Source organism: Aurantiacibacter odishensis, from assembly GCF_003605195.1.
Classification (GTDB): domain Bacteria; phylum Pseudomonadota; class Alphaproteobacteria; order Sphingomonadales; family Sphingomonadaceae; genus Alteraurantiacibacter; species Alteraurantiacibacter odishensis.
In genome coordinates this window covers 1-112,007 of record NZ_QYOS01000022.1, presented here as the reverse complement: position 1 = coordinate 112,007, position 112,007 = coordinate 1, and the positions used below count along the sequence as shown (strand labels likewise).

At 64.5% G+C, this 112,007-nt stretch carries 111 protein-coding genes and 1 tRNA gene (1 of these 112 running past the window's edge); 68 read left to right on the top strand and 44 right to left on the bottom strand.

The annotated features are described in order from the left end of the window. The 5 genes in view from D4Q51_RS06285 to crcB are tightly spaced (each overlapping or abutting the next) and all read right to left on the bottom strand, a layout consistent with a single transcriptional unit that may run on beyond the window. A protein-coding gene (locus D4Q51_RS06285; RefSeq protein WP_120076902.1) for an ATP12 family chaperone protein crosses the window boundary here: on the bottom strand, positions 1-153 show its start. Its footprint begins 543 nt before the window's first position; only the first 153 of its 696 coding nucleotides appear in the window; it begins with the start codon at positions 151-153; its stop codon lies beyond the left edge, outside the window. Further along, positions 150-377 (bottom strand): hypothetical protein, encoded by a 228-nt coding sequence (locus tag D4Q51_RS06280; RefSeq protein WP_120076901.1) that lies wholly within the window; start codon positions 375-377, stop codon positions 150-152. The genes D4Q51_RS06285 and D4Q51_RS06280 overlap by 4 nt, the downstream gene beginning before the upstream one ends. Beyond that, on the bottom strand, positions 370-1,026 hold the full coding sequence (locus tag D4Q51_RS06275; RefSeq protein ID WP_240624585.1) for an HAD-IA family hydrolase: 657 nt from the start codon (positions 1,024-1,026) through the stop codon (positions 370-372). Before D4Q51_RS06275 ends, D4Q51_RS06280 begins: the two co-directional genes overlap by 8 nt. Continuing rightward, entirely contained in the window at positions 1,023-2,138 is a 1,116-nt protein-coding gene (locus D4Q51_RS06270; protein ID WP_120076899.1) for an RluA family pseudouridine synthase, read from the bottom strand. Before D4Q51_RS06270 ends, D4Q51_RS06275 begins: the two co-directional genes overlap by 4 nt. Continuing rightward, the gene (crcB, locus tag D4Q51_RS06265; RefSeq protein ID WP_120077042.1) at positions 2,135-2,548 is read right to left on the bottom strand and encodes a fluoride efflux transporter CrcB; all 414 of its coding nucleotides are present in this window, start codon (positions 2,546-2,548) and stop codon (positions 2,135-2,137) included. Before crcB ends, D4Q51_RS06270 begins: the two co-directional genes overlap by 4 nt. Positions 2,549-2,754: 206 nt before the next feature. Between crcB and rpsU the strand changes: the two genes are divergently transcribed. The 8 genes from rpsU (at position 2,755) to D4Q51_RS06225 (ending at position 8,321) form a co-directional block, all read left to right on the top strand. Then, positions 2,755-2,961: a 30S ribosomal protein S21 gene (gene rpsU, locus D4Q51_RS06260; RefSeq protein ID WP_119084150.1), complete on the top strand. Its 207-nt coding sequence runs from the start codon at positions 2,755-2,757 to the stop codon at positions 2,959-2,961. Positions 2,962-3,081: 120 nt separating this feature from the next. Continuing rightward, the gene (locus D4Q51_RS06255) at positions 3,082-3,657 is read left to right on the top strand and encodes an FKBP-type peptidyl-prolyl cis-trans isomerase (protein ID WP_120076898.1); all 576 of its coding nucleotides are present in this window, start codon (positions 3,082-3,084) and stop codon (positions 3,655-3,657) included. Positions 3,658-3,762: 105 nt separating this feature from the next. After that, positions 3,763-4,065, top strand: coding sequence for an Asp-tRNA(Asn)/Glu-tRNA(Gln) amidotransferase subunit GatC (gatC, locus tag D4Q51_RS06250; protein WP_120076897.1), 303 nt, complete (start codon positions 3,763-3,765; stop codon positions 4,063-4,065). 17 nt (positions 4,066-4,082) lie between these two features. After that, complete coding sequence (gene gatA, locus D4Q51_RS06245) at positions 4,083-5,546, top strand: Asp-tRNA(Asn)/Glu-tRNA(Gln) amidotransferase subunit GatA (protein WP_420807529.1); 1,464 nt, start codon at positions 4,083-4,085, stop codon at positions 5,544-5,546. Continuing rightward, entirely contained in the window at positions 5,543-5,905 is a 363-nt protein-coding gene (locus D4Q51_RS06240; protein ID WP_162925175.1) for a hypothetical protein, read from the top strand. Before gatA ends, D4Q51_RS06240 begins: the two co-directional genes overlap by 4 nt. Positions 5,906-5,975: 70 nt before the next feature. Then, positions 5,976-6,350: a hypothetical protein gene (locus tag D4Q51_RS06235; protein ID WP_162925173.1), complete on the top strand. Its 375-nt coding sequence runs from the start codon at positions 5,976-5,978 to the stop codon at positions 6,348-6,350. Next, positions 6,347-7,846, top strand: coding sequence for an Asp-tRNA(Asn)/Glu-tRNA(Gln) amidotransferase subunit GatB (gene gatB / locus D4Q51_RS06230; protein ID WP_120076893.1), 1,500 nt, complete (start codon positions 6,347-6,349; stop codon positions 7,844-7,846). Before D4Q51_RS06235 ends, gatB begins: the two co-directional genes overlap by 4 nt. 10 nt (positions 7,847-7,856) lie before the next feature. After that, the gene (locus D4Q51_RS06225) at positions 7,857-8,321 is read left to right on the top strand and encodes a tRNA (cytidine(34)-2'-O)-methyltransferase (protein ID WP_120076892.1); all 465 of its coding nucleotides are present in this window, start codon (positions 7,857-7,859) and stop codon (positions 8,319-8,321) included. A gap of 6 nt (positions 8,322-8,327) precedes the next feature. On the opposite strand, the gene D4Q51_RS06220 is transcribed toward D4Q51_RS06225, so the two are convergent. Next, positions 8,328-8,636 carry a hypothetical protein gene (locus D4Q51_RS06220; protein WP_120076891.1) on the bottom strand — a complete coding sequence of 103 codons (309 nt, stop codon included), beginning with the start codon at positions 8,634-8,636 and terminating at the stop codon, positions 8,328-8,330. Between the two features lie 24 nt (positions 8,637-8,660). Further along, positions 8,661-11,546: a M16 family metallopeptidase gene (locus D4Q51_RS06215; protein ID WP_120077041.1), complete on the bottom strand. Its 2,886-nt coding sequence runs from the start codon at positions 11,544-11,546 to the stop codon at positions 8,661-8,663. A gap of 290 nt (positions 11,547-11,836) precedes the next feature. Here D4Q51_RS06215 and clpB point away from each other — a divergent pair, with 290 nt between their 5' ends. Further along, entirely contained in the window at positions 11,837-14,416 is a 2,580-nt protein-coding gene (gene clpB / locus D4Q51_RS06210) for an ATP-dependent chaperone ClpB (RefSeq protein ID WP_120076890.1), read from the top strand. Positions 14,417-14,435: 19 nt separating this feature from the next. Here the strand turns inward: clpB and D4Q51_RS06205 are convergent, their stop codons facing one another. Then, complete coding sequence (locus tag D4Q51_RS06205) at positions 14,436-15,242, bottom strand: hypothetical protein (protein WP_120076889.1); 807 nt, start codon at positions 15,240-15,242, stop codon at positions 14,436-14,438. 111 nt (positions 15,243-15,353) lie between these two features. Then, complete coding sequence (locus D4Q51_RS06200) at positions 15,354-18,785, bottom strand: TonB-dependent receptor domain-containing protein (protein WP_162925171.1); 3,432 nt, start codon at positions 18,783-18,785, stop codon at positions 15,354-15,356. Between the two features lie 304 nt (positions 18,786-19,089). On the opposite strand from D4Q51_RS06200, the gene D4Q51_RS06195 reads away from it, so the two are divergent. From D4Q51_RS06195 to D4Q51_RS06185, 3 genes are read left to right on the top strand one after another with little or no spacing between them, the layout of a single operon-like run. Next, entirely contained in the window at positions 19,090-19,875 is a 786-nt protein-coding gene (locus D4Q51_RS06195; RefSeq protein WP_120076888.1) for an SDR family NAD(P)-dependent oxidoreductase, read from the top strand. A gap of 14 nt (positions 19,876-19,889) precedes the next feature. Next, entirely contained in the window at positions 19,890-20,777 is an 888-nt protein-coding gene (mtnP, locus tag D4Q51_RS06190) for an S-methyl-5'-thioadenosine phosphorylase (RefSeq protein WP_120076887.1), read from the top strand. Positions 20,778-20,824: 47 nt separating this feature from the next. Next, positions 20,825-21,301 (top strand): MarR family winged helix-turn-helix transcriptional regulator, encoded by a 477-nt coding sequence (locus tag D4Q51_RS06185; RefSeq protein WP_120076886.1) that lies wholly within the window; start codon positions 20,825-20,827, stop codon positions 21,299-21,301. A 102-nt stretch (positions 21,302-21,403) separates the two neighbouring features. Here the strand turns inward: D4Q51_RS06185 and D4Q51_RS06180 are convergent, their stop codons facing one another. The 7 genes from D4Q51_RS06180 to D4Q51_RS06150 all read right to left on the bottom strand — a co-directional run bounded on the left by D4Q51_RS06180 (position 21,404) and on the right by D4Q51_RS06150 (position 28,762). Then, positions 21,404-22,405, bottom strand: coding sequence for a type II secretion system F family protein (locus D4Q51_RS06180; RefSeq protein WP_120076885.1), 1,002 nt, complete (start codon positions 22,403-22,405; stop codon positions 21,404-21,406). Positions 22,406-22,424: 19 nt separating this feature from the next. Beyond that, positions 22,425-23,396 (bottom strand): type II secretion system F family protein, encoded by a 972-nt coding sequence (locus tag D4Q51_RS06175; RefSeq protein ID WP_120076884.1) that lies wholly within the window; start codon positions 23,394-23,396, stop codon positions 22,425-22,427. A 79-nt stretch (positions 23,397-23,475) separates the two neighbouring features. After that, positions 23,476-24,771: a pilus assembly protein CpaE gene (locus tag D4Q51_RS06170; protein WP_120076883.1), complete on the bottom strand. Its 1,296-nt coding sequence runs from the start codon at positions 24,769-24,771 to the stop codon at positions 23,476-23,478. Between the two features lie 3 nt (positions 24,772-24,774). Next, the gene (locus tag D4Q51_RS06165) at positions 24,775-25,413 is read right to left on the bottom strand and encodes a CpaD family pilus assembly protein (RefSeq protein ID WP_120077039.1); all 639 of its coding nucleotides are present in this window, start codon (positions 25,411-25,413) and stop codon (positions 24,775-24,777) included. A gap of 17 nt (positions 25,414-25,430) precedes the next feature. Continuing rightward, on the bottom strand, positions 25,431-27,005 hold the full coding sequence (locus D4Q51_RS06160) for a type II and III secretion system protein family protein (RefSeq protein ID WP_120077038.1): 1,575 nt from the start codon (positions 27,003-27,005) through the stop codon (positions 25,431-25,433). Between the two features lie 65 nt (positions 27,006-27,070). Beyond that, complete coding sequence (gene cpaB / locus D4Q51_RS06155; RefSeq protein WP_120076882.1) at positions 27,071-28,186, bottom strand: Flp pilus assembly protein CpaB; 1,116 nt, start codon at positions 28,184-28,186, stop codon at positions 27,071-27,073. A 75-nt stretch (positions 28,187-28,261) separates the two neighbouring features. Beyond that, positions 28,262-28,762 (bottom strand): A24 family peptidase, encoded by a 501-nt coding sequence (locus tag D4Q51_RS06150; RefSeq protein WP_120076881.1) that lies wholly within the window; start codon positions 28,760-28,762, stop codon positions 28,262-28,264. Positions 28,763-28,912: 150 nt separating this feature from the next. On the opposite strand from D4Q51_RS06150, the gene D4Q51_RS06145 reads away from it, so the two are divergent. The 3 genes from D4Q51_RS06145 (at position 28,913) to D4Q51_RS06135 (ending at position 31,186) form a co-directional block, all read left to right on the top strand. Then, entirely contained in the window at positions 28,913-29,821 is a 909-nt protein-coding gene (locus D4Q51_RS06145) for an alpha/beta fold hydrolase (protein ID WP_120076880.1), read from the top strand. An 8-nt stretch (positions 29,822-29,829) separates the two neighbouring features. After that, a complete protein-coding gene (locus D4Q51_RS06140) occupies positions 29,830-30,930 on the top strand; it encodes an NAD(P)/FAD-dependent oxidoreductase (RefSeq protein ID WP_120076879.1) in 1,101 nt (366 codons plus the stop codon). Between the two features lie 79 nt (positions 30,931-31,009). After that, entirely contained in the window at positions 31,010-31,186 is a 177-nt protein-coding gene (locus D4Q51_RS06135) for a YegP family protein (RefSeq protein WP_120076878.1), read from the top strand. A gap of 3 nt (positions 31,187-31,189) precedes the next feature. Here the strand turns inward: D4Q51_RS06135 and rnhA are convergent, their stop codons facing one another. From rnhA to ispH, 3 genes are read right to left on the bottom strand one after another with little or no spacing between them, the layout of a single operon-like run. Beyond that, positions 31,190-31,624: a ribonuclease HI gene (gene rnhA / locus D4Q51_RS06130; protein ID WP_120076877.1), complete on the bottom strand. Its 435-nt coding sequence runs from the start codon at positions 31,622-31,624 to the stop codon at positions 31,190-31,192. After that, positions 31,621-32,595 carry a homoserine kinase gene (gene thrB, locus D4Q51_RS06125; RefSeq protein WP_120076876.1) on the bottom strand — a complete coding sequence of 325 codons (975 nt, stop codon included), beginning with the start codon at positions 32,593-32,595 and terminating at the stop codon, positions 31,621-31,623. The genes rnhA and thrB overlap by 4 nt, the downstream gene beginning before the upstream one ends. Positions 32,596-32,606: 11 nt before the next feature. After that, positions 32,607-33,581, bottom strand: a complete 975-nt coding sequence (ispH, locus tag D4Q51_RS06120; protein ID WP_120077037.1) for a 4-hydroxy-3-methylbut-2-enyl diphosphate reductase — start codon at positions 33,579-33,581, stop codon at positions 32,607-32,609. Between the two features lie 89 nt (positions 33,582-33,670). Here ispH and D4Q51_RS06115 point away from each other — a divergent pair, with 89 nt between their 5' ends. The 9 genes from D4Q51_RS06115 to tatC all read left to right on the top strand — a co-directional run bounded on the left by D4Q51_RS06115 (position 33,671) and on the right by tatC (position 41,049). Further along, positions 33,671-34,321, top strand: a complete 651-nt coding sequence (locus D4Q51_RS06115) for a hypothetical protein (RefSeq protein WP_120076875.1) — start codon at positions 33,671-33,673, stop codon at positions 34,319-34,321. Positions 34,322-34,366: 45 nt separating this feature from the next. Next, on the top strand, positions 34,367-36,112 hold the full coding sequence (gene argS, locus D4Q51_RS06110) for an arginine--tRNA ligase (protein WP_120076874.1): 1,746 nt from the start codon (positions 34,367-34,369) through the stop codon (positions 36,110-36,112). Positions 36,113-36,115: 3 nt separating this feature from the next. Next, complete coding sequence (locus D4Q51_RS06105; protein WP_120076873.1) at positions 36,116-36,820, top strand: SPOR domain-containing protein; 705 nt, start codon at positions 36,116-36,118, stop codon at positions 36,818-36,820. Between the two features lie 85 nt (positions 36,821-36,905). Next, positions 36,906-37,925, top strand: a complete 1,020-nt coding sequence (gene nagZ, locus D4Q51_RS06100) for a beta-N-acetylhexosaminidase (protein ID WP_120076872.1) — start codon at positions 36,906-36,908, stop codon at positions 37,923-37,925. A gap of 5 nt (positions 37,926-37,930) precedes the next feature. Further along, the gene (locus D4Q51_RS06095; RefSeq protein ID WP_120077036.1) at positions 37,931-38,749 is read left to right on the top strand and encodes a segregation and condensation protein A; all 819 of its coding nucleotides are present in this window, start codon (positions 37,931-37,933) and stop codon (positions 38,747-38,749) included. Next, on the top strand, positions 38,742-39,425 hold the full coding sequence (scpB, locus tag D4Q51_RS06090) for an SMC-Scp complex subunit ScpB (RefSeq protein ID WP_120076871.1): 684 nt from the start codon (positions 38,742-38,744) through the stop codon (positions 39,423-39,425). Before D4Q51_RS06095 ends, scpB begins: the two co-directional genes overlap by 8 nt. Before the next feature lie 58 nt (positions 39,426-39,483). After that, positions 39,484-39,747 carry a twin-arginine translocase TatA/TatE family subunit gene (gene tatA / locus D4Q51_RS06085; RefSeq protein ID WP_120076870.1) on the top strand — a complete coding sequence of 88 codons (264 nt, stop codon included), beginning with the start codon at positions 39,484-39,486 and terminating at the stop codon, positions 39,745-39,747. Positions 39,748-39,775: 28 nt separating this feature from the next. Continuing rightward, entirely contained in the window at positions 39,776-40,234 is a 459-nt protein-coding gene (gene tatB / locus D4Q51_RS15845; protein WP_205689450.1) for a Sec-independent protein translocase protein TatB, read from the top strand. Next, the gene (gene tatC, locus D4Q51_RS06070; protein ID WP_120076868.1) at positions 40,234-41,049 is read left to right on the top strand and encodes a twin-arginine translocase subunit TatC; all 816 of its coding nucleotides are present in this window, start codon (positions 40,234-40,236) and stop codon (positions 41,047-41,049) included. The genes tatB and tatC overlap by 1 nt, the downstream gene beginning before the upstream one ends. Before the next feature lie 87 nt (positions 41,050-41,136). On the opposite strand, the gene D4Q51_RS06065 is transcribed toward tatC, so the two are convergent. From D4Q51_RS06065 to D4Q51_RS06055, 3 genes are all read right to left on the bottom strand, one after another. After that, positions 41,137-41,370, bottom strand: a complete 234-nt coding sequence (locus D4Q51_RS06065; protein WP_120076867.1) for a calponin homology domain-containing protein — start codon at positions 41,368-41,370, stop codon at positions 41,137-41,139. A gap of 121 nt (positions 41,371-41,491) precedes the next feature. Continuing rightward, complete coding sequence (locus D4Q51_RS06060) at positions 41,492-43,150, bottom strand: amidohydrolase (protein WP_205689449.1); 1,659 nt, start codon at positions 43,148-43,150, stop codon at positions 41,492-41,494. Then, positions 43,147-44,115, bottom strand: coding sequence for an NAD(P)-dependent oxidoreductase (locus tag D4Q51_RS06055; protein WP_276309489.1), 969 nt, complete (start codon positions 44,113-44,115; stop codon positions 43,147-43,149). Before D4Q51_RS06055 ends, D4Q51_RS06060 begins: the two co-directional genes overlap by 4 nt. A 35-nt stretch (positions 44,116-44,150) precedes the next feature. Here D4Q51_RS06055 and D4Q51_RS06050 point away from each other — a divergent pair, with 35 nt between their 5' ends. The 4 genes from D4Q51_RS06050 (at position 44,151) to D4Q51_RS06035 (ending at position 52,827) form a co-directional block, all read left to right on the top strand. Then, a complete protein-coding gene (locus D4Q51_RS06050; RefSeq protein ID WP_120076865.1) occupies positions 44,151-45,389 on the top strand; it encodes a threonine ammonia-lyase in 1,239 nt (412 codons plus the stop codon). 199 nt (positions 45,390-45,588) lie between these two features. Beyond that, complete coding sequence (locus D4Q51_RS06045) at positions 45,589-46,440, top strand: arginyltransferase (protein WP_120076864.1); 852 nt, start codon at positions 45,589-45,591, stop codon at positions 46,438-46,440. Between the two features lie 10 nt (positions 46,441-46,450). Continuing rightward, complete coding sequence (locus D4Q51_RS06040) at positions 46,451-48,604, top strand: autotransporter assembly complex protein TamA (protein WP_120076863.1); 2,154 nt, start codon at positions 46,451-46,453, stop codon at positions 48,602-48,604. Next, positions 48,604-52,827, top strand: coding sequence for a translocation/assembly module TamB domain-containing protein (locus D4Q51_RS06035; protein ID WP_120076862.1), 4,224 nt, complete (start codon positions 48,604-48,606; stop codon positions 52,825-52,827). Before D4Q51_RS06040 ends, D4Q51_RS06035 begins: the two co-directional genes overlap by 1 nt. 85 nt (positions 52,828-52,912) lie before the next feature. Here D4Q51_RS06035 and D4Q51_RS06030 read toward each other — a convergent pair whose 3' ends face one another. From D4Q51_RS06030 to D4Q51_RS06020, 3 genes are read right to left on the bottom strand one after another with little or no spacing between them, the layout of a single operon-like run. Then, positions 52,913-53,467 (bottom strand): fasciclin domain-containing protein, encoded by a 555-nt coding sequence (locus tag D4Q51_RS06030; RefSeq protein ID WP_120076861.1) that lies wholly within the window; start codon positions 53,465-53,467, stop codon positions 52,913-52,915. 14 nt (positions 53,468-53,481) lie between these two features. Beyond that, positions 53,482-54,558 (bottom strand): hypothetical protein, encoded by a 1,077-nt coding sequence (locus D4Q51_RS06025; protein WP_120076860.1) that lies wholly within the window; start codon positions 54,556-54,558, stop codon positions 53,482-53,484. A gap of 56 nt (positions 54,559-54,614) precedes the next feature. Then, entirely contained in the window at positions 54,615-55,220 is a 606-nt protein-coding gene (locus tag D4Q51_RS06020; protein WP_120076859.1) for a lysozyme, read from the bottom strand. A gap of 137 nt (positions 55,221-55,357) precedes the next feature. On the opposite strand from D4Q51_RS06020, the gene D4Q51_RS06015 reads away from it, so the two are divergent. Beyond that, positions 55,358-55,567, top strand: a complete 210-nt coding sequence (locus tag D4Q51_RS06015; RefSeq protein ID WP_120076858.1) for a helix-turn-helix transcriptional regulator — start codon at positions 55,358-55,360, stop codon at positions 55,565-55,567. Between the two features lie 6 nt (positions 55,568-55,573). After that, positions 55,574-56,221, top strand: a complete 648-nt coding sequence (locus tag D4Q51_RS06010; RefSeq protein ID WP_162925170.1) for a hypothetical protein — start codon at positions 55,574-55,576, stop codon at positions 56,219-56,221. 79 nt (positions 56,222-56,300) lie between these two features. On the opposite strand, the gene glnA is transcribed toward D4Q51_RS06010, so the two are convergent. The 5 genes from glnA to D4Q51_RS05985 all read right to left on the bottom strand — a co-directional run bounded on the left by glnA (position 56,301) and on the right by D4Q51_RS05985 (position 61,173). Further along, positions 56,301-57,710, bottom strand: a complete 1,410-nt coding sequence (glnA, locus tag D4Q51_RS06005; protein ID WP_120076856.1) for a type I glutamate--ammonia ligase — start codon at positions 57,708-57,710, stop codon at positions 56,301-56,303. A gap of 71 nt (positions 57,711-57,781) precedes the next feature. Beyond that, positions 57,782-58,120 (bottom strand): P-II family nitrogen regulator, encoded by a 339-nt coding sequence (locus D4Q51_RS06000; protein WP_120076855.1) that lies wholly within the window; start codon positions 58,118-58,120, stop codon positions 57,782-57,784. 273 nt (positions 58,121-58,393) lie between these two features. Further along, positions 58,394-59,329, bottom strand: a complete 936-nt coding sequence (argC, locus tag D4Q51_RS05995; RefSeq protein ID WP_120076854.1) for an N-acetyl-gamma-glutamyl-phosphate reductase — start codon at positions 59,327-59,329, stop codon at positions 58,394-58,396. A gap of 3 nt (positions 59,330-59,332) precedes the next feature. Next, positions 59,333-59,692: a hypothetical protein gene (locus D4Q51_RS05990; protein ID WP_205689448.1), complete on the bottom strand. Its 360-nt coding sequence runs from the start codon at positions 59,690-59,692 to the stop codon at positions 59,333-59,335. A gap of 95 nt (positions 59,693-59,787) precedes the next feature. Beyond that, on the bottom strand, positions 59,788-61,173 hold the full coding sequence (locus D4Q51_RS05985) for a leucyl aminopeptidase family protein (protein ID WP_120076853.1): 1,386 nt from the start codon (positions 61,171-61,173) through the stop codon (positions 59,788-59,790). A 57-nt stretch (positions 61,174-61,230) separates the two neighbouring features. Here D4Q51_RS05985 and D4Q51_RS05980 point away from each other — a divergent pair, with 57 nt between their 5' ends. The 4 genes from D4Q51_RS05980 (at position 61,231) to D4Q51_RS05965 (ending at position 64,657) form a co-directional block, all read left to right on the top strand. Beyond that, entirely contained in the window at positions 61,231-62,049 is an 819-nt protein-coding gene (locus D4Q51_RS05980) for a DUF4163 domain-containing protein (RefSeq protein ID WP_205689447.1), read from the top strand. A gap of 43 nt (positions 62,050-62,092) precedes the next feature. Next, complete coding sequence (gene map, locus D4Q51_RS05975) at positions 62,093-62,917, top strand: type I methionyl aminopeptidase (RefSeq protein ID WP_120077034.1); 825 nt, start codon at positions 62,093-62,095, stop codon at positions 62,915-62,917. A 78-nt stretch (positions 62,918-62,995) separates the two neighbouring features. Continuing rightward, positions 62,996-63,346, top strand: a complete 351-nt coding sequence (locus D4Q51_RS05970; protein ID WP_240624584.1) for a c-type cytochrome — start codon at positions 62,996-62,998, stop codon at positions 63,344-63,346. A 66-nt stretch (positions 63,347-63,412) separates the two neighbouring features. Next, entirely contained in the window at positions 63,413-64,657 is a 1,245-nt protein-coding gene (locus D4Q51_RS05965; RefSeq protein ID WP_120076850.1) for a cation:proton antiporter, read from the top strand. On the opposite strand, the gene D4Q51_RS05960 is transcribed toward D4Q51_RS05965, so the two are convergent. Together D4Q51_RS05960 and ccmA are read right to left on the bottom strand one after the other, a co-directional pair. Then, positions 64,654-65,292, bottom strand: coding sequence for a heme exporter protein CcmB (locus D4Q51_RS05960; RefSeq protein WP_205689458.1), 639 nt, complete (start codon positions 65,290-65,292; stop codon positions 64,654-64,656). The genes D4Q51_RS05965 and D4Q51_RS05960 overlap by 4 nt on opposite strands. A gap of 20 nt (positions 65,293-65,312) precedes the next feature. Next, the gene (gene ccmA, locus D4Q51_RS05955) at positions 65,313-65,906 is read right to left on the bottom strand and encodes a heme ABC exporter ATP-binding protein CcmA (protein WP_120076848.1); all 594 of its coding nucleotides are present in this window, start codon (positions 65,904-65,906) and stop codon (positions 65,313-65,315) included. A 53-nt stretch (positions 65,907-65,959) separates the two neighbouring features. Here ccmA and D4Q51_RS05950 point away from each other — a divergent pair, with 53 nt between their 5' ends. Beyond that, positions 65,960-66,247 (top strand): 4a-hydroxytetrahydrobiopterin dehydratase, encoded by a 288-nt coding sequence (locus tag D4Q51_RS05950; RefSeq protein WP_120076847.1) that lies wholly within the window; start codon positions 65,960-65,962, stop codon positions 66,245-66,247. Between the two features lie 9 nt (positions 66,248-66,256). Here D4Q51_RS05950 and D4Q51_RS05945 read toward each other — a convergent pair whose 3' ends face one another. Genes D4Q51_RS05945 through D4Q51_RS05935 form a run of 3 tightly spaced genes read right to left on the bottom strand, consistent with a single transcriptional unit; the run spans position 66,257 to position 69,742 of the window. Beyond that, on the bottom strand, positions 66,257-67,084 hold the full coding sequence (locus tag D4Q51_RS05945) for an SDR family oxidoreductase (protein ID WP_120076846.1): 828 nt from the start codon (positions 67,082-67,084) through the stop codon (positions 66,257-66,259). Between the two features lie 15 nt (positions 67,085-67,099). Further along, positions 67,100-69,070, bottom strand: a complete 1,971-nt coding sequence (locus D4Q51_RS05940) for a S9 family peptidase (RefSeq protein ID WP_120076845.1) — start codon at positions 69,068-69,070, stop codon at positions 67,100-67,102. Positions 69,071-69,124: 54 nt separating this feature from the next. Beyond that, positions 69,125-69,742: a DNA-3-methyladenine glycosylase family protein gene (locus tag D4Q51_RS05935; RefSeq protein WP_120076844.1), complete on the bottom strand. Its 618-nt coding sequence runs from the start codon at positions 69,740-69,742 to the stop codon at positions 69,125-69,127. 71 nt (positions 69,743-69,813) lie between these two features. Between D4Q51_RS05935 and D4Q51_RS05930 the strand changes: the two genes are divergently transcribed. The 31 genes from D4Q51_RS05930 (at position 69,814) to D4Q51_RS05780 (ending at position 101,980) form a co-directional block, all read left to right on the top strand. Beyond that, a complete protein-coding gene (locus D4Q51_RS05930) occupies positions 69,814-70,131 on the top strand; it encodes a 2Fe-2S iron-sulfur cluster-binding protein (protein WP_120076843.1) in 318 nt (105 codons plus the stop codon). Between the two features lie 63 nt (positions 70,132-70,194). Beyond that, positions 70,195-71,217, top strand: coding sequence for a cysteine synthase A (locus tag D4Q51_RS05925; RefSeq protein ID WP_120076842.1), 1,023 nt, complete (start codon positions 70,195-70,197; stop codon positions 71,215-71,217). Positions 71,218-71,227: 10 nt separating this feature from the next. Next, positions 71,228-71,593 (top strand): hypothetical protein, encoded by a 366-nt coding sequence (locus D4Q51_RS05920; RefSeq protein WP_120076841.1) that lies wholly within the window; start codon positions 71,228-71,230, stop codon positions 71,591-71,593. After that, positions 71,577-72,419 carry a motility-associated ABC transporter substrate-binding family protein gene (locus D4Q51_RS05915; protein WP_120076840.1) on the top strand — a complete coding sequence of 281 codons (843 nt, stop codon included), beginning with the start codon at positions 71,577-71,579 and terminating at the stop codon, positions 72,417-72,419. Before D4Q51_RS05920 ends, D4Q51_RS05915 begins: the two co-directional genes overlap by 17 nt. Positions 72,420-72,621: 202 nt before the next feature. Further along, entirely contained in the window at positions 72,622-73,122 is a 501-nt protein-coding gene (locus D4Q51_RS05910) for a division/cell wall cluster transcriptional repressor MraZ (protein ID WP_120076839.1), read from the top strand. Beyond that, entirely contained in the window at positions 73,119-74,069 is a 951-nt protein-coding gene (gene rsmH, locus D4Q51_RS05905; RefSeq protein WP_120076838.1) for a 16S rRNA (cytosine(1402)-N(4))-methyltransferase RsmH, read from the top strand. Before D4Q51_RS05910 ends, rsmH begins: the two co-directional genes overlap by 4 nt. Then, positions 74,066-74,611, top strand: coding sequence for a hypothetical protein (locus tag D4Q51_RS05900; RefSeq protein WP_120076837.1), 546 nt, complete (start codon positions 74,066-74,068; stop codon positions 74,609-74,611). Before rsmH ends, D4Q51_RS05900 begins: the two co-directional genes overlap by 4 nt. Next, entirely contained in the window at positions 74,608-76,371 is a 1,764-nt protein-coding gene (locus D4Q51_RS05895; RefSeq protein ID WP_120076836.1) for a peptidoglycan D,D-transpeptidase FtsI family protein, read from the top strand. Before D4Q51_RS05900 ends, D4Q51_RS05895 begins: the two co-directional genes overlap by 4 nt. Continuing rightward, on the top strand, positions 76,371-77,846 hold the full coding sequence (locus tag D4Q51_RS05890) for a UDP-N-acetylmuramoyl-L-alanyl-D-glutamate--2,6-diaminopimelate ligase (protein ID WP_120076835.1): 1,476 nt from the start codon (positions 76,371-76,373) through the stop codon (positions 77,844-77,846). The genes D4Q51_RS05895 and D4Q51_RS05890 overlap by 1 nt, the downstream gene beginning before the upstream one ends. After that, a complete protein-coding gene (locus D4Q51_RS05885) occupies positions 77,843-79,300 on the top strand; it encodes a UDP-N-acetylmuramoyl-tripeptide--D-alanyl-D-alanine ligase (RefSeq protein ID WP_240624583.1) in 1,458 nt (485 codons plus the stop codon). Before D4Q51_RS05890 ends, D4Q51_RS05885 begins: the two co-directional genes overlap by 4 nt. 11 nt (positions 79,301-79,311) lie before the next feature. Next, complete coding sequence (mraY, locus tag D4Q51_RS05880) at positions 79,312-80,385, top strand: phospho-N-acetylmuramoyl-pentapeptide-transferase (protein ID WP_120076833.1); 1,074 nt, start codon at positions 79,312-79,314, stop codon at positions 80,383-80,385. Beyond that, positions 80,382-81,743, top strand: a complete 1,362-nt coding sequence (murD, locus tag D4Q51_RS05875) for a UDP-N-acetylmuramoyl-L-alanine--D-glutamate ligase (protein ID WP_120076832.1) — start codon at positions 80,382-80,384, stop codon at positions 81,741-81,743. The genes mraY and murD overlap by 4 nt, the downstream gene beginning before the upstream one ends. After that, complete coding sequence (locus D4Q51_RS05870; protein ID WP_120076831.1) at positions 81,740-82,966, top strand: FtsW/RodA/SpoVE family cell cycle protein; 1,227 nt, start codon at positions 81,740-81,742, stop codon at positions 82,964-82,966. The genes murD and D4Q51_RS05870 overlap by 4 nt, the downstream gene beginning before the upstream one ends. Beyond that, the gene (gene murG / locus D4Q51_RS05865; protein WP_120076830.1) at positions 82,963-84,156 is read left to right on the top strand and encodes an undecaprenyldiphospho-muramoylpentapeptide beta-N-acetylglucosaminyltransferase; all 1,194 of its coding nucleotides are present in this window, start codon (positions 82,963-82,965) and stop codon (positions 84,154-84,156) included. Before D4Q51_RS05870 ends, murG begins: the two co-directional genes overlap by 4 nt. Further along, complete coding sequence (gene murC / locus D4Q51_RS05860) at positions 84,153-85,574, top strand: UDP-N-acetylmuramate--L-alanine ligase (RefSeq protein ID WP_120076829.1); 1,422 nt, start codon at positions 84,153-84,155, stop codon at positions 85,572-85,574. The genes murG and murC overlap by 4 nt, the downstream gene beginning before the upstream one ends. After that, positions 85,571-86,536, top strand: a complete 966-nt coding sequence (murB, locus tag D4Q51_RS05855) for a UDP-N-acetylmuramate dehydrogenase (protein ID WP_420807528.1) — start codon at positions 85,571-85,573, stop codon at positions 86,534-86,536. The genes murC and murB overlap by 4 nt, the downstream gene beginning before the upstream one ends. Positions 86,537-86,540: 4 nt before the next feature. Further along, positions 86,541-87,515 (top strand): D-alanine--D-alanine ligase, encoded by a 975-nt coding sequence (locus D4Q51_RS05850; protein ID WP_120076828.1) that lies wholly within the window; start codon positions 86,541-86,543, stop codon positions 87,513-87,515. Further along, positions 87,502-88,440, top strand: a complete 939-nt coding sequence (locus D4Q51_RS05845) for a cell division protein FtsQ/DivIB (RefSeq protein WP_120076827.1) — start codon at positions 87,502-87,504, stop codon at positions 88,438-88,440. Before D4Q51_RS05850 ends, D4Q51_RS05845 begins: the two co-directional genes overlap by 14 nt. After that, a complete protein-coding gene (ftsA, locus tag D4Q51_RS05840; RefSeq protein WP_120076826.1) occupies positions 88,440-89,735 on the top strand; it encodes a cell division protein FtsA in 1,296 nt (431 codons plus the stop codon). The genes D4Q51_RS05845 and ftsA overlap by 1 nt, the downstream gene beginning before the upstream one ends. Positions 89,736-89,843: 108 nt before the next feature. Continuing rightward, positions 89,844-91,508, top strand: a complete 1,665-nt coding sequence (gene ftsZ, locus D4Q51_RS05835) for a cell division protein FtsZ (RefSeq protein ID WP_120076825.1) — start codon at positions 89,844-89,846, stop codon at positions 91,506-91,508. A gap of 74 nt (positions 91,509-91,582) precedes the next feature. Beyond that, positions 91,583-93,148, top strand: coding sequence for a tetratricopeptide repeat protein (locus tag D4Q51_RS05830; protein WP_162925169.1), 1,566 nt, complete (start codon positions 91,583-91,585; stop codon positions 93,146-93,148). A 158-nt stretch (positions 93,149-93,306) separates the two neighbouring features. After that, positions 93,307-93,813 (top strand): type III secretion system chaperone family protein, encoded by a 507-nt coding sequence (locus tag D4Q51_RS05825; RefSeq protein WP_120076823.1) that lies wholly within the window; start codon positions 93,307-93,309, stop codon positions 93,811-93,813. A gap of 32 nt (positions 93,814-93,845) precedes the next feature. Next, positions 93,846-94,646: a pyrroline-5-carboxylate reductase family protein gene (locus D4Q51_RS05820; RefSeq protein WP_120077032.1), complete on the top strand. Its 801-nt coding sequence runs from the start codon at positions 93,846-93,848 to the stop codon at positions 94,644-94,646. 130 nt (positions 94,647-94,776) lie between these two features. Next, complete coding sequence (locus D4Q51_RS05815; protein ID WP_120076822.1) at positions 94,777-95,556, top strand: Bax inhibitor-1/YccA family protein; 780 nt, start codon at positions 94,777-94,779, stop codon at positions 95,554-95,556. Between the two features lie 170 nt (positions 95,557-95,726). Next, complete coding sequence (locus D4Q51_RS05810) at positions 95,727-96,650, top strand: hypothetical protein (RefSeq protein WP_120076821.1); 924 nt, start codon at positions 95,727-95,729, stop codon at positions 96,648-96,650. 119 nt (positions 96,651-96,769) lie between these two features. Further along, positions 96,770-96,845 (top strand) — tRNA-Ala (locus D4Q51_RS05805). Between the two features lie 69 nt (positions 96,846-96,914). After that, positions 96,915-97,979: a GTPase ObgE gene (gene obgE / locus D4Q51_RS05800; protein ID WP_120076820.1), complete on the top strand. Its 1,065-nt coding sequence runs from the start codon at positions 96,915-96,917 to the stop codon at positions 97,977-97,979. Between the two features lie 57 nt (positions 97,980-98,036). Continuing rightward, entirely contained in the window at positions 98,037-99,170 is a 1,134-nt protein-coding gene (proB, locus tag D4Q51_RS05795) for a glutamate 5-kinase (protein WP_120076819.1), read from the top strand. Continuing rightward, positions 99,167-100,075 (top strand): NAD-dependent epimerase/dehydratase family protein, encoded by a 909-nt coding sequence (locus D4Q51_RS05790; protein WP_120076818.1) that lies wholly within the window; start codon positions 99,167-99,169, stop codon positions 100,073-100,075. The genes proB and D4Q51_RS05790 overlap by 4 nt, the downstream gene beginning before the upstream one ends. Positions 100,076-100,208: 133 nt before the next feature. Then, on the top strand, positions 100,209-100,703 hold the full coding sequence (locus D4Q51_RS05785) for a hypothetical protein (RefSeq protein WP_205689446.1): 495 nt from the start codon (positions 100,209-100,211) through the stop codon (positions 100,701-100,703). A 74-nt stretch (positions 100,704-100,777) separates the two neighbouring features. Next, positions 100,778-101,980 carry a cupin domain-containing protein gene (locus D4Q51_RS05780; protein WP_120076816.1) on the top strand — a complete coding sequence of 401 codons (1,203 nt, stop codon included), beginning with the start codon at positions 100,778-100,780 and terminating at the stop codon, positions 101,978-101,980. Here the strand turns inward: D4Q51_RS05780 and D4Q51_RS05775 are convergent. The 9 genes from D4Q51_RS05775 to D4Q51_RS05735 form a co-directional block, all read right to left on the bottom strand. Continuing rightward, the gene (locus D4Q51_RS05775) at positions 101,977-102,762 is read right to left on the bottom strand and encodes a phosphoadenylyl-sulfate reductase (RefSeq protein WP_120076815.1); all 786 of its coding nucleotides are present in this window, start codon (positions 102,760-102,762) and stop codon (positions 101,977-101,979) included. The two genes, D4Q51_RS05780 and D4Q51_RS05775, sit on opposite strands and share 4 nt — an antisense overlap. Beyond that, positions 102,755-103,210, bottom strand: a complete 456-nt coding sequence (locus tag D4Q51_RS05770; protein ID WP_120076814.1) for a DUF934 domain-containing protein — start codon at positions 103,208-103,210, stop codon at positions 102,755-102,757. The genes D4Q51_RS05775 and D4Q51_RS05770 overlap by 8 nt, the downstream gene beginning before the upstream one ends. Then, positions 103,203-104,837, bottom strand: coding sequence for a nitrite/sulfite reductase (locus D4Q51_RS05765; RefSeq protein WP_120076813.1), 1,635 nt, complete (start codon positions 104,835-104,837; stop codon positions 103,203-103,205). Before D4Q51_RS05765 ends, D4Q51_RS05770 begins: the two co-directional genes overlap by 8 nt. A gap of 1 nt (position 104,838) precedes the next feature. Beyond that, the gene (locus tag D4Q51_RS05760; protein ID WP_120076812.1) at positions 104,839-105,135 is read right to left on the bottom strand and encodes a DUF2849 domain-containing protein; all 297 of its coding nucleotides are present in this window, start codon (positions 105,133-105,135) and stop codon (positions 104,839-104,841) included. Further along, positions 105,132-105,899: a uroporphyrinogen-III C-methyltransferase gene (cobA, locus tag D4Q51_RS05755; protein ID WP_120076811.1), complete on the bottom strand. Its 768-nt coding sequence runs from the start codon at positions 105,897-105,899 to the stop codon at positions 105,132-105,134. Before cobA ends, D4Q51_RS05760 begins: the two co-directional genes overlap by 4 nt. Before the next feature lie 69 nt (positions 105,900-105,968). Next, complete coding sequence (locus D4Q51_RS05750) at positions 105,969-106,700, bottom strand: hypothetical protein (protein ID WP_120076810.1); 732 nt, start codon at positions 106,698-106,700, stop codon at positions 105,969-105,971. A gap of 68 nt (positions 106,701-106,768) precedes the next feature. Beyond that, positions 106,769-108,019, bottom strand: coding sequence for a mechanosensitive ion channel family protein (locus D4Q51_RS05745; RefSeq protein WP_120076809.1), 1,251 nt, complete (start codon positions 108,017-108,019; stop codon positions 106,769-106,771). Then, positions 108,016-109,233: a cystathionine beta-lyase gene (metC, locus tag D4Q51_RS05740; RefSeq protein ID WP_120076808.1), complete on the bottom strand. Its 1,218-nt coding sequence runs from the start codon at positions 109,231-109,233 to the stop codon at positions 108,016-108,018. The genes D4Q51_RS05745 and metC overlap by 4 nt, the downstream gene beginning before the upstream one ends. Next, the gene (locus D4Q51_RS05735) at positions 109,230-110,072 is read right to left on the bottom strand and encodes a sulfurtransferase (protein ID WP_120077031.1); all 843 of its coding nucleotides are present in this window, start codon (positions 110,070-110,072) and stop codon (positions 109,230-109,232) included. The genes metC and D4Q51_RS05735 overlap by 4 nt, the downstream gene beginning before the upstream one ends. A gap of 84 nt (positions 110,073-110,156) precedes the next feature. Between D4Q51_RS05735 and queF the strand changes: the two genes are divergently transcribed. Then, positions 110,157-110,624 carry a preQ(1) synthase gene (gene queF / locus D4Q51_RS05730; RefSeq protein ID WP_120076807.1) on the top strand — a complete coding sequence of 156 codons (468 nt, stop codon included), beginning with the start codon at positions 110,157-110,159 and terminating at the stop codon, positions 110,622-110,624. Between the two features lie 78 nt (positions 110,625-110,702). Next, the gene (locus tag D4Q51_RS05725) at positions 110,703-112,007 is read left to right on the top strand and encodes a UDP-glucose dehydrogenase family protein (protein WP_120076102.1); all 1,305 of its coding nucleotides are present in this window, start codon (positions 110,703-110,705) and stop codon (positions 112,005-112,007) included.

The window sequence follows — 112,007 nt, the reverse complement described above, 5'->3', positions numbered from 1 at the left end:
TTCGGCGAATTCTGCGGCGAGCTTTTCGGCTACATTGCGCGTCGGCAGCACCTGAGGCTTGCCGCCCTGCGTCCTGATGGGCCGTCCATCCAGCGTCACCTGCCAGCCGCCGTCACGTTCCTCGACCGCTACTTCTTTCCAGAACCGTTTCATCGCTTGTCGTTCGTGCTCCACATCCGCGAAAGCAGGGTGGGGGTGACGAAAGTCTCGAACATGCCCAGCACCAGCAGCAGGTAGCCCGCCCAGTCGGGCAGCGGCAGCGCATCGTTGAACACCGCGATTGCGGCCAGGATCATCACCACGCCGGCGATCCGCATGGCGTTGATGAGCATGAAGCGGCCCTTCGCGCGGACCTCGGCGTCCTCGCGGCTATCCATCGATCAGTTTCTCCAGTTCGGCCATTGTCTCGGCTACGGCCACGGCCCCTGCGGCGAGCAGTTCGTCCGGTTCGTGATAGCCCCACGACACGCCGATGGGGCGCACGTTGGCGGCCACCGCCATCTCGATATCGAACACGGTATCGCCAATCATGCAGGTCGCTTCCGGCTCGGCCATCGCATCGTCCATCGCGGCATGCAGCATTGCGGGATGGGGCTTGGAGGGGTGCCGGTCCGCCGTGTGCGTTGTGGCGAAGAACTGCGTCAGCCCATGCATGGCGAGCGTGCTGGCAAGGCCGCGGCCGGACTTTCCGGTAGCGACCCCAAGCGTCCAGCCGCGCCCGTGCAGTCGCTGCAACATTTCGGCCATCCCTTCGAACAGTGGTTCGCGCAGGGTGCCGTTTTCCCGCGCGCTGCGGAAGGCCGTCTTGTAGGCCTGCACCACGGCAAACTGCTGCTCGTCCGGCAGTTCCGGCGACAGGCGGCGGATCGCCTGCGGCAGGCTGAGGCCCACGATGCGGCGCACTTGCGAGTGGTGCGGAGCGGGCGCGCCCACCTCGGCAAAGGCGGCGTTCATCGCATTCACCACGCCCGCCTGCCCGTCGCTCAGGGTGCCGTCGCAGTCGAAGACGGCGAGGCGCACACTCACTTCTTGCCCCGCTTCTTGCCGCCCGGCTCTGCGCGCCGCTTGCGCTCGCCGCGCCGGGCCTTGCGATATTGCTTTGCGTGCTGCTTGGCCGCCTGCTTCTCTTCCGCCTTGGTTCGCTTGGGTTTCGGCGTGGCGACCGGCTTCGCGTCGCTGAGGGCAGGGTTGAAACCGAGCTGTTCCATCGACTGCGCGAAATGCTCTGGCAGGTCCGCGCTCACGTCCAGCTTCTGCCCGCCGGGTGCCTCTATGATCAGGCGGCGCGCGTGGAGGTGCATCTTGCGGCTGATGCTGCCGGTCAGGAATGCATCCTGCCCGCCGTACTTACCGTCGCCCACGATGGGGTGACCCATCGCCGCCATGTGGACGCGCAACTGGTGCGTGCGGCCCGTCAGCGGTTGCAGCTCCACCCACGCGGCGGCGTTTCCGGCGCGTTCGACGACGCGGTAGAGCGTCTTGGCGGGCTGGCCGTTCTCCGTATCGACATGCATCTTCTCGCCGCCGGTGCCCGGCTGCTTGGCCAGCGGCGCCTCGATCTCGCCCTCGTAGATATCGGGCACGCCGACCACCAGCGCCCAGTAAATCTTCTTCGCGCTGCGGCCCGAAAAACGCTTGGAGAAGAACGCCGCGCTGCCCGGTGTGCGGGCGACCAGCAGAATGCCGCTGGTGTCCTTGTCCAGCCGGTGGACAAGGCGCGGGCGTGGCTCGCCATCGCCGGCATAGGCATCCAGCAGCGCGTCAACGTGGCGGGTCGTCTTGGTGCCGCCTTGCGTGGCGAGGCCCGGTGGTTTGTTCAGCACCAGCGCGGATTTCGTGCGGGTGATGAGGATATCGTCGGCCAGCGATTCTTCTTCCGGCGTCAGTTCGCGCCGCGTTCTTTGCGTGCGCGCCTTGTCCTCGCCGCCCGGCGGCACGCGCAATTGCTGACCGGCGGTGAGGCGGTCGTCCACCTTCACGCGCTTGCCGTCCACGCGCAGCTGGCCGGTGCGCGCCCAGCGGCTGACCGTGCCGAAGCCGACCTGCGGCAGGTGCCGCTTGAACCAGCGGTCCAGCCGCACGCCGTCGTCGTCCTCGCCAACGGTAAACTGGCGGACTTCATTCGCATCCTTGCTCATGAGAACAGCCGCGTCACGGTGATGCCGAAGAAGAACCCCGATACGCCAAGGCCGATCGAGAGCATGAGATAGATCGCCGCGAGGCCCAGTTGGCCGCGCTGCATCATGTAGGCCATTTCAAGGCTGAAAGCGCTGAAGGTGGTGAACCCGCCCAGCAGACCCACGCCCAGCAGCAGGCGAAGCTGGTCCGCGCCTTCGGGGTTGCCGCGCACCAGCCATCCGGCGAGCAGGCCCATCAGCAGGCTGCCGATGGTGTTGACGGCCAGAGTGGCAAAGGGGAAGGCGCTGACGGCGGGCGCGCCCAGCCAACCGGTCATGAACCGGCCCATCTGGTAGCGGGCAAGCGCGCCAATTCCCCCTCCCAGCGCGACGGAGAGGGAGGCATAGAGTTGCGGAGTTGCATTGGACATGGCCGTTCCCTTAGCGTTGCAGGCGGCCATGCGGAACCCAAAACGCTCTGCCGCCTTGCATTTCACCCGCGATTCGCTTATCTGCGCCCTCGTGAAGCCGACCCCGAGAGGGATTCGGCGCAATTTTCGTTTTGTTTATCCGGTGCATCCCGCGCCTGACTGCAGCGGGCTCTCGCCGTTTTAGTTCTAGAAGGTGGCTTAGATTTATGCAGATCATCGTTCGCGATAACAATGTCGAGCAGGCTCTCCGTGCGCTCAAGAAGAAGCTGCAGCGTGAGGGTGTGTATCGCGAAATGAAGCTGCGTCGCCACTACGAGAAGCCCAGCGAAAAGCGCGCTCGCGAAAAGGCTGCTGCCGTTCGCCGCGCCCGCAAGCTGGAGCGCAAGCGCGCAGAGCGCGACGGCGCCCGGTAATAGCGCCGCTTTTCAGGCTCTCGAAGCTTGAAAGCACATCGCAGCTAAGCCAAAGGGGCGTGGAAAGTTCTTCCGCGCCCTTTTCGTTTGGCGCGCCAATATTCACGGGATCACATTACCATGGCCGAAGTCACCCGCGTTCCGCTGCAGCCGATTGCCAAGGGCTCGCTCACCAAGCTGTGGATCGGCGTCATCATTGCCGTTCTGGTGGCCGTTGGCATCGCCTGGGCTGCGACCCCGCAGGGTCTTTCGGTAGATACCGTGCGCGCGGGCGAGGGCCCCAGCCCGACCGAAGAGGACGTGGTGTTTGTAAATTACACCGGCAAGCTGGCCGACGGCACCGTGTTCGACCAGTCGCAGTCCATGCCGCTGCCCATCCCCGGCATCTTCCCCGATGGCACGCCGCTGCCGCTGGGCGACATGATCCCCGGCTTCCGTGATGCCCTGTTGCAGACGCAGGTGGGCGGCCAGTACGAGATCTTCATTCCGTCCGATCAGGCCTACGGTGCCGACGTGCCAGAGGGCGGGCCGATCCCGCCGAACAGCGATCTCTACTTCGATATCGAAGTGATCGACTTCATGAGCCGCGAGGAATTCCAGGCGCGCGTGCAGTCCTTCCAGCAGCAGATGATGCAGCAGCAGATGGAAGCACAGGGCACTGGCGAAGGCGCGGTACCGGGTGCTCCGGCGGAGTAATCCGCCAGGCCAGAGGCCAGGCGCGACTTATTCCGCTCCACCAGCGGCGCGAGACTGCGTTTTCCCTGCTTGAAGCGCGCCGCCCACGCGGCTAACGCTCCCGCCATGTCAGTCACCCGAGAAGAAGTCGCCAAGATTGCCAGTCTGGCGCGCATCAGTATGGACGAGGCTGCCCTCGACCACATGGTGCCCGAACTCAACAATATCCTCGCCTTCGTGGAACAGCTGGGCGAGGTTGACACCAGCAATGTCGAGCCGATGGCCGCGGTCATCCCGCAAGACCAGCGCCTGCGCGACGACGTGATCGACGCCGACCCGCTGACCGGCGGTGGCAGGCGTCATGACGTGCTGGCCAATGCGCCCGTGGCCGAACACGGCTTCTACGGCGTTCCGAAGGTGATCGAATAGTGACCGATTTCACGCAAATGGGCCTCAAGGCCATCCGCGACGGCGTGGCCGCCGGCAATTTCACCGCGCGCGAAGTGGCCGAGGCGCATAATGACGCCGTGGCTGCCGCCGCCGAACTGAACGCCTTCATCGTCACCACGCCCGACCACGCGCTCGCCGCAGCCGACAAGGTGGATGCGGACCGTGCAGCAGGCAAGGATCTGGGGCCGATGGCCGGTGTGCCCATCGGCATGAAGGACCTCTTCGCCACCAAGGGCGTGCAGTCGGCCGCAGGCAGCCACATCCTCGAAGGGTTCAAGCCGCCTTACGAAAGCACAGTCTCGCAGAAGCTGTGGGATGCGGGCGCGGGGATGCTGGGCAAGCTGAACATGGATCAGTTCGCCATGGGCTCCTCCAACGAGACGAGCTATTTCGGCAATGTCGCCAGCCCGTGGAAGAAGCAGGGCAGCAATGCCACGCTGACGCCGGGCGGTTCTTCGGGAGGCTCCTCCGCCGCCGTTGCCGCGCGGCTGTGCCCGGCAGCGACCGGCACCGATACCGGCGGCTCGATCCGCCAGCCCGCTGCGATCACCGGCATTACCGGGATCAAGCCGACCTATGGCCGCTGCAGCCGCTGGGGCATCGTGGCCTTTGCCAGCTCGCTCGACCAGGCGGGCCCGATGGCCCGTTCGGTGGAAGACTGCGCGATCATGCTGGGCGCGATGGCCGGTTTCGATCCCAAGGATTCGACCAGCATCGACGCGCCCGTGCCCGACTGGGTCCGGCTGCTCGATGCCGATCTCGCGGGCAAGACCGTGGGCATCCCGCGCGAATACCGCGTGGACGGGATGGATGCCGAGATCGAGGCGAGCTGGGAAGAAGGCAAGCAGTGGCTGCGCGATGCGGGTGCTAAGGTGGTCGACGTATCGCTGCCGCACACCAAGTACGCGCTGCCCGCCTATTACATCATCGCCCCTGCCGAAGCCTCCTCCAACCTCGCCCGGTACGACGGCGTGCGTTACGGCCTGCGCGACCTGCCCGAGGGCGCTGGCCTGCAGGATATGTATGCCGCCACCCGCTCCGCCGGGTTCGGTCACGAGGTGAAGCGTCGCATCCTGATCGGCACCTATGTGCTCAGCGCAGGCTTCTACGATGCCTATTACACGCAGGCGCAGAAGGTCCGCACGCTGGTGCAGAAGGACTTCATGGACGCGTTCGAACAGTGCGACGTGATCCTCGCGCCCACCACGCCAACCGCGGCCTTCGCGCTGGGCGAGAAAACCGACGACCCGCTGTCGATGTACCTGAACGACGTGTTCTCGGTGCCCGCATCGCTGGCCGGCCTTCCTGCCATGAGCGTGCCTGCCACCCTCAATTCGGACGGCCTGCCGCTCGGCCTGCAACTGGTCGGCAAGCCGATGGACGAGCAGGGTGTGCTGAACGCGGGCCTCGCCATCGAACAGCGCGCCGGGTTCACCGCCCAGCCGGAGAAGTGGTGGTGAGCTTTTTCGAAGTCCTCGTCATCGTGCTGCTGGTGGGCGGACTGATCCTGCCGATCTGGTGGCTGGTGGGCACCGTGCACTTCGCCAATCGCAAGCAGCGCCAGCAGCTGCAATCGGCGCAGCGCTGCATGGCCTTCACCGCGGTGATGGACCGACTGATGAACGAAATGCGCGCAGACCGGAAGCGCGCGCCGATCGTGGTCGCCTGCATCCGCGAACTGCAGACCTTTCCTGAATACCGCGACATCTCGGTAACGATGATCAACGACATCAACGTGAGCGGCAGCACGCCTTACGACCAGATGTTGAAGAACGAACTGAAGAAGACCGAGGCATTTCTTCTCGAGGCGAACTCATGAGCAATTACCGTGTCCAGGGCGCAAACGCTGGTGGGCGGGTGATGGCGGTGACTTGGCAGGGGTTCAGAGGGTGATCACTTTCGAGTGGATTGCTCTGGGATTGATAATCTTCGGGATGGTGATTCCGTTCTGGATGCTGGTCATCATCACGATCATGGCCGTTGAGGGAAACAGGAAGAGGGACAAGTCTGGAAACACTTCCTATGTCCACGATTACGCCCGTCTCGTGAAATCGATGAATGAAGACCTGAAGTCTGGAGACGGAAAGTTTAATGGCCCGGCCATGATCGCGTATTTAAGAGACCTCCGCGATTACCCGCAATACAGAGAGCCGACACTGTTATTTCTCGAAGAAATCTCGATTACAGGCAGCGGGAAATTTGATGAGGTATGCAAGGCCGAACTGAAGAGCCTTGAGACATATTTGTTAGGGTTGACGAAATGAGCAATTACCGTGTCCAGGGCGCAACCGGTGAGTGGGAGGTCGTGATCGGCCTCGAAGTTCATGCGCAGGTTACCAGCAAGGCCAAGCTGTTCTCCGGAGCCAGCACGGCTTTCGGGGCGGAGCCGAACACACAGGTCAGCCTGATCGACGCCGCGATGCCGGGAATGCTGCCCGTGCCAAACCGCGAGTGCATCCGCCAGGCGGTGCGTACCGGCATGGCGATCGAGGCGCAGATCAACGCGTGGAGCCGGTTCGACCGCAAGAACTATTTCTATGCCGACCTGCCGCAGGGCTACCAGATCAGCCAGCTCTATCACCCGCTGGTGGGCGAGGGGCAGCTGGTGATCGAGGCGGACGAGAAGGCCGGTATTCCCGAGGACAAGGTCATCCGCATCGAGCGCATCCATGTGGAGCAGGACGCGGGCAAGCTGATGCACGACCAGCACCCGACCATGTCCTATGTCGACCTCAACCGCACCGGTGTGGCGCTGATGGAAATCGTCAGCCGCCCGGACATGACGTCGCCCGCCGAGGCCGGGGCCTATATCCGCAAGCTGCGCGCCATCCTGCGTTATGTCGGATCGTGCGACGGCAACATGGAGGAAGGCTCCATGCGCGCGGACGTGAACGTGTCGGTGCGCAAGGTTGGCGACACCGAGCTTGGCACACGGACCGAGACGAAGAACGTCAATTCCGTGCGCTTTGTCATGCAGGCGATCGAGCACGAGGTGCAGCGCCAGATCGACGTGCTGGAAGACGGTGGCCAGATCGTGCAGGAGACACGTCTGTTCGATCCGAACACCGGCACCACCCGCTCGATGCGCTCCAAAGAGGACGCGCACGACTATCGCTACTTCCCCGATCCCGACCTGCTGCCGCTGGTGCTGGAGCAGGACTTCCTCGACGAATGCCGCGCCTCGCTACCGGAACTGCCGGATGCCAAGCGCGCGCGCTACGAGAACGAACTGGGTCTGACGCCCTACAACGCTCGCGAACTGACGGCAGAGGTGGAAACCTTTGCCCGGTTCGAGACGTTGCTGGCCGTCGCCGCCAAGGCCATCGGCAAGCCGGAGAACAAGGTTGCGACGCAGGTGGCCAACTGGTCGCTTTCCGTCGCGCCGGGAGTGGTGAAGTCCTTGGGTGACGAAGCCGACATGGCCAACGCCACGGCAGAGCGGCAGGCCGCAATCCTCGCCATGCAGGACAAGGGCGAGATTTCCGGCGGGCAGGCCAAGGAAATCTACGAGATCGTCCTCAAGGAAGGCCGCGAGCCTGACGAGATCGCCGATACCGAGGGCCTGAAACAGGTCAGCGACACCGGCGCGATCGAGGCTGCGATCGACGAGATCATCGCGAACAACGACGACAAGGTGGAAGAGTATCGCGGCGGCAAGGACAAGCTGTTCGGCTTCTTCGTCGGCCAGACGATGAAGGCGATGCAGGGCAAGGCCAACCCGGCGGTGGTGAACCAGATCCTGAAGGACAAGCTGGGCTAGGGCAGGCTGCATGGCCGCCCGCCCCACCATCGTTCTCGTCCATCCGGAAATCCCGCATAACACCGGCGCGGTCGGGCGCACCTGCGTGGCACTGGACATGGAACTGGTGCTTATCAGGCCCTATGGCTTTACCCTCAGCGACCGGCACCTGAAGCGTTCCGGACTCGATTACTGGCAGCACGTGCGGCTCAGCGAATTTGCGGATTTGGACGCGTTTCTGGAGGAACGACGCCCGCGGGCAGGGCAGATGTTCCTGTTCGAGGACGATGCGCCGACGAGCTTCTACGAGCCCGACTACCCGGACGATGCAATCCTCGTTTTCGGCAGCGAAACGAAGGGGCTCCCATCCGCAATTCGCGAGCGGCACCGGACGTGCGAGGTCAGCCTGCCGATGCGGTCCGACCACATCCGCTCGCTCAACCTCGCCAATACGGTGACGGCAGCGGCCTATCAGGCGCTGCGCGGAAAGTTCTGACGCGCGTCAGCCTTGGCGCTGGGCGGTGAAGGGCATGGTGCCCATGATGCCGGCCTTGATGGAGCCGGTCACGGCGTCGCCATCCACGGTCGCCTCGCAATCCAGCGTCATCGGCATGGGCATACCCATCTTCATCTTCCAGGTGAGCGTATCGCCGCTGATCGTGCCGTCCTGCACGTCCATCGTGCCCATGCCGCCCGAAAGCTGGCCGGTGAAGGTCTCTCCATCGGGGCCGGGGACCACGGTGAAAGTGCCGGTCTGCTCTCCCATCGGGGACTGCGCGACGAAATCGTAGGTACCACCCACTTCGGACATTGGTAATTCTCCTCTGGGGCAGACCTACAGGCTGTCCGCCTCGACATAAGTCACATCGATATCGAGGTTTTCCAGCTGCGGTTCAACCGTTTCCCGGTCGCCCACCACCACGATGGTGATGTTTTCCGGTTGCAGGTAGTCGCGCGCGGCGGCGTTGATGTCTTCCGCGTCGATGGCGCTGTAGAGCTGCGGCAGTAGCGTCTGGTAGCGGTCGTCGCGTCCGGCGTTCTGGTTGGAAAGCAGCGCGCTCAAGACCTGGCCGTTGGTTTCGAAACGGTTCGGCAGGTTGCGCACGTTGCCATCGGTTACGCGTTGGAGTTCCACCGCATCGACGGGTCGGCTGGCAGGGAAGGCTTCGAGCTGGTCGAGGATGACCTCGATCGAATCCGCCGTCCGGTCCGCCTGCACCTGCGTGGCGATGCGGAAGATGCGCGGTCCCTGCACGTTCGGCAGGCTCGATCCGATGCCGTAGGTCCAGCCCTTCGTTTCGCGCAGGTCGTTGTTCAGGCGCGAGAGGAAGCCGCTGCCGATCACTTCGTTGGCAAGGTCCAGCGCCTCCATGCCGGGCTGCCAGCCCGCGATGCGCGCCGGACGACCGAGGACGAGGTAGCTGGAAGGCGAATTGGGGCGATTGACCACGACGACGCGCGGTGCGTTGGCAAGCGCGGGGGTCTGATCGACATCCTTGGCCGGAACGGGCGTTGCCGGATCCTGCCAGTCGCCCAGCGTCGCTTCCAGGGCGGCGACCAGTTCGGTCATGGTAACATCGCCGACGGCCGTGATCGTCGCCGTGGCGGGACGAATCCACTCGGCGTGCTCTGCCACCACGTCTGCACGGGTCAGCGCGCCGATCACCTCCGCATCGCCCGTGGTGGAGGCGTAGGCGTAGGGATGCGTCTGGCCATAGACGAGCGGCATGAAAGCGCGGTTCGCCAGGCCTGCGGGCGAGGAAAGCTCCTGCGCGACGGCAGCCATCCGCTGGCTCTTCACCCGCTCCATTGCATCGGGCGCGAAGGCCGGGTTGCGGACCACGTCCGCCAGCAGTTCAAGCGAGGGCTGGAGGTTCGGGCTGAGCGCCGAGAGGAAGGCCGCGGTCGTTTCCGACCCGGCATCGAAGCTGAGCGATGCGCCCAGCGTTTCCTGCTCCACCGCGATATCCAGCGCGCTGCGCGTCGTGGTGCCTTCGGAGAGCAGGTCGACCATGGTGGCGTGAGTGCCGTATTGCCCGGCGGGATCGACCACCGAGCCCGCATCGAAGGTGAGGGCCAGCGAGACCTTGGGCACCGATGCGCGGCGCGCCAGCACCACCTCGATACCGTTCGAAAGCGTTGCGCGCTCCACTTCGGGGAAAGTGAGTTCGCCCACGGGTTCGGGCGTGGGCAAGGGAATTTCAGGGCCGGTGCGCGTCACTTCGATATCTGCGCCCGTGTCCGGCTCGGGTGCGGGTGTCAGGTGCTCGTCGCCCCAACCGCCCATGTTGCCGCCATCCAGCGTGCGCTCTCCCGGCACCACGGCAAGGTTGTAGGCAGGGCGCGAAAGCCAGCGTTCCATTGCTGCACGCACGTCCTCGGGTGAGAGCGCGGCCATGCGCTCAAGCTCGGTGCGGTAGAAATCGGCATCGCCGGTGTAGAGCAGACCTTCTGCAAGGATCGAGCCCTTGCCGCCGAAGCCGCCGATCCGCTCCAGCGAACCCACGAGGCTGGAGGCGATCTGCGTCGTCGCGCGGTCCAGTTCGTCCTGCGTCGGTCCTTCGGCGATCAGGCGCGCGATTTCCGCTTCGAGCAGGGCCTGCGCCTCGTCCTGCGACTTGTCGGGGCGCACCTGGACGTATGTCTGCGCATAGCCGATCTGCGCGTAGGCCTGATAGGCGCCGGAAACGCTGGTCGCCAGTTCGGCGCCGCGCACCATCGCATTGTCGAGGCGCGAGGAGGCGAGACCGCCGAGGATGTACATGCCCACCTGCAGCGGCACGGCGTCGGGATGCTGCATGTCCGGCCCCGTCCACGCGCGCACCAGCAGCACCTGCGGCACCTGGTCGGTCATGGTGTCGGAGCGCGGCTGAGCCAGCGTAACCGGCCCTGCATCGAACTGCTCGACCTCCGGCCCGCGCGGGATTGCGCCGAACCAGCGTTCCACCATCGGACGTGCGGTTTCCGCATCGATATCGCCGGTGAGCGAGAGGACCACGTTGTTCGGTCCGTAGTTGTCGGTGAACCACTCGCGCACGTCCAGCAGGCTGGCGGCGGACAAGTCCGCCATCGAACCGATGACGGAGTGGCGATAGGGATGGCCGACCGGCAGCAGCCCTTCGGACAGCTGGTAGTCGATGAGGCCGTAGGGCTGGTTATCGCCCTGACGTTTCTCGTTCTGCACCACGGCGCGCTGGTTATCCAGCCGCTCCTGCGTGACGGCGCCCAGCAGGTAGCCCATGCGGTCCGCTTCCATCATCAGCGCGAGGTCCAGCGCGCCAGTGGGGACCGTCTCGACATAATTGGTGCGGTCGTAACTGGTCGAGCCGTTCGTCCCGGTGGAGCCTGCGGCTTCCAGCGGAATGTCGAAATTCTCCACGTTCTCGCTGCCGGTGAACATGATGTGTTCGAACAGGTGCGCAAACCCGGTGCGGCCGCGCGGCTCGTGCTTTGAGCCCACACGGTAGTAAACCGTCACGCCCACCAGCGGCGACTTTCGGTCGGTATGGACGATGGTGGTGAGACCGTTGTCGAGCGTGAACGTCTCGTAGGGAATGTCCACCGCGGCGATGATGTCGTCCAGCGAGGCGATCTGCGGATCGGCCTCGAAAGTCAGCGCCGCTGCCGTATCGGCAGGCGCGGTGGCGGTGGTGGAACAGCCTGCCAGCACGAGGGCGGCGGCAAGGGGAGCTAGCGTGCGAAGCGCGAGGGACCTTTTCATGTGAAACGGGATAGCACGCCGCGCCTCGAACGAAAGGCGTTTCATCGCAAGGCCATGCAGTTCGTCGAAGCCTGTCGGCGGTCTGCCAAGCCGGCCAAGGCGTGGGCGTCTTGTCCTCGATCAATGACGCGGGATGGGGGCGGGCTAGCCCTATTGAAACTTAGCAAGCATGATCGCATGTGAAAGCGGCAGGTGGGTTAAAGTGGGATAAGAAAATTGCGGCCACGCCACACTTGTGTTGCATCGATGCAACACTATCTTGTGCGGGAACCTGAATTGAGGGGCAAGGAATGAACCTGGAAAAATTTACCGACCGCGCCAAGGGTTTCCTGCAGAGCGCGCAAACCGTTGCCATCCGTAACAGCCATCAGCGCATCAGCCCGGAGCATATCCTGAAGGCCTTGCTGGAGGACGAGGAGGGCATGGCATCCGGCCTGATCCAGCGCGCCGGTGGTGATCCGTTGAAGGCCGTGCAGCAGGTCGATGCCCTGCTGGCCAAGATACCTGCCGTCAGCGGCGGCGGGGCACAGCAGACCCCCGGCCTCGATAACGACGCCGTGCGCGTTCTAGACCAGGCGGAACAGGTCGCCGAGAAGGCAGGCGACAGCTACGTGACCGTGGAACGCCTGCTGCTGGCGCTCACGCTGGCGCGGCAGACCAAGGCGAGCCAGGCGCTGGCCGATGCTGGGCTGACCGCAGAGGCACTCAACAGCGCGATCAACGAACTGCGCAAGGGCAAGACGGCGGACACCGCCAATGCGGAAGCCGCCTACGACGCGATGAAGAAGTACGCGCAGGACCTGACGCAAAGAGCGCGCGACGGCAAGCTGGACCCGGTGATCGGCCGCGACGAGGAGATTCGCCGTACCGTGCAGATCCTTGCCCGCCGCACCAAGAACAACCCCGTCCTGATAGGCGAGCCCGGCACCGGCAAGACCGCGATTGCGGAAGGTCTCGCGCTGCGCATCGCCAACGGCGACGTGCCCGACAGCCTGAAGGACAGGCGACTGATGGCGCTCGACATGGGCAGCCTGATCGCCGGCGCAAAATATCGCGGCGAGTTCGAGGAGCGGTTGAAGGCCGTTCTCGACGAGGTGAAGGGCGCAGAGGGCGAGATCATCCTGTTCATCGACGAGATGCACACCCTGATCGGCGCCGGTGCCAGCGAAGGCAGCATGGATGCCAGCAACCTGCTGAAGCCCGCGCTGGCCCGCGGCGAACTGCACTGCATCGGCGCGACCACGCTGGATGAATACCAGAAGTACGTGGAGAAGGACGCGGCCTTGCAGCGTCGTTTCCAGCCGGTATTCGTGGACGAACCGAGCGTGGAGGACACCATTTCCATCCTGCGCGGGATCAAGGAAAAGTACGAGCTGCACCACGGCGTGCGCATCACCGATGCCGCGATCGTCGCCGCTGCCCAGCTTTCCGAACGCTACATTTCCGATCGCTTCCTGCCGGACAAGGCCATCGACCTGATGGACGAGGCCGCCAGCCGCATTCGCATGGAAGTGGAATCGAAGCCCGAGGAAATCGAGGCGCTCGACCGGCGGATCATCCAGTTGAAGATCGAGGAATCCGCGCTTGCCAAGGAAAGCGATACGGCCTCCAAGGATCGCCTCGCCAACCTGCGCGAGGAACTGGCCAATCTCGAACAGCAATCGAGCGAACTGACCACCCGCTGGCAGAACGAGCGCGACAAGATCCATGCCGAGGCGCGGATCAAGGAAGAGCTGGACCAGGCGAAAATCGAGCTGGAACAGGCTCAGCGTGCAGGCGATCTCGCGAAAGCGGGCGAACTTTCCTACGGGCGCATCCCGCAGCTGGAAAAGCAGCTCGCCGAAGCCGAAGGTCAGACCGAGAATGCGCTTCTGAAGGAAGAAGTGACCGAGGACGACATTGCCTCCGTCGTCAGCCGCTGGACCGGCGTTGCCATCGAGAAGATGCTCGAAGGCGAGCGCGAGAAGCTGCTGAAGATGGAAGAGGTTCTCGGCAAGCGCGTTATCGGCCAGGCAAAGGCAGTGGAGGCCGTGTCCAAGGCCGTGCGCCGGGCGCGTGCGGGGCTACAGGATCCGGGCCGTCCGCTGGGCAGCTTCCTGTTCCTTGGCCCCACCGGCGTCGGCAAGACCGAACTGACCAAGGCGCTGGCGGCGTTCCTGTTCGATGACGACCAGGCGATGGTGCGCATCGACATGAGCGAGTTCATGGAAAAGCACGCCGTTGCCCGCCTGATCGGCGCGCCTCCGGGCTATGTCGGCTATGACGAGGGCGGTGTCCTGACCGAAGCCGTGCGGCGCAGGCCATATCAGGTCGTGCTGTTCGACGAGGTCGAGAAGGCCCATCAGGACGTGTTCAACGTGCTGCTCCAGGTGCTTGACGACGGCCGCTTGACGGACGGGCAGGGCCGGGTCGTGGACTTCTCGAACACGCTCATCATCCTCACCAGCAACCTTGGCAGTCAGTTCCTTTCCAACCTCGGCGACGACCAGAAGGTGGAAGACGTCGAGGATCAGGTGATGGATGTCGTGCGCGGCCATTTCCGGCCCGAGTTCCTCAACCGGCTGGACGAGATCGTGCTGTTCCACCGCCTCGGCATGGAGCACATGGCACCGATCGTGGAAATCCAGGTGGCGCGGGTTCAGAAGCTGCTGAAGGATCGCAAGATCGTTCTCGACCTGACCGACGGCGCGCGGGCCTGGCTGGGCCGGGTCGGCTACGACCCCGTCTACGGCGCAAGGCCGCTGAAGCGCGCCGTCCAGCGCTACGTGCAGGATCCGCTGGCAGAGATGCTGCTGGAGGGTAAGGTACCCGATGGCAGCACCGTCAACATCGACGAGGGCGACGGGCAGCTCGAAATGAAGGTCAGCTAGGCATCAGGCTCGGCTGCGCTCAGGCGTAGCCGAGCAGTTTCCTGAGGCCCGGGGCGGCGTAATCGACAAGTTCCTTGTGCTCGTCGCTGAGCACGTCGGGCACCTCGATGGCGATATCCTTCAGGTTTTCGCGTGCCGTGCCGCTCTGCTTGCGGTCGGAACCGATCTTCACCCGTTCGCGCCAATCGTCGGGCAGCGGACCGATGCCGGCAAGGTCCAGCAGCTTGGCGAAGAATGCTTCGGCACCGGGCGTATCGACGTTCTTCACAGCGTCCACCAGGTCTTCGTACCGCACCCAGGTCGATTGCGGCCCGCGCCAGGCGACAGCATTGAGCTGGAACAGCTCGCGCATGGGCAGGGCCTTCTGATGAATGCCGAAGATCATCAGGTTGATCAGGTGATCCGCCGTCATCCCCGACTGCTTGATGATCGTGGAATTGTCGCCGAACTGGTCGGAGACATAGAAACGGGCACGCGCCAGCACCCACGAATAGGGGTCGCGCACCAGAATCAGCTTGCGGCACGGTGCCGTTTCCACCGCCGATGCATCGGAATACATCAGGTGGCCCCAGCTCAACTTGGGTTGCGCCGGATCGAAGGCCTTACGGTGCTCCATCAGGTTGCCCCACTGGATGTAGTGCTTGCCGTAGATCTGATCGAGCGGGACGAACATCCGCATCACGTTCTTGAGCAGGTGAGAGCCGGACTTTGGGATTGAATTGAGGAAGATCGGCTGCGTGATCTTGCGGTGCTGAAACTTCGCGATGTCCTTATCGAGCGTATCTGCCTTGAGCCTGATCGGCGTACGCTGGGGAGGCTTTGACATGGATTTCCTTCGCAAATCAAAATGACGCGCGGGTCACGCGGGAAGCACATAAACCAAGGGCGGCGGGTTTGTCACCCGCCGCCCCGGCTTTGTCGTCAATGGCTGACGATATCAGTAACGAACGTTCAGGTTCACGAACGCACGACGACCAATGAGGTCGTACTGCGAGTAGAACAGACCCTGGCCGAAGCTCTGGGTACCGTCACCACCCACCTGCGACGTGCGCGGCGGACGGTTGTTGGTGATGTTCGACATGCCGGCCGTGATACGGAAGTTCTCACCGATTTCACGGGTGATCGACGCGGCGTGATAGAACTGGGCGTCGGTCGTCAGCTTGAGGCAGACATCGCCCAGCGTCACGTAACTCGGGCACAGCGTGCCGTTGTTTTGGAGGAAGTCCTCGCGGTCGTCGGTGCCGCCGATCACGTCGAGGCCGTAGAACAGGCTCCACGGACCGGTGTCGAGCTGCGCGAAGAAGTCGCCAACGAAGATCGGTTCACCCGCTTCGCCGTTGTTGTCTTCCTCGAACCCGTCGAACAGAGCGATGGAGTCCTTCGTCTGCCAGGTCATCTGGCCCTGAATGGTCAGGGTGGTGTCACCGGCAAAGTCGTGGATGATCCGTGTCGTCACGTCGACGCCGCGGTTCTGCTGGCTGTTGATGTTGAAGAACTGGTCCGCAACGTAAGCCACGTTCTCACGGTCACCGCCTGCCTGGTCGTACTGTGCTGCGATGTCAGCCGGTGCGGTTCCGTTGTCGAAATCGTTGAACCGGTAGAAGGAATCACACAGCGGATCGTCCGGGAAGAAGTCCGAGCTGTAGCAGGAGCTCAGCACGCCTGCCGCACCCAGCTGCGCGATTTCGCCGTTCACTTCGATATCGAAGTAGTCGACCGCAACGCTGAAACGCGTGTTCGGCAGGAAACTGAAGCTCGGCGTCAGCACCACGCTGGCCGTCCATGCACGCGAGGTTTCCGGATCCAGAACGCCCAGACCACCGCCCGAGAGGATCGGGGCCGAGACGCCTGCACCGGTGTGGTTGGGCGAAACGCCGTCAGCCGCGCAGTTGTCTGCGAAGTTCTGGCTGATGTTGCCCTGCGCAAGGTTCAGGCCCCACTGGATACACGGGTCGACAGCGCGCTGGCCGAGGAAGCCGGTCTGGTCGGCAAGGAACTGCTCGAACAGCGCCGGGGCACGGTAGGACGTGCCGTAGGTGCCGCGGAAACGGAGCCAGTCGTTGACCTGCCAGTCGAGACCCAGCTTGTAGGTCCAGTTGCCGTTGTTGGTGTCTTCGGCGCCATCGAAATCGCGCGTTGCGGTCACGTTGGTAACGCGGGCCGCACCGGTGAAGTTCACCGACTGGAAGAACGGAACGTCTTCGAGTAGCGGGATGTTGACCTCGCCGAAGGCTTCGAGCGTTTCGGTCTTGCCGGCCGTCACGCCCGCACCGCCGAAGTTGAAGCCGTTGTCGGCCTGGCGAATTTCGCCCGGAACGTCGTTGATCTCGTCACGACGCGCGGTACCGCCAAGTGCGACGCCGACCGGGCCGCTCCACGGCAGGTCGATGAGGTCGCCGGTGACGATCGCTTCGACGTAGGCCTGCGTGTATTCGGTGTTGCCTTCGTCCCAGGCGAACAGGAAGTCATACTCTTCCTGCGTGTAATCACCGTAGTTGAAGCGCGGGCTGAACCAGTCGACGATCACGTTCTCGCGACCGCTGACCGGGCTGACGCCGCCGGGGCAGCGGCGTTCGCTGTAACCCTTGGCACCGCTACGGAAGTTGGCGCACGCAATGGCGTCCTTCAGAGCGGTCTGGTTGCGATAGGTGCCGTCCGAACGCGACCACTGGCCGTAGATGTCGTAGGACCAGCTGGGGCTGATATCGCCGCGGAAACCGGCAACGGCGCGCATGTATTCCACGCTGACCGAGCTATCCACGAAGGGGTTGAACGGCGTCGGGCTGAAGACGGCCGGGCCGACCCAGCCGGCGGCGTAGGGATCGTAGTCGAAGCCGAATACCGGATCGTTCAGATCGAGGCCGACGTTGCCGATGACCGGAACGCCAATACCATCCGTGTTGAACACGACCTGGCCAGCTTCGTCGGTGGTGGCGAACAGCGGATTGCCATTCTCGTCCGTCTCCTGGAACTGGTCGTAATCGTAGTAGTAGTCGTACACCTCGCCGAGGCCGAACTGGTAGATCTGGCCCGAGGAGTTCACGAAGTTGTCGCGACGGTTATAGAGCAGCTCGGTGTAGAACTCGATGCCGTCGGTCAGTTCGTAGGCCGCGTCCAGGTAACCGCTGTAGAGGTCGGTTTCCGGGATGACGGTGTCGTTGTCCATCAGCGGGTGGTAGTTGTTCTGCACGGCGTCCGACGCCCGATCGTAGCCCACGGCAAACCAGCCGTCGGGAACACCGATCTGGCCCGGTATGGTGCGGGTCGTGCCCGGCAGGTACTGGCCGAGGTTATCGTTGTTGTAGCTGTACTGGTAAAGCGTGGCGGCACCGCTGCCGTCGCTGCCCGGTACGTTCGAGCCGCCCGGAGCGCCGAGGTTGGCATTGCCATCGAAGGAGAAATAGGCATCATCCGTGCCATCGAAGTCGAAATCCTGGAAGCCGGTGATGTCCGTGTACGTGTAATCGTAGGTCCAGACGTGGCCCCAGGTGTTGACGCTGTCGCCCGCACAGGCGAATTCGCCGGAGCGCGGATCGATGAGGTCGGCACGCTCGGAGAAGGTGTCGTCGGTGAAGACGTAGTTCTCCGGGCACCGCAGGTAGCTGCGGTCGCCGCGGGCCAGTTCGTTCTGGCGCTGGTAGTTCGCCGACACGAGGATGTGGCCGCGATCGAAGGTCTTGCCCCAGGTTGCCGAAGCCGACCAGCGTTCGCCACCCGAAGTGAAGGGAACGGAGCCGAACAGGTCGAGTTCGATACCGTCAGTGTCGGTCTTGGTGATCAGGTTAACCACGCCGGCCACGGCGTCCGAACCGTAGATCGACGATGCACCGTCCTTCAGGATGTCGACGCGTTCCACGATCGCCTGCGGAAGGACGTTGAGGTCGAACGCCGAAACGCTGCCGCGTGTACCGGCGGGACCGGCACGGCGGCCGTTGAGCAGGACGAGCGTGCGTTCCGCACCCAGGCCGCGCAGCGACACGGTCTGTGCGCCTACACCACCGTTGGTGAGGAAGTTGGTGGAGATGGCAGCGGTCACCTGCGAGGAGCCGGCTGCGATCGGCGAGCCCTGAACCATCGCGCCGGTATCCATCAGGCCCTGGCGAACGGCGATTTCCGGATCGACGAGGGTGATGGGCGAGGCGGAGGAGAATTCGTCGCGGCGGATACGCGAACCGGTAACGAAGATGGCGCCCTCGGTGCTGGCTTGGCCGGTGGCGCCAACGGGTTCCTCATCTTCGCCGGGCGTTTCGGCACGGATTTCCTCGGAGGTTTCGTCGCCCTCGTCCTGCGCCAGCGCCGGATTGGCGATCAGCGCAACGGAGAGTGCGATCGGGGCGGTAGCGCCCTTCAGAGCAGTTCGAAGCTTCACAGATATTTCCCCACTATGCGACCGGATCCCCCCGGCCTGATGTTACGGAAGAATTCCGTTCCGTTCGCTTGTGTACGACCCCGCGCGACCGGAACGACAGTTCTTGCCTGTTACTGACGTGCGTGAAGGTAGGAGAGGTTGCAATTGTAATTGCCGGTGTTCCACAGAATGTTTCACCCGTGTTGCAGTTGCACAACAATGATGTTTCACCACGCCAGTGACTGCCCTTGACCCTCGGTGGCGGGCGGGTAGGACGTTTGGGTAACATTCGGTCCTTCGACACGAATTTGAGAGAGGTTGAATTATGAAGATCGACAATTCTGTTGCGGCCGTGGTGACGGGCGGCGCTTCCGGGCTGGGAGAGGCCACCGCGCGGGCTCTGGCTGCGAAGGGTGCGAAAGTCGCGCTGTTCGATCTCAGCGACGAGCGCGGAGAAGCAGTGGCGAGCGAGATCGGCGGTATTTTCTGCCGGGTCGACGTGTCGGACGAGTCGTCCATCGATGCAGGGTTCGCCAAGGCGCGCGAGGCGCATGGTCAGGAACGGGTGCTGGTCAACTGCGCAGGCATCGGCACCATCGGCAAGCTGACGAGGCGCGACCGCGAGACGGGCGACATCAGCCACCTCGATTTCGGCCTGTTCGAGAAGACCATCAAGGTGAACCTGATGGGCACGTTCGCCTGCATGGCCAAGGCCGCGGCGGGCATGATGACGCTCGATCCCGTCAACGAACAAGGCGAGCGGGGAGTGATGATCTCCACCGCCTCCGTCGCTGCCGAAGACGGGCAGATCGGCCAGGTCGCCTACGCCGCATCCAAGGCGGGTGTGAAGGGCATGACCCTGCCGGTGGCGCGCGACCTGATGAACGAGGGCATCCGCGTGAACACCATCCTGCCCGGTATCTTCCTCACCCCGATGATGGCGGGCCTGCCGGAAAAGGCACAGGAATCGCTCGCCGCATCGGTGCCGTTCCCCAAGCGACTGGGTCTCCCGGAGGAATATGCCGACCTCGTGTGCTTCATGGTGCAGTCGGAATACATGAACGCGGAATGCGTGCGGCTTGACGGCGCCATTCGCATGCCGCCTAAGTAGAAAGCGCCCGCGCAATGAGCGAATGGCATATCGGGGTTATCGGCGGTTCGGGCCTGTATGAACCCGGCGCGCTGGAAGACGCGCAGGAAATTCCCATCGAGAGCCCGTTCGGCGAGCCGTCCGGCCCGGTCACGACAGGCACGATCAGCGGGGTGAAATTCACTTTCATCGCCCGTCACGGGGCAGGGCATGCGCTCTCGCCGAGCCATGTGAACTACCGTGCCAATATCGACGTGCTGAAGCGCGCGGGCGTGACGGACGTGGTGGCGATCTCCGCCATCGGCAGTCTCAGGGAAGAGCTCGAGCCGGGCCATTTCGTTACCGTAGACCAGCTTGTCGACAGGACTGCGGGGCGCGAGCGCAGTTTCTTCGGGGATGGGATTGTGGCGCACGTGCCGCTGGCCGATCCGGTCTGCCCGCGGCTGTCCGATCTTGCGGCAGCCGCTGCCGGGAAAGCGGGGGCAACCATTCACAAGGGCGGCACCTATGTCGCTATCGAGGGACCGCAGTTCTCGACCCGCGCTGAGAGCCATCTCTATCGCCAGTGGGGTGCCGACGTGATCGGGATGACCGCCATGCCCGAAGCGCGCCTCGCCCGGGAGGCGGAACTGCCCTACGCGTTGATCGGCATGGTCACCGATTACGATTGCTGGCGCGATCCTGCAGGCGACGTGGACGTGACGGATATCCTGAAGGTAATGGCCGGGAATGCCGATAACGCGCGGGCCATGCTGGCACAGCTGGCGGCCGCGCTACCGAAAAAGCGCAAGGCCAGCCCGATCGATACGATCCTGGACACGTCCATCATTACTCCGCGCGAGAAATGGAGCACTGCCGCCACTCTTCGGCTGGACGCAGTCGCACGCCGACTAGTAAATCTGTTTCCAAATACGAAAGAGTAACGCTCGAAACTTGCAAAGACGCGTAAAGTTTCGCAAGGTAGTTGCTTATGCAACCGACAACATCTTTATCGCAGTTTCTGCCCTACCAGCTTTCTCTCGCATCCAATGCGGTCAGCGGGCGCATTGCCGTGGAATATCGGCAGCGTTGGGGGCTTTCGATCCCGGAATGGCGCGTGATGGCTGTGCTGGGAGATGTTGGTGCGTTGACCCAACGTGATCTCACCCGCCGCACGCTGATGGACAAGGTTGCGGTGAACCGGGCCTGCAAGGGCCTGGAAGAGCGCGGCCTGGCGCAGCGCACACCAAACGAGTCCGACGGGCGATCCCACCTGCTTGACCTGACCGACGAGGGGCGGGCGATGCATTCGGAGATCATGCCGTTTGCCCGCGAGATGGAAAAGCGGCTCTTCACCGGGTTCTCGTCGGAAGAGCTGGACCTTTTCCGCACCTTGCTGGACCGCGCGCGCAAGCAGGCAGAAGACCTTGATGCAGAAGAGCTTGATGGCGGTTTCGGCGTAGGGTGAACTGACCACCTCCTTCGCTGCCGATGCGAGCAGCCATGAAAAAGGCCCCGCCGGATCGATCCGGCGGGGCCTTTTCTTCGGGCGATGCCTTGCTTCCCGCGATCAGTCGGAGAAGGCATCCGAGATCGAACAGGCCGCCGGGCCCAGGATCACGATGAACAGCACCGGCAGGATGAACAGGATCAGCGGCACGGTCATGATGGCGGGGAGACGCGCGGCCTTTTCCTCGGCACGCATCATGCGTTCGTTGCGGAACTCGGCAGAAAGCACGCGCAGGGCGGATGCCAGCGGTGTACCGTAACGCTCGGTCTGCACCATCGTGGTCACCACGCCCCTTACGGCTTCCAGGTTCACGCGGTAGGCGAGGTTTTCGAAAGCCTGGCGGCGCTCCGTCAGGAACGACAGCTCGATCGCGGTAAGCGCGAATTCCTCGCCCAGCTCGGGATAGGCACGGCCCAATTCCCTTGCCACACGGTTGAATGCAGCGTCCACCGTCAGGCCGGCCTCGGCGCAGATCACCAGCAGGTCAAGTGCGTCGGGCAGCCCCTTCTGGATTGCCGCCGTGCGCTTCGCAGACACGTTGGCAAGGTAGATTTCGGGACCCTTGTAACCGACGATCACAAGACCGGCGAAACCCATGAAGCGCTTCATGCTGCCCCAGTCGGGGAACATGTCGGTCCAATAGAAGATCACCACGCCGATCAGCCCGAGCACCACAGGCAGGACCATACGCGCAAAGATGATCAGGATAGCCAGTTCCTTATTGCGGTAACCCGCCTGGGCCAGCTTCTGCTGGATCATCTTGACCTGGCTTTCCTGCAGTACCTTCATGCCCTGCAGGGTGTCCTTCATCTTGTCGGTCGTGTCCGTCCGGCGCGTCAGGCTCTGGCGTTTCCTGGTGTTCTGCGTGAGCATGCCGCTTTTCAGTTCGGCGCGCCGATCGTTCAGCGTCTTAACGCGCTTGGCCATCGGATCCTTCACGGTAACCGCTGCATAGATGGCGAACATCATTGCAGCAGCGGCGATCCCGGCCAGGATCGTGCCGACGAGGATAACGTCGACGCCGAGGAGCGTGGGGCCGGATGCGGGAGCGAGTGTCAACATTGGTTCTTTTCCCTCCCGATCAGATTTCGAAGCTGACCATCTTGGCCATGATGAAGGCGCCGATGCTCATCCATACCAGGCCGCCGAGGCCGGTCACGATCAGGCGATCGTCGGTGAAGAAGCCGCCGATGTATCCGGGATTGATCCAGTAGATCATGCCGAACACGATGAAGGGCAGGGCGCCCACGATGTAAGCGGAGGCTTTCGATTCAGAGCTCATCGCCTTGATCTTCAGCTTCATCTGTGCGCGCTTGCGCAGCACGTCGCCCAGGTTCGACAGGGTTTCGGCCAGGTTGCCGCCGGTCTCGCGCTGGATGGCCAGCGTGATGACGAAGAACTGGAATTCGGCCGTGCCCAGCTTGTCGGCGGTTTCCTGGAGCGATTCCTCCATGGTCCGGCCGATCTTGATACGTTCCACCACCGCGCGAAACTCGCTGCCCACCGGGCCGGGAACTTCGCTGGCGACCACGCCCAGTGTTTCCGTCACCGGCAGGCCGGAGCGCAGGCCGCGGACCAGCAGGTCGATGCCGTCGGGGAACTTGGCGTTGAACTGGTTGGTCCGCCGCTTGATGAAATGATTCACCACCATGTGCGGCAGGCCTGCGCCGGCAAGAACACCGATGCCCAGCGAAAGCAGAGCCGCACCCGTTTTGAGGTACAGCAGTGCCGTTAACACAAGCGCGATGCCGAGCGATGCATAGAGATACTGCGCCAGCGACCATTCCATACCCGTGCGATCAAGCCGGAGTTGCAGCGCGGCCAACCGGGAATCGGCCCCTGCGCGGGTGAACTGCTTGGGCTTGCGCGCGGCGATGGCCTTCTTCAGCTGGCTTTCGACCTTGTCGGTCGTACTTTCGGAGTGCCGGTAACGCACCGCCTGAAGGCGACGCTGGCTTTCCTTGGCAGGCGACGCGCCCGACATCAGGACGTAGCCCAGGACCATCAGGGCCATGAGCCCACCGGCTATAAGCAGAAGCTGGACGATGCTCATGGAAACCCTCTTTCAAATACCAATCGTGTCTTGCTCAGGGCGGCGGACAGCCTTGCCGGCAGCCCGCCGATCCCGGTGGCTATTCGGCAGGCTCTGCCGAGGCCTTGTCCTTCTTGGGCGAAGAACCGAGCAGCGACTTCAGATCGAACTTGCCGAGCATCGAGCTCTTCTGGCCCGCTTCCTCGATACTTGCCCCGTCATCTTCGGCGACACCGACGATCATCTTGCCGATCTCGCGGATCGGAGCGACGGTCTTCGAGCTCTTGTTCGCTTCGATGAAAGTCTGGCCCAGCTTGGCGGCATTGGCCGCGGCCTTCTGGTCGAACGCCACCTGGAAATTGATCTTGCGCTCGATCGAGGCTTCGAAGTCCGCCTTGCTGATTTCCGCAGAACCGGGCTGCATCTTGTTGCAGACGATCAGCGGGTGACAGGCAGGCGCATTCTGCTTCAGCCACGACAGGATGCGGATCGTGTCGCGCGCAGATGCCAGCGTAAGTTCGGTGACAAGCGTCACCACGTTCACGTCCGTCAGCAGGTGCGGGAAGTTGATCAGCATGTTGCGCGGCAGATCCACCACGGTCATGTCGAAAGCCTGGCGGAACTCCTCCTGCAACTGCAGGAAGGCGGTACCGTCGGTCATCAGCGGCGAATTGATCGGCGCTTCTGCGGACATGATGGCAAGGTTGTCGTTGGCGCGGATCATGGCGCGTTCGATGAACAGGCCGTCGATGCGGCTGGGGTTCTCGATCGCGTCGGTCAAGCCGCGGCCCGGCTCCAGATCCAGCGACAGGGCGCCGGTGCCGAAGTGCACGTCAAGGTCGAGCAGCGCCGTGGAGCGATGATGTTCGCTGGCGAACAGCCAGGCGAGCGAGGTGGCAAGGGTGGAGGCACCCACACCGCCGCGCGTGCCGACGATGGCGGTTGCCACGTGTTCCTGATCGCTTTCGCCTTCCGCGTTGCGCGGCGAGGCGAACACGGCCTGGGCCTGGGTGAGGGCATCACGCAGCTGGCCAGCGGAAAGCGGCTTCAGCAGGTAGTCGTGAATACCGCTGGCAAGCAAGTCGCGGTAGAGGCGAACGTCGTTCACCTGGCCGACCGCGATCACCACCGTGCCGGGTTCGCAAACCTCGGCCAGGGCGTTGATGTCGTTCAGCGGGTCGCCGCTTTCGGACAGGTCGACCATCAGGATGGCCGGGCTGGCGGCGATGGAAAGCGACTGAATGGCATTACGCAGGCCACCCTTGTTGCACTTCTCGGGCTGCCAGCCCATTTCGATGACAACCGGACGCAGCACGTCGAGCGCACTCTCGTCACAGATGAAAGCGGAAAAGGGTTCGCGGTTGCCCATCGAACCGGTTTTGAATGGCGAGTTCATGGATCAGTTCCCCGATGACGAGACTTGCGGAAGACCACCGGCGCCGGTTGGCTGCTGGTCGCGGAAGGTTTCGATGGCGCGGTTCGAGCTCATGATAACCGTCTCGCCTGTTCCCTCGGCACCTTCGAGAAGGTGTTCGGGATTGGCGACCATGGCGGCAATGTTGCTGTTGACCGCGCAGCCGAAGCCGGCCGACGTGTGGTTGCCACGATCAAAGCCGTAGCTACCCGACCAGTCCGGGCAGCCCGGAACGGAAGCGGTAGAGCGGGTCACGACGACGCGGACACTGCCGGGATCGACATAGCCTTGCGTCACTGGTGCGCCGTCCGCCACGAGGATGCCGTAACGACCGGCGACGGCCGCGACGTCTTCCATGACAGCGGGGTTGGTGACGGCGGTGTCGATGGCAACACGGTCGCCATAACCGAGGTCGAGCATGTCGAACCAGTCGTTCAGGCGGCTTTCTTCCATCGCGTCCAGCCCGGCGGGGCTGGTGCGCAGGTCGAGCACGTAATTGCTGCGTTCGACGACCGGCTGGTGCACCGAGTTGAGCGAATAGTTGTTGCCCTGGATGCCACCTTCACAAGCGGCGAGGCCGAAGGCGAGCGAGATCGCCAGGATCGAACTGGCTGTACGTTTCATACTCTTGTTCATGGCGATCACTCTCCGTTGGCGATGCTGAAGCCGGGCGTGGCGCGCGCGGCGGTGCGGGTGGAGGCGCCAGCGGGGCTTTCGCCCGCGGCAAGCGCTGTGCCGTTCTGTTCGGTCACGCTCACTTCGGGGCCGGCAGGTGCCGGGTTGGCGGCGCGCGGCATCGGTCGCTGGCCGCCATTCTCACCGTCGGTTTCCTGCCCGAACAGGAACTGCGAGGCAGCGTTCGGCAAGTTGAAACCGTCGGTAGGCAGGCTGATGTCGCGGTCGTCGACCGGCTCCACCAGATAAGGCGTGATCACGATCACCAGTTCGGTTTCGCCGCGACGGAAATCCGTCGAACGGAACAGGTTGCCGAGGATCGGGATGTCACCCACGCCCGGTGCCTGGTCGATGGTGTGCTGTGCGTTATTGGACAGCAGGCCGGCGATCATGATGCTCTCGCCAGAGCCCAGCTCCACCGAGGTTTCCGCGCGGCGGATGGTGAGGGCGGGGATCTGGAAGCCGTTCAGAGTGACGGCACCCTGGCTGGAAAGTTCGGAGACTTCGGGGCGCACGCGCAGGGCGATGCGACCATTGGCAAGCACCGTGGGCGTGTAGGCCAGGCTGACGCCGAAGCGCTTGTATTCCACCGTGGTGGTGCCCAGGCCCTGCGACAGCGGGATGGGGAATTCGCCACCCGCCAGGAACTCTGCCGTTTCGCCGGAAAGCGCGGTCAGGTTGGGCTGCGAAAGCGTGGTGACAAGACCGCGCTGTTCGCCGAGGTCCAGAGCGCCGGCAATATCGAGGCCAAGGAACTCGCCGATACCGCCAAGCGTGGTGCCGGGCGAGTTGGGGATGATGTTCGAGCCTTCGATCACCGTGCCGTCCGGCAGGGTGACGGTCGTTTCCGTACCCATGCCGAGCGCGCCCGAACCGGGGACGAACGTTCCGACAGCGGGACGGCCACGGTTCAGGCCGAACAGGAAACCGCCCGTGCCGTCGATCGTGGTCAGGTTGGCGCCGATGTTGCGCGTCAGCGAGCGGCTGACTTCGGCAAAGCGCACGCGCAGATTGACCTGCAGGGGCGTGGCCATCTTCAGGCGCGAGATGACGTTGGCGCCGTCGCCGATGAAGGCACTCACCAGGCGCTCGGCCTCGGCAGCGTCTTCAGGGGCTGCCACGGTGCCGGTCAGCAGCACTGTGTTGGTGCCCATGGTGGCGATGCGGATGTCCGCTTCGGGCATGGCCAGGCCCAGCATCTGGTCGACGCTGTCCAGGTTGGAGCCGACGCGAATGTTGGCGGACCAGATGATATCGCCGGCAGAATTGCTGGCGTAGATCGTGGTCTCGCCGCCCGACAGGCCGAAGACATACAGCTGGCGCTGCGACTTCACCTGCACGTCGGCCACCGCGTCGTTCGACACGAAGATGTCGGCCATGTTGCCGGGAACCGTGATCAGCTGACCGCGGCCGATGGACAGGACGATGTCCTGTGCCGGGCTGACGGCGGTCTGCGCGGTTGCGGTGCCTGCCGGCACGGCGGCCAGCGGTGCAAGGGCGCATGCGGCGCTCAGCACGGTCTTGAAAAGGCGGCTCTTCATCGTCTTGCCTTTCGGTGCGTTTCCAGAGGAAGTCGTGGATTTGCTGTTGATCTTGATCATGGCCATCACCGCAGGGTCGACATGCCGACCGGGGCCACGCGGGCGCCTTCGCCCATCGCGCTGGCCTGACGGTCGAGCAGGGCACCCGCGCCGCGATCGACGGGAGTGACGGTGGTGGCCTTGCCGCGGGTCACGCGGACAGACGGGCCCGAAGGCGTGGCGTTGGCGGAGATTCCAGGCGTCACCTGGACGGGGGCCTGGGCGACGGCGGCAGGAGCGCCGCCGCGGTCTGCACCGCCCTGCGAAGGCACGGAGCTGCGCTGGAAGCGCGACACGTCGCCACCGGTCTGGAAGGTCGTGCCACCTTCGCCCGGACGGGACATGGCAGCGCGCAGGATACGCTCTTCCTCTTCCGGTGTTGCATCGTCGGGCACGGCAATGTCACCCGAGGCAAGAGCACGTTCCAGTTCGGCCTGATTGTCGGCGATGGAGCGCAGCGAGAGGCTGATGGTGCCGATCGTCTGGGCGACGGCAATCTTCTCGGCCAGGCGCGGGGTCACTTCGAGAGTGACGGTGCGGAAGCCGCGAACGACCGTGCGACCGTCTTCGGTGGTGGTCGTCTCGGTCGACTGGTCGGTCGCCAGCACGCGCAGGTTCGTAAGGATCGTTTCGGAAGCCTGCAGGGCCTCGCCGCCATCCCCCGTCACGCGCTGCGTCAGCACCATGTCCACGCGGTCACCCGGGAACACGAAGCCGCCGACACCGGTGCGGGCGGAAACCGGCACGGTCACGGCGCGCATGCCGGGGCCAAGCGCAGCGGCAAGGAAGCCACGGTCGCCCGGCGCGACGAGCGAGCCCTGGGTCACGGGTTCACCCGCGGTAATGGGATGGCGGACCACGGTGCCGAGCAGCGCATCCATGTCGGCTTCGCCGTCGATGAAGTAGGCGTCCTGCACCAGTTCCTGCGGCCACAACTGGTAGGCCACGGCATCGGCCGTAACGATCGTGCCGACTGGCAGGCCACGCTTGGCAACCAGCACTTTCGGGCCGGTCGGTTCAACCTCGGCAGCAGCCTCGGCATCGGGTGCCGCGGCACCGGCGAACATGCTGCGGGCGAGCAGCGCCGTACCGATCGCAACGATCAGCGCCCCTACCAGCAGAATAACTTTCTTCTTGTCCATGGTGCGTCAAGCCCCCTCAGATGGTCCTTGCATTAAGGTTTCCGCCGAATACGGCAGGATTGGTTAAAATCAGGTTCACTGGGCCACGGCGGTCATGGCCGCGGCATTCATTGTCAGGTTGCTGATGGTCCAAAGGCCAGCGGCGGAAATGGCCACGCCATAGGGTACGGCCCAGCGTGTCTTTTCCTTCTTGCGGCGGATCATCACGTTGCGGATGCCTACGACCAGGGTCAGCACGCCGCCCAGCAGCGCCATGATGATCACCAGCTTCAGCAGCACCAGAGGCGTCATCCACAGGGCCAGCGCGGTCAGCAGTTTCACGTCGCCGCCGCCCATCTGGCGCATGGCGAACAGGATGCTGCCGACGGCGAAAACGAGAACGCCCAGCCCGATCTGGATGGCGACGTCGGGCCACAGCGAGAGACCGCTGGCGTACCAGTAGACCGGCGCGCCGAGCGCGATTGCGCCGTTGAGCCAGTTGGCGATGCGGCGGCTCTTGATGTCGGTGAAAGCGGCCCACACCAGCGCGATTGCCAAGGCAGCGAGCAGTGCGTACGTGATCGGATCGTCTAGCATCGAGGCCCCCAATTGTCCTTCGAGCCTTGTGCTAGCGTGCATGGCTTACCAAAAAGTAACCAAAGGCAGGAGGACGGAATTAGCCAAGCAGACACCCTCGTTCCCGCGACTTTCGATCGCAGGGCCATTCCGGCTGACGCGAAGGAGACGATGTGGGTGGCCAAGGATGGCCACCAGATCCGGCTCATCGACTGGAGCGAACCGCCCGCCGGCGTCACCGTGCGCGGCTCCATCCTGTTCATGGCCGGACGCGGCGATGCTTACGAGAAGTACCTGGAAACATTCGAACACTGGCGACAGCAGGGCTGGCGCGTCAGCGCCGCAGACTGGCGCGGACAGGGCGGATCGGGCCGCCTGGGCAATGACGATGCGACCGGCCATATCGACGATTTTGCAGTCTGGATCGCCGATCTGGCCCAACTGTGGGAACACTGGTCCGAAGGGCGGGAAGGTACGCTGGTGCTGGCAGGCCATTCCATGGGCGGCCACCTGACGCTGCGCGCCGTGCAGGAAAATTTGCTGAACCCGCAGCCCGACGCGATGGTGCTTTCCGCCCCCATGCTCGACGTGTTTCCCGAATCCGTGCCCCTGCCGGTAAAACGCTGGCTCTCCAGCGCGATGTCCAGCATCGGCGATGCCAGGCGGCCTGCCTGGAAGATCAGCGAGAAACCCGGCAGCTCGATCGCCAACCGCCAGAAGCTGCTGACACATGACGAGGAACGCTACGACGACGAGCGCTGGTGGCGCGAGCAGCGACCCGAACTGCGCCTGGGCCCCGGCAGCTGGGCCTGGGTGCGCGCGTCCGCCTTCAGCTCGACGGCGATGTTTCGACCCGGTGCCCTTGAATCGGTGACAATCCCCGTATTCATCGTCGCCACCGAAGCAGACCGGCTGGTAAGCCCGGCGGCGATCCGCGCGGCCATGGCGCGCCTTCCCGATGCCGAGGCGCTGATCTTCGGCGAGGAGGCCCGCCACGAAATCCTGCGCGAGGAAGACGGGGTGCGCCTGAAGGCCCTTGCCGCGATCGATGATTTTCTCGGTCGCCGCGTAGCCGATTGAGCAGCCGTATGACCGATACCTTCGATATCGCCGTGATCGGCGCAGGAATGGCAGGCGCGAGCATTGCCGCTGAACTGGCACCCCACGCGCGCGTGGTACTGTGCGAGGCCGAAGACTACCCGGGCTACCACACCACTGGCCGCTCCGCCGCCTTTCGCGAGGAATGCTATGGGGGTCCGGACATCGTGCCCCTGACGCTCGCCTCCGGCGATTACCTGCGCGATGGCGGGTTTCTGACACTGCGTGGCGGGCTCTATCTGGCCCGCGACGGGCAGGACGATGAGCTGGAGGCCTTTCGCAAGCGTTTCGCCGATTCGGGCGTGACGCTGCAACCGCTCGACCGCGCCGCGCTCGAACAACGGCTGCCGGGCGTGCGCGAAGAATGGACGCAGGCGCTGAGCCAGCCCAATTGCGCCGATATCGACGTTGCCGGCCTGCACCAGCACTACCTGTCGCGTGCGAAGGCGACAGGCGCGCAGCTTCGTGCGCGCCACCGCTTGCAAGGCGCGCAGCGGGTGGGCGACCAATGGCGGCTCGATTTCGGCGCGGCGGGAGAGCTTCGCGCGGGCGTGGTGGTGAACGCGTCAGGTGCCTGGGCCGATCAGGTCGCCGCGCTGCTGGGCGCGCGTCAACTCGGCATCCAGCCCCTGCGCCGCACCGTGGCACAGCTGCGTGTCGACCCTGCGCCGCAGCCGGACCTTCCGCTCACGCTCGATATTTCAGGGGACTTCTATTTCCGCCCGGACAACGGCCGTCTGTGGCTCAGCCCGCACGACGAGACGCCGAGCGAACCGTGCGATGCCGCGCCGGAGGAATACGACGTGGCGCTCGCTATTGACCGGTTCCAGCAGGTCGTCGACTGGGAAATCGAGGCAGTGGAGCGCAAGTGGGCGGGGCTGCGCAGTTTCTCGCCAGACAGGCTCCCGGTCTTCGGCTACGATCCCGAAATCGACGGCATGTTCTGGTTCGCAGGGCAGGGAGGCTACGGCATCCAGACCGCGCCGGCTGCGGCCCGCCTCGGTGCGCAACTACTGCTGCGCCACCCGCGTGATGCCATGACGCAAGACCTCGACGAAGCGCTCTACGCCCCGGCACGGCTGCATAGGTAAAAAGGACCCAGTGATCGCCTAGCCATGTCGCTCATCTTTGTTATGGTGGCCCGCGATCAACCAACGGGAGACCAGAAGAATGGCACACCATTTCCAGATTTATAAGGACAAGGCCGGCGAGTTCCGCGTGCGGTTCAAGTACAACGACGAGATCATGTTCTCGACCGAAGGCTACGCATCAAAAGCGAGCGCCAAGAACGCCATCGAATCGATCCAGAAGAACGGCCCCGGCGCGGAAATCGTCGACGAGAGCTGAGTTTCAGCGGACGCTGTCGGCCGCGTCGCTGGCGATGCGGTCGACGCGCTCGTTCTCCGGGTGGCCGTTGTGGCCCTTCACCCATTCCCACGTGATCTTGTGCGGCGCGGCCGCCTCGATCAGGTCATGCCACAAGTCGGCATTGCGCACCGGCTTCTTGCTGGCATTTATCCAGCCGCGCTTCTTCCACCCTTCGATCCACTTGGTCATGCCGTCTATCAGGTAGCGGCTGTCGGTATGCAGCGTCACCTCGCAAGGCTCTATCAAAGCCTTGAGTGCGCGGATTGCCGCCGTCATTTCCATGCGGTTGTTGGTGGTTTCGGGATCGGAGCCTGACAGCTCCTTCTCGTGCCGCCCCATTCGCAGCAAGGCGCCCCAGCCGCCGGGGCCGGGATTGCCCTTGCAGGCCCCGTCGGTGAAGATCTCGACATGCTTCATGCGGCGAAGACCTCGGCTCCGTTGGCGCGATAGAACTCAAGGCGGCGGAAGAAGTCCATCGGGTCCTTCTTCGTCACCAGGGCATCGGCGGGCGTGTCGATCCAGTCCTGCGCGCGGCTGGAGATGAAGCGCAGTGCTGCGCCCTGCGCCAGCACGGGCAGCGCCTCGCGTTCGGCGGGGGACAGGGCGCGCACGCTTTCGTAGCCATCCACCAGCGCCTGCCCCACCTCGGCACGGTAATCGTGCCCGTCGCCGCTGAAACTCCATGCGGCGTGGGTGACGGCAAGGTCGTAGGCCATGGCATCGTTGCAGGCGAAGTAGAAGTCGATCAGCGCGCTGACGGTGTCGCCCAGCATCAGCACGTTGTCCGGAAACAGGTCCGAATGGATGACCGATTGGGGCAAGCCCTGCGGCCAGCCATCGGCAATCTCTTCCGCAACGGGGACGACGCCGGGCAGGGCGGCATCGATCTTCGCCAGCGCATCGCGTCCGCAGTCCGCCAGAACCCGCACCGAGGCGTGCGGATCGAGATTGTTGGCGCGCGTGCCCGGAAAATCCTGCGCCGCCTCGTGCATTTCCGCCAGCACCCGGCCCACGCTGCGGGCCTGCTGCGGAGTGGGATGATCGACGGAGACGCCGGGGAGAAACTCGATCAGCGCCACCGCCTTGCCGTGCAGCATACGGGACGATGCACCGGACCTGTCGTGGATGGTGCGCGGCACCGGGCAGCCGTTCGCCGCCAGGTGATCGAGCAGACCGAGGAAGAACGGCAATTCGGCGATATCGATGCGGCGTTCGTACATCGTGAGGATGAAGCGCTTGCCGTTTTTCTCGCTGCCGGTGGTCTCCACCAGCCAGTTGGAATTGGAAACGCCCTCGGCAATGCCCTTGGCAGACACGAGTTCGCCCACGTCATACTCGGCGACGAGATCGGCAAGCACTTCTGCGGAAAGCTGCGTGTAAACGGCCATGGAAGCCGCCCCTATTCGGTGAGTTGACGGGGCAGTTTGAAGACCATTTTCTCTTCCGCTGTGATGATCTTTTCCTCGTCCACGGCGCGCCATTCGCCCAGCTTTGAAACCACTTCGCGCACCAGCACTTCGGGCGCGCTGGCCCCGGCGGTGATGCCGATGGTGCCCACGCCTTCGAGCCAGGCGGGGTCGATTTCGGTCGCGCGCTGGATCAGGCGCGATGTCGTGCCGAGGCGCTCGGCCACTTCGACGAGGCGCAGCGAATTGGACGAGTTGGGTGCCCCGATCACCAGCACGAGATCGCAGGCTGGCGCCATGGCCTTGACCGATTCCTGCCGGTTGGATGTTGCGTAGCAGATATCCTCGGCCTTGGGCGCGACGATATGGGGATAGCGTTCCTGCAGCGCGGTTACGATCTCTGCCGTGTCATCCACCGAAAGCGTTGTTTGCGTGAGGAAAGAGAGCTTGTCCTGTGATGTGAAAGGCAGCTTCGCCACGTCTTCCACCGTTTCCACCAGTGTCATCTGCCCGGCTGGCACCTGCCCCATGGTGCCGATCACTTCCGGGTGGCCCTCGTGGCCGATGAAGATGATGTGCTTGCCCTTTTCGATCAGGCGTTCGGCCTGCCGGTGGACTTTCGACACCAGCGGGCACGTGGCGTCGACATAAATCATCTTGCGCCGCTGGGCTTCTGCCGGAACCGACTTGGGCACGCCATGGGCGCTGAACACCACCGGCATGTCGTCCGGAACCTCGTCCAGTTCCTCCACGAAAATAGCGCCCTTTTCCTTCAGGCCGTCCACCACGTAGCGGTTGTGCACGATTTCGTGCCGGACATAGACCGGGGCACCGAATTTATCGATTGCGCGCTCGACGATCTCGATAGCGCGGTCGACACCGGCGCAGAAGCCGCGCGGCGCTGCGATCAGCACCTTGAGCGGCGATTTGTCGCCCGAGGGGCGATTTTCCTGAAAGGGGGCGTTCATGACCATGTCTCTAGCTGTTGTCGCCTACCCGCGAAAGGGCTAGGGCCTCGCGAACTGAAATTACTGCCTGCATTGAACAAGGAATGGGAATGAACGCTCGGATCGCAATACTTGCCGCTGTTGCCGGCCTCACGGTGCTGGGCGGTTGCCGGAGTGAAGGCGATATCGTGGTGGAGCAGGGCGTGGGCATTACCGCGCTGCGTTCGGTCTGCCCGGCAGTGGGTGTTCCCGACTATACCGGCGACGTTACCCTGTTCTCGCCCGCCGAGGCACGTACCGCCGATGCCATCGATGTGAGTGCCGCCATCACCAATGTCCGATCCACCTGCGACGACACCGGCGAGCAGGTCTATTCCAGCGCCACGTTCGACGTGATCGCGACCCGCCGCGACACCACCGCACCGCGCACCGTTTCGCTTCCCTACTATTCCACCGTCATGCGCGGCGGGACTTCGGTTGTGGCCAAGCGGATCGGCACGGTAGAGCTGAACTTTGCCGCTGGCGAAGCACGTGCGCAGGGTAGCGGCACTGCGGGCGCGGTGGTGAACCGCGCCGAGGCGACTCTGCCTGCGGACATCCGCGAACGCATCACGCGCCGTCGCCGCGCCGGAGACCAGTCCGCCGCCATCGACCCGCTGACAGAGCCCGATGTGCGCGCCGCCGTCGCCCGCGCCACGTTCGAGCTGCTGGTGGGCTTCCAGCTGACCGAGGAACAGCTGGCCTACAACGCCACCCGGTAAAACCGGTGCTTTGCGCGGCCAGCCAAACAGGCTAACGGCTCGCCCATGTCCGAGAACAAGACCCTCTACGCCGCCTATGCGGAGAAGATCGACGCCGTACTTTCCGCGCTGGAAGCGGAAGGCTCGCTGCCGCCTGAAACCAATCGCGCCAACGTGAGCGTGGAGCCGCCGCGCGATCCCTCGCACGGCGACCTTGCCACCAATGCCGCAATGGTGCTGGCGAAGCAGGCAAAGACGAATCCGCGCGCGCTGGCAGAGAAGATTGTCGAGCACTTGGCGCGCGACCCCTCCATCACCAGCGCCGAGATCGCGGGCCCCGGCTTCATCAATCTGCGCCTGTCGCCCTCCGTATGGCTCGACGAAGTTGCCGCCGTCGCCGCTGCGGGCGACGATTACGGCAAGTCCTCCATGGGCGCTGGCACGCGGGTGAACATCGAGTATGTCTCCGCCAACCCGACCGGCCCCATGCACATGGGCCATTGCCGCGGCGCGGTGGTGGGCGATGCTCTGGCCAGCCTGCTGGAGGCGGCCGGGCACGAGGTGATCCGCGAATACTACGTCAACGATGCAGGCGGACAGGTCGATACGCTCGCCCGTAGCGCGCACCTGCGTTATCGGGAGGCTCTGGGCGAGGATATCGGCGACATTCCCGAGGGCATGTACCCCGGCGAATACCTCGTGCCGGTTGGCAAGGCCGCGGCAGACGAATTCGGCCAGCGGTTCGTGAACGAGCCCGAGCACGAATGGCTGCCGATCTTCCGCGCCTACGCGGTCGAGCGGATGATGGATGTCATCAAGTCCGACCTCGCGCTGCTGGGTATCGAGCACGACGTCTTCTCGTCCGAAGCCGCCTTGCAGGCCGCGCAGAAGCCCGAGGCTGCCGAAGCGTGGATGCGCGAGCACGATCTCGTCTACGACGGCGTGCTGGAAAAGCCCAAGGGCAAGACGGTGGACGACTGGGAGCCGGTTGAGCTGCCGCTGTTCCGCTCGACCAAGTTCGGCGACGACCAGGACCGCCCGATCCGCAAGAGCGACGGCAAGTGGACCTATTTCGGCGCGGACCTCGCCTACCACATGCAGAAGGCCGAAAAGGCCGACGCCCTGATCGATATCTGGGGTGCAGACCATGCTGGCACGGTGAAGCGTATCAAGGCTGCCGTCGCCGCGCTGTCCGAAGGGCAGGGCAAGCCTATCCCCTTCGATGTGAAGCTGGTGCAGATGGTGCAACTGCTACGCGGCGGAGAGCCGGTGAAGATGTCCAAGCGTTCGGGCAACTTCGTCACCATCGCCGACATGGTGGAGGAAGTGGGCAAGGACGTGGTGCGATTCACCATGCTGACCCGCAAGCCCGAAGCCCAGATGGACTTCGACTTTGCCAAGGTGGTGGAAGCCAGCAAGGACAACCCGGTTTTCTATGTGCAGTATGCCCATGCCCGCATCTGCTCGATCCTGCGCAAGGCGAAGGACGAGGGGATCGCGCCGTCGGGTGCCGATCTCTCGCTGCTGGACGAGGACGAGCTGGTCCTCATACGCCAGGCCGCGCAGTTCCCGCGCGAGGTGGAAGCCGCGGCCCGCGCGCGTGAGCCGCACCGGATTGCCTTCTATCTCTATGATCTTGCTGCAGCTTTCCATGCGTTCTGGAACCTCGGCAACGACGATGCGAGAAAGCGCATCATCGTGGCACAGGATCCGGACCTTTCGGCAGCGAGGCTTTTCCTCAGCCAGCAAATCGGGCAAGTCATCCGCAATGGTCTGGGCATTTTGGGTGTCGAGGCAGTTGAGGAGCTTTAGGCAATGAGTCTTCCGGCGGGGGGAAGGGGCGCAAATGGCATCGAGGATGCCGAGTTCGAAACGTACGAGGCCGAAGAGCAGCTTCCACTGCAGGACGACGACGATGCGCTGCCTTGGCTGGAAGACGACGGGGACTACGAGGACGAGGGCGGCTTCGACGCGCGCCTGATCTGGCTTGCGCTGGCGGGCCTGCTGGTTATCGCCGTGATTCTGCTCGGCGCATGGTGGCTACTTCGCGACCGACCCGACGCGGAACTGGTGGCCGATGGCACGACCATCGAGGCGCCCGACAGCCCTTACAAGGAACGCCCCGAGGATCCCGGTGGCCGCGAAGTGGCCGGCACCGGCGACACCGCCTACGCCGTGGCAGAGGGACAGTCCACGCGCGGCATGCTGGCCGAAGATGCACCGTCGCCCGAACCCAGCATCGATATCTCTCAGGACGATGAAGCTGCCGAAGAGGCTGCGCCCAGCGGTGCCGCCTACGTGCAGATCGGCGCGTTCACCAGCCGCGCCGACGCGGAGCAGGCTTGGGTCAGCGCTCGTGGCCGCTACTCCGTTCTCTCGGGCATGCGCAGCCGCATCGTCGAGGCGGAGGTGAACGGCGCGACCGTCTATCGCCTGCAAGCCATTGCGCCCAGTCGCGAGGCCGGCGATGCGACGTGCCGCGCCATCCGCAACGCGGGCGGGGACTGCTATATTCGCTGATTTGGCTTGTTCGGGCGTGTTTTCCCCGGCTGCTGCCCGGCAAATGCTTGCACCCTGGTAATGATTTGGGCCTAATTGCAGCCCTATGACGCCCGCGATTTTCAGCCTGTCCGGCCCCAAGATGACCGAGGACGAGCGCGCCTTCTTCGCAGAAGCGCAGCCCGCGGGTTACATCCTGTTCGGTCGCAACGTGGAGAACCGCGGACAGTTGCGGGCGCTTACCGATTCCCTGCGCGCGCTGCACGGGCGGGACGACCTGCTGATCTCGATCGACCAGGAAGGCGGGCGCGTGTCGCGCATGAAGCCGCCCGAGTGGGACGCCTATCCCGCGCCCGGCGTCTTCGCACAGCTTTACGAGATCGCTCCTGCCAGCGCGATCCAGGCGATCCGTGCAAATTCGCAATTGCTGGCGCTGGATCTTGCCGAGGTTGGCATCACGGTGGACTATCACCCGGTGCTCGATATTCCGGCCGAGGGCGCGCACGACGTGATCGGCGACCGGGCGCTCGGGCGCGATCCCATGCAGGTGGCGGCGCTGGGCCGCGCCACGCTGGATGGACTGAAGCGCGGCGGCGTGATCGGCTGTATCAAGCACATGCCCGGCCACGGCCGCGCCACGGTCGACAGCCACAAGGACCTGCCGGTTGTCGAGGCGAGCGAGGAGGAACTGGCGACGGATATCGCGCCGTTCGCCAAGCTTTCCGACGCGCCCATCGCCATGACTGCGCATATCCGGTTCAGCGCGTGGGATGCCGCCAATCCTGCAACGCAGAGCGAGTTCGTGATCTCGGAGATCATCCGCAAGCGCATCGGCTTCGACGGCCTCTTGCTCTCCGACGATATCGACATGCAGGCGCTGGAGGGCACCATTCCCGAACGCTCCGTACGCGCGGTGGCGGCAGGCTGCGACCTCGTTCTCAACTGCTGGGGCAAGATGGACGACATGGTCGGCTCTGCCGAAGTGTTGCCCGCGATGTCCGATGCCACGCAAGCGCGGCTGGACCGGGCGATGACCGGCGCGGGCAAGATAACGGACGAAACCCCGCGCGAGGAACTGTTGGCGGCGCGCGATGCCTTTCTCGCGCTGGCGGGAGAGCGGGCATGACCGCGATGGACGAAGGCAGCCTGATCGCGGCAGCCGACGCCGTGGATGGCGCCGCCGGTGAATGGCAGGGCATTGCCGCACCCGGCACGACCGATTCCAGCGCGCTCTATATCGAGCTCGATAACTGGGAGGGCCCGCTGGACCTGCTGCTGGACCTTGCCCGGCGGCAGAAGGTCGATCTGAAATCGATCTCCATCCTCGCGCTGGTGGACCAGTACATCGACTATATCGAGCGGGCCGAGGCGCTGAAGCTGGAGATTGCCGCCGATTACCTCGTGATGGCGGCCTGGCTGGCTTACCTCAAGTCCGCAATGCTGCTCCCAAAGGAGGAGCAGGAAGACCCCTCGCCCGAAGAACTGGCGCTGAAGCTGCAACTGCGCATTGCCCGGCTGGGCGCCATGCGGGAGGCAGGCGCGCGGCTGATGGCGCGCGACCGGCTTGGCCGCGACGTGTTCGCCCGCGGTGCGCCCGAGGGCCTGAAGACGCTGCGCAACAACGTGTGGCAGTGCAACTGGTACCAGCTCGTGCATGCCTACGGGCAGGTAAAGCTGCGGACGGAGCCGGTCGTGCACATGGTGGCTAACCGTCCGGTCATGACTCTCGATTCCGCGCTGGACCGGGTCTCGGCCATGCTCGGGGTCTCGCTCGACTGGATGGAACTGCGCACGTTCCTGCCCGCCAATGCCGAGCCGCGCCTGAAGAAGTCCGCGCTGGCCAGCAGCTTCCTCGCCGCGCTGGAACTGGCGAAGCAGGGCAAGGCGGAAATTCGGCAGGAAGAAATATTCGGGCCGTTGCACCTGCGCAGGGTGAAGGCCGATGCCTGACACGCTAGATAACCCGGACGAACTTGCGCGCGCGGTCGAGGCGTGCCTTTTCGCGGCTGAGGAACCCCTGACGCGGGAGCAGATTTCCGCACACCTTGGTGATGCCGAGGTGAAAGACGCACTCGCTGCCTTGCAGGAGCAATATGCGAAACGCGGGATCAATTTGGTGGAGCGGGGCAAGCGCTGGGCATTCCAGACCGCGCCCGACCTTGCCCACATCCTGCGGCGCGAGAAGGACCAGCTACGCCGCCTGAGCCGCGCGGCTACCGAAGTGCTGGCGATCATCGCCTATCACGAACCCGTCAGCCGCGCCGAGATTGAGGCCATTCGCGGCGTGCAGACCAGCGGCGGCACGCTCGACGTGCTGATGGAAGCGGGCTGGGTGCGCGTGGCCGGGCGGCGCGAAGTGCCGGGCCGACCGGTGATCTACGCCACGACTCCCGAATTCCTCGCGCATTTCGGCCTTGAGAGCCGCAAGGACCTTCCCGGTCTTGCCGAACTGAAGGCCTCGGGCCTGCTGGACCCGGTTGACGATGCTTACGAAGACCTGATGGACCAGAGGACCGCAGAAAATACCGAGGTGAATGCGAGTCCCGACAGAGATTCGGGCGAAGATCGCGAGTTGCATGACGGTTCCGTTGCAGATGCGCTGGAAAAGCCCGACGAAAGCGCCTAGACTCGGTCGTGAAGGATGTCGGAGAGTTGTCCGACCCTAACGCATTCGGAGAATACTCGTGGGTAGCATTGGACCATTCCAGATTTTGATCATTGCGCTGGTGATCCTGGTCCTGTTCGGCCGGGGCCGGATCAGCGAAATGATGGGCGATTTCGGCAAGGGCGTGAAGAGCTTTCGCAAGGGCCTGAACGACGACGATTCGAGCGCATCGGACGAGAGCAAGTCCTCCGCGCGGATCGAGGGTCCTTCGCACGAGGCGAAACCTGCGAGCGAAACGGTCGAGACCACTCCTTCTGCCACCAACGACAAGACCGCCTCCTAAACTCCTGCCAAGCGAGCGCCGCTGAGCCATGTTCGATATCGGCGCAACCGAACTGTTGCTGATCATTGTTGTGGCGATCCTCGTGATCGGCCCCAAGGACATGCCGCTCGCCATGCGCACGGCGGGCCGCTGGATCGGCAAGATTCGCAAGCTTTCCGGCCATTTCCGCACCGGACTCGACGCCATGGTGCGCGAGGCCGAGCTGGAGGACATGGAGAAGAAGTGGAAAGCGCAGAACGAAAAGATCATGCGTGAACACCCGGAAGGCGTGCCCGGCCAGATGGAGCCGACAGGCGCCTATCCGCCTGAGAAGGCAGCCGAGTTAAAGCGTCTGGCGCAGGAGAAGTCCGCGGCCAACGAAAAGGCCAACGAGAAAGCCTCTGGAGCAGAAGCGAAGGCGGCGCCGGCAAAGCCCGACGCGCCCGCCGCCAGCGATGAAGTGAAGTCCGCCGAAGCCGCTACGAAGCCATCGAAGGATGAGGGCTGATGGCGTTCAAGATTTCCGACCTCGACGATACCCAGGCGCCCCTGATGGAGCACCTGATCGAGCTGCGCGGTCGGCTGGTGCGAGCCGTCCTCGCACTGGGCATCGCCTTTGCCGTGTGCCTCTATTTCGCCGACGACATCTTCGGCATCCTCGTGCGACCGCTGACCGAGAGTTTCGGGCCGGGCAACGGGCGGCTGGTCTACACCCAGCTTTACGGAGCTTTCTTCGTCGAGATCAAGGTGGCGCTCTTCGCCGCGTTCTTCGTGAGTTTCCCGATCATTGCCAACCAGTTGTGGGCCTTCGTCGCGCCCGGTCTCTATGCGCGCGAGAAGCGGGCCTTCCTGCCGTTCCTGATCGCGACGCCGGTGCTATTCACCATGGGCGCTTGCCTTGCCTATTTCGTGGTGATGCCGCTCGCTTTCCCGTGGTTCCTGGGGTTTCAGGGCAATGTGGGCGGGATCGATGCCGAGGCGCTGCCGGAAATGGGCCAGTACCTCGATCTGGTGATGCGCTTCATCCTCGCCTTCGGGATCAGCTTCCTGCTTCCAGTCCTGCTGATGCTGCTCAACCGCGCGGGCCTAGTCTCGCGCGATCAGCTCGTGTCGGCGCGCAAGTACGTGATCGTGCTGGTGGTGGCGCTGGCCGCCGTGGTCACTCCGCCGGACGTGATCTCGCAGCTTGTGCTGGCCGTGCCGTTGCTGATGCTGTTCGAGGGATCGCTGGTGCTGATGAAGATCACCGAGCGCCGTGATGCGGAGCGCCGGAAGGAAGAGGCCGAAGCCGCGTCCGAGGCCGACGACGCGAAGACCGACTGACGCCCGAACGACTACGGATTGCAGCAAGCAACAAACAAAAACGGGGCCGAAAACGGCCCCGTTTCATATCAGGTTGTGTGCCTCGTCTCAGGCGCTGACGGGCAGTTCTTCCTCGTCATCGCTGAGAGCAACGACCACGCCAGCCACGATCAGGCCGGCGGCTGCCAGAGCCAGGATGATCCCGCCGTTGCCGTCTTCGCCCAGCTCTTCTGCGTTCTGAAGTTCGGCGGCAGCGCGCTGCGCCATGTCGCTCTGCGCGAGAACGGGCGTGGCAACCAGGGCCACACCGGCGGCGATGGAGGTGAAAAGCTTCTTGCTCATGGTCTCTGGTACCCCAAAAATTTTGAATCTCGACGTTCTAATGCCCACAAAGTGAAGCAATTGCAAAGGGCGAGGCAGAAACTGTGCGAATTGCCCGTGCACCTGTTGTTCTCGCGACACGCTATTCGAGTTCGTGATCGTAGACGCGCTGGCCCGCAATCCATGTTTCCAGCACGCGAATGTCGCGCATCTGGTCGGCATTGGCCATCAGCGGATCGGCGCTGAGCATCACGAAATCGGCGCGTTCACCTTCCGCCAGGCGACCAAACCGGCCCTCGGCAAAGCCTGCGTAGGCAGCGCCTGCAGTGTAGGCGGCAAGGGCCTGTTCGCGGCTGATCGTTTCTTCGGGGCGCCAGCCGCCAAACGGCTCTCCTTCTGCATTCGCGCGGCTGATCGCGACGGCAAGCCCCGCCAGCGGATCGACCGGCTCCACAGGGGCGTCGGTGCCGAATGCCAGGTGTCCGCCTGCCTCCAGGATCGAGCGCCAGGCATAGGCGCCCCCCAGCCGGTCTTCGCCCAGCCGCGCTTCCGCCATCATCATGTCGCTGGTCTGATGAACCGGCTGCATCGAGGCGATGATGCCGTGCTGGCCGAAGCGCGCAAGATCCGCCGGATCGACGATCTGCGCGTGTTCGATACGCCAGCGGCGGTCTCCGGAATAATCCTCCGAAAGCTCCTCTATGGCATAGAGCGCCTCGCGGTTGGCGGCATCGCCGATGGCGTGCACGGCGACCTGGAAACGGTCCAGCGCCGCGCGGCTCATCAGGTTGCGCAGTTGCGTTCCCGAAAGCAGGGGCAGGCCGCGGTTGCCGTGGTCGTCTTCGTAATCGGCGTTCAGCAATGCCCCGCGCGAGCCGAGCGCGCCGTCAAGGTACAGCTTCACGCCGTTGAGGCGCAGGCGATCATCGTAGAGCCATTGCGTGGGGGCAGGCCCGCCGATCAGCAGCATGGTATCCACGCTGTCGGCATAGGACATGACGCGCACCCGCAAACGCCCCGCGTCCCCGGCGCGGCGGATGGTCATCCAGTCCTCCACGCTGGTGCCCATATCGGCAACAGCGGTGATGCCATGGCGCAGCAGCAGGTTCTGTGCGTTGTGCAGGGCAAGGTCGCGATCTTCGGGCAGGGGCGGGGGCACTGCATCGTCGATCATCGGCATGGCTGCGTCCACCAGCACACCCGATGGGTTGCGGCTGCCTGCAAGACGTTCGATCCGTCCGCCTTCCGGGTCCGCGGTGGAGGCGGTCACACCGCCAGCTTCCAGCGCCCTCGTGTTGGCCCAGCCCGCGTGGCCGTCGACGCGTTGCAGCCACACGGGCCGGTCGGACACGACTTCGTCGAGTTCGGCGGCGGTGGGGAAGCGCCCGAGGCCCCAGCGTTCCTGGTTCCAGCCGCGACCGATGATCCACGGACGATCAGGGTAGGCGGCGGCATAGGCGGCGATGCGCGAAAGCGCCTCGTCCAGCGAATTGGTTTCCGACAGGTCCAGCACCAGCGTGCCGAGACCCAGTTCCATCAGGTGCAGGTGTCCGTCCACGAAGCCGGGGACGACAGTGCGTCCCTCTCCGTCGATCCGGTAGTCGATTTCGCGAGTCGGGCGGTCGCCGAAGTCGAGCAGTTCGGAAATGCGCCCGTCCTCGTCCACCACCATCCCTGCGAAACGGTCTATCGTGCCGTCGCGCATCACGGACACGCCTTCGATGTTGTCGATGTGGGTGTCGGCGAGGGCGGGGGTCGCCACCAGCAGTCCGGTCGCGAGCGCCGCGTGACGCAGGATCATCGGGAGACCTCCGGAAGGTGGCGGATCAGCGCGCTGGTATCCTGCCGCGCGCCGCCCTGCGCCTGAACCTGGGCGTAGAACTGGTCGACCAGCGCGGTGACGGGGAGCGATATGCCAACGTCCTTGCCTTCTGCCATCGCGATGGCAAGATCCTTGCGCATCCAGTCTATCGCGAAGCCGAAATCGAATTCGCCCTTCACCATCGTCGGCCAGCGGTTTTCCATCTGCCAGCTTTGCGCCGCGCCGCCGCTGATCGCTTCCAGCACCTTGTCCGTATCGACCCCGGTGGCCTGCGCCAGCCGCACGCCTTCGGAAAGACCCGCCAGCACGCCCGCGATGCAAACCTGGTTCACCGCCTTGCACGCCTGCCCTGCACCTGCATCGCCCACGTGGACGATGCGCGCCGCATAGGCTTCCATCACCGGCGTTGCCGCGGCCATCGCCTCGTCGGAGCCTCCGCACATGATCGCCAGCTTGCCGTTCTGTGCGCCCGCCTGTCCGCCGGATACCGGCGCATCGACGAACATCACCCCGTGCGCGCTTGCTGCCTCGGCCAGTTCGCGAGCCAGAGCGGGGGAAACGGTGGTATGATCGACCAGTGTGGCCCCGCGCTTCATCGCTTCCAGCGCGCCCGCATCGCCCAGCAACACGCTGCGCACGTCCTCGTCATTGCCAAGGCAGGCGAGCACCACGTCGCAGTCGGCCACCGCTTCCACCGGGGTGGCGGCGGTAGAGACATCGACCCCGCGCTGCGCCAGGTTCTCCCGCCATTTCGAGGACTTGGCGGCCGTGCGGTTGTATCCGATGACCTTGTGCCCTGCGCTGGCGAGATGACCGGCCATCGGCCCGCCCATGACACCAAGGCCGAGGAATGCGACTTTGCGTGGTTCTGTATCCATGGCGCGCAGCGATGCCCAATCTCTTTGTCCAAGGCAATCTTTGTCAGCGAAAAGCGTGCGCCCTATTTCCCTGTGCGGCCCCTTGGGCTAGGCGCCCTGCCATGACGGGAACAGAACAAAGCCTAGCCCCAAGCCTTACGCTGGATGACGTGCGCGCCGCTGCCGAGCGGATCAAGGGCGCCGTGGTGCGCACTTCCACCATGCATTCGCAAACGCTTTCCAAGATTCTCGGCGCGGAAATCTGGCTGAAGTTCGAAAACCATCAGTTCACCGCCGCCTACAAGGAACGCGGCGCGCTCAATGCCCTGCTATTGCTGAGCGACGAACAGCGCCAGCGCGGCGTGATCGCGGCGTCGGCCGGAAACCATTCACAGGGGCTGTCCTACCACGGCACGCGGCTGGGCGTGCCCGTCACCATCGTCATGCCGCGCACCACCCCTACGGTGAAAGTGATGCAGACAGAGAGCGTCGGCGGCAACGTGGTGCTGGAGGGCGAGACATTCGACGAGGCCTATGCCCACGCGCGCAAGCTGGAGCAGGAACTGGGCCTCACCTTCGTGCACCCGTTCGACGATCCCAATGTCGCAGCCGGGCAGGGCACCGTGGCGTTGGAAATGTTCGAGGATGCGCCCGAGATCGAGACCATCGTCGTCCCCATCGGCGGCGGCGGCCTCATCAGCGGGATGGGCACCGTGGCCAAGGCGCAGGATCACCCGGTCGAGGTGATCGGGGCCGAAGCGCGGCTTTATCCCAGCAGTTACAACGCCTGGGCAGGGGCGGACTTGCCTTCGGGCGGCGATACGCTGGCGGAAGGCATCGCCGTGAAGGAACCGGGCAAGTTTACGCAGAAAGTGATCGAGAAGGTCGTCGACGATATCCTGCTGGTGGAAGAGCGGCACCTCGAGGAAGCCGTCTCCCTGCTGCTGCAGATCGAGAAGACCGTGGTGGAAGGCGCCGGCGCTGCCGGGCTTGCCGCCGTGCTGGCGCACCGCGAGCGGTTTGCGGGCAAGAAGATCGGCCTGGTGCTGTGCGGCGGCAATATCGACACGCGTCTGCTGGCCAACGTTCTGCTGCGCGACCTTGCCCGCTCGGGACGCCTCGCGCGGTTGCAGATCACCCTGCAGGATCGCCCCGGCGCGCTGTTCAAGGTGATGCGCGAGTTTGACCGGCACAACGTCAATATCCTCGAAATCTACCACCAGCGGATTTTCACGAACCTGCCCGCGAAAGGCCTTGTGACGGACATCGAATGCGAGGCGCGCGACCGCGAGCAGCTCGATGCTCTGGTCGCCGCACTGGTGGAAAAGGGCTACTCGGTCAGCCAGGTCGAACTGAATTAACAATCGCGCGCGCCGAAAATGTGACCCGCTATGGGGCGTTCGCCGCGCACAAAAAGCTATTTGTGGAAATTAATCCTGCGAATGGCAATTTATATGGTTAACATGGTTCAACACGCGATTCCCGCCAGTCATAAAGGTGGAAACCGCGTGGGATGAACCGCGTTGCAATTGAACGCCAGAAAGAGGATCGCAAGCCCAAGTGACGGCACCCGTTCGCTTCCCCCGCTTTTTCGTGACCAGCCCCGCGCCGTGTCCGTACCTGCCGGGGCGGACGGAGCGGAAGGTGTTTACCGAGCTGAAGGGGCCGCACGCGGAGCAGCTGAACGACGCTCTTGGCCGTATCGGTTTCCGCCGCAGTCAGACCGTGGCCTATCGCCCGAGTTGCGAAGGGTGCAAGGCCTGCATTTCCGTTCGCGTCGCGGCGAAGGATTTCAAGCCCTCCAGTTCGCAGAAGCGCACGATGAAGGCCAACAGCGACCTCGTCGTCACCGAATGCCGTCCCTGGGCAACCGAAGAGCAGTTCGCTCTGCTGCAACGTTATCTGGAGCATCGTCACCCCGGCGGCGGCATGGCCGCGATGGACGAGGTGGACTATGCCGACATGGTGGAGCACACCAGCGTCTCCAGCTTTGTCATTGAATACAGGGAACCTTCTGCCGACGGCGCCGTTGGCCGATTGGTCGCGGCTTGCCTGACGGACAGGCAAGCGGACGGGTTGTCGATGATCTACAGCTTCTACGACCCTGAACTGGAGCATCGTAGCGGGCTTGGGAACTACGTCATTCTCGAACACATCAGGCGGGCGGTGGAAGCTAGCCTGCCTTACGTGTATCTCGGCTATTGGGTCGAAGGGTCCGAGCGGATGCAGTACAAGGTGCGCTTCCGCCCGCTCGAAGCCCTTGGCCCCGATGGCTGGCGCCGCATGTCCGAAGGCGAGCAGCGAGACCTTATCGAAAGCGTGGCAAAGGGCTCTTGCGGTCGCGCTCCTGCGACCGATGGCGGATCGAAAGACAACACGCCGGGCCTGCAGGAGGAATACAAGCTCACCTGAGCTGCTCCGGATGGTCCCCCGCAATTTCAGACAGACCGGCACTGCACTGGCGGCGGCACTTGCCCTGACTGCCACTCCTTTCGCGCAGCCGCTCGCCGCGCAAGAGCGGCAGGACACGCCCAGCCTAGAAGATCTCATTCCCGATTCCGCCGTCGATAATCCGGAGGAGTGGGCGGCACAGGGCGTGCCTGCGGCCGACGAGGCCGATGCCGATGCGCAGGTGCCGCTGGAGGCCGACGCGCCACTGGCCGAGATGCCGATGATCACGGTGCCCTGGCCCGAAGAGATCGATCTGCCGCAACTCGCCCCGCTGGAGAACGAGGACGACATCGATTTCGTCCAGTTCGAGGACGAGATTCCGCGCATGACCACTGGCAGCGAGGAGCGGCTTTCGGAAGAACTCGTCCTCGTCTTCCCGACAGATACGGCCCTTTTCCCCGAGCGGGACGAATTTCTCGATCGGTTCGAATCGCTCTCCACCATCGAGAGTTTCGAAGACGACGGAAACATTGCGCGCCTCGCCGTTCAGGCCCGCGAGGACGAGGCGCTGCTCGGACAATTGCTTCGCGTCTACGGCTATTTCGACAGCCAGCTGACACGCACGGTCGGTGGCATCGAATCCACCGTCGAGTCCGATCTCGAGCCGCCCGCTGTCCGTTTCGACATCATTCCCGGCCCGCAGTACACGGTGGGCGCCATCGACCTTGGCAACCTGCGCGCGTCTGGCGACCAGTACGAATCCCTGCGCCGCGCATACGACATCGAGGTTGGCGATCCGCTCCTGCTGGACGTAATCGAGGCCGAACAGTTCAACCTCGACAAGGCGCTGGGAGAAAGCGGTTTCCCCTTCGCCACCATCGAGGCGCCTTCCGTCCTGGTGGATCACGACCGTGACGAGGGCGATATCACCATGCTGGTGGAACCGGGCGGCCGGTATCGCTTGGGGCAGGTCATAAGCTCCGACCCTGAGTTCCTGTCCAGCCGCCACCTCACCCGCATCGCCCGCTGGGATGAGGGCGATATCTACCGGCGTAGCGACGAACTGGACCTGCGCCGCGCGATGCTGGCCACCGGCCTTCTCGGCTCTGTCGAACTGACACCAGTCGTAGTCCAGCAGCCGACCGAGACGGAGCCCGGGGTGGTCGACATCCAGGCTGATCTGACGCAGGCCCCGCTGCGCACGCTGGCGGGCAGCATCGGTTTCGGGACCGAGGAAGGCATCAGGCTGGAAGGCAGCTGGGAGCACCGCAATCTCTTCCCGCCCGAAGGAATGCTGCGGGTTCGCGGGATCGCCGGCACGCAGGAACAATTGCTAGGTGTGACCTTCCAGAAGAACAATTTCTACGGACGTGACCGAATTTTCGCGGTCGATGCCTTTGCGACCACAATCGATACCGACGCCTATGATGCCGAGACCGTGTCCCTCGTGGCGCGCTACGAACGGCTCAGCACGCTGCTTTTCCAGAAGCCGTTCTCCTGGGGTACGGGCTTCGAACTGGTATATACGAACGAGGCGGAAACGAAGGTAAAGGGGCAGAAATCAGCCGATATCGAGTACCTCATCGGCGCCTTGCCCTCTTTCGTCCAATTCGACACGTCCGACAGCCTGCTTGATCCCACGGAAGGCTTCCGCATTCGCGCCAGCGTTTCGCCCGAGATCTCGCGCGTGTTCGAGAGCAATTCCACCTATCTGAAAACGCAGTTCGATCTCGCTACCTACCAGGGGGTCTCCGATGGCGTGGTGCTGGCTGCCCGGGCGCGCGTCGGCTCGATCATCGGTGCTGATCTCGCCGCGATTGCGCCCTCCCGCAGGCTCTATGCAGGTGGTGGGGGATCGGTGCGTGGCTATGGCTACCAGTCGATCGGACCCACCAACGCGCTGGGCACTCCCAACGGCGGACGCTCTCTGGTGGAAGCTTCGGTAGAGGCGCGGATCGACACCGGCTTCATGGACGGGGCAGTATCCGTCGTTCCCTTCGTGGATGCCGGCACGGTATCGCGCAGCATAACGCCGACCTTCGACGATATCCGCTTCGGGGCAGGCGTAGGCGTGCGGTATGAAACCGGTTTCGGTCCCCTGCGGGTCGATGTCGCGGTACCCTTGAACAAGCGCGAAGAGGATAGCTGGGTGGCCGTTTACGTGGGACTGGGGCAGGCCTTCTGATGGCTGACGACGTGTCCATGGACGAGGGCCTCGAAGAGGAAGGCACGGCGGCGCGCAAGGGTGGCAAGCGCCGGATCCCGATCCGCATCCTGAAAGGCATCGGCTGGGTGCTTGCCGCGCTGGTTGGCTTGGTGCTGCTCGCTGTGGCTTTCCTGCATACGCCGCCCGGCCGCCAGTTCATCGTCGACCAGATCAGCAGCGTGGCCCCCGCCTCGGGCCTCAAAGTCGAAGTTGGCGAGATCGACGGTTCCATCCTGTGGAGCAGCACGTTCAAGGACGTGAAGCTTTACGACGCCAACGATACGCTGTTCCTGGAGGTGCCGTCCATCGACCTGAACTGGCGGCCCTATCGCTGGTTCACCAGCGGGCTGGATGTGCGTCACCTGGTTCTGACTGATGGAACACTCTACGCCGCGCCTCAACTAAATCCCGGCGATCCGGACGCGCCTATCCTCCCCGATTTCGACATTCGCATCGATCGCTTCGTTATCGACAATCTGACCGTCGCCGAAGGTCTGTTGGGCGAACAGCGCACGATCAACTTCGCGGCAGAGGCCGACATTCGCGACGGCCTCGTTTACCTCGATGCAGATGGCGACTTCGGCGGCGGTGACGAATTTGCCGCGCTGATCCATGCCGAGCCCGATGGCGACCGCTTCGACCTGGATCTCGAATGGCAGGCACCCGCAGGCGGCTTTCTTGCCGCGATGGTGGGGGCTGAAGAGGATCTCACGATCACGCTGGAGGGCGATGGCACGTGGTCGTCCTGGCGGGGCGACCTGCTGGCCACGCAGGGCGGCGGCGAACTCCTTGATTTCGACCTTTACAACGAAAGCGGCCAGTACCGCATCGTCGGCCAGGCAAGGCCGGGAGCTTACGTCGACGGACTGCCTGCCCGCGCGCTGGGGGACTTGGTTACGCTCTCTGCTTCGGGCACTCTTGTTGACTCGGTGCTGGAAGGCGATTTCGTCCTGCGTGCGCGGGGCGTGAACGCCGACGGCGACGGCACGATAGACCTTGCCGACAACGCCTTCCGCGATTTCGACATCGGTGTGCAGCTTCTGGACGCAACCCTGTTCTCGCCCGACGTGGCGCTGAACGGGCTGGACCTGCAGGGCACGCTCAACGGGCCTTTCCGCGAACTGACCTTGCCGCACACGCTGACGGTTGACGAGATCGACGCGGGCGGCATCGTCGTCTCGAACGTCTTCCAGCAAGGCACGCTGACATTCGACGGCTCGCGCGTCACGGTGCCTGTCGACGCTGCCATCGGTCGCATTGTCAGCGGCAACGAAATGTTCGATCCGCGCCTCGTCAACGGCAGCTTGGGTGGCACCATCGTCTATGCCGGGAACGAGATTCTGTCGGACGACCTTGCCGTGCAGTTCCGCGGCCTTCGCGCACAGCTTGGTCTCAAGAGCAATCTCGATACCGGCCTCACGCGCGTGAACGGCCCGGTCAATATCGCCGATCTCGCATTTGGCGGTGTGGGCACGGTGGATGCCGGCGCGCAAATCCGTTTCCGCATTGGCGGCGACGCGCCCTGGATGCTGCGTGCGGAACTGCAGGGGCGGGTCGATCAGGTGACGAACGAGACGATCACCACTGTCGCGGGTGAGAATATCCGGTTCAACGGCGGCATTGCTCTTGGCGGTGAAATGCCGCTGGCTTTCAATGCCATGTCCATCAACGCAACCAAGCTGACGGCCACGCTCGATGGCCGGGTGGATGATGCGGGCACCAGTGTGGTCGGCAGCGGGCGGCATATCGAGTATGGCCCCTTCACGGTGGAAGCGACCCTGGCGGAGGATGGCCCCTACGTCGAGCTTGTGCTGGCAGACCCGCTTCCCGCCGCCGGCCTCGCCGACGTGCGCGTCAGCATCACGCCCTCCGGTGATGGTTTCGCCATCGAGACCCAGGGCATGTCTACACTGGGCGAATTCAGCGGCGAACTCGGCTTCATTTCCCGCGAGGATGGAACCTCGGCCATCCGGATAGACCGGCTCGACGTTGCCGAAACGCGCGTCAGCGGCACGCTCGACCTTGTCGATGGCGGCGTGGCCGGTACGCTCGACGTCGGCCGCGGCGGGCTGGACGGCACGATCGACCTCGCCGTGCGTGATGGCGGGCAAGGCTTCGACATCGACCTTGTGGCAGACGGCGCACGTTTTGGCGGGGCGACACCGATCATGATCGCCAGCGGCACCGTGGATGCCAGCGGCCTGATCGCGGAAGGGAACACCACGGTCACCGGCAATGCGAACCTGCAGGGCCTGTCCTACGGCAGCATCTTCATCGGTCGCCTCGCCGCGCAGGCGGAAGTGGTGAACGGCGCGGGCACGTTCGATGCCGCGCTTACCGGATCGCGTGGTAGCCGTTTCGAGCTGCTCGTGAACGGCCAGGTCTCGCCCGAACGGATCGCGGTGGCCGTGGACGGCTCCTACGGCGGCCGTGACATTTCCATGCCACGCCGCGCCGTGTTGCTGGCGCAGGAAGGCGGCGGCTGGGAACTGCAACGCTCGCAGCTTTCCTATGGCGGCGGCTTCATCATCGCCAGCGGCACTTTCGGCGGTGAAGGCGCTCCGCAAGGCCGCATAGCCTTGAACGACATGCCGCTTGGCCTCGTCGGCGCGCTTTCGGGCGATCTGGGGTTGGGCGGCGAGATTTCCGGCGTGATCGAGATGTCGGCAGCGCCGAGTGGTCTGCCAGTAGGCGAGGCGCGCCTCATGGTGGACGACCTCACGCGCTCCAGCCTCCTGCTCACATCCGAACCCATGGACATCGCGCTGGTGGCTCGGCTTTCGGAAACCGACCTGCAGGCCCGCGCCGTGATGTCCGACAATGGCTCTGCCGATGGCCGCCTGCAGGCACGCATTTCCGACCTCGCGCAAAGCGGCGGCCTGGTGGAACGGCTCTACAATGGTGACCTCAACGGCCAGTTCCGTTTCAACGGTTCCGCAGCCACGCTCTGGCGCCTTGCAGCGATAGACCTGCTGGACATGACCGGCGACATTTCCGTGGCCGCGAACATGCGCGGCTCGCTGGGCAACCCGCAGGTGCGCGGTTCGATGTCGGGCGACAACCTGCGCATCCGCAGCGGGCTGACCGGCACCGATATCACCGGCGTGGAAGCGCGCGGCACCTTCACCGGCTCCCGCCTGGCGATCACTCGCTTTGCCGGCAACGCGCCGAACGGCGGGCGCGTGTCGGGCAGTGGGTTCGTCGACCTGTCCGACATCTCGGCGGAGCGCGGCCCGCAGATCGATCTGCGCATCGCCGCGCGCAACGCCGAGATCCTTGATCTTGAAAACATGGGCGCGACTATCACCGGCCCGCTGCGCATCGTCTCCAACGGCGTTGGCGGAACGATTGCCGGCCGTCTGGAAGCCCGGAGTGCACGATGGTCTCTCGGCAGCTCCGAAGTCCTTGCCGAACTGCCGAATGTCGCAATACGCGAGATCAACCGACCCGCCGATATCGCACCCACGGTCGCCTCGACGCAGCCATGGCGCTTCCTGATCGACGTGCGCGCGCCCGGTGGCATCCGCGTGGATGGCATGGGCCTGGACAGCGAATGGCGCACCGAAAACCTGCTGCTGCGCGGTACGACCGATGATCCGCGCGTGGGTGGCTCTGTCTCCATCGTTCCGCGGCAGGGCTTCTACTCCTTCGCCGGCACCCGTTTCGAGATCACGCGCGGCGAAATCGATTTCGACCAGAGTCTGCCCATAGACCCGCGGATCGACCTGACGGCCGCGACCGATGTGAACGGCATCAGCGTCGAGGTGGACGTGACGGGCAACGCCAGCCAGCCGCAGATTACCTTCTCCTCCACACCAGCATTGCCGGAGGAGGAACTGCTGGCACGTCTGCTGTTCGGTGGCTCGATTACCGATCTTTCCGCCACCGATGCACTGCAACTCGGCGCGGCGGTCGCATCCTTGCGCGGCGGCGGCGGTACGGGCCCGATCAACCAGTTGCGCAATGCCATTGGCCTTGACCGCCTGCGCATCATCAGCGCGGATCCGGCGCTGGATCGCGGCACGGCGGTGGCGCTCGGCAAGAACTTCGGTCGCCGCTTCTACGTCGAGATCATAACTGACGGCGCGGGCTACAGCGCCAGCGAGCTGGAATTCCGGGTTACGAGCTGGCTCAACCTGCTGGCCACGGTCAGCACCATCGGGCGGCACCAGGCAGCTGCGGAATACCGGCGGGATTACTGAGGCCGCAGCAAGGCGGAAGCGGCACACGAAAAAGGGGGCGGCCTGTAAAAGGGCCGCCCCCTTTTCTATTGTGGGGTCAAGAGTATCAGTCCGGTTCGTCGGTGGACTTCAGCACGCCGTCTATCGGGAAAACCGAGCCATTGGCGCCGCTCATCCCGGCGCCGGCAACGCGGGCCTCTGTCCCGTCGGAGGAGGCCACGAGAAGTGTGTCGCCGTCTTCGCTGAACGTGAGTGTATTGGAACCCATGGTCTGCATTTCCACCGAGCCCCCACCGCTTTCGATCGCGCCCACGATATCGTCGCGGGTCAGGAAGCCGGGGACGATGTGCTCGCGCAGGATGGCGACGCGGGCGGCCTGGGCTTCCTCGCCTTCGAGAGGGATTTCCAATGCCTCGAACGCGTCGTCGGTCGGCGCAAAGATCGTGTAGGGGGCGTTGCCGTCGAACACGTTCTGGAGGCCGGTGTCGCCCAGGATATCTGCGGTGGTCGACAACTCGCCCTGGTCCTCGATCAGCGCGGCAAGGGTTCCGCTGCTGATCTCGCCACCGCCTTCGGCATCTTCCGCACCGTCGGAACCGCAGGCCGTCAGGGCGAGCATGCTGCCCGCCGCGAGGGCGGTGAGGATTGTTCTCTTCGTCATTGCCGGGTTTCCTCTCAGATCAGCAGTTCGATGGCCGCGGCAACGAGCCGGGTTTCCGGATCGATCTCGTAAACGTAGCCATCGTTGTAGCGGTACATCGCGCCGGGCCGGTCGTAGTAACGATCGCGGTAGCTGTAGGGCACGTTGTAAACGTCATAGCCACGCGGCATGGGCTGGCCGACGGTGAACTGGTCGCCAGTCAGCAGCGCCGCGATGGAGGTGATTGCGGCGGTTTCCGGGTCCATCCGGTAGACGACGTTGTCGGCGTAACGATAGCGATCGTAGCTGCCGAGGCCGTAGTAGTTTTCGTAATAGGTCGGCATGCGCGAATAGCGGTAGTCGTCCGGCCACGGGTTGCCGATGGACAGCGCACCGCCCAGCAGGGGAATGTAGCCGGAGATGCCGCCGCCGCTGCCGAGCCGCAACAGGAAGCCATCGTCGTAGTAATAGCTGCCGCGCCTGTCGCCGAACAGGCCGCCGAGTCCCCACCAGTCAGGCGAATAGCGGCTGTATCGGTACCGGTCCTGCTGGCGGGCGAGGCCTGGCGGACGACAGCCGTTGTACTTCTTCGCGAGGCCGGGAGGGCATCCATCGGCGATGCGGGTGGATACTCGGCGGAAATCGAAATCTGGCCCATCATCGTAACGCAAGCCGATGTCCGCATTGCCGCGATTTCCACCGTTTCCATTCCCGCGTACGGCGGGAGGACCGCCGCCGTTGCCGTTACCGCGGGCGGCCGGCGGGCCACCGCCATTGCCGTTGCCGCGCGCTACAGGCGGGCCGCCACCGTTGCCGTTTCCACGCGCCACCGGCGGTCCGCCGCCATTGCCATTGCCATTGCCGTTACCGCGTGCCTGTGGTGGAGAGCCGCCACCACGTTCACCGCGAGCTTCCATCTGGCCGCCGCCACGGTTGCCGCGATTGGCGTTGCCGTTGCCGCCTCCGGGATTGGACGGACCCGCCTGCGCAGGCGGTCCGCCCCGGTTGCCGTTGTTTCCGTTGCCACCGCCGTTACCGTTGCCGTTCCCCTGGGCAAGGGCAGGGGCGGCAGCGAGGGCGATGGCCGAGATCGATGCGAACAGTAGTTTCATCTCTGGACTCCTCTTGGAACCGAGAAACGGCGGGACTTGGCAGGTGGTTCCGCCCGCTAGTGCGTTCCGCGGCGATAGAGCGCAGCTTCGGCCGCACGGCGGCGGGCCAGTCCGCGCATCACCCGGCCCCCGGCATAGCACCAGCGCGCGAACTCTTCTGCCGCGCCCTCGAAGTCGCCCGCACTGTGCTTGCGCGTGAGAGTGGCGTTGGAAATGGCACCGGTGTTGTAGTGGAAGCTGACCAGCGCATCGAACTGAAGCTGGCTGGTGGGGGCATCGCCCAGTGCGGCGGCGACCTGCGAGGCGTAGCGTTCGAGGTCGGCTTCCAGCCGCGCGTCGCAGGCGTCCTGTGTCCAGACGGTGTCCTTCTCGATTCCCGGCCCGGTCGCGCCCCAGCCGATAGTCCACGGCGCGCCGCCCGTGCCGGGGTCGGGGTAGGCTTCCACCCGGCCATCAATCCGCGTCTTCGCACAGCCCTCGAACTGTTTGATCAGGGCGACACCTTCCGGCCCGATGGCCGTGGGGGCGGGCGAACCTGGAACACCTGGAACACAGTCCCGGAGCAAAAGATCGGCGGCCTCGTCGATCTGCGCGACCTCCTTGTGCGAGAGCGGACGGCCGAGGATGCGGCGGACGGTATCGAAGAGCGGTTTGCGAGTCATGACCTTGTAAATCCTGCAGTTAATCGGGTGGTGGCGCTAGGCCCGGTGCGCGACTGTAGGAAAGGTCTGTAAAGAGCTCTTGACTGACAAGAGTTCTTTACAGTAAAGAGCTCTTTACAGGCAGACGGGATGATTCGGTGAAGAACCGCGTGAAGGAACATCGCGAAGGGCAGGGCTGGAGCCAGGGCGAACTCGCCCGGCGGCTGGGCGTTTCGCGACAGACGATCAACGCGGTGGAGACCGACAAGTACGATCCCAGCCTGCCGCTGGCGTTGCGCATGGCGAAGCTGTTCGCCGTGAGCGTGCCGGAGATATTCATCGACGACTGGGAACCGGAGGCGGAGTAAATGGACATGGCAATCGACAACAAACCCAAGAGCAAGACCAAGAAGATGATCCTCGCGCTCGGCCTTGGCGGCGTGGCCGGCTTCCTTGCCGCGATGGGATTCATGCAATTGGTGAAGACTGGCACGCTAGGCGAATTCGCCGTCTCGCAGGAGATCGCGGGGCTGGTCGGCATCGTCTACCTCCTCACCGCGCTGTCCGTGAGCGTCGGGCTCGTCAGCCCGTCCGTCGGTGCGCGGTTCCTGAACGTCGAGGATGCCGACGAATTGCGCGAACAGCACCGCATGTTGACCTGGAGCGCGGTCGGCATGGTCGCGCTCGGCGTGGCATTGGTGGTGGCGGCGATCGGGGTGCCCGGCGGTCCGCTGGCCCCCGGCGTGGTGCTGGTCGCCGTCGTGGGGCTGGTGGGCCTCGCGTGGTTCGCCGGATCGCGCCAGCGCCGCCACACAGACGAACTGATGGCCAGCGTCTCGACCGAGGCGACTTCCACAGCGTTCTATCTCGCCTTTCTGATCGGCGGCGGCTGGTCGCTGCTGGCGCACCTCGAATATGTCACCGGCCCGGCCCCGCTCGACTGGCTGACCCTGTTCGCAGGGCTGCTGATGGTGTCGTGCTTCATCGTCGCGGGCAAGCGCGGGATGCTGGTGCAGCGGTAAGCTCTCGCTCACACAGGAAAGAAAGAGGGCCGCCCGGTTTCCCGAGCGGCCCTTTTGTTTGGCTTTGAGCCGGTAGCTCTTACGAGCTGTAATACATGTCGAACTCAACCGGCGACGGGGTGGTTTCGAAGCGCAGCACGTCTTCCCACTTGAGGTCGCAGTAAGCGTCGATCTGGTCCTTCGTGAACACGTCGCCCTTCAGCAGGAACTCGTGATCGTCGCGCAGGGCCAGCAGGGCTTCGCGGAGGGAACCGCACACTGTGGGCACGTCGGCCAGTTCGGCCGGCGGCAGGTCGTAGAGGTTCTTGTCCATGGCGTCGCCCGGGTGGATCTTGTTCTCGATCCCGTCGAGGCCCGCCATCAGCAGGGCCGAGAAGGCGAGGTAGGGGTTCGCCAGCGGATCGGGGAAGCGGAATTCCACGCGCTTGGCTTTTTCGCCCGAGCCGTAGGGAATACGGCACGATGCGGAACGGTTGCGGGCGGAGTAGGCCAGCAACACGGGAGCCTCGAAGCCCGGTACCAGACGCTTGTAGCTGTTGGTGGTCGGGTTGGTGAAGGCGTTCAGCGCCTTGGCGTGCTTGATGACGCCGCCGATGTAGTAGAGGCAGTTTTCCGACAGGCCGGCATATTCGTTGCCTGCGAAAGTCGGCTTGCCGTCCTTCCAGATCGACATGTGGGTGTGCATGCCGGAGCCGTTATCGTCCTTGATCGGCTTGGGCATGAAGGTTGCCGTCTTGCCGTAGGCATGGGCGACCTGGTGCACCACGTACTTGTAGATCTGCACGCGGTCGGCGGTTTCCACCAGCGTGCCGAAAGTGATGCCGAGTTCGTGCTGGGCCGAGGCCACTTCGTGGTGATGCTTGTCCATGGGCAGACCCATTTCCATCATCGTGGAGACCATTTCGGCACGGATATCCATGGCGGAATCGACCGGCGCGACGGGGAAGTAGCCGCCCTTGGCGCGCGGGCGGTGGCCCATGTTGCCCATTTCCATCTCGACACCCGAGTTGGTCGGCAGTTCGACATCGTCGATCTGGAAGCCCGAGCCGGCATAGCCGTCCTCGAAGCGCACGTCGTCGAACATGAAGAACTCGGGTTCCGGACCGACGTAGACGGTATCGCCGATGCCGGTGCTCTTCAGGTAGGCTTCGGCGCGCTTGGCGGTGGAACGCGGGTCACGGCTGTAGAGTTCGCCGTTCGACGGTTCCACGATGTCGCAGTTGATGACCATCATCGGCGTCGCGCTGAACGGGTCGATATAGACCGAGTCCAGGTCCGGACGCAGGATCATGTCGCTTTCGTTGATGGTCTTCCAGCCCTCGATCGAGGAGCCGTCGAACATCATGCCTTCTTCGAGCATGTCCTCGTCGACAACGCTGGCGCACATCGAGAGGTGCTGCCACTTGCCCTTGGGATCGGTGAAGCGGACATCGACCCATTCGATCTCCTCATCCTTGATCCGCTTGGTGATATCCTTAGCACTGGCCATGATAATCCTTCCTTGGAATTGAACGTAGTGTTGTCTGTTCTGGCGGGTTTCGCCGTTCGGGACAGCGCCGCCTAAAGGGCCGCGTCGTCCTGTTCTCCGGTACGGATGCGGATTGCCGTCGCGATATCGGAGACGAAGATCTTGCCGTCGCCGATGCGGCCGGTCTTGGCGGCGTTGGCGATGGCTTCGGTCACCTGTTCCGCCAGCGAATCCGGCACGATGATCTCGAGCTTAACCTTGGGCAGGAAATCCACGACGTATTCGGCACCGCGATACAGCTCTGTGTGGCCTTTCTGGCGCCCGAAGCCCTTGGCCTCCGTCACGGTAATGCCGGATACGCCCACTTCGTGCAGCGCATCCTTCACTTCGTCGAGCTTGAAGGGTTTGATGATGGCTTCGATTTTCTTCACTGAATTCCCTGTCGTTACCCGGAGCTTGCCAGGCCTTTCTCCCTTGGGCGATACCCGGTCGAATGATGTTCAAGAATCATGCCAGACACCAATGGCCCGTTGCTAGACAATCGCGGCTGCGAGCGAAAGGGCGGATTCGCAACATTGAGGCGAATTTGCCGGTGTGTGCGGCAATCAAATTGCGTGGCTGACCCTGCCGGTTTTGACCTATTTGCAGGCAGTGCTGCCCAGATTTTGGGCAGACCTTAGCGCGGGAGGTTCGGGAAGGGTCGATCAGACCCGCAACCCGGCCAGCGGATCGCAGCCCGCCATCAGGTTGAGCGACTGCACTGCGGCCCCGCTGGCACCCTTGCCCAGGTTGTCGAGCACGGCGATCAGGCGGGCGGTATGCCCTTCCGGATCGGCGAAGACATGGAGATCGAGGCCGTCCCAGGGCTCGGCACTCTTGTGCAACAGAAGCTCGCTCACTTCCTCGTCCGGCTGGTGGACGGTGACGAGGGGAGCGTTCTCGTAATAGCGGGCCAGTTCCTCGCGCAGTTCATCGGGCCGGGCGGCGTTGCGCATGGCCTCGATCGGCAGTGGCACTTCCACCACCATGCCGCGGAAGCCGGAAATGACGGAGGGCGCGAAGACCGGGGCGTGCTTCAGGCCCGCCTTGCTCTTCATTTCCGAAAGGTGCTTGTGATCCATGGACAGGCCATAGGCGCGAAAAGCGATGTCGCTGCCGTCGCCCTCGAACCGCTGGATCAGGCCTTTGCCGCCGCCGGAATAGCCCGACACAGCGTTGACGCTGTAGGGCCAGTCGTTCGGCAGCAATTTGGCGCGCACCAGCGGCGCTACCAGAGACAGAAACCCGGTGGGATAGCAGCCGGGATTCGATACCCGGTCAGCGCCTGCAACCACGTTGGGGCCGACCAGTTCGGGGAACCCGTAGATCCAGCCCTTGGCCGTACGGTGGGCGGTGCTGGCGTCGATCACCCGGGTGCCCGAGTCCTCGTCGATCAGCGCCACCGCTTCGCGCGCTGCATCATCGGGCAGGCACAGGATGGCAAAATCTGCGAAGTTCAGGGCCGAACGGCGGCAGTCCTCGTCCTTGCGTTCCGCTTCGTTGAGGCGAACCAGCTCGAATTCCTCGCGGCCTTCCAGCCGGTCGGCGATCTCCAGGCCGGTGGTGCCCGCGCCGCCATCGATGAAGACGGTGTGCGCCATGTCTCAGCCTCCCGGTGTTTCCAGCCGGTCGAGCCGGATGTAGCCGACCGGGCCGTGCAGCGACAGGCAGCCCCAGGCCCATTCGCGGGTTACGTCGAGCACTTCGAAGCTGTCGCCTTCCAGCAGGACGCACAACTCGTGTGAGGTATCATCCGGATCGGCATAGAGCGGCGCGCCGCCCGGCAGCACGCTGCGCGGCTGGGGCACGGCGTAGTGTGGCACGAAGTGTTTTCCGGCGAGGCCAATGTGCGCCAGATCGCCGCGCAGGGGGACCTTTCTCGGCTCCGGCTTTTCAACAGGACCGGTGAGAGCAAACGGCCCCTGCGGCCCGTGGCCTGTCATCGTGTTGTCGTCCTGGCTCAAGCGCCGCTCACCCGTTTCCAATAACGCGGGGCATGGGTGCCCCGGTGCAGACTGCCGCGCTTAGCCGCGCGGAACCGCTGCTGCAACCTTGCGCCCTAACCATATCGACCGCGCAGCGCATGGAAGGCCGCTCGCAGGCCCAGCGCGGCGCCGCCCTTCGATCGTCCGGGCTTGGCAGACGGGCGCCAGGCGAAGGTGTCGAAATGCGCCCAGTCGATGCCTTCCCCCACGAACTTGTCGAGGAAAAGACCCGCAACGCTGGCCCCGGCAAAACCGTTGGTGTGGGTGTTGTTGGTGTCGGCAATGTCGCTTTTCAGCCACTCGGCATAGGCGGCGGGCAGGGGCAGGCGCCACGGCTCGTCATCGTGCGCCTTGCCGGCGGAGATGAGCTGCTCGGCCGTCTGGTCGCGCCGGGTCATCAGCGCAGGCAGGTCCGGCCCCAGCGCCACGCGCGCAGCGCCTGTCAGGGTGGCGAAATCGAGGATGAATTCCGGCTCCCGTTCACTGGCGAGGGTGAGGGCGTCGCCAAGGATCAGGCGCCCCTCGGCATCGGTATTGCCGATTTCCACGGTCAGGCCCTTGCGGCTTTGCAACACGTCGCCGGGGCGGAAGGAATTGCCCGCGATGGCATTTTCCACGGCGGGCACGACGGTGTGCAGGCGAACCTTGAGGCCGGCCTTCATGATGAGTTCCGACAGGGCGAGCGCGTGCGCCGCGCCGCCCATGTCCTTCTTCATCAGCAGCATCCCGCGCGAGGGCTTGATGTCGAGACCGCCAGAATCGAAGCAGACGCCCTTGCCGACAATGGCGATCTTCGGGTGGCTTTCGTCACCCCATTCAAGCTCGATCAGGCGCGGGGCGTGCTTGCGCTCCGCCGCCCGGCCCACGGCGTGGACCATCGGGAAACCCTTTTCCAGCGCATCACCGCGCGTCACGGTGATGCTGGCATCCTGCTCCTTGGCGATCCGCTCCGCCTCGGCCTCAAGCGCCGCAGGTCCCATGTCTTCGGCAGGGGTATTCACCAGGTCGCGCACGAGGCTGGCTGCCTGCGCTTCTGCCGTTACCAGTTCGACCTTCGCCACGTCTTTCGTCAGCAGTACCCGCGGCCCTTCGGCATCCTGGTCGTCAAGGTAGCGGGTGAAACGGTACTGCGCCGTCATCCAGCCGAACATGGCAGCGCCGGCGGAGAGATCGTCCATCAGCCGATAGGTGCCCTCGGGCAACTTCTCCGCCAGCTTCGCGAGGCACCAGCTGGAAAGGTCGGCCGGGTCGGACACGCCGCCGACTGCAAACCAGCCTTCGCCATCCGGCACGATTCCCACCTGATAGCCGCCGCCTGTAAACTTCTGCCCGGCAAGCGCGGCGCGCTGCGGCCCGCTCAAGCCCTTGGCGAAGCTTTCGAATGTGTCCTTGTTGACGAGATGGATCGTGGTGGCATCCTGCCCGCGATCCGGCTGGATCAGGTCTGTTGCAATAGTCATGGAATTCCGCTTGCCGTTTTCGTCGCCGTTTGGGAAGGCTTGGCGTAAATGGACTCTATGTTGATCCGACGATTCACCCTGCTTGCGGTTCCGGCCGCGCTGGTCGCCTGTAATCCCGGTGGGGAGGAGGCGGACCCGCAGCCTACTGCCGCGCCCGAAACACCGGAGCCGCCCGAGCCTCCCGAAAGCTCGCCTGCGCCGCTGGGCGGCGCGCGCACGGTATCGGAACGGACCGATACCTACCTGTTCGAATACAGCTATCCGCAAGCCGCAGGCGATACCGAGGGGCTTGCAGGCTGGCTCGATTCGCGGCTGGAGCAGGAGCGGCAGGAACTCGCCAGCCGCGCCTCGCAGGGGCGGGAGGAAGCGCGCGACAACGGTTTCCCCTTCAACACCTATTCCAGCGAGACCGCGTGGGAAGTGGTGGCTGACCTGCCCGGCTGGCTGAGCCTGTCTGCCGACCAGTCGTTCTATTACGGCGGGGCGCATCCCAATTATAGCTTCGATACGATCGTGTGGGATAAGGACGAAGGCAAGTCGGTGGAGCCGATCGCCTTCTTCACCTCCGCCACCGCGCTGGACGAGGTGCTGGGGCCAGAATTGTGCGAGGCGCTGAACGCCGAGCGCGAGAAGCGGCGGGGCGAGCCGGTGGAAGAGGGCTCTGACGACACCTTCGATGCCTGCGTGAAGCCTGACGAGGGCAACCTGCTTTTGGGCTCCACCAACGGGCAGGGTTTCAACCGCATCGGCATCCAGATCGCGCCTTACCTGGCAGGTCCCTATGCCGAAGGCAGCTACGAATTCACCTTCCCCGTGACGGAGGAACTGCTGGCAGTCGTGCGCGAGGAATATCGCAGCGCCTTCACCGCTCCCTAAAGCCGGTCTCGCAATTCGCGGGCAAAGAGCCTAGATGGTGCGCATGACCGAATACCAGCACGTTACCGCCGACACATCCGTCTACCGCGACGGCACCATCAAGCTGCACGGCCCGGAAGGGTTCGAAGGGATGCGCAAGGCAGGCCGCCTGGCCGCCGAAATCCTCGACGAACTGACCACCCGCGTGCAGCCGGGCGTGACCACGGGCGAGCTGGACAAGGTGGTGCGCGAGATGACGCTGGATGGCGGCGCCGTGCCTGCCACCATGGGCTACCGCGGCTTCACCCATTCGTGCTGCACGTCCATCAATCACGTCGTGTGTCACGGCATTCCGGGCGACAAGCGGCTGAAGGAAGGCGATATCGTCAACATCGACGTGACGCCGCTGCTGGACGGCTGGCACGGCGATACCAGCCGCATGTATTTCGCCGGAGAACCCTCCATCAAGGCGAAGAAGCTGGTGGAAGTGACGCACGAGTGCCTGATGATCGGCATTGCCGAAGTGCGCCCCGGCGCGCGGTTGGGCGATATCGGCGCGGCGATCCAGGAATATGCCGAACGCCACCGCTACGGCGTGGTGCGCGAATTCTGCGGCCATGGTCTGGGCCGCCTGTTCCACGACGCGCCCGAAGTTGTGCACGCAGGAAGGCGCGGCACGGGTCCGGAGCTGAAAGCGGGCATGTTCATGACCATCGAGCCGATGATCAACCTTGGCCGTCCGCACGTGAAGATGCTGAACGACGGGTGGACCGCGGTAACGCGCGACAAGAGCCTGTCGGCCCAGTTCGAACATTCCATCGGTATCACCGAGGACGGCTGCGAGATCTTCACCAAGAGCCCCAAGGGACTGGATAAGCCTCCCTATTGATCGGGCCTATTGATTTGGCGCAACGATCTTCTTCCCTGTAGGGCTATGTTAGCCCGATAGATGAAGGGAAGAGGCCGTATGAAATCGTCGATCGCATCCGTCATCCTGCTCGGCGCGCTGGCTGCCTGCCAGACCGTTGAGCCGGAACCTGTCCTTGCCGCCGATCCGGAAGACCATGCACTGGCGCAGGCCGCATGTGGCTCGTGCCACTCAGTCGAGCCCTACGGCCTATCCCCCAATCCCGACGCACCGGAATGGCCAGCCATTGCCAATCGCCGAGGCGTGACGCGCGAGACGCTGACGATGTGGCTGGTCGATGCGCACAACTACCCCGGCGAGATGGATTTCTACCTTGAGGAAGACGAGGTCGAGCAGCTGGTCGACTACATGCTGACCCTGCGGCGCGAGGACTATCACCCGCCTTACTAGTCCGCCTCGGCACAGGCCGCGGCGTCGAGCGTTCATGCCAGACGTAGCCGCCGGAAGCCTGCCAAGATGTTCGAATTCGATTCCTTTCACGTGCTCTTCGCCGCTGCCGGTGCGGCGATCATTGCCAGCTACTGGTTGCCCCGATTCTTTTCGGGCAGGGAGCCTGCCGCCGCGCCGGTGCTGATCGCGTTAGGGCTGCTGGCCTTTTCCTGGGTGCCGGGAATGCCCGAGGCTGTCGACCCGCTGGAAAACCCGCGCGTATGGGAGGTGACGGCGGAACTCGCCGTGATCATCGGACTGTTCGGCGTCGGTCTCAGGATCGATACGCTGTTCGGTCATGGCCTGTGGAAGCCGACGCTGCGACTGCTATTGATCGGCATGCCCGTCACCATCATCGCCCTGGCACTGTTCGGCTGGTGGGCGGCGGGAATGACGCTGGCGGGCAGCCTGCTGCTGGGCGCGGTTCTTTCGCCAACGGACCCCGTGCTGGCGGGTGATGTGCAGGTTGGTCCTCCTCTGGAGGGCGGGGAGCACCCGGTACGCTATGCGCTGACGACTGAGGCTGGCCTGAACGACGGGCTGGCCTTTCCCTTCGTTCATCTGGGTGTGCTGGTAGCTACGGCGGGCGCGCTGACGACGGGCCTTGCCACCGAATGGGTGCTGCGCGATCTGTTATACCGCGTGGTCGTCGGCGGTGTTGCAGGGGCAGGGGCGGGCTGGCTGCTGGGCCAGATCATGTTCGACTGGCCACGCGGCAACACGCTGTCGAAAACGCAGTCGGGCGTGGTCGCCTTTGCCGGGGTCATCTTCACCTACGGCATCACCGAATTGCTGGAAGGCTATGGCTTCATCGCCGCGTTCGTTGCCGGACTGGCGCTGCGCCGAGAGGAATCGCAGGACCGGTTTCACGAACGGTTGCACAGCTTCTCCGAAGCGCTGGAGCACACGCTCACCGCCGTGCTGCTGGTGGCGCTGGGCGCGGCAATACCCGGCTTGCTGCCCTACCTCGATTGGCCGCACGCCATGATCGGCCTTGCGCTGATTTTCCTGATCCGTCCGATTGCGGGCTGGTTCTCGTTAGTCGGTGCAGGTCTTAAGACGCGGGAGCGGGCGACCGTGGCGTTCTTCGGCATTCGCGGGATCGGCTCGATCTATTACCTCGCCTACGCCTCGCACCACGTCGAACTGGTGGACGAGGGCGCGTTGTGGGCAACGGTGGCATTTACCATCGTCGTCTCCGCCATCGTTCATGGCCTGAGCGCAGGCGTGGCCGTGAGCCGGGCGACGGGAGAGGAAGAGGCGCCGCGCTAGCCTTCGCGAGCCGCGCGTATCGCCGCGCCGCCTGCGAACGGCGCGATCGCGACGAGCAGCAGGCTGATCGCTGCGGTAAGCGCAATGCCGCCCTCGCCGCCGGTGGAGAGCGAGCCCGCGCCAAAGATCAGCAGCGGCACGGCCAGCGGGATGACCAGCAGGCCGGACAGGGCCGCGCCTCCGCTGCGAAGGCCCACCGTCACAGCGGCGATGATGATGCCGATGGCGGCAAGACCCGGCGTCCCTGCCAGCAGGCCCAGCTCGACCGTGCGCAGTGTTTCGCCGTCGATCCCCAGCAGCGCGCTGGCGGGGAGGGCTGCCAGCATCAGGAACGGGCCAAAGCTGATCCAGTGCGCCAGCAGGCGGACGGCGACCACCACTTCCTCGGCAATGCCGCGCAGGGCCCACTGGTCGAAGAACCCGCTTTCGAGATCTGGGGCCAGCAGCCGGTCCAGCGGCAGGATCGCGGCGAGCAGCGCGGCGACCCAGATTACGCCGCCGCCGGTTGCGGCCAGCACGTTCGGGTTCGGCCCCACGGCGAAGGGATAGAGCATGGCGACCGCGAGGAAGAACAGCAGCGGCAGCAATGTATTGCCCTTGCGCGCACCCGGCAGAAGCTGCGCCAGATCGCGCATCAGCAAGCTGCCGAAGCCTCTCACGCCGCCAGTCCCCGCGCATAATCGGGCAGGTCGAGAACGCCCATGCCCGGAACGGCAATCGGCTGGTGGCTGGCGACAAGGGCAAGGCCGCCGCCAGCGATGTGTTCCGCGATCAGCGCTTCCACCAGCGCAACGGCATCGCGGTCCAGCCCGTTCAGCGGTTCGTCGAGCAGCCAGACCTGTGCGTCCTGCCCCAACAGGCGGGCAAGGGCGGCGCGCTTTCTCTGGCCGGTGGAAAGGTAACGCACCGGCACGTCCAGCAGCTCGGCCAAGCCGAGGCGAGCAAGAACGGTGACTGGTGTTGCGCCGTCCAGCCCGGCCCAGAAGGCGAGGGCACGGCCCAGCGGCAGGTGCTCGTCCAGCGCCATCGTCTGGTCCAGCAGGCCCGTGCTGCCGCGCCGCTCGACTTCGCCTGAATAGGGTCGCAGCAATCCTGCAAGAATGCGGATGAGGCTGGACTTGCCCGTCCCGTTCGATCCGGTCACATGCAGGGCCTGCCCGCCGACAAGTTCCAGCGACAGGCCACGGAACAGCAGGCGTTCACCGCGCCGGCAGGCCAGGTCTCTCGCAGCTAGTCGGCACGGTTCCATCACCTCGTGCGTTAGTGCACAGGACCATCAATACGCAAGCAAGGGAGTGGCACATGGCCGTAGAGAAACTGGGCAGGAGCGAAGCGGAAAGCGCGCTGGCGGAGCTGGACGGCTGGGAATTCGACCGTGACGGCGATGCCATGCGCAAGGTTTTCAAGTTCTCCGATTTCAGCGAGGCATGGGGCTTCATGAACCGCGTGGCGCTGATTGCCGAGAAGAGCGACCATCATCCCGAATGGTTCAACGTCTACAACAAGGTGGACATCACCCTGACCACGCACGACGCAGGCGGACTGTCCGAACGCGACGTGAAGATGGCGAGGGCGATAGAGGCGCTCTAGCCGCCCACCTCAGTCGAGAGCCGCGCGCCCCTCGCTGCGCTCATGCGCTTCGGCGAGGGTGCGGGCGCGCTGGCGCAATTTGCCGGGGAACCACTTGGCAACGCGCGCCATCTTGCGCGCGGTCTTGCCCACGAGGCGGTGGACCTTGTTGCCGTGGACGGCTTTCCAGGCCTCTTCCGCCACCTCTTCGACGGGCGTGAATTCCAGCCCCGCTTTCACCACCGCGTCGCGAATGGGCGTGTTGCGGCTGCGGTTGGGCGGCATTTTCAGCAGCGGTGTATCGATGAAGCTGGGCATCAGGGAGCGGACCCTGATCCCGGCCGGTGCCCATTCGGCATCAAGGCTCTCTGTCAGGGACTTAACCCCCGCCTTGGTCGCGCCGTAGACGCTCTGGTTAGCCATGCCGTAGATCGCGGCGGCGCTGGCGGTGTTGAGCAGGCAGGCGTGGGGCGCGGCGGCTTTCAGGTATTCGTATCCGGCCTTCGCTCCGTAAAAAACGGCGCGCAGGTTCACATCGAGAAGCAGGTCCAGTTCCTCGTGCGTCACCTCGCTCAAGGGGCCGCCAGAAGGTAGCCCGGCATTGTTGGCGATGACATTGATCGCGCCGCCGCTGTGTTCGGCAAAGTCGGACAGGGCCACGTCCCACCCGGCGCGGTTCGTCACGTCGAAGGTGTAGGTGTAGCACTGCCCTTCCGGTAGCAGGGCCTTCGTTTCCTCCAGCCCCGCAGTGTTGCGGTCCGCGATGCCGACCAGCCAGCCCCTGTCCGCGAAATGCTGCGCGATCGCGCGGCCGATGCCCGATCCGCCGCCGGTGATGAAAATGCTTTTCTGCCCCATGTCTCTCAATGCCTCTCAGTCGCCCGAGAGACCCTTAACATGTTCGCGCCCGTTGCGAATGTCCGCAGTGGACGCACCCAGCGTTTCGCCCACAGGTTCGGCCCGCCCGCCAATGCATTCGGCAAGGAAATTCTCGGCAATCGCATTGAAGGCAATGTTGTTTTCCGGGCGGTGGAAGCCGTGTCCCTCGTCGGGGAAAAGCACGTAGGTAACGGGCACGCCGTCCCGCTCCATGGCTTCCACGATCTGGTCGCTTTCCGCCTGCTTCACGCGCGGATCGTTGGCGCCCTGGCCGATCAGCAGCGGCCTGGTGATATCCTTCGCCTTGTAGAGCGGGCTGATCGACTGGAGGAACTTCTTGCCCTCCTCTGTCGTGGGATCGCCCATGCGCTCGTGGAACTGCTTCACCAGCGGCTCCCAGTAGGGCGGAATGGTTTCCAGCAGGGTTTCCAGATTCGATGGGCCGACAATGTCTACGCCGCAGGCAAAGGTGTCCGGCGTGAAGGTGAGGCCGACCAGTGTGGCGTAGCCGCCGTAGGAACCGCCCATGATGGCGACCTTGTCCTTCTCGGCAATACCGTGCTCAACGGCCCAGCCGACGGCATCGAGCAGGTCGTCGTGCATCTTGCCCGACCATTCGCGGTTGCCCGCGTTGATGAAGTCCTTGCCAAAGCCGGTGGAGCCGCGGAAGTTCACGCTCAGCACCGCATAGCCCCGGTTCGCCAGCCACTGGTGCGTGCGGTTGTAGCCATATGCATCGCGCGCCCACGGCCCGCCGTGCACCACCAGCACCATCGGCACCGGCGCATCGGGTACACCGTCGCCATCGGGATCGCTCTGCGGGGGCAGGGTGAGGTAGCTCGGCAGCACCATCCCGTCGCGAGAGGTGATCTCGCGGGCGTGCATCGGCTGCAGCGGGGCGCCCTCCAGTTCGGGATAGGTGGTGTAGAATTTCGTCAGCGTCATCGCGTCGCGATCGAACAGGTAGCTGGCGACGGGCGCGTTCAGCGGATCGTTCGCCACCAGCCAGCGGCGGTCGTCATCGGTGCGCGACTGGACGCCGAAATCGCCGTCCAGCTGCTCGCGCAGCCATTCCAGTGCCTTGCCGATCTCGGGGTCGATGGCGTGGTGTTCGGTGCGCAGGTAGGTGACGTTGTAGGCCTGCACTTCGCCCGTCTGCTTGTGACGCATGGTGCCGCCGATATCGGCCTTGTCGTGCTCTGCCACCAGCACGCGCTCTCCGGTCTCGGTGTTCTCGGCAAACAGCGCGGCGGTGTTGCGGCCGCGGCTGTCGAGCCAGTAGAGCGTCTTGCCGTCGGTGGTGTAGCCCGCCATGCCGGTGGTAAGGGAATCGTCCAGCCCGGTGCGTTCGCGCGGGGCTTCCTCCACCTTGCCATCCACGATTTCGTGCATGTCGGTGCCGCCCTCGGCATTCTGCCGCACGGCCCAGCGCAGGGTCAGGCTGTCATCCGCCTCGAAACCCGCCCACTCGTTGTTCTCGAACACCAGTTCCAGGTCGCCTGTGTTGAGATCGAGCAGGTGGACGTCATGGAAGCGCGCATCGCGGTTGTTAAGGCCGACGAGGATCTTGTCCTTGATGGTGTCCGAACCGCCCACGATCTGCACCCGCGTTTCCTCGAACGGGGTGAGGCACTTCTCCTTCGCCTCGCCTTCCACCGCCACGCTGTAGAGCAGGTAGTTCTCGTCGCCGTCCTTGTCGCGGATGTAGAGCAGGCTGCGGCTGTCGGGTGCCCAGAAATACTGCGGGATCGGACGGTCCTTGGCGCTGGTCATGCGGCGGGCACTGTCCGGATCGTCCGCCGGAGCCATGAACACGTTCATCACGCCTTCCCACGGCGCCATCCAGCTTACCCACTTGCCGTCCGGACTGATCTTCCCTTGTGCGCGGGTGGGATTGCCGAACAGGTGATCGCGCGGGATCAGCGGGGTGTCGAATACGCGAGCGGCGGCGGTCTGGTCGGTCATGGGGTCTCCCTTGGTGTGGCTTGGGAGGTAGGAACCGTCAGGCGTGTTGCCAAGCTAAAGCGCCGGATTGTCGTAGCAGTGCCAGGTAAAGATCGCGGTGGCACCGCGATGAGGCCGCCATGGTTCGGCCAGGGCGCGGGTGGCCTTTTCGTCCGGGCGTTCGTCGAGGCCCAGGATCTTGCCGATACCGGCCATCACCGCCAGGTCTCCGGCGGGCCAGATATCGGGCCGTCCTTCGGCGAACAGCAGGTAGATTTCCGCCGACCAGCGGCCGATGCCCTTGACCTTCGTTAGTTCTGCAATCGCTTCCTCGTCGTCTTCCGGCAGGTTCTCCAGATCGACTTCGCCTGCCTCCACCAGCTCGCACAAGCTGCGGGCATATCCCTGCTTCTGCCGCGAGAGGCCGCAGGCGCGCAGTGTGTCGAAATCGCGTTCGAGCAGGCAGGTGGGGGTAAAGTCTTCCCCCAGCTCTGCCTCAAGCTTGTTCCACATGCTGCTGGCGGCGGCGACCGAGACCTGCTGGCCCACGATGGTGCGCAGCATGGTCTTGTAGCCGGTCTGGCGTATGCGCGGCTCGGGATAGCCCGCGATCTCCAGTGCGCGGGCGATGGCGGGTTCGCGTGTGGCCACTTCATCGAGGCTGGTGCGTATCTGTTCAGCGGTAAGGCCCATGCTTGTCCTTCTTGCAAAGAGAGGCGCGCTTGCCTAGCAGCCGCCGCAAAGCAAACGCGAGGATTACGAGTATGCCCACTCTCAATGTCACCAATCGTTCCGGCGAGGAAACCACCGTCGAGGTCAGCAGCGGCCTGACCGTGATGGAAGCGATCCGCGACAACGGCTTTGACGAATTGCTGGCGCTGTGCGGTGGCTGCTGCTCGTGCGCGACGTGCCATGTCCATGTCGATCCGGCCTTCAAGGACAAGCTGCCCGCCATGAGCGAGGATGAAGACGACCTGCTCGATTCCAGCGATCATCGCACCGAGAACTCGCGCCTGTCGTGCCAGATTCCCTTCACCGACGACCTCGACGGCCTGAAGGTCACCATCGCCGACGAAGATTGAATTGTGAGCGCCCAACCCCTTCTCGCGTTGCGCTGAGGGCAACTGCGTCCTAACTCCGTCGGTATGACGAACCTGCCTGTCCAGACGAAGACGCTCGACCTTATCGGCAACACCCCGCTTGTCCTGCTGGATGGCCCCAGCAAGGCCGCGGGCTGCGAGATCTGGGGCAAGTGCGAATTTGCCAATCCCGGTGCTTCGGTAAAGGACCGGGCGGCGCTGTGGATCATCCGCGATGCGGAGAAGCGCGGCGAACTGAAGCCCGGCGGCACAGTCGTGGAAGGCACGGCGGGCAACACCGGTATCGGGATTGCGCTGGTGGCCAATGCGCTGGGCTACAAGTCCGTGATCGTCATGCCGGACAACCAGTCCAAGGAAAAGATGGATACGCTGCGGGCGCTGGGTGCCCAGCTCGTCACGGTGCCGCCCACCAAGTTCGCCGATCCCAATCACTTCGTCCACACCAGCCGCCGCATCGCGGAGGAGACCGAGAACGCGGTCTGGGCCAACCAGTTCGACAACATCGCCAACCGCCGCGCCCATATCGAGGGCACCGCACCCGAAATATGGGACCAGATGGAAGGCCGCGTCGATGGCTTCACCTGCGCCGTCGGCACCGGCGGCACGCTGGCAGGCGTGGGCATGGGGCTCAAGGAAAAGGACGAGAAGGTCCGCATCGCGCTCACCGATCCGCATGGCGCGGCGCTCTACAACTATTACGAGAATGGCGAGCTTTCGTCCGAAGGCTCTTCCGTGGCCGAAGGCATCGGGCAGGGGCGCATCACCGCCAACCTCGAAGGCGCGCCGGTGGATACGCAGTTCCGCATTTCCGACGAGGAAGGCATGGAATGGGTCGCCCGCCTGCTGCGCGAGGAAGGGCTGTGTCTTGGCCTCTCCAGCGGCATCAATGTGGCAGGTGCGGTGGCGCTGGGCCGGCAGTTGCTGGCGGACGGGGTGGAGAACCCGCGCGTCGCCACGATCCTGTGCGACACCGGCTTCCGCTACCTCTCCACACTCTACAATGCCGAATGGCTGCGCGCGAAGGGCCTGCCCGTGTTCGACTGGTTAGGTTCAGCTTCGGCCGAGTAGGGAAAAGCCCATGGCACTCGACCCGAGAGACCTTCTGCGACCGCTCAAGCCGCAAAGCGAACCCGCTCCGCTGGGCGGCACGCGGGCGGAGCGTATCCAGCGCCTGCAGATCGGGCTGGTCGGAATAGGGGCCATGGTCCTGCTGCTCGGGCTGGCCGATATCGTGACAGAGCGCGCCCAGCAGACTCAGGCAGATGCCGTGCCCGAAGCCGCGCCGACGACAGAGCCGACCGAGACGCCCAAACCGCGCGACCCGCTGGCTGATGCAGGCGTCGTCCCCGAACTGGCGGCCGATCCGACACCCACGCCGACGTCCAGCACTTCGCAGGCAACGCAGGATGTCCCCTTGCCGAACACCGATGCCCCGCTGGAATAGCCTGCTGGCTGTGGCAGCGCTGGCCGCCGTTGTCGCATTCCCGGTGCGGGCGGAGGAGGAACAGCGCCCGCCGCTTGCCCTGATGGGCACGGTGCCGATCTACTGGGGCGAGGCAGCCGGGCTGGACGAGATGCTGAACGGGGATGCGCCGTCGCACTGGGCGCGCGGCGTGCTGGAGGAAAGCTTCACGCTGGCACCACTGGACTACCTTTCTGCCGAGGCGCTGGCTGAACACCGTTCCCTGCTGATGGCGCAGCCGCGCGGCCTTTCGGCGGAGGAGAACGTGGCGCTGGATGCCTGGGTACGCGAGGGCGGCACCCTGCTCTTGTTCGCCGATCCCATGATGACCGGCGAATCGCGGTTCCACCTGGGGGACAGGCGACGCCCGCAGGACGTGACGCTGCTCTCCCCGATCCTCGCGCACTGGGGACTCGCGCTGGAATACGATCCCGCGCAGGCCGACGGGCCGCAGGTCGTTGATCACTTCGGCGACTCGCTGCCGGTGAACCAGCGCGGTCGGTTGAGCCGCGTAGGCGAGGCGGACTATTGCAGCATCCCCGGCGATGCGCTGCTGGCGCACTGTGTGATCGGGCAGGGGCAGGCGATGATCGTCGCCGATGCCGCGATGCTCGATATTGCGGGCCCGCACACCGATGCCGAAGGGGCGCTGCGCTGGCTGCTGAGCCATGTTTTCGAAAATTTTGGGGATAATGCGGGAAGCCGTGCCCAAGGCGACCGGATGACCGGCGAAAATGGCGAAAATCCGCCAGAAACGGCGCAGCCGCATCGTCATCGACACCACGGCGGGAGCGGGAATACGGACTAGGAAAAACAGCTGTTTGCAGCGTTCTCCCACAATTTCCCGCAATTTCCCCTTCCATCCCGCGCCTCGGCGCGTTATTCCCCGAATCCATCGGACACATAGCCCGTGCTGCGCTCCAAAGAGGAGCGACCGGGCCGCGTTGATGCGCGGCCTGGAACGGAGGGGGTTTGTCTGATGAAGGGCACTTTATTGAGGGACAGGCCAAGTGGCGCAGCGGCCGGCAGGATACAGGGGGCAGGGCTTTTCGCTTCGCGGCGAGAAAGATCGCTTCGTGCTGCCTCCGCTTTTCCGCAAGGTCTTCGCCGAACTGGGTGACGAGGGGGTGCTGTGCGTCGCCAAGCACCACAAGTATCCCTGCCTCAATGCCTTCGGCCCCAGCCGCACCGACAATTTCGAGGACATTCTCGACCAGGAGCTGGAGAACGCCGTCCGCCGGGATCAGGACTTCGACCGCGATCTGCGCGCCACGCAGATGTGGACCTTTACCGAAGTCCCCTTCGACAAGAGCGGCCGCTTCATCCTGCCCCAGCGTTTCTGCAAGGTGGGCGGCATCGGCGACAACATTTGCTTCCTTGGCGGTGGCCAGTTCATCACGATGTGGGACCTCGACCGGCTGGGACAGGAGCCCGGCTGGGAAGACCAGTACGAGCTGTGCCTTGCCGAAGCCGAGGATGCCCGTGCCAAGGCGGAGGGCCGGAAGAAGTGACCGCGCCCGCTCCCCACGTTCCCGTCCTGCTCGATGAAGTGATCGAGGCGCTGGACCCGCAGCCCGGCGATGTCATCATCGACGCGACCTTCGGTGCGGGCGGCTACACCCGTGCCATCCTGAAGCGCGGGGCGACCGTTCACGCCTTCGACCGCGATCCCGATGCCATCGAGGCGGGCAGCAAGTGGGAAGAAACCCGCGAAGAGCCGCCGCGCCTCGTGCTGCACCAGCGGCGTTTCTCCGAGATGGTGGAGGCAATGGCCGAAGTCGGCATCGAACGGGTCGACGGCATCGCCATGGATATCGGCGTCTCTTCGATGCAGCTCGACCAGGCCGAGCGCGGGTTCGCCTTTTCCAGCAACGGCCCGCTCGACATGACGATGAGCCAGACCCGCCCGAACGCCGCCGATTTCGTGAACGAGGCGGACGAGAAGGACATTGCCGACGTGCTCTACCAGTACGGCGAGGAGCGCCAGTCGCGCCGCGTCGCCCGCGCCATCGTCGCCGCCCGTCCGCTGACGACGACCGGCGAACTGGCCGCCGTCGTGCGCAAGGCGCTGGGCCACCGTCCGGGCGACAAGAAGGACCCTGCCACCCGTACGTTCCAGGCCATCCGCATTCACGTGAACGGGGAACTGGACGAACTGGAGCAGGGTCTCGCCGCTGCCGAGCAACTGCTGGGCGAGGGCGGGCGGCTGGCCGTCGTCAGCTTCCACAGCCTCGAAGACCGGATCGTGAAGAAGTTCCTGCGTGACGCTGCGAATGCGAACCCCCGCGGCTCACGCTACCTGCCCGAAGCGCACACCCCCGAACCCGCGCGCTTCGGGCACTTGTCCAAGGCGATCCGCCCCTCGCAGGCGGAAATCGACCGCAACCCGCGCGCGCGGTCTTCCACCCTGCGCGCCGCAATCCGTACCCAGGCACCTGCCCGAAAGGACGTCGCATGACTCCCCAACGCCGCATCCGCCGCATCGGCTGGCTCGCCGCGCTCGGCACCTGCATCGCGCTCTATGCGCTGCTGCACGTGAAGGTGAATGCCGTTCACGCCGACGTGGTGCGCGCCGAACGCCAGATCGTCCGGCTCGAAGAACAGAACATGCTGCTGGAAACCGAATTCCTTACCCGCTCCAGCCAGGTGCAACTGGCAGCCTGGAACCGGGTGGACTTTGGCTTCGAGGCGCCCAAGGCCGAACAGTTCATCGAAAGCCCGATGCAGCTTGCCAGCTTCGGCAGCCCGCGCACCGCCGATTCTCCTGCGCCGATCAGGCTGGCGGGCATGACTTCGGGCGAAGACATCGCCGAATTTCCGAAGCTCGTCTCTCCCCTGACCGGCAAGCCGGTGGACGAGCGCGTGCTGGCCGGTGACGAGCCGGGCGAGGGCCATCTTGCCGTGGCTCTCGCACCAGGGCCGCTACGCGTGCCGCTGTCGGCACCGGCACAGGCCGCGGGCTTCACCCGCGTCGCCATCGCGGGGAATGCCGCCCGGTGACCGCTTTTGCCGCCCCGCACACGATCATCACTGGCCAGGCGGGGCGCGTCGATCATCGCCGCCGCGCCTTGCTGGTTGCGCGCCTGCGCCTGCTGCTGATCGCGCTGGTCTTCGTGCTGGTGGCTGCTGCGGCGCTGGTGCGGATAACGTGGATCGGCACGGTGGAGCCTGCGCCCACCCACCGCTCCATGGCCGATGCGCTGCTGCCCCCGCGCGGCGAGATTACCGATCGCAACGGCGTGCCGCTGGCCCGCGCTTTCCCGGCCTACGCGCTGTGGTTCAACCCCGCCGCGATGACAGAGGGCGGCGACGGCGGCCCGCCGCTGGTGAAGTCGCCCGAGGAAGTGGCGCGCGAACTCAAGGCGATCTTCCCCGATCTCGACCTGCACGAAGTGACCGAGCAACTGCGTTCGGGCCGCGCGGGATACCTGCGCCGCCGGGTGCTGCCGGAAGATGCCAACCGCGTGATCGCCATCGGCGAGCTGGCGCTGGAACTGCCGCGCGAGACCGATCGCCACTATCCGCAAGGCTCGCTCGCCGCGCACGTGCTGGGCTACGTCGCTGCGGACGGCCATGGCCGGGTCGGCATGGAATCGGTGCTGGACGAGCAGCTGATGGACCCTGTGCGCCGGGCCGACTCGGTCGCGCTTTCCATCGACACCCGCGTGCAGGGCGCGCTGGAGGATGAACTTCGCAGCGGCATGAAGGCGGTAGATGCCGTGGGCGCAGCGGGCATTGTACTCGATGTCGACACCGGCGAAGTGCTGGCGCTGGCGTCCTTGCCGGAATTCGATCCCAATGATGTGCAATCGTCGGACGTTAAGGTGACGCAGGAGCAGTACGACCGCGGCATCACTGCACCCGCCTTCAACCGAGTGACCAACCAGGTTTACGAACTGGGCAGCACGTTCAAGCCGCTAACAGTGGCAGCAGCCATTGACAGCGGCTCGATCACGGACCTGTCCCGCCGGTATGGCGCGACGCCTTACGAGGTGCAGCGCCGCATGATCCGCGATTCGCACCCGCTGGGGGCCACGCTCAACACTCCGGAAATGCTGATCCATTCATCCAACATCGTCACCGGCCATATCGTCGACGAGATGGGGGCGGCCACGCTGCGGCAGTACATGGCAGACCTCGGCTTCAACGAGCGGCCCTATATCGAATTGCCCGCGCGCGGCTTCCCCATCTGGCAATCTGGCGAGTGGTCGCGCATTCGCGGCGTCACGGTGGGTTACGGACACGGTATCGCGGTGACCCCGCTACACCTTGCCTCTGCCTACGCGGCCATGGTGAACGGCGGCATCTGGCGCCCGGCCACCCTGCACAAGATAGAGCCCGGCCACGCCCCGCGCGGACGCCGGGTGTTCAAGGCCAGCACCAGCGCGCGGATGAACCAGCTTCTCCGCATGATCGCCGTCTATGGCACGGGCCGCAACGCCGATGCGCCGGGCTTCCGCGTAGGCGGCAAGACCGGGAGCGCGGAAAAGCCGGGTGCGGGCGGTTATCGCACGACCTCGCTGGTTTCGACTTTCGCCGCCGCTTTCCCCATGGACAACCCGCGCTACGTGGTGATCGCCATGCTGGATGAGCCAAAGGGCACTGTTGCCAGTTCCTTCCAGCGTACGGCCGCGTGGAACGCGGCCCCCATCGTGGGTCGCCTGGTGCCGCGCATCGGGCCGCAACTGGGCGTGCTGCCCGATGCCGACCGCGATATCGACCTTACCGACCTTCGCCCGCTTGTAGGGGATGTTGACTGATGCGCCTTTCCGAGATTGCCAGCCAGCTTGGCACAGACGCGGGCGAAGCGGGTGAGACCAACATCACCGGCTTTGCCATAGACCACCGCAAGGTTGCCCCTGGCAACGTGTTCGGCGCTTTCCGTGGCACGGCCGTCAACGGCGAGGACTTCATTCCCGCTGCCGTCGCCAGCGGCGCCGTGGCCGTAGTCGCCCGGCCCGAAGCCAGGGTGGAAGGCGCGCTGCACATTGCCGCCGAAGAGCCGCGCCAGGCCTTTGCCTGCGCAGCCTCGGCCTTCTTCCGCCCGACGCCTTCCACGGTGGTTGCGGTGACGGGCACCAACGGCAAGACAAGCTGCGTCGAGATGACCCGCCAGATCTGGCGCATGTGCGGAGAGCGCGCCGCCAGCATCGGCACGCTGGGCGTGACCACGCCGGACGAGAGCGTCTCCACCGGGCTGACCACGCCCGATATCGTCACCTTCCTCTCGAACATGACCGGCCTTGCGCGCGAGGGCGTGACGCATGTCGCCTACGAGGCGTCGAGCCATGGCCTCTCGCAATACCGCAACGAGGGGCTGCCGGTGCATGCCGGTGCGTTCACCAATCTCAGCCGTGACCACCTCGATTACCACAAGGACATGGAGGACTATTTCGCGGCTAAGATGCGGCTGTTCACCGAAGTGGTGGACGATGGCGGGACCGCCGTTGTCTGGGCGGACGACGAATGGTCGAGCCGCGTTATCGACGTAGCGAAGCAGCGTGGCCTGCGGGTATTTACGGTTGGCGAAAATGGTAAAGATATCAATCTTATCGCCCGCACGCCAAGCCCGTTGGGGCAGGAGCTGAAATTCGTTCACGCGGGCCGCGCCCATGCCATCCGCCTGCCGCTGATCGGCGCATACCAGGTGGCGAACGCGCTGGTTTCCGCTGGCCTTGCGCTGGCGACGGGCACCGACGCCACGCAGGTGTTCGATGCCGTCTCCCGCCTGCAACCCGTTCGCGGGCGGCTGGAGCGCGCGGTAATTTCTTCGCGCGGCGCGCCTGTTTATGTGGATTACGCCCATACCCCGGATGCCCTTGCCGCCGCGATTGCTGCATTGCGCCCGCACGTGAACGGTCGTCTCATCACAGTATTCGGCGCGGGCGGGGACCGTGACACCGGCAAGCGCGCTCCGATGGGCGAAGCCGCTGCGGCTGGCAGTGAGCTGGTGATCGTCACCGACGATAATCCGCGCGGCGAGGATGCGGCCAGCATTCGCGAGCAGGTGATGCAGGGTGCAGGTTCGGCGGCGCGCAATATCGGCGGACGGCGTGATGCCATCGCCGCCGCCATCGCAGAGGCCGGCAAGGACGACATCGTGCTGGTCGCGGGCAAGGGACACGAACAGGGACAGATCGTGGGATCGGGAGAAAACATGCGGGTACTGCCTTTCGACGACGTGACGGTTGCACGCGAATGCGCCGCCGAACTGGCCAAGGGCAGCGGACGGTGAGCGCGGTTCTCGCTCCGCTGCGCTGGCCGCGCGCCAAGGCGGATAACGCTCGTCTCGCCTTGTGGACGGCAGACGAGATCGCTGCCGCGACTGGCGGGACCGCTTATGGTGAATTTCAGGTTAGCGGCGTGGAAATGGACAGCCGCGACGTGCGCGGCGGTGACCTGTTCGTCGCGCTGAAGGGCGAAGCGATGGACGGCCACCGCTTCCTCGACGCCGCTTTCGCGAATGGCGCTGCTGCTGCACTGGTGGATCGCGAAGTCGATTACCCCCATGTGCGTGTGGCAGACACCACGAAGGCGCTGGAAGCACTGGCCGAGGCCGCGCGCAATCGCGCAGCCGCGAAGATCGTCGGCGTGACCGGCTCCGTCGGCAAGACCGGGGTGAAGGAAGCCATCTTCACCGCGCTGGAGCGCACAAGCCGAGGTGCCGCGCACCGCAGCGTGCGCAGTTACAACAACCACGTCGGCGTGCCGCTCAGCCTGTCGCGGATGCCGCCGCGCAGCCGTTTCGGTGTGTTCGAAATGGGCATGAACCACGCGGGCGAGATTTCGGGGCTGACCGCTCAGGTGCGCCCGCACGTTGCCGTCATTACCACGATCGCGCCCGCGCATATCGAGAACCTGGGGTCGATGGAGGGGATCGCCGCTGCCAAGGCGGAAATATTCGAAGGGCTGCAAAAGGGTGGCACGGCGGTGATCCCCGCCGACGTTGAACAGTTCGAACAGCTTCGCGACGCGGCGAAGGCGAAGGGCGTGAAGATCATCGCTTTCGGGCGTGGTGAAAACGCCGATCTGCGCCTGCTCGATGCCGTGCCCGATGGATCGGGCGGTTCGCTGGTAACGGCGGCGATGGGCGACATGCGCCTGTGCTTCACCGTGGCGGAACCGGGTGAACACTGGATCGACAACGCGCTGTGCGTGATGGCGGCGGTTCATGCCGCAGGGGGCGATCTCGGCTCGGCGGGCCTCGCACTGGCAGAGATGGGCGGCCTGAAAGGGCGCGGCGCGCGCGTGCGGGCCAAGGTGCCGGGCGGCCACGCGCTGCTTATCGACGAGAGCTATAACGCCAATCCCGCCTCAATGCGTGCAACGCTGGCGCAACTGGGCCAGACGCCCGCGACGCGCCGCATTGCCGTGCTGGGCAGCATGAAGGAACTCGGTGATTTCGCACCCGCTTTCCACGCCCAGCTGCTCGAACCGATCCTTGCCGCCAATATCGATCACGCGGTGTTGGTGGGCGACGAGATGCGCGCGCTGGCGCGGGAAATGGGGAAAGACGCTGCTACTGCGCTTGGCAAGGGCGTTACCTTTGCCCATTGCGATAACGCGGGTGAGGCGATTGCTGCCTTGCAGGAATTCGGACTGGCCGGCGGAGACGCTGTGCTGGTGAAGGGTTCCAACTCGGTAGGGCTGGCCCGCGTCGTGGACCATTTCACAGCCAGGGAAGGCTGACGCGCGCACCCATGTTCTATCTACTTGCCGAGATGCTGGATTTCGAGGGGATCTTCAACCTCGTCCGATATCAGACTTTCCGCGCCGGCGCCGCCATGATGACGGCCCTGCTTATCGGCCTGATCATCGGCCCCAAGTTCATCAACATGCTGCGCGTGCGGCAGGGCAAGGGCCAGCCGATCCGCGCCGACGGGCCTGAATCGCATCAGAAGAAGGTCGGCACTCCCACCATGGGTGGGCTGATGATCCTCACTGCACTGTCGATTTCGATGATCCTGTGGATGGACCTGTCGAACCCGTTCCTGTGGGCGTGTCTGGCGGTGACGCTGGGCTTCGGCGTGATCGGATTTCTCGACGACTACGACAAGGTTTCAAAAAGCAGCCACAAGGGCGTTCCCGGCAAGGTTCGCCTGCTGGGCGAATTCGTGGTTGCGGGCATCGCGACGTACATCATCGTGCAGGAAGTCGGCTCCACTGCGCTCTATCTGCCGTTCCTGTCGGACACGGGCCTTGAACTGGGGTGGTTCTTCTATCCCTTCGCCGCCACCGTGATCGTCGGCGCGGGCAACGCCGTGAACCTGACGGACGGGCTGGACGGGCTTGCCACCATGCCGGTGGTTATAGCGGCGGGCGCTTTCGCGCTCATTTGCTACCTCGTGGGGCGAGCCGACTTCTCCACCTATCTCGGCATCCCTCACGTGCTTTCGGCAGGCGAGCTGGCGATCATGTGCACAGCCATCATGGGGGCGGGCCTTGCCTTCCTCTGGTACAACGCTCCGCCTGCCGCCGTGTTCATGGGCGACACCGGCTCGCTGGCGCTGGGCGGCGCGCTAGGCGCGATTGCCGTTGCAAGCCATCACGAGATCGTGCTCGCCATCATCGGCGGGCTGTTCGTGCTCGAGGCCGTCAGCGTTATCGTTCAGGTTTTCTGGTTCAAGCGTACCGGCCGGCGGGTTTTCCGCATGGCTCCCATCCACCACCATTTCGAACAGCTCGGCTGGAGCGAGAGCAAGGTGGTGATCCGCTTCTGGATCATCGCCATCGTGCTCGCTGTCATCGGGCTCGCCACGTTGAAGCTCAGGTGATCACGGCCAAGGTCTTTTCCGGCAAGAACTACTGCGTGCTCGGGCTCGCGAGGTCCGGGATGGCCACGGTGGAAACGCTGCTGGCCAGCGGCGCCCGCGTAACTGCATGGGACAGGCGTGAGGAGCCGCGCGAGGCTCTGGCTGGCCGCTGCGAGATCGGCGATCCCCTGGAGATCGACCTGACCGGCTTCGATGGCATCGTGGTCTCGCCTGGCGTGCCGCTGAATACGCATCCGATTGCAGATCGTGCCCGTGCGGCAGGCGTGCCGATCATTGGCGATATCGAACTGTTCGCACTCGCCCGCGCAGAACTGCCCGCGCACAGCGTCGTCGGCATCACCGGCACCAATGGCAAGTCCACCACCACGGCATTGGTCCACCACCTGCTGGCGGAAGCGAGCGTTCCCACGCTGATGGGCGGTAATATCGGCCTGCCCGTGCTGGGCCGCGATCCCTTGCCCGAGGGCGGAGTCTATGTGTTCGAATTGTCGAGCTACCAGATCGATCTGACGCGCTCTCTCGCGTGCGAGGCGGCGGCGCTGATCAACATCACGCCCGATCACCTCGATCGCTACGATGATTTCGCCGCCTATGCTTTTGCCAAGGGGCGGCTGTTCACCATGCAGGGGGCAGGGCAGTTCGCCGTGTTCGGCTGCGCCGATGCGCCCACCAGCGCCATCCAGCAGGCCGAGGCCGCGCGCCGTCCCGATGGCCGCGCGGTGTGCGTCGATGCCTGGGCATGGGAGCCGTCACAGAAGGACTGGCCGAGCCTGCAGGGGCCGCACAACCTGCAGAACGCCGCCATCGCCGCCGCGCTGACGCAGCAGCTCGGCCTGACGCGCGAGCAGGTGCTGGCGGGCCTTGTCAGCTTTGCCGGCCTGCCGCACCGGATGGAGCGGATGGGCAGCGCTAACGGTGTGCTGTTCGTCAACGACTCCAAAGCCACCAATCCCGCATCCACCGCTCCTGCGCTGGCGGCCTATCCACCGGTGGACGGCAAGGCCCGCCTGCACTGGATCTGCGGTGGCCTCGCCAAGGAAGACAACCTCAACGACTGCGCCCCGCACTTCGGCAATGTTGCCGCCGCTTACACTATCGGAGAAGCCGGTCCGATGTTTGCCGATCTGCTGGAGCCGCACATGCGGGTCGAGCGGTGCGAACTGCTGGCCGAGGCCGTTTCGCGTAGCATTGCCGCCGCCAGCGAAGGCGACGTGATCCTGTTCAGCCCGGCCTGCGCCAGTTTCGACCAATTCCGCGATTACGAGGCGCGCGGCGATACCTTCCGCGAACTTGCCGCCAACATCGGTTGCGACGCGACGCCTGCCGAATGCGGGTTCGATTCAAGGTCTGCAGCATGAGCACGAGGCCCATCTACATCCCGCGCAGCGGCGGACAGGGCGAGAGGCACACGCCGCGCCTGCCGAAGGACCGCAAGCGCGAACTGCGTATCTGGTGGCGAGAGATCGACCGCTGGCTGCTAGCCTTCGTGCTGATCCTGATGGCCGTGGGCACGCTGGCCGTGGCCGCCGCGTCTCCTGCCAGCGCGCACCGCCTTTCCACCTCGGAAGTCGACCTGCCGGACCTGTACTTCTTCTGGGCACACGTGCGGTGGCAGGCGCTGGGCCTCGCGGTTCTCGTCACGACGTCGCTCCTGCCGCGCGAACTGCTGCGCCGGGGCACGATCATCATGGCTGCGGCAATGCTGTTCCTGCTGCTGCTGGTGCCTTTCATAGGCTACGAAGTGAACGGCGCAAAACGCTGGATCCGCTTCGGCATCGGGGTGCAGCCCAGCGAATTTCTGAAGCCTGCCTTTGCCGTCACTTTCGCATGGATACTCTCGTGGCAACTGCGCGATGCGAAGCTGCCGGTGATCGGCATTACGGGCGCGCTCGTCGGCGTGGTCGTGATCCTGCTGATGGCGCAGCCGAACCTTGGTGCGGCGATCCTGTTTACAGGCGCGTGGCTCGTCATGGTCATGCTGGCAGGACTGCCGCTGCAACGTATCGGGATGCTGATGGGAGGGGGGATTGCCGCGCTGCTGCTGGCCTATCTCACCTATGACAACGCCCGCAATCGCATCGACTCCTTCTTTGGCGGACCGACCGCCTACGATCATGTCGACCTTGCCAACCGCACGCTGACAGGCGGTGGCTGGACCGGCAGCGGTTTCTGGCTGGGCGAGAACAAGATGCGCCTGCCCGAAGCGCACACTGACTACATCTTCTCAGTGATCGGGGAGGAGATGGGACTGATCGTCTGTGCCATCGTGGTCATCCTCTACCTCGCCATCATCCTGCGCGTGCTGATCCGCCTGGTGGACGAAGACCGGCTCTTCATCATCCTTGCCGCCAGCGGCCTGATCGCGCTGTTCGGCGGGCAAGCGTTCATCAACATTCTCGTCAACCTGCAGCTTTTCCCCAGCAAGGGCATGACGCTGCCCTTGGTGAGTTACGGCGGATCGTCGACAATAGCCCAGTGTTTCACCATAGGGCTGCTGCTGGCGATAACGCGGCGCAATCCCTTCCTCGTGCGGGAACCTTTCGACATGCGTGACGCATTGGAGAAGGAGGACGACAGATGACCACTTCTTCACGCCATTTCGTGCTGGCCGCAGGCGGCACCGGCGGCCACCTGACGCCCGCATTCGCGCTCGCCCATGAACTGGAGCGGCGCGGCCACCACGTCGCCCTGATCACCGACGAGCGGGGCAGGGCCATTCCCGGTAAGCCCGATTTCCTGACGGCGCACGTGCTGCCCGCCGGGCGCTTCGGCAAGAACCCGCTGCGCTGGCCCGCCGCGATCAAGGCAGTGCTGCAAGGCCGCGCCATGTCGCAGCGGCTTTACGAGACGTTCCAGCCCACTGCCGTGATCGGCTTCGGCGGTTATCCCGCGCTGCCCGCGCTGCTGGGCGCGCAAGGGTCGAACATCCCCACGGTGATCCACGAACAGAACGCCGTGCTGGGTCGGGTGAACCGTCTGCTGGCGGGCCGCGTCGATGCCATCGCGCTGGCCTATCCCGATGTGGACCGGCTGAAGCCGAAATACGAGGGCAAGACGCACCTCGTCGGCAACCCGGTCCGCCCGGAAGTGCTGACCTTGCGGGATGAGGAATACCCGGCCTTCACCGAGGACGGCCTTTTCCGCGTACTCGTGACCGGCGGGAGCCAGGGTGCACGCGTGCTTTCCGAAGTGGTGCCGGACGGGCTTTCGATGTTGCCGCCTGCCCTTCGCAATCGCCTGCAGGTTACGCAGCAGTGTCGCCCCGAGGATATCGACGCCGTTCGCGAACGCTACGCCAACCACGAGATACCTGCGGAACTGGGCACCTATTTCGAGGATATGTCCGCCCGGCTGGCCGACGCGCACCTTTTCATTGGCCGCGCGGGCGCATCCACGATTGCCGAGCTGACGGCGGTCGGCCGCCCGGCGATCCTTGTGCCGCTGCCCATCGCAACGGACGATCACCAGGCCGCTAACACGCGTGAAATTGTGAAGGCAGGCGGGGCGCGCTCGATCCGTCAGGCGGGCTTCACGGCCAAGGAACTGGCGAAACAGATCGCCGCGATGGCCCAGCGGCCGGAAACGCTCGCCAACGCCGCCCATGCCGCTTGGAACTGCGGCAGGCCCGATGCCGCCAGCGACCTTGCCGACCTTGTCGAAAGCTTCGGCGGGGCGGACATGATGGACGTGATCCGCGTGGGCGAAAACAACGCGCGCGGTGCTTCGCAGGAAGCTGCGGCCAACGGCGCAGCGCGGGACAAGGCTCGATGAAGGGCGTCGGCACCGATATCGGCACGATCCACTTCGTCGGCATCGGCGGGATCGGCATGTCCGGCATTGCCGAGGTCATGGCGAACCTCGGTTATACCGTGCAGGGATCCGACATTGCCGAGAGCGCGCGGGTGCAGGCCTTGCGCGAAGGCGGCATCCAGGTTGCCATCGGACACGATGCAGCGAACATCGGCGATGCTGCTGTGGTGGTGATCTCCACCGCTGTGAAGCGGACCAATCCCGAAGTCGTCGCCGCGCTGGAAAAGCGCATCCCCGTGGTGCGCCGCGCGGAAATGCTGGCCGAACTCATGCGGCTTAAGAAGACAGTCGCGGTCGCCGGCACGCACGGCAAGACGACCACCACCAGCATGGTTGCCACCTTGCTGGATGCAGGCGGCGTCGATCCCACGGTGATCAACGGCGGCATCATCGAAAGCTACGGTTCCAACGCGCGGCTGGGCGACAGCGAGTGGATGGTGGTGGAAGCCGACGAGAGCGACGGCAGTTTCCTGCGCCTCGACGGGACGATCGCGGTCGTCACCAATATCGATCCCGAGCATCTCGATCACTACGGCAGCTTCGACGCGGTGAAGGATGCCTTCGTCCAGTTCATCGAGAACGTGCCCTTCTACGGCGCGGCGGTGCTGTGCCTCGACCATGACGAGGTGCGCAACGTGATCGCCAAGGTGCGCGACAGGCGCGTGATCACCTACGGCTTTTCGCCCCATGCCGACGTGCGGGCCGAGAATGTCCAGCCGGTAGGCGGGTCCACCCGTTTCGATGCCGTGCAGACGGACCGCGACGGTAACGAGACGCGTATCGACGGGATCGAACTGCCCATGCCGGGCCGTCACAATGTGCAGAATGCCTGCGCGGCGATTGCCGTGGCGCTGGAAATGGGCTGTTCGGCCGATGCCATCCGCGAGGGGTTCTCCCGCTTCGGCGGCGTGCGGCGGCGGTTCAGCCATGTCGGCACGATCGCGCCCGATGTGCGGGTGATCGACGACTATGCCCACCATCCCGTTGAAATTCGCGCCGTGTTGTCCGCTGCGCGCGACGCGGCGAGCGGGCGGGTGGTCGCGGTGATGCAGCCGCATCGCTATACCCGGCTGCGAGACTTGCTGGAGGATTTCCAGGGAGCGTTCGGCGATGCCGACCTCGTTTACGCCGCGCCGGTCTACGCCGCCGGGGAAGACCCGATTGCCGGAGTGGACGAGCATACGCTGGTCGAAGGGCTGAAAGCGCGCGGCCACCGTCACGCAACGGCGGTGGAGGGCTACGACGACCTGACGCACCAACTGGCAGCCGATCTGCAGGAAGGCGATCTGCTGGTCTGCCTCGGCGCTGGCGACATCACCAAGTGGGCCGCCGCGCTGCAAGCGGATGTAACACGAATTCGCGCCGCGGAGGGCGCATGACGAACATGATCCAACCCGGCGAACAGATGCGCTGTGCCGAAGCCCCTGGTGCCGACGAGGCGCCCGGTCCGAACGGTGTGGTGCCCACCCGCGTAAAAGGCGATCTGAAGCGCAACGCCCCGCTGGCCAAGTTGGTGTGGTTCAAGAGCGGCGGAACGGCGGACTGGCTTTTCGAACCCGCCGACCTCGACGACCTGGTGAATTTCCTTGGCCAGCTGGAGCAGGAGACGCCGGTGATGGCATTGGGCCTCGGCTCCAACCTCATCATCCGCGATGGCGGCGTGCCGGGCGTGGTCGTGCGGCTGGGCAAGCCCTTTGCCAGCGTCGAGGTAAAGCGCGACTGCGTGGTGGAATGCGGCGGCGGTGCGCCGGGTATCCTCGTCGCGTCTTCTGCGCGCGATGCCGGCATTGCGGGCCTCGAATTCCTGCGCGGCATTCCCGGCACCGTGGGCGGCTTCGTGCGCATGAACGGCGGGGCCTACGGGCGCGAGGTGGCCGATATCCTGGTCGATTGCGACGTGGTGTTGCCGGGCGGCGAACTCGTGACGTTGCCGGCGGCGGACCTCGAATACTCCTACCGCCATTCCCGCCTTCCTGACGGGGCTATCGTGGTCGCCGCGCGGTTCAAGGGCGAGCCGGGTGATCCCGAGCAGATCGGCGCAGAGATGGACCGAATCGCCGAGGAGCGTGAGAATTCGCAGCCGTTACGCACCAAGACGGGCGGCTCCACCTTCAAGAACCCCGCAGGCACCAGCGCCTGGAAACTGGTGGACGAAGCGGGTTGCCGCGGCCTCACCATGGGCGGCGCGCAGGTGAGCGAGAAGCACACCAATTTCCTCATCAACACCGGCGAGGCCACCAGCACCGATATCGAGGGGCTGGGCGAGGAAGTTCGCCGCCGCGTGGCGGAAAAGACCGGCGTGACGCTGGAATGGGAAATCAAGCGGGTGGGGCGGCCCTGACACCATGAGCAGACTACCCTCCGACCTTCACATCCTCGTCCTGATGGGCGGCTGGGCCAACGAGCGCGAGGTTTCGCTTTCGTCCGGCAAGGGCGTGGCCGATGCGCTGGAAGGCAAGGGCTACCGCGTCACCCGGCTGGACATGGACCGCGACGTTGCAGCCAAGATTGCCGAGGCCGCGCCGGACGTGGTGTTCAACGCGCTCCACGGCGCGCCGGGAGAAGACGGCACGGTGCAGGGTATGCTCGACCTGATGGGCATTCCCTATACCCATGCCGGCCTCGCCACCTCCGTCATCGCCATCGACAAGGAACTGACCAAGCACGCACTGGTGCCGCACGGCATTCCCATGCCCGGTGGCCGCGTGGTGCGTTCAGAGGAACTCTACGAAGGCGACCCGATCGCGCGGCCCTATGTGCTGAAGCCCGTCAACGAAGGCTCCTCCGTCGGCGTCGCCATCGTCACCGACGACAGCAATTGCGGCAATCCCATCAACCGCGATGCCAAGGGGCCGTGGCAGGATTTCGCCACCCTTCTGGCAGAGCCGTTCATCCGTGGCCGCGAACTCACCACCGCCGTGATCGATACGCCCATCGGCACCCGCGCGCTGGGCGTTACCGAACTGATCGTGGCGAGCGGGTTCTACGATTACGAGAACAAGTACACCGAGGGGCGGACCGAACACATCTTCCCCGCTGAGCTGCCGCCCGAAATCGAGCGCCTTTGCCTCGAATACGCAATGCAGGCGCATCGCCGCCTCGGCTGCGAGGGCGTATCCCGCTCCGACTTCCGCTGGGACGACGAGCGCGGAGAGGAAGGCCTGTTCCTCCTGGAAACCAATACCCAGCCGGGCATGACCCCGCTCAGCCTGGTGCCCGAGCAGGCGAAATACTGCGGCATCGAATATCCCGAACTTTGCGAGATGATCGTGGAGGACGCACTGCGCCGATCAGGAAAACTGGGCCATGGCGCGGACTAACTCTCGCAACACCAAGGGCGTGCGCCGCCAGGCCCGCGCGCAGGGCACCAGCCGCAAGGTGAACTCTGCCCGGCGCAAGGGCCAGTCGATCCTCGGGCGGATGCTTGGCATGCTGCCTTTCACCGAAGAGCAGTTGCAGAAGGCATTTACTGTGGTCATTCTCGGCGTGGCGCTGCTGGGGCTTGGCTGGCTGGCGCAGGTGTCCGGCGCGACGGCGGTGGCTGCGGATCGCTTCGCCCACGTCGCCAGCAACGCCGGTTTCAAGCTACGCGCGGTCAACGTGCAGGGTACGCAGCGCATGAACGAGATGCTGGTGCACGAGCGCGCCTTTGGCCAGCGCGATCTCGCCATGACGCGGGTCGATACCGAGGGACTGCGCGAGGAACTGCTGCAATTGCCGTGGGTGGAAGACGCCCGTGTGTCGCGCCAGCTCCCCGATGTTCTCAAGGTGGATATCGTGGAGCGCCAGCCGCACGCCGTTCTGCGCAAGGCGGATCGTCTGATGCTGATTGATCCGACCGGCGTCGAGCTGGAGCCGATTTCACGCAGCGACGCGGCGGAATACCTGCTGATCGAAGGACCGGCAGCGCAGGGCCAGGTCGAGGCGCTGGATGCGTTGCTGGATGCAGCGCCCGCGCTCAAGGGCAAGGTGACGGGTGCCGAATGGGTCGGCAACCGGCGCTGGAACCTCACTTTCGACACCGGCCAGCGGCTGGCCTTGCCGCAGGGCGAGGATCGCTCCGCCGCAGCCCTCATCAGCTTTGCCCAGGCCGACGGCGTGCACCGCCTGATCGGCGGCGAAGTCGCGAGTTTCGACATGCGCAATCCGCCGCGCATGTACATGCACGTGCCGGGCCGTTCGGAGGCGCAGGAATTGTCCATGCAGGCGCAGCAGCAATCCGGGGAACGGGGGGAGGAAACCTGATGTCGTCCAGCCAGCGAATTGCCCGCGTCTTCGGCGCGGTGAATGTGGGGTCGTTCAGCGTAGCAGCCATGATCGCTGCGATGACGGAAGACGGCGAGATGCAGGTGCTGGGCAGCGGCCACCGCGCCAGCCAGGGAATCAAGCGCGGCTACGTGGTGGACATGGCCGCCGCGACCTACGCCGTACGCGATGCGCTGGAGAGGGCCGAGAAGCTGGCCGGAACCAGCGTGGACTCGGTATGGATCGGATGCTCCGGCGCGGGCCTTGCGAGTGAGATCCGCCCGATAGAAATCGGCATCGGCGGCAGGCGCGTGGAGGAAGAGGACATCGAGGCGCTGCTGGTCGCCGCGCGTGAAGCCTTGCAACCCGATGGCCGGACCGTGCTTCACGCGCAACCCGCGTGCTATTTCCTCGACGGGGCGCACGGAGTTTCAAATCCGAAGGGCCTTCATGCAGAACGGCTCGGCGTGGACGTGCACGTGATGCTGGCCGATGGCGCGCCGGTGCGCAATGTGACCGAAGCGGTGCAGAACGCGCATCTCGATGTGGAAGGCGTTGTCGCATCGCCGCTGGCGACGGGATATGCCTGCCTCACCGCCGAAGAGCGCGACCTTGGCGTTGCCATGGTGGAGCTGGGCGGCGAGGTTACCAACGTCTCGGTCTATGCCGGAGGGATGCTGGTGGGCCTCACGGCCATCCCGCGCGGCTCCAACGATATTACCGATGCCATCGCTTCTGCTTTCTCGATCCGCCGCTTCCAGGCGGAGCGGCTGAAATGCGTTAGCGGATCGGCCATTGCCAGCCCGACGGACCACCGCGAGATGATCGCCGTTGCCACGCCGACCGAGGATGGTTCGCGCCCTGTTGCACGCGGCGGTGATTCCGCCGGGCAGGTGCCGAGGTCGGAACTGATCGGCGTGATTACGGGCGAACTTGACATGCTGATGAGCGATGTCGGCAAGGCGCTCGATTCGATGGGCTTCACCGGCAGCGCGCCGGGTTCCAGCGCGCGGCAGGTGGTAATCACAGGCGGCGGTGCCGAACTGGCGGGCCTTGCCGATTATGCGCAAGGGGTGCTGGGCGTGCCGGTGCGGATCGGCAGGCCGGTGGCCTTGAAAGGGCTGCCCGAAGCGCATAGCGCGCCCGGCTTCGCGACGCTTGCGGGGCTGGTGCTCTACGCTGCCGAGGACCCTGTGGATATTCGCGCCATCGGCTCGCGGTTTACCACGACCGGCAGCTACGGCCCGCTCACCACGCTGATGCGCGCCTGGAGCGCGATGCGAGAGTATTTCTGAACGACGTTGCAAACTGTGGATAGTGCTGGCGACAGCATCCTTTAGAATTAACCTTTATGGCAAGGATACGGTTGGCAGAAATCCGAGACCTGCCCAGGAGACGAGATAATGAGCATCAATATTGGCCCGCCTTCAGTTGACGAACTGCGCCCCCGTATCACGGTGATTGGCGTTGGCGGTGCAGGTGGCAATGCCATCGCCAACATGATCGAGGCCGAAATCGAAGGTGTGGACTTCATCGTCTCCAACACCGACGCGCAGGCGCTCAACAGCTCCTCGGCAGAACACCGCATCCAGCTCGGGCCGGAAATCACGCAGGGTCTGGGTGCCGGTTCGCGTCCCGAAGTGGGGCGCGCGGCGGCGGAGGAAACGGTCGAGGAAATCGAGCGCGCGCTGGAAGGCGTGAACATGGTCTTCATTGCCGCCGGCATGGGCGGCGGCACTGGCACCGGTGCGGCCCCCGTGATCGCGCAGATCGCGCGCGACAAGGGGATCCTGACGGTAGGTGTGGTGACCAAGCCGTTCCTGTTCGAAGGCACGCGCCGGATGCGGGCGGCCGAAAGCGGGATCGAGGAACTGCAGAAGCACGTCGACACGCTCATCGTCATCCCCAACCAGAACCTGTTCCTGGTGGCCAAGGCCGAAACCACCTTCAAGGAAGCGTTCCAGCTTGCCGACGAGGTGCTGCAGCAGGGCGTCCGCTCGATCACCGACCTGATGGTGATGCCGGGTCTCATCAACCTCGACTTTGCCGACGTTCGCTCCGTCATGGGCGAGATGGGCAAGGCGATGATGGGTACAGGCGAGGGCGAGGGCGACAACCGCGCGCTGGAAGCCGCCGAGCACGCCATTGCCAACCCGCTGCTGGACGGCGTTTCCATGCAGGGCGCCAAGGGCGTGATCATCTCCATCATCGGCGGCGAGGACATGAAGCTTCTGGAAGTCGACGAGGCTGCGAACCACATTCGCGAACTGGTCGACCCGGAAGCGAACATCATCTGGGGTTCGGCGTTCAATCCCGACCTTGATGGCAAAATCCGCGTTTCCGTGGTGGCCACGGGTATCGAACAGACAGGCGAAGTGCGCCGCGATACGGCGCGCCCGCTCGATCTTTCCGCAGCTCGCGGTCCGCGCAAGCCCGGCCTGACGATCCCGGCGGAGAATTCCGTGGAAGACGCGAACAACGGTTTCCCGACCGATAGCGAGGACGACGATACGCTCGATCTGTCGATGGTCGAGGAGACCGAAGATAGCGGCGACGACGAATCTCATGCAGAAGCCTACGGTGCTGACCAGGGCGAGGGCGAGGTCGAAGGCTTGCCAAAGCCTGCCGAGGACACCGGCTATGGCATCGCCGAAGAAGAGGGTTTCGGCGCATCGTACGAGGAGCCCGCAGCTTCGGATGAGGACGAGGATGCACTCGACCTGACCGACGAGACTGACGACGGCGATACCGGGCAGGACGAACTCCTGCTCGACGCCAGCCGCCTCGCCGAAGCGGACGATCCTGTCGCCTCGCAAGGCGGCAGGCGCGCTCGTATGCTGGGCGGCTCTGCCGATCTGGACGAGGGTGAAGCCGATGCGCCTGCGCCGCCTCCGGCGTCGTCGGGCAGGGATGCCGCCCCGGCACCCGGCGGCAGCACGCTGTTCGAACGCATGGCCAATCTCTCGCGTCAGGCACCCGATTCCGAGGACGATGAGGACGACGATGACGACGATCGCGGCGGTGCGATGCGCATTCCGCGCTTCCTCGGACGGCAGAACAACCAGTAAGCCGCGCTCGAAATCGGTCGAACTGTTCTCGCACCATTAAGTGAGGACTGTATAATGGGCGGCGAATGATACGCGTGCCTTTTAGAATTCCCGTCCTTTGTGCAGCCGGCCTTGTCGCCTCTGCTACCGGTGCAGCATCGCCTGCGCCGGTGCAGGCGCAAGCTATCGTCCAGGCCCTTCCCGATCCCGCGGCGGAGGACCTGAACGACGCGCTCCGGCGGCTCTCGCGCAATCCGGAAAGCGTGCCGGCGCTGGTGGCGGCGGGACGCGCATCGCTGCAACTGGACGACGTCGACGCAGCGCTGGGCTTCTTCTCGCGGGCGCAGGCTGTCGCGCCCGAGGATGGCCGCGTGCTGGTCGGGCTGGCGCTTGTGGCCGTGCGCCGTGGCGAAGCGGTGACTGCGCTGCAACTGTTCCGCAATGCCGAGGCTGCCGGAGAGCCGATGTCTCCCCATGCGGCCGAGCGCGGACTTGCCTACGATCTCGTCGGCCGGAACGACCGCGCGCAGCGCCTCTATCGCCTCGCGCTGTCGCAGGAGGAGAACGGCGAGGTTCTGCGACGGCTGGCTCTCAGCTATGCCATCGGCGGTAACGCGGAAGCGTCGGAAGCTACGCTGTTGCCGTTGCTGCAACGGCAGGATCGCGCGGCCTACCGCGCCCGCGCCTTCGCCCTGGCGATCAGGGGCCGCGACGAGGAAGCTATCGCGATTGCCGAAACCATGCTGCCGCCGCGTATTTCGCAGCGACTCGCGCCTTATTTGCGGTACATGCCGCGGCTTACCCGGGCGCAGCAGGCGGCAGCCGCGAATCTCGGGCGCTTTCCAGCTGAAAACGAAGTGGGCCGCGATAGCGTCGAGATTGCCGCTTACGCCCAGCAGGGCGACGATGCGCCCCCTGTTGCGCAAGCTCGCAGGCGCCCCAGCGATCGCCTGGCCCCCAGCGGAGAACCGCTCGGACCGACGACCCAAACTCCCGCAGCGCAAACTGCGGCACCGGCAGCATCTCCTCCTTCCGGAGAGCTTCCTGCGCTGCCCGACAATGCGCCGCCTGCCGCTTCCAGTTCCAATGCAACCGCTGCCGAACCGCAAGTGGTCGCTACACTGGAGCAGGAACCGGAGTCCGCTACCGCAAGCGAGGCGCAGCCCTCTTTCTCGCTGACAGAAACTGCCGCTCCCCGTTCCGCACTCGCCGAACAAGTGGCCCGGCAGTCGCAGCCCGAACCTGCGAGCGAGGTCGTCGACCTGGCGGAAGCCTTTGCCGACTTCACTCTGGAAGACGCACCGCTCCCGTCGCGGGCGGGCGCGGTGGATATCACCACGATCGAGCCTCGGCGTGAACGTCCGGCGCCTGCCGAACCGGCACCGCCCGCACATCCGGCGCGGCACTGGGTGCAGGTTGCTACCGGGCAGGATACCTCCGCCTTCCGCTTCGACTGGCGGCGCATCGTGCGCAATTCCGGCGGCCTGCTGGACGATGCCGAACCCTTCACCGCGTCGTGGGGGCAGACGAACCGCCTGCTCACCGGGCCATACCTCAGTGCGCGCGCGGCGCAGGAGATGGTGAGCGCGCTCGCCGCCGAAGGGGTCGACAGCTTCCGTTTCAGCAGCGAAGAAGGCGAGGAAATTCAGTCGATTGACTGATTGATCGCCGGACTTGTGCCCAAGTTGTCCAGAGCCTTGTTCACATCTTGCCAACAGGCGAGATGGGTTTTGCCCGATGATTTTCGGACCCCGGATTGCGCCGAGGTTGGTTGCCGCTGCATTAAGCAACTCATGACGTTTCGGCAGGCCCCATCGCAATGACGACCACCCGCGAGATGATAGAGGAGACTCACGACGCCGCCCCGGTAGAGATGCTCGCCGCGCTGTTCGAAGCGCACGGCTGGACCACCGAGCAGGTTAGCGATGAAGAGGTAGCGGGCGAGGTTCCCGGTGCCTGGACCACCTACCAGGTGCGCGGCATCTGGCGGGTGGAGGACAAGGTCTTGCAGATCATCTGCCTGCCCGAAATCCGGGTGCCCGACGGCAAGAAGCGCGAGGCTTACGAGTTGCTCTCGCGCATCAACGAACAGCTCTGGCTGGGACACTTCGACATGTGGTCGCAGGGCGGGATGATCATCTACCGCCACGGAATGATGCTGGGCGTGGATGGGATGCTGAGCATCGACATGGCGCAGATGGCGGTGGAAGCCGCGATCTCGGAATGCGACCGCTTCTATCCCGCCTTCCAGTTCGTGCTCTGGGGAGACAAGAGTCCTCGCGACGCGCTGGACGCAGCATTGGTGGATGCCGCCGGCGAAGCTTGATTTCGCAGGCAGGCATGCCAAGTGATTGCACCATGACTTACGAATCGATTTTGATGGTAGGCTGCGGCAACATGGCCGGGGCAATGCTCGAAGGCTGGTTGAAGGGCGGGGTTCCCGCAAAGACCTTCACCGTGATGGATCCCATGCGAGAGGAATTGCCCGGCGGCATTCCGGTGCAGCGAGAACTGCCGGAGGAAGGCACGTACGATGCCATCCTGCTTGGCGTGAAACCGCAGATGCTGGCCGATGTCGCGCCGCAATTGCAGAAGCTGGTCGGGCCGCACACGACGATCCTTTCCATTCTGGCCGGTGTCCAGCTCGATACGCTGGCAAAGAACTTCCCCGATGCAGGCTCCGTCGTTCGGGTCATGCCCAATCTCGCGGTATCGCTTGGCAAGGCACCCGTCGCGCTCGCCGAACATGGTCTCGACGATGCGGGCCGCGACACGCTGCACCAGTTCATGGCGCACCTCGGCACGCCCAGCTGGGTAGGAGAGGACAAGTTCGACCTCGTCACCGCGCTTGCCGGTAGCGGTCCGGGTTTCGTCTATCGCTTCATCGATGCGCTGAAGGTCGCCGCCGTGCGTCTGGGGCTGGACGAAAAGCAGGCGACGGACCTTTCCATCGCCATGACCGAAGGCGCCTCCGCCCTCGCATCGCAGTCCGAGCACGATCCGGGCAAGCTGGCCGACATGGTCGCCAGCCCTGGCGGCGTGACGCGCAAGGGGCTGGACGTGCTGGACGAGGACCAGGCGATGATCCAGCTCATGACCAAGTGCCTGCGCGCCGCCCGCGATCGCAGCATCGAAATGTCGCGCGAAGCCCGCGATTGAGCCACTTTCACGGTTAACGGAAAGTGACCGGATGGGCGTCCGGTTTTCCTTGAAAATCGCTCGCATTATGCCGATATTAGGCGCAATCCGGTCCGCTTTGTGAGGCCGGGCCAAAGGAGTTTTGGAAAAGATGGCAAATTGGAACGACAACCGTACGACCCGCCAGGGTTTCGGTGCGTCGCCGAGCCAGACGGGTGATGTCGCTGGCCGTACGACCTTCGACGCAGGCCTGCGCAAGCACATGCTCTCGATCTACAACTACATGGCATCGGGCGTGCTGCTGACCGGCATCGTCGCCCTGCTGACCGCGCAGAGCGGCCTCGCCGTACAGTTCGCGCAAGGGCCGTTGATGTGGCTGGTCGCGCTGTCGCCGCTGGCGATCGTTTTCGCCATGAGCTTCGGCCGTGACAAGTTCTCCACCGGCACGCTCCAGGCGATGTTCTGGGGCTTTGCGGTGCTGATGGGCCTCTCGCTGTCGACGATCTTCCTCGTCTACACCGGTGCCTCGATCGCGCTGACGTTCTTTGCAACGGCCGGTGCTTTCGCTGGTCTCAGCCTGTTCGGCTACACCACGCAGAAGGATATCTCGGGGTGGGGATCGTTCCTCATCATGGGTGTGATCGGCCTGATCATCGCTTCGCTGCTGAACGCCTTCCTGATCGGCTCGCCCGGTCTTGAACTCGCGATCTCGGCACTTGGCGTGCTGATTTTCGCTGGCCTTACCGCCTACGATACGCAGCGCCTGAAGCAGGAATACATCGCGATCTCGCAGATCAAGATGACCAACCCCTCTGCCGCCGCGGCCTATCCGCTGGGCAAGATGGTTATCATGGGCGCGCTGAGCCTGTATCTCGACTTCATCAACATGTTCCTCTTCCTGCTACGCTTCATGGGCGCCGCACGCGAATAGGACGACGATTTTCAAGCCTGTTGCGGCAGGCTGAATCGGAAACGGGATGCCCGGAGTGCAATAGTGCATTCCGGGCATTTTCTTTGCCATTCAGCCCCGCTAGAACAATCTCCAATTAACCATGCCTGCGGTGGAACAACCGTGGCACGAGAGGGATTTAGCCTAGCAACATGACAAAACCTCCCCTGACGATCCGCGCGATTGCAGCTGCCACCGGCATTGCAATGCTGGCCGCCTGCGCCACACCGCCGCCCCCTCCGCCGCCTCCGCCACCGCCGCCACCGCCTCCGCCGATGGTGGAAGCCATCCCGTACCGGCCGGTGCCACCGCCGCAGGCGGCCTACCGGATGGACATTCCGCAGAAGGATGCATTCGGCACGCGCCAGACGATCAACACTGGTCTCGATACGAACGAGGCCATCTGGCACTTCCGGTCGGGCTGGAACGTGGCTGCGCTCAATTGCATGAGGGACGTGCACGCGCCGATCCTCGAAGCCTACGGACAGATGCTCAGGGCAGAGGATTCCACGCTGGACGCGGCGAATGCCGCGCTGGAGACGCGCTTCCAGGGCATGGCCCGTGATGAACTCGCCAATGCGGGGCAATCCACCGCGCGCAGCAACGTCCGCAGGGCTGCCATCCGCTCCCGCGAGACGCATTCCACCAGCCTCTACAACTATTTCGCCTCGCCGCCCGCGCGCTCGCATTTCTGCTCGGCGGCACTGGCCGTCGCCAACGATTACCTTGCCACGCCGCCCACCGATTTCGCGACCTTCGCGATCAGCGGGTTGCAACGCTATGAAATGGCGTTCGAGCAGTTCTATTCGGCTTACGAAGCCTACCAGACGGCCTCGACCGACTGGGACCAGCGCTATGGCCAGCGTTACGGCGCTTCGCAGCCCGGTTGGGTGGCACTGTACGGAACACCTTCGCAGCAGCGCGCTGCGGGCGTGGCAGTGCAGGGCTATGTTCCCGAAGACACCGTGGCCGTGCCGGACAGCGAGACGGGCGCCCTCATCCCGGTGATCAACGTGGACGATACGGCGGCCAGTACGCCCGTCGTGCAGCCGATCCCGAACGAGACCACCGACTAACCCGGCGAATTGCCAGAGGGAGGGGGAAGAGATTCCCCCTTCCATGGTCGCCTGCCACTCGCTAAATGCGCTTGCGCTCCAGCGCGGGAAGAAATCGGGCTGGCAGGCGATACTGGAACGGGGCCGTAGCTCAGTTGGGAGAGCGCGTCGTTCGCAATGACGAGGTCAGCGGTTCGATCCCGCTCGGCTCCACCAGTAGCCCCCCAATGAGCGATCACCGTTAAGCGGGTGGTGAAATCGCGTAAAAGCGCATAAGGGCGCGCTATGCATTTTCTCGACCAGGCCAAGATCTATCTCAAATCCGGCGCAGGCGGCCCCGGCGCCGTGAGCTTCCGGCGCGAGAAGTATATCGAGTTCGGCGGCCCCGACGGCGGCAACGGCGGGAAGGGCGGGGACGTCGTGCTCGAAGCCGTGCCCGGCCTGAACACCCTGATCGACTTCCGCTACAACCAGCATTTCAAGGCGAAGCGCGGCGGCCACGGCATGGGCAAGGACCGGACGGGCGCAGGCGCGGAAGACCTCGTGATCGAGGTCCCGGTCGGCACCCAGGTGCTGAGCGAGGACAAGGAAGAAGTACTCGCCGACTTCACCGAGGAAGGCCAGCGCGTCGTGCTGCTCGAAGGCGGCATGGGCGGGCGCGGCAATGCCAGTTACAAGACCAGCACCAACCGCGCCCCGCGCCAGCACCAGCCCGGCATTCCTGGACAGGAAATGTGGGTATGGCTGCGGCTGAAACTGCTGGCGGACGTGGGCCTCGTTGGCTTGCCCAATGCGGGCAAGAGCACGTTCATCAACGCAGTGTCCAATGCGCGGGCCAAGGTGGGCGACTATGCTTTCACTACGCTCATCCCCAAGCTGGGCGTGGTGCGCCACAAGGGCCGCGAATTTGTGCTGGCAGACATTCCCGGCCTGATCGAGGGCGCGGCAGACGGCGCTGGCATCGGTGACAGGTTCCTTGGTCATATCGAGCGCTGCCGGGTGCTGATCCACCTGATCGACATCAGCCATGAAGACCCGGCCACGGCCATGCGCATCGTCGAGAAGGAACTGGAAGCCTATGGCGCGGGCCTTGAAGACAAGCCGCGCATCGTGGCGCTGAACAAGATCGATCTGGCCGATGCCGAACTGGCCAAGGGCTTTGCCGCAGAACTGATCGAGGCGGGCGCGGAGAAGGTTTTCCCGGTCTCCGGGGCGACAGGCGATGGCATCAACGAACTGCTCGATGCGGTGCTGGGCTACCTTCCCTCTCGCACCTCCACCGAACAGCCCGGAACCGTGGAGGCAGAGGGCGAAGAGGCGCCGGAAGAGCAGCCCTGGTCCCCAATCTAGGGACCAATTTCGAAACTTTGCTGGAAATAAGGCAGGCCAGCCCCTATTTCCCCGCGCATGCCTATCGAAACACTCGACGACTTTCGCGATCCTGAAAAATGCCGCCGACTTGTCATCAAGATCGGCAGCGCCCTGCTGGTGGACGGCGCCGGGCAAGTGCGCGTGGAATGGTTGCGCACCGTCGTCAATGAAATCGTGACCGCGCAGGAGCGTGGTCAGGAAGTGGTGGTGGTGAGCTCCGGCGCGATTGCCATCGGCGCGAAGCAGCTAGGCTTCACCCACGGGGGCAGGCGCACGCTGGCAGAAGCGCAGGCTTCCGCATCCGTGGGCCAGATTTCGCTCGCGTCCACGTGGTCCAGCCTGCTGACCGAGCGGCGCATGGTCGCCGCGCAGCTGCTGCTGACGCTGGACGATTTCGAGCATCGCCGCCGCTATCTCAACATCTCCGCCACGCTGCGCCGCCTGCTGAAATCGGGCGTGGTGCCGGTCGTGAACGAGAACGACACGATCTCCACCGGCGAAATCCGCTTTGGCGACAACGATCGCCTCGCAGCCCGCGTGGCGCAGGCCTGCGATGCCGACGGCGTGATCCTGCTGACAGACGTCGACGGCCTGTACGATCGCCATCCGGACGATCCCGAAGCCAACCGGCTGGAAGAAGTGCGCGGCGTAACCGATGAAATCCACGCCATGGCTGATGGCGGCTCCGGCTCAGGTCTGGGATCGGGCGGAATGACGGCAAAGCTGCTGGCCGCCGAAATCGCCGAACGGGCCGGAATCGCGCTTGCCATCATGGATGGCCAGCACGAGATGCCGATGGGCCGCGCGCTGGCCGGGCAGACCGGCACCCTGTTCCTGCCCAAGCGCGAGGATTCGGGTCGACGTGCGTGGATCGGCGGACGGATGCGTTTCAACGGCGCGCTCACCGTGGACGATGGTTGCGTCGAAGCACTCAGCAATGGCAAGAGCGTTCTTGCCGCAGGTATCCTGAAAGTCGAAGGCGAGTTCGAACGCGGCGATATCCTGCCCGTCTATGACGAGAACCGCCGCATGATTGCGAAGGGCGTGGTGGAATACGACTGGTCCGATGTCGTGGCGATCCGCGGCCATTCCAGCGAGGAGCATGAGGATATTCTCGGCCATACGCCGCGCTCGGCCGTGATCCACCGGGATCACCTCGTCCTGCTGTGACCATCGCCATCACCGGCGGTACGGGCTTTGTCGGCCAGGCCGTTATGGATGAGGCAGAGGGGCAAGACCTTTCCATCAGGTCGCTCACGCGCCGCGATCAGGCAGATCGGACAGGTGTTTTCTGGGTGAAAGGCGATCTGTCGAGCGCCGATGCGCTGGCGAGCCTCGTCCGCGATGCAGATGCCGTTATCCATATCGCGGGCGTCGTCAATGCGCCCGACGCCGCCATTTTTGCCGAAGGCAACGTGACGGGCACCGGCAATGTCGTTGCCGCGATGCGGGCGCAAGGCGTGCGCCGACTGGTCCACGTCTCTTCCCTTGCCGCACGGGAGCCTGGCCTCTCGCTCTACGGCAAGTCCAAGCACGAAGCAGAGCGAGTGGTGGAGGCGAGCGGCCTCGACTGGACGATAGTGCGACCTCCCGCCGTCTATGGCCCGAGGGACACCGAAATCCTCGAGGTGTTCAAGGCCGCGAAGTGGGGAGTGGTGCCAATGCCGCCGCAGGGGCGTGCCTCCATGATACATGTCAGCGACCTTGCCCGCCTGCTGCTGATCCTCGCTGCGACGACGGCAGATGGTCAGCCGCGCGTGATGGAACCCGACGACGGGCGACAGGGTGGCTGGAGCCATACCGAAATGGCGAAGGCAATCGGTGTGGCGATGGGCAGGCGCGTATGGGCACCGAATGTCCCACGCTCCGTGCTGATGGGTGCCGGCCGGCTGGACCGGTTCTTGCGGGGAAGCGCCGCCAAGCTGACGCCGGACCGGGCCAGCTACATGGCCCATCCCGACTGGACCAGCAGCGTGGACAAAGCCGTGCCCGCCGAACTCTGGACGCCGCAAATCGAAACCCGGAGGGGACTTGCCGAAACGGCGCGCTGGTATCGCCAGAACGGCTGGATATGAAATTGTCTGTAAGGTCCGACCGGGCACTTGCGAATATTTACATGCCGGTTACTCTCACGCGGTAGTACAAGTCGGGATTGTGCCCGTTTCGGGGAAATGTGGGGGAAATCATATGGCAAGAAGGGTGAAACCCGTGTCACGCCGTTCTTTCGTGGCATTGGTGAGCGGCGGCGTCGCCGCAACCATGATCAGCTCGCCTGCGGCAGCGCAGCGCACGGGCCGGACGGACAGTGATCCCAGCGACGATGTGAATCATGGTAGCACCGGCTACACGGACAGCGATCCGAACGACCAGGCCGGTCATGGCCGGACCGGCCTTACGGACGGCGACTCTGGCTCGAATGCCGATCCGGCCCAGTACGGGCGCGGCGGCAACAAGAGCGGCGTGACGGACTCCGATCCCACCGATTCCGTCGGCAATGGTCGTGGTGGCAACAGCGGTATTACCGATTCCGACACCGGCTCCAATCGCGATGCCGTGGGCAACGGTCGGGGCAGGCCGAACACCGGCATTACGGATTCCGACACCGGTTCCAACGCGGATGCCATCGGCAGTGGCCGCGGGCGCGAGAGCGGGTTCACCGATTCCGACCCCAGCGATCCCGTAGGCAACGGGCGCGGATACTAGCCAGATCCGGATCTGACGGGAGTTCATGACCACGGTTCCGGTTATTCCTGGCCCCGTTGTCGTATCGACAGGCGATGAAAAACGAATTGACCAGCCGCTCTTCCAGCGAAGCCCTGCGGATGCTGACGGCACCGCTCTCGCCGGAGCAGTTCTTCCGCGATCACTACGAAAAGCGCTATTTCCATAGCCAGCAGGTCAAGCCGGAGATCTGCGACTTGCTGAGCATCGACCGCATCGACGAGATCATCGCCGACAGCGAATTGCCCGCAAAGGCAATCAACATGGCGAAATCGGGCAGGGGCATACCCCACTCCGAATTCACCTTTGCCAATGGCGCGGTCGATCGCGGCGCGGTGCTGGACGGCTTTCGCGACGGGGCGACGATCATTCTGCCGCAACTCCATTTCGCCGACGGCAAGCTCTACGATTTCTGCCTGTCGCTCCAGCGCGTGTTCGGTGCGCGCACGCAGACCAACATCTACATGACGCCGCCGGGAGAGCACGGCTTCGGCGTGCACTACGACGATCACGACGTCTTCGTCCTGCAAGTCGCGGGAGCGAAGGACTGGGAGATTTACGGCGACCGGGAAACGTTGCCCTACCGCGGCGAAGGCTTCCGCAGCGGGCGTGACGATCCCGGGGAACTGAAGGACCGGTTCGTGCTGGAAACGGGGCAATGCCTCTACGTGCCGCGCGGCACCGCGCACCGGGCGCTGACCCATGGCGACAGGCCCAGCCTGCATATCACCGTCGGGATCCTGGTGCAGACCTGGGCCGATTTCATGCTGGAAGCGGTGGCCGAGGCGAGCCTGCGCATACCCGAGATGCGGCATTCCCTGCCACGCGATCTCTATTTCGACGAAGGCCGCAGAGTGGACCACGCGGCAACGTTTCAGAGGCTGGCCCAGGCGATTGCCGATACAGCCAGCTTCGATGCGACGCTTTCGGCTTTCTCCGGCAACTTCGTCCGCTCCCAAGGTGGACGTGTGCGGGGCGGACTGAACGCGCTGTGCGAACCCATCGGCGAGGACGACAGGTTCACCGTGCGCGAACACATCCTTTATTCGTTCGAGGGATCAGGAGACGATGGCGAGGGCGGCAAGCAGATCGTGCTGCCGGGGGCCAGCCTTCCGCTATCGGACGCACTGGCGACGCAATTGCAGGAGCGAATTGCGGCCGGGTCGGTCGCGAAGTCGGACTTTGCCGTCGAAGACAGTGAGGAACTGGACGACGTGATCGGCTCGCTCGTCGCCTACGGCCTCTTGCGCCGCGCCTAGAGAAAGGGCTCGTAACCCGGCGGGAGATCGCCGTCGTCGCCTTTGGGTACCTTCGTCGAGTGGATGCCGCACTCGGTTTTGTCCCAACCGCGCCAGCGCCCGGCGCGCGGATCCTCACCCGGAGCAACGGTGCTGGTGCAGGGCGAACAGCCGACCGAGAGGTAGCCGAGAGCCTCCAGCGGGTGGCGCGGCAGGTCGTGTTCCTCGAAATAGGCGTCGAGGTCTTCCTTCGTCCATTCGCCCAGCGGGTTCACTTTCATGCGCCCGTCTTCCACTTCGAACAGCGGAAGGTTCTGGCGGGTCTGCGACTGGAACGCCTTGCGCCCTGAAATCCATGCATCGAGGCTGGCCTTGGCACGCGCCATCGGCTCCACCTTGCGGATCTCGCAGCAGCCGTCGGGATCGTAGGACCAGCGCATGCCAGTCTCGTCCTTCTCCAGCAGCTTGGCCGGATCGGGCTTCACGACGCTGGCATTCGTGAAGCCAAGCAGGTCGATCACCTGTTCGCGGTAAGCCAAAGTCTCGTCGAACATCTTGAGCGTGTCGACGAAGATGATCGGCACGTCCTTGTTCGCCTGCGCGACCAGGTGCAGCAGGACTATGGCCTCGGTCCCGAAGCTGGAGACCACGCCGACGCGGCCAAGCGTATCCTCGGCCAGCAGCGTGCGCAGCATCTCCGGCGTGGGCACACCGGCGAAGCGGGCATTCAGCGCATCGGCATCGGCCTGCGTGAAGGCAGGCGCGGTGTCGATCCGGTCAATCCGGCGGGCGGGTTCACCCATGCCGCAGGTTCCAGATCGGCACGGCAGCGTCTGCCGCGGCCTGATAGACGTGATCGTAGCGGGCGAGTGCGGCCTTGGCGTCTTCCTCGTCAAGCCACTGATCCGGCGCGAAAGCATCGAAACCGCAGCGGCGCAGGTAGCGCAGCTGGTCCACCAGCACGTCACCCACGGCGCGCAGTTCGCCGGTATAGCCGTGTTCGCGAAGCAGGCGCGCGGCGGAACAGCCGCGGCCATCCGTGTGGCTGGGGAAGTTCACTTCCACCAGGCGCAGGCGGGAGAGGTGCGGCAGGAGGTCGCGCGCGTCGTCGCCCGGCTCGATGCGTACGGCATCGGCATCGGACTGGTCGAGGAACGAATCCACCGTCACGGCAGCGATATCGGCCTGCTCGTCCTCGCGGAAACGCAGTTGCACGTCGTCGCGGCCCGTTCCGAGGTCTACATCAGCCATAAAGCGCCTCCTTGAATGCATCCATGCCAAGACGGCGATAGGTATCGAGGAAGCGTTCCCCGTCCTGCCGCTTCTCGAGGTAGAGATCGGCCACGGTTTCCACGGCGTCGACAATGCCCGCCTCGTTGAAGCCGGGGCCGGTGATCTTGGCGAGAGAGACGTCCTCCGCCTCGCTACCGCCAAGCAGCAACTGGTAATTCTCGGTGCCCTTCCGGTCGACGCCGAGGATGCCGATGTGGCCTGCGTGGTGGTGTCCGCAGGCGTTGATGCAGCCCGAGATCTTCAGCTTCAGCTCGCCCAGCAGTTCGCCCTTGCCGTTCTGCGCGAAGCGTTCGGAAATCTTCTGCGAGACGGGGATGGAGCGAGCGTTGGCGAGGCTGCAATAGTCGAGGCCGGGGCAGGCGATGATGTCGCCCACCTGGTCGAGATTGGCGGTGCCGAGGCCCGCTTCGTCAAGCTTGTGCCAGAGTTCGTGCAAGCGCCCGATTTCGACATGCGGCAGGATGATGTTCTGCGCGTGGGTCACGCGGCACTCGTCGAAGCTGTACTCCTTTGCCAGCTCGGCCATCAGGTGCATCTGCTCTGCCGTGGCATCGCCGGGGATGCCGCCAACGGGCTTCAGGCTGATTGCGGCGGAGACATATCCCGGCACCTTGTGGGGCGAGCAGTTGCGATCGATCCAGAGGGCGAAATCGGGGTCCGAACGGTCCGCCTTTTCCGGCAGGCCGACAGCAAATTCGGGCGGCTGAAAGAAGCTACGGATGCGCTCGATCTCGGCGAAAGGCGGTTCGATGCCCTGCTCCAGCAGGTGGGCGAATTCTTCCTCCACCTGGCGGGCATATTCCTCTGCGCCCATTTCGTGGACGAGGATCTTGATGCGCGCCTTGTACTTGTTGTCGCGGCGGCCGTGGCGGTTGTAGACGCGCAGGCACGCCTCCGAATAGGTCACCATCTGGTCCAGCGGCACGAATTCGCGGATGCAAGGCGCGATCATCGGCGTGCGGCCCATGCCGCCACCGACGTAGAACGCAGCGCCCAGCGTGCCTTCGTCGTTCTTGACGATGTTGATGCCAATATCGTGCAGACGCATGGCCGCACGGTCCTTTTCGGACGCGATCACGCAGATCTTGAACTTGCGGGGCAGGGCGGCGAATTCGGGGTGGAAACTGGACCACTGGCGCAGCAATTCGGCGTAGGGGCGCGGGTCCACCACTTCGTCTGCCGCGGCACCGGCGTATTGATCCGAAGAGATGTTGCGGATGCAGTTGCCGCTCGTCTGGATGGCGTGCATTTCCACCTTGGCGAGATCGGCCAGGATGTCCGCCGCGTCTTCCAGCTTGATCCAGTTGTACTGGATGTTCTGGCGCGTGGTGAAGTGGCCATAGCCGCGGTCGTACTTGTCCGCGATGTCGGCCAGCGCGTGCATCTGCCGGCTGTTCAGCGTGCCGTAGGGCACGGCGACGCGCAGCATGTAGGCGTGCAATTGCAGGTAGAGGCCGTTCTGTAGCCGCAGCGGCTTGAACTGGTCCTCGGTCAGTTTGCCTTCGAGACGGCGGCGGGCCTGGTCGCGGAATTCCTCCACACGGGCATCGACCATCGCCTGGTCGTATTTGTCGTACTGGTACATGTCAGATCACCCAGTCCCAGCCCACGCGCTCTACCGCTGGCACGGCAAGATCGGGGCGAACGGTCGGGCCGAGTGCGCGCACCCGGTCCTTGATATGCGCCGGACGCGGACCGTCTTCGGTCTGCTCGGCGTCGATGGCGTATGCGGCGTTCACGCGGCGCGCGGCGCTTTCGGTGGCAAGTATGCTTTCGGCATTCTCGCCTGCGTCGATGGCCTCGGTAATGTGGATCGACCATCCCTGGCCATCCCACCACACGACAGCGCCGGTTTTCAGGTCGTTTCCTGTCAGGATTTTCACGATGCAGCTTCCCCAGTAGTTTCGTGGGCGAAATGAACGAGCGCGGCATCGGCGCGTGCGGTGACGTGGCCGATCACGATGAGAGCAGGGCTCTGCACCGCTTCCCGCGTGATGAGGTCGGGCAAGCCAGCCAGCGGTCCGCGCAGGACGCGCATGTCGGCACGGCAGGCCTTTTCGATCACGGCCACGGGCATGTCGGGGGCGAGGCCGTCTTCCATCAGCTTCTCGGCAATCTGAGGTGCGGTCTTCACGCCCATGTAGATCACCAGCGTGCGGCCCTTTCCGGCAAGTCCGGCCCAGTTCTGTTCGGAAAGGCCCTTGCACTGGCCAGCCACGAAGCTGACGATACTGGCGTCCTCGCGGTGGGTGAGGGCAATGCCGCTGGCGGCCGCCGCTCCGTTGGCGGCGGAAATGCCGGGCACGACCTCGACGGGAACGCCGGCGGCCTGCGCGGCTTCCATTTCCTCGCCGCCGCGCCCGAATACGAAGGGATCTCCGCCCTTCAGGCGTACCACGTTGCGTCCCGCGAGTGCTTCGCGCACCAGCAGAGCGTTGATGTCATCCTGAGGCAAGGTGTGCTTCGAACGCTGCTTTGCCACGGAGATCAGCCGGGCATCGGGCTGTGCCAATGCAAGGATGGCGCGATCCACCAGCCCGTCGTGAACGATCAGCGAGGCACTCTCGATCAGGCGCGCGGCGCGCAGCGTCAGCAAGTCCGGATCGCCCGGACCCGCGCCGACGAGAAAGATTTTCCCTTTTTCCATGCGGGCCTAACTGCGCCTGCCACCGTTAGATCGCCAGTGAGAAAGGTTTGGCAGGGCTGTAGGTCAGCTTTAGGGAAGGGAGAACAACAGCAGGTTCAGGCCTGAAAGAACGGGCCAGAACCACACGATGTTGCGGGTGGCGAGAATGGCAGACAGCAGACCCGTCACCAGCGCCACGTGAGCTATCAGCACACCCAGCCAGGCGGCGGAGAAGCCTTCTGCCAGAAGCGAGGGAACCTGCGTGAGCGCGATGGCCACGCCCCCGATCAACAGCACGACGCGGCTCGACCAAGCGGCGGAAAACACCGCGATGAACATGCCGACCACGAGACAACGCAGAATGGACCGCAGGGCAATCGCGGCCGCATCCCCGCTCAGCAGCGCTTCGCCCAGCAGGGGCACGTGTCTCCATCCGTCGGTGGAGGAGTAGTATGCGGCAAGCGCGAGAACGGTGATGCCGATCCCGATGGCCACCGATCGAAGCGTATTGCCTTGCGGAACGAGCAGCGCGGCGCGGGTGCGCAAAAATCCAGCCAGCGCAATAAAAGGCGCATAGATGACAATCTGTGCGAGTGTCAGCGAGATCGGATCGTCACCGGCAAGGGGTCCGCCCGCCCTGATCGTCATGGCGAGGGCGTAGGCCAGGGCTGATGCGACGATGAAGAGGATGGCGGGGCGCAGGCGATTTTCCGCGGAGAGGGCGCCGGCAGAGGGGATCAGGCGAGGGTATAGCAGTACGGCCAGCCATCCCAGCACTGCAACGGCCCCGAAGGCGGTGATGATACCCAGTGTCTGTGTCATGGCCCTTCGTTCTGGCATGGGCATTACCACGGTGTGTCAGGGGCTAGAAACAGCCTCGTCGGCTCCAGTCAGCCTTTGGTGGAATTGTTTTCCAGTCGCTGGCCAATTGCTGCGACGAGCTGGTTGAATTCCTCGTTGCCGCGTAAGTTAAGGTCGCGCTGGGGAAACGGAATTTCCACATCGTGTTCGTGGAAAAGCTGCCAGATGCGTTGGTAGACATCCGACCGGATGTTCGCGAGGCCACCCTCGGGATCGGTGATCCAGAAGCGCACTTCGAAATTCACCGAACTGTCGCCGAAAGCCATGATGTTCACCCGCGGCTTCGGGGTCTTAAGGATGCGTGGCGTCTCCTCGACAGCCTTGTAAAGCAGCTCCATCACCAGATCGATGTCGCTGCTGTAGGACACGCCCACTGCTGCCTTCACCCGCACCTCACGGGAGCTGTAGGACCAGTTGACCACCTGGTTGATCATCAGGTTCTCGTTCGGGATCAGGTATTCCGTCTGGTCCCGCGTCACGACAGAGATCGCGCGAATGCCGATCTTGCGGATCTGCCCGAAACCCTCGTTCCCGGCAGTGTCCGCGACTGAAATCACGTCTCCCGGCTTGATGGACTTGTCCATCAGCAGGATGATTCCGGCGATCAGATTACCGAAGGTTTTCTGCAGACCGAAACCGATTGCCAGGCCGAACGCGCCTGAGAAGACCGCAAGCGCGGTCAGGTCGATGCCAAGCATGTCGATGCCGATCAGGAACGCCACCGCCCAGACGAGGATGGTGGAAATCTTCTCTGCCAGCAGGCGCTGCGAACCGTCCAGCCGGGTAATGCGCTTGAGCGCAAAGCGAATCAGCCGCGTAACGCCCCAGGCCAGCAGGATCACCAGCAGGATCACCAGTACTGCCAAGAGCGCGTCCAGCATGGAGAAGCGGATCGATCCGACTTGCAGGGCAGCGGAGTCCAGCCCGTCGAGAATGCCGCCGACGGTTTCGCTGCGTTCGCTCACCGCATCACGCACTTCCTCCGTCGTCCCAATCGCGGTGACGGCTTCCGGCGTGGGTTCGGGCGTCGGCACCGCTTCAGGAATAGCCAAGAGAGGCTCGCCGGTGTCCGGATCGAGAAGCGGCTCGCCGGTTTCGGGATCGAGGACCGGCACGGCTTCGCCCGGGTTGGGGATGCCCATCAGCGGCTCCCCGGTTTCGGGATCGAGCAGAGGTTCGCCGGTTTCCGGATCGCGCAGGGGTACCGCTTCGCTCGAACGTGACGATGTCGCTTCTTCAATGGCCGTTGCTGTATCGGGCAAGGTCGCAGGTCCGGTCATTTTGCTCCCATCGCATCGAGGCCGCAGGCAAGATCGGCAATCAGGTCTTCTGCATCTTCTAGCCCGATGGAAAGGCGCACGCCAAGCCCGCACCCTGCATCGATCCCCGGAGGCCACGGGCGCAGTGTGTGAACCGGTGCGGGATCGAAGGGTATCGCAAGACTCTCGAAACCGCCCCAGCTGAAGCCGATGCCGAACAAGTTTAGCGCATCAATCAGCCGCGCGCGGCCCCCCACATCGAAGCCGTTGGCAAGCACGAAGCTGAACAGCCCGCATCCGCCGGAAAAATCCCGCCGCCACAGGTCATGCCCCGGTGCGCCCGGAAGCATCGGGCACAGGACGGCGGACACTTCGGGCCGCGCGTCCAGCCACCGTGCCACTTCCAGCGCGGTCTGCGTCGATCGCTCGAGCCTCACTTGCATGGAACGCAGGCCGCGCAGCGCGAGGGAGGCATCGTCGGGAGAGACGACCTGCCCCATGAACTGCGCCTGGCGGCGGATGCGATTGATCACCGGCTTTGCCGCGCTGGCGCTGCCCATCATCACGTCCGAATGGCCGCCGACGTGCTTGGTAAGGCTCATCACCGATACATCGCAGCCGTGCTGCAGGGCCGGAAAGCCAAGCGGCGTGGCCCAGGTGTTGTCGATGATGGAGAGGATGCCGCGCTCGCGGGCGAGGGCTGCAAGAGCGGGAATGTCGCACACTTCCATGGTCAGGCTGCCGGGACTTTCCAGCATCACAGCCTTGGTCGCATCGGTGATGGCATCGGTGAAGCCATCGGGAGCCAGTGGATCGAATGGTCTTGCCGTAATGCCGAATTGCTTGAGCATGGAAAGCGCGATGTTCCGCGTCGGCTCGTAGGCATTGTCGGTCACCAGCAGTTCGTCACCGGGACGCAGAACGGCCAGCAAGGTGCAGGCAATGGCCGCGACCCCGCTTGGGAACAGCTCAGTGCCGTCCGCGCCGGGTTCAAGCGAGGTGAGCGCATCTGCCAGCGCCCATTGGGTCGGTCCGCCGCGCCGGCCATAATAGAAATGACCGTCCTCGTTCGGCCGGCCACCGGCAAGATCGGCGCTGTCGTCATAGAGATGCGTGCTGGCGCGCCAGACCGGCGGATTGACCACGGCGCCCTTGCTGCCGGGGATGCTGGTCCATTCGCGCTTACGTCCCGCTTCGACGACGCGGGTGGCAGCTTTGTGAGGCTTGTCTGTCATGCCGCGGGGCCGGTTTCCTTTGGCGTGGCGGGGTCTGCGCCCCACTCGCTCCAGCTTCCGTCGTACAATGCGCCGTGTTCGTAACCGATCAGGTAATGTGCGAGCAGCACGACCGAGGCGGTCACGCCGCCGCCGCAACTCGCCACCAGCGGCTTCGCGGGATCGAGCCCGGCCTCGCGGAATGCACTGGCGAGCTGTTCGGACGGAAGGAAAGTCCCGTCTTCAGCCAGCAGGTCTGCGAAGAAGAGGTTGCGCGCACCTGGGATGTGGCCGCCGGGCAGGTTGTGCACGGTATCGGGCACTTCACCGGTAAATCGCCCTGCGTCGCGGGCATCGACCACCTGCTCGCGGCCCGCATCACAGTTGCCGAGCATCTCCGCCTTGGTGCGAATTTCCCCGGCACCGCCTGACGAGGTAAAGTCGCTTGGCTCGATCGGCTTAGTCCCTGTCTCGGTCGGTCGCTCTTCCGCAATCCACTTTGGCAGGCCGCCATCCAGAATCGCCGTCTTCACACCATAGAGGCGGAACAGGAACCACGCCCGCGCCGACGTGCGCATCGCGCTGTTGTCGTAAAGGACGATCGTATCCGACCCTCGCACGCCCAGTTCCCGCAATCGGTCATCGAATTGCGAGCGGGTGGGGTAGGCCGAGGGCACCTCACTCTCAGGATTAACCAGCGTCTTCAGGTTCAGAAAGCGCGCGCCGGGAATATGCGCGTCGTCATATTCCGTCTGCGCATCGCGCCCGGCATCCGGCAGATGAGACGAAGCGTCGAGCACCACGAGATCGGCATTCCCAAGCCGATCCGCCAGCCATTGGGTGGTTACAAGTGTGTCCATAGGACGGGCGTAACCGTTGCTATCGGCTTCGTAAATGCCGCAGGCGCTTGCACCGCGCGCCAAGCCGCGCCATCAGGTGCCCCCATGAGCGATACCGACAAGCCAGCCGCACCCAGATACCTGGGACAGACAAGCGCCTTGCCCGCCTCCCCGGAAGATGCGGTGCTCGATTACGTGCCCAATCCGCGCAAGGGCCAGCTTTATCTGGTGAGGTTCGCCGCCCCGGAATTCACTTCGCTATGCCCCGTCACCAGCGCGCCCGATTTCGCGCATCTGGTGATCGACTATGCTCCCGGCGACACGATCGTGGAGAGCAAGAGCCTCAAGCTGTTCCTCGGTTCATTCCGCAACCACAACGGCTTCCACGAAGACGTGACCGTAGGGATCGGGCAGCGCCTGTTCGAGGAAATGCAGCCGCGCTGGCTCCGCATCGGTGGCTACTGGTATCCGCGCGGGGGCATCCCCATCGACGTGTTCTGGCAAAGCGGTTCTCCACCGGAAGGACTGTGGCTGCCCGACCAGGGTGTCGCTTCCTATCGTGGACGCGGCTAGGGCCCCGTTCGCCACGGCTGATTAAAGGAGCGCGACGAGCTCCAGGGGGCCGCGCCAGTTTCTTAAAGGACAATTCCTATGCGTATCGTGATGATCGGAACCGGCTATGTTGGCCTTGTTTCCGGCGCCTGTTTTGCGGATTTCGGTCACGAGGTCGTGTGCGTCGACAAGGATCAGTCGAAGATCGACGCGCTGCTGGCTGGCGAAATCCCTATTTTCGAGCCTGGGCTGGACGAGCTGGTGGCGAAGAACGTGGAAGCCGGGCGGCTGGCGTTCACGCTGGACCTTGCCGAGGCGCTGCCGGGAACGGACGCGGTGTTCATTGCAGTGGGAACGCCCAGCCGCCGCGGGGATGGCCATGCGGACCTGTCCTATGTCTATGCCGCGGCCGAAGAGATGGCGCCGCTGCTGCCGAAAGGCGTGGTGGTGGTCGACAAGTCGACGGTGCCGGTCGGCACGGGTGACGAGGTGGAGCGCATCATCCGCGAGACCGCGCCCGATCTCGAGTTCTCCGTCGCCTCCAACCCCGAGTTCCTGCGCGAGGGCGCGGCAATCGACGACTTCAAGCGGCCCGACCGCGTAGTGATCGGTGTGAACGACGAGCACGCCGAGACGGTGCTGGCGGAAATCTATCGCCCGCTCACCCGCAACGAGAGCCCGCTGGTGGTGATGAGCCGGCGCGGGGCGGAACTGACCAAGTATGCCGCCAACGCCTTCCTCGCCACCAAGATCGGCTTCATCAACGAGATCGCCGACCTGTGCGAGAAGGTGGGTGCGGACGTGCGCGATGTCGCGAAGGGCATCGGCCTCGACAGCCGCATCGGCAACCGTTTCCTGATGCCGGGGCCGGGCTATGGCGGCTCGTGCTTTCCCAAGGACACGCTGGCCCTGCTGAAGACCGGGCAGGATTACGAAAGCCCGCTGCGGATCGTGGAAAGCGTTGTCGCCAGCAACGACCAGCGCAAGCGCTCGATGGGGCGCAAGGTCATCAATGCCCTTGGCGGCGGCGACCAGCACGGCAGGACCGTGGCGGTGCTGGGGCTGACGTTCAAGGCGAACACCGACGACATGCGCGACAGCCCCGCGATCAGCGTGGTGCAGGCGTTGCAGGATGCAGGGATCAGGGTGAAGGCCTACGATCCCGAAGGCATGGAGCAGGCGAAGAAGGTGATCGACAAGGTGACCTATTGCGAGGGGCCCTACGAAGCGATGGACGGCGCCGACGCCGCCGTGATCGTGACCGAGTGGGACACCTTCCGCGCATTGGACCTGGAGCGCATGAAAGGCCTGCTGAAAACGCCCCTGCTGGTAGACCTCAGGAACCTCTACAGCCGCACCGACGTCGAACGCCACGGGTTCGAATACGTCGCCGTGGGGCGGTGA

What these genes read in the sequence shown, in the direction of transcription:
- D4Q51_RS06150 (WP_120076881.1), bottom strand. Translation starts at nt 28,762, where the DNA reads ATGCTAGACGATCCGATCACGTACGCACTGCTCGCTGCCTTGGCAATC.
- tatC (WP_120076868.1), top strand. Translation starts at nt 40,234, where the DNA reads ATGGCGTTCAAGATTTCCGACCTCGACGATACCCAGGCGCCCCTGATG.
- crcB (WP_120077042.1), bottom strand. Translation starts at nt 2,548, where the DNA reads ATGTCCAATGCAACTCCGCAACTCTATGCCTCCCTCTCCGTCGCGCTG.
- D4Q51_RS05925 (WP_120076842.1), top strand. Translation starts at nt 70,195, where the DNA reads ATGACGAACCTGCCTGTCCAGACGAAGACGCTCGACCTTATCGGCAAC.
- ccmA (WP_120076848.1), bottom strand. Translation starts at nt 65,906, where the DNA reads ATGGAACCGTGCCGACTAGCTGCGAGAGACCTGGCCTGCCGGCGCGGT.
- D4Q51_RS05960 (WP_205689458.1), bottom strand. Translation starts at nt 65,292, where the DNA reads ATGCGCGATCTGGCGCAGCTTCTGCCGGGTGCGCGCAAGGGCAATACA.
- D4Q51_RS06185 (WP_120076886.1), top strand. Translation starts at nt 20,825, where the DNA reads ATGCAACCGACAACATCTTTATCGCAGTTTCTGCCCTACCAGCTTTCT.
- murG (WP_120076830.1), top strand. Translation starts at nt 82,963, where the DNA reads ATGACCACTTCTTCACGCCATTTCGTGCTGGCCGCAGGCGGCACCGGC.
- D4Q51_RS06255 (WP_120076898.1), top strand. Translation starts at nt 3,082, where the DNA reads ATGGCCGAAGTCACCCGCGTTCCGCTGCAGCCGATTGCCAAGGGCTCG.
- D4Q51_RS06035 (WP_120076862.1), top strand. Translation starts at nt 48,604, where the DNA reads ATGGCTGACGACGTGTCCATGGACGAGGGCCTCGAAGAGGAAGGCACG.
- D4Q51_RS05775 (WP_120076815.1), bottom strand. Translation starts at nt 102,762, where the DNA reads ATGGGTGAACCCGCCCGCCGGATTGACCGGATCGACACCGCGCCTGCC.
- thrB (WP_120076876.1), bottom strand. Translation starts at nt 32,595, where the DNA reads ATGGCCGTTTACACGCAGCTTTCCGCAGAAGTGCTTGCCGATCTCGTC.
- D4Q51_RS05725 (WP_120076102.1), top strand. Translation starts at nt 110,703, where the DNA reads ATGCGTATCGTGATGATCGGAACCGGCTATGTTGGCCTTGTTTCCGGC.
- D4Q51_RS06180 (WP_120076885.1), bottom strand. Translation starts at nt 22,405, where the DNA reads ATGTTGACACTCGCTCCCGCATCCGGCCCCACGCTCCTCGGCGTCGAC.
- D4Q51_RS06115 (WP_120076875.1), top strand. Translation starts at nt 33,671, where the DNA reads ATGAACGCTCGGATCGCAATACTTGCCGCTGTTGCCGGCCTCACGGTG.
- gatC (WP_120076897.1), top strand. Translation starts at nt 3,763, where the DNA reads ATGTCAGTCACCCGAGAAGAAGTCGCCAAGATTGCCAGTCTGGCGCGC.
- gatA (WP_420807529.1), top strand. Translation starts at nt 4,083, where the DNA reads ATGGGCCTCAAGGCCATCCGCGACGGCGTGGCCGCCGGCAATTTCACC.
- D4Q51_RS06280 (WP_120076901.1), bottom strand. Translation starts at nt 377, where the DNA reads ATGGATAGCCGCGAGGACGCCGAGGTCCGCGCGAAGGGCCGCTTCATG.
- glnA (WP_120076856.1), bottom strand. Translation starts at nt 57,710, where the DNA reads ATGGCCAGTGCTAAGGATATCACCAAGCGGATCAAGGATGAGGAGATC.
- D4Q51_RS05980 (WP_205689447.1), top strand. Translation starts at nt 61,231, where the DNA reads ATGTTGATCCGACGATTCACCCTGCTTGCGGTTCCGGCCGCGCTGGTC.
- D4Q51_RS06160 (WP_120077038.1), bottom strand. Translation starts at nt 27,005, where the DNA reads ATGAAGAGCCGCCTTTTCAAGACCGTGCTGAGCGCCGCATGCGCCCTT.
- map (WP_120077034.1), top strand. Translation starts at nt 62,093, where the DNA reads ATGACCGAATACCAGCACGTTACCGCCGACACATCCGTCTACCGCGAC.
- D4Q51_RS05920 (WP_120076841.1), top strand. Translation starts at nt 71,228, where the DNA reads ATGGCACTCGACCCGAGAGACCTTCTGCGACCGCTCAAGCCGCAAAGC.
- D4Q51_RS06220 (WP_120076891.1), bottom strand. Translation starts at nt 8,636, where the DNA reads ATGTCCGAAGTGGGTGGTACCTACGATTTCGTCGCGCAGTCCCCGATG.
- murC (WP_120076829.1), top strand. Translation starts at nt 84,153, where the DNA reads ATGAAGGGCGTCGGCACCGATATCGGCACGATCCACTTCGTCGGCATC.
- D4Q51_RS06020 (WP_120076859.1), bottom strand. Translation starts at nt 55,220, where the DNA reads ATGACTCGCAAACCGCTCTTCGATACCGTCCGCCGCATCCTCGGCCGT.
- tatB (WP_205689450.1), top strand. Translation starts at nt 39,776, where the DNA reads ATGTTCGATATCGGCGCAACCGAACTGTTGCTGATCATTGTTGTGGCG.
- D4Q51_RS06270 (WP_120076899.1), bottom strand. Translation starts at nt 2,138, where the DNA reads ATGAGCAAGGATGCGAATGAAGTCCGCCAGTTTACCGTTGGCGAGGAC.
- clpB (WP_120076890.1), top strand. Translation starts at nt 11,837, where the DNA reads ATGAACCTGGAAAAATTTACCGACCGCGCCAAGGGTTTCCTGCAGAGC.
- cpaB (WP_120076882.1), bottom strand. Translation starts at nt 28,186, where the DNA reads ATGGACAAGAAGAAAGTTATTCTGCTGGTAGGGGCGCTGATCGTTGCG.
- rpsU (WP_119084150.1), top strand. Translation starts at nt 2,755, where the DNA reads ATGCAGATCATCGTTCGCGATAACAATGTCGAGCAGGCTCTCCGTGCG.
- D4Q51_RS05815 (WP_120076822.1), top strand. Translation starts at nt 94,777, where the DNA reads ATGGCAAATTGGAACGACAACCGTACGACCCGCCAGGGTTTCGGTGCG.
- nagZ (WP_120076872.1), top strand. Translation starts at nt 36,906, where the DNA reads ATGACGCCCGCGATTTTCAGCCTGTCCGGCCCCAAGATGACCGAGGAC.
- D4Q51_RS06175 (WP_120076884.1), bottom strand. Translation starts at nt 23,396, where the DNA reads ATGAGCATCGTCCAGCTTCTGCTTATAGCCGGTGGGCTCATGGCCCTG.
- D4Q51_RS06095 (WP_120077036.1), top strand. Translation starts at nt 37,931, where the DNA reads ATGGACGAAGGCAGCCTGATCGCGGCAGCCGACGCCGTGGATGGCGCC.
- D4Q51_RS05870 (WP_120076831.1), top strand. Translation starts at nt 81,740, where the DNA reads ATGAGCACGAGGCCCATCTACATCCCGCGCAGCGGCGGACAGGGCGAG.
- D4Q51_RS06060 (WP_205689449.1), bottom strand. Translation starts at nt 43,150, where the DNA reads ATGATCCTGCGTCACGCGGCGCTCGCGACCGGACTGCTGGTGGCGACC.
- D4Q51_RS06225 (WP_120076892.1), top strand. Translation starts at nt 7,857, where the DNA reads ATGGCCGCCCGCCCCACCATCGTTCTCGTCCATCCGGAAATCCCGCAT.
- argC (WP_120076854.1), bottom strand. Translation starts at nt 59,329, where the DNA reads ATGGCGCACACCGTCTTCATCGATGGCGGCGCGGGCACCACCGGCCTG.
- D4Q51_RS05940 (WP_120076845.1), bottom strand. Translation starts at nt 69,070, where the DNA reads ATGACCGACCAGACCGCCGCCGCTCGCGTATTCGACACCCCGCTGATC.
- ftsA (WP_120076826.1), top strand. Translation starts at nt 88,440, where the DNA reads ATGTCGTCCAGCCAGCGAATTGCCCGCGTCTTCGGCGCGGTGAATGTG.
- rnhA (WP_120076877.1), bottom strand. Translation starts at nt 31,624, where the DNA reads ATGAAGCATGTCGAGATCTTCACCGACGGGGCCTGCAAGGGCAATCCC.
- proB (WP_120076819.1), top strand. Translation starts at nt 98,037, where the DNA reads ATGCCTATCGAAACACTCGACGACTTTCGCGATCCTGAAAAATGCCGC.
- D4Q51_RS05985 (WP_120076853.1), bottom strand. Translation starts at nt 61,173, where the DNA reads ATGACTATTGCAACAGACCTGATCCAGCCGGATCGCGGGCAGGATGCC.
- D4Q51_RS05765 (WP_120076813.1), bottom strand. Translation starts at nt 104,837, where the DNA reads ATGTACCAGTACGACAAATACGACCAGGCGATGGTCGATGCCCGTGTG.
- gatB (WP_120076893.1), top strand. Translation starts at nt 6,347, where the DNA reads ATGAGCAATTACCGTGTCCAGGGCGCAACCGGTGAGTGGGAGGTCGTG.
- D4Q51_RS05930 (WP_120076843.1), top strand. Translation starts at nt 69,814, where the DNA reads ATGCCCACTCTCAATGTCACCAATCGTTCCGGCGAGGAAACCACCGTC.
- D4Q51_RS06065 (WP_120076867.1), bottom strand. Translation starts at nt 41,370, where the DNA reads ATGAGCAAGAAGCTTTTCACCTCCATCGCCGCCGGTGTGGCCCTGGTT.
- D4Q51_RS05810 (WP_120076821.1), top strand. Translation starts at nt 95,727, where the DNA reads ATGACAAAACCTCCCCTGACGATCCGCGCGATTGCAGCTGCCACCGGC.
- D4Q51_RS05735 (WP_120077031.1), bottom strand. Translation starts at nt 110,072, where the DNA reads ATGGACACACTTGTAACCACCCAATGGCTGGCGGATCGGCTTGGGAAT.
- D4Q51_RS06140 (WP_120076879.1), top strand. Translation starts at nt 29,830, where the DNA reads ATGACCGATACCTTCGATATCGCCGTGATCGGCGCAGGAATGGCAGGC.
- queF (WP_120076807.1), top strand. Translation starts at nt 110,157, where the DNA reads ATGAGCGATACCGACAAGCCAGCCGCACCCAGATACCTGGGACAGACA.
- D4Q51_RS06135 (WP_120076878.1), top strand. Translation starts at nt 31,010, where the DNA reads ATGGCACACCATTTCCAGATTTATAAGGACAAGGCCGGCGAGTTCCGC.
- ispH (WP_120077037.1), bottom strand. Translation starts at nt 33,581, where the DNA reads ATGAACGCCCCCTTTCAGGAAAATCGCCCCTCGGGCGACAAATCGCCG.
- D4Q51_RS06050 (WP_120076865.1), top strand. Translation starts at nt 44,151, where the DNA reads ATGACGGGAACAGAACAAAGCCTAGCCCCAAGCCTTACGCTGGATGAC.
- D4Q51_RS05915 (WP_120076840.1), top strand. Translation starts at nt 71,577, where the DNA reads ATGCCCCGCTGGAATAGCCTGCTGGCTGTGGCAGCGCTGGCCGCCGTT.
- D4Q51_RS05965 (WP_120076850.1), top strand. Translation starts at nt 63,413, where the DNA reads ATGTTCGAATTCGATTCCTTTCACGTGCTCTTCGCCGCTGCCGGTGCG.
- D4Q51_RS05900 (WP_120076837.1), top strand. Translation starts at nt 74,066, where the DNA reads ATGACTCCCCAACGCCGCATCCGCCGCATCGGCTGGCTCGCCGCGCTC.
- D4Q51_RS06215 (WP_120077041.1), bottom strand. Translation starts at nt 11,546, where the DNA reads ATGAAAAGGTCCCTCGCGCTTCGCACGCTAGCTCCCCTTGCCGCCGCC.
- D4Q51_RS05750 (WP_120076810.1), bottom strand. Translation starts at nt 106,700, where the DNA reads ATGACACAGACACTGGGTATCATCACCGCCTTCGGGGCCGTTGCAGTG.
- D4Q51_RS05970 (WP_240624584.1), top strand. Translation starts at nt 62,996, where the DNA reads ATGAAATCGTCGATCGCATCCGTCATCCTGCTCGGCGCGCTGGCTGCC.
- D4Q51_RS06105 (WP_120076873.1), top strand. Translation starts at nt 36,116, where the DNA reads ATGAGTCTTCCGGCGGGGGGAAGGGGCGCAAATGGCATCGAGGATGCC.
- scpB (WP_120076871.1), top strand. Translation starts at nt 38,742, where the DNA reads ATGCCTGACACGCTAGATAACCCGGACGAACTTGCGCGCGCGGTCGAG.
- D4Q51_RS05890 (WP_120076835.1), top strand. Translation starts at nt 76,371, where the DNA reads ATGCGCCTTTCCGAGATTGCCAGCCAGCTTGGCACAGACGCGGGCGAA.
- D4Q51_RS06030 (WP_120076861.1), bottom strand. Translation starts at nt 53,467, where the DNA reads ATGACGAAGAGAACAATCCTCACCGCCCTCGCGGCGGGCAGCATGCTC.
- mtnP (WP_120076887.1), top strand. Translation starts at nt 19,890, where the DNA reads ATGAGCGAATGGCATATCGGGGTTATCGGCGGTTCGGGCCTGTATGAA.
- ftsZ (WP_120076825.1), top strand. Translation starts at nt 89,844, where the DNA reads ATGAGCATCAATATTGGCCCGCCTTCAGTTGACGAACTGCGCCCCCGT.
- D4Q51_RS05935 (WP_120076844.1), bottom strand. Translation starts at nt 69,742, where the DNA reads ATGGGCCTTACCGCTGAACAGATACGCACCAGCCTCGATGAAGTGGCC.
- D4Q51_RS06170 (WP_120076883.1), bottom strand. Translation starts at nt 24,771, where the DNA reads ATGAACTCGCCATTCAAAACCGGTTCGATGGGCAACCGCGAACCCTTT.
- D4Q51_RS05770 (WP_120076814.1), bottom strand. Translation starts at nt 103,210, where the DNA reads ATGGCTGATGTAGACCTCGGAACGGGCCGCGACGACGTGCAACTGCGT.
- D4Q51_RS06010 (WP_162925170.1), top strand. Translation starts at nt 55,574, where the DNA reads ATGGCAATCGACAACAAACCCAAGAGCAAGACCAAGAAGATGATCCTC.
- D4Q51_RS06165 (WP_120077039.1), bottom strand. Translation starts at nt 25,413, where the DNA reads ATGAAACGTACAGCCAGTTCGATCCTGGCGATCTCGCTCGCCTTCGGC.
- argS (WP_120076874.1), top strand. Translation starts at nt 34,367, where the DNA reads ATGTCCGAGAACAAGACCCTCTACGCCGCCTATGCGGAGAAGATCGAC.
- mraY (WP_120076833.1), top strand. Translation starts at nt 79,312, where the DNA reads ATGTTCTATCTACTTGCCGAGATGCTGGATTTCGAGGGGATCTTCAAC.
- D4Q51_RS06195 (WP_120076888.1), top strand. Translation starts at nt 19,090, where the DNA reads ATGAAGATCGACAATTCTGTTGCGGCCGTGGTGACGGGCGGCGCTTCC.
- cobA (WP_120076811.1), bottom strand. Translation starts at nt 105,899, where the DNA reads ATGGAAAAAGGGAAAATCTTTCTCGTCGGCGCGGGTCCGGGCGATCCG.
- D4Q51_RS05820 (WP_120077032.1), top strand. Translation starts at nt 93,846, where the DNA reads ATGACTTACGAATCGATTTTGATGGTAGGCTGCGGCAACATGGCCGGG.
- D4Q51_RS05845 (WP_120076827.1), top strand. Translation starts at nt 87,502, where the DNA reads ATGGCGCGGACTAACTCTCGCAACACCAAGGGCGTGCGCCGCCAGGCC.
- D4Q51_RS05950 (WP_120076847.1), top strand. Translation starts at nt 65,960, where the DNA reads ATGGCCGTAGAGAAACTGGGCAGGAGCGAAGCGGAAAGCGCGCTGGCG.
- D4Q51_RS05745 (WP_120076809.1), bottom strand. Translation starts at nt 108,019, where the DNA reads ATGACCGGACCTGCGACCTTGCCCGATACAGCAACGGCCATTGAAGAA.
- D4Q51_RS06145 (WP_120076880.1), top strand. Translation starts at nt 28,913, where the DNA reads ATGTGGGTGGCCAAGGATGGCCACCAGATCCGGCTCATCGACTGGAGC.
- obgE (WP_120076820.1), top strand. Translation starts at nt 96,915, where the DNA reads ATGCATTTTCTCGACCAGGCCAAGATCTATCTCAAATCCGGCGCAGGC.
- D4Q51_RS05825 (WP_120076823.1), top strand. Translation starts at nt 93,307, where the DNA reads ATGACGACCACCCGCGAGATGATAGAGGAGACTCACGACGCCGCCCCG.
- D4Q51_RS06025 (WP_120076860.1), bottom strand. Translation starts at nt 54,558, where the DNA reads ATGAAACTACTGTTCGCATCGATCTCGGCCATCGCCCTCGCTGCCGCC.
- D4Q51_RS06040 (WP_120076863.1), top strand. Translation starts at nt 46,451, where the DNA reads ATGGTCCCCCGCAATTTCAGACAGACCGGCACTGCACTGGCGGCGGCA.
- D4Q51_RS05850 (WP_120076828.1), top strand. Translation starts at nt 86,541, where the DNA reads ATGAGCAGACTACCCTCCGACCTTCACATCCTCGTCCTGATGGGCGGC.
- D4Q51_RS05945 (WP_120076846.1), bottom strand. Translation starts at nt 67,084, where the DNA reads ATGGGGCAGAAAAGCATTTTCATCACCGGCGGCGGATCGGGCATCGGC.
- D4Q51_RS05780 (WP_120076816.1), top strand. Translation starts at nt 100,778, where the DNA reads ATGAAAAACGAATTGACCAGCCGCTCTTCCAGCGAAGCCCTGCGGATG.
- metC (WP_120076808.1), bottom strand. Translation starts at nt 109,233, where the DNA reads ATGACAGACAAGCCTCACAAAGCTGCCACCCGCGTCGTCGAAGCGGGA.
- D4Q51_RS06205 (WP_120076889.1), bottom strand. Translation starts at nt 15,242, where the DNA reads ATGTCAAAGCCTCCCCAGCGTACGCCGATCAGGCTCAAGGCAGATACG.
- murB (WP_420807528.1), top strand. Translation starts at nt 85,571, where the DNA reads ATGACGAACATGATCCAACCCGGCGAACAGATGCGCTGTGCCGAAGCC.